This is a genomic window from Rhizorhapis suberifaciens, assembly GCF_014200045.1.
Lineage (GTDB): Bacteria > Pseudomonadota > Alphaproteobacteria > Sphingomonadales > Sphingomonadaceae > Rhizorhapis > Rhizorhapis suberifaciens.
Genome location: NZ_JACHOV010000001.1, coordinates 1 through 113,229, shown reverse-complemented (window position 1 = coordinate 113,229; position 113,229 = coordinate 1). Strand labels below are relative to the sequence as shown.

The following is a 113,229-nucleotide window of genomic DNA, read 5'->3' as shown; positions in this document are numbered from 1 at the left end:
TTCTGTTCAAGGCCAAATCGGAACTTGACGGAGAAGACCTTTCGCCCGTTCTCCGAAACCCGAACGCTCAGGCCGGGACAGTGAAGATCATGGACGTCATATCGTTTTTCTTTGCCCTTGAGGGCATCGAGCGTCTTTGCAGTCAGGGCTTTCTTCATGTGTCATCCTTTCGAATGACACTTCAATAATCACGGAAATCAGCCAATCTCAAAGGAATTCCTGATCTACGGAGGACATGGATCAGGAAAGAGCAACGCGGCGCAATCTAAGAATATGCCCTGACAACCCGGGGGGTGGTTTAGATCGATTTTTCGTACCGATGCTCGGACCAAGCGTCGCGACACTGTTTCTCGATTTTGGGTCTCATGCGATTGAATGACGCTCAGCTACCAGCCTAGCCGATATCCACGTTGAGATGGTAGCGCGCATAACGCCGTTCGCCTGTGCGTATGAGGGCTTCCAGATCGACCAATTCGGAAAGATCGCGGGTGGCCGTCGCGGATGTCGCATCCGTGATCGTCCGGTAGTTGTGCGCACTGAGCCCGCCTTTGAAGCCGTCCGGACCCTCGGCAAACATGCGCAATAACGCCTTCTCCTGCCGCGCGTTGATCCGGTTTCGAAGGTGATCGAACATGCGGGTCTTTTCTATGAGGAATCGGATACGTGCGATCGTTCTAGTCTGGGCTTCAAGCACGATGTCGTCAAACCAACCGAGCCAAGCATCGATCTCGTTGGTCGCACTCGCGCGCTGAAGTTCCGCATAATAGGCCTTGCGATGTCGATTGATGGTTTCGGCAAGTGCGGTCAGGGTTGGAGCTTGCAGAGCTTGCGCAAGGGCCTTCTCGGCAATCGCCCGCCCAATTCGCCCGTTTCCATCTTCAAACGGATGGATCGATTCAAACCATAGATGCGCGATCCCGGCACGCGTGACCGCCGAAAGGGGCTTGGCGCTTCCCGGTGCGCTATCGTTGAACCATTGGATGAACGCCTGCATCTCGGCGGGCACACGATCCGATGGCGGCGCCTCATAGTGGACGCGCGGCGCATGGAGCGCACCGGATACGATCTGCATCGCATCGGCATGCGCGCGGTACGCGCCGACCTCGTTGATGTCCCTGCGGCCGTTCATCAGCATCTTGTGCCAGTCAAACAATTGGCGATCGGTCAGCGGCCGGGCGTAGCTTCGATAGAGGTCAGCCATAAGCTCCGCCGCCCCGGCTTCCGCGGCATTCGCGCGGCGCTGGGATACGGCAAATCCAAGCTGCTTGGCGATCGAGGATTGCACGCTGGCGCGATCGAGCACCTCTCCCTCGATCGCTGAACTCTCGACCATCTCCTGCGAGATAAGCTCGATTGCAAAGCCGCGCTGGGCTTCGCCGTCCAGATGATGCAAGGTGCCAATGACAACCCCCGCCCCTTTGAGGAATTGCGCTTCCGCCGAATGGAGGCGCGCGGCATCGAAGCGGAAATTCGGCCAATCCGGTTGTTGCCAGTTCCAGCGCATGATCGATCGACAGCCTTTCTATCGATCATAATATGCGCATTATATGATTTATAAACCTTTCTCAATCGATCATCGATCTATTTGGTCTATCAGGCAAACGGATTGCGAATCTCCAGCTTATGGTCGATCACCAATCCCGAATGCATGTCTTCGGACCACAGGATTTCACAGCCGGCCCCGAGTGCGGCGCCAGCAATCATGCCGTCGTAAACCGATAGGCCGTAACGCTGGGCTATCCGGAGTCCTTCATCATGAACGGCCTCATCCATGGGAACGACATTCAACAGCTCACGTAAGGCTCCAAGGAACGCAGACACTTCATCCCAGGAAAAGCCCAGCTTTCGCCTGCCGACATTCGCCAGTTCATTGAGCACCTGAACGCTGATTGTTCCACCAGCGTTGAGTAAGGTCTCCGCTTTCCCTGCTTTGCCGCTATCGGAACCGGCTAGGTAGATCAGAATATTTGTATCAATGAAGCTACCGGGCATTCGCCGCATCCCGATCGAATTTGAAATCGGAGGGGATGCGTCCTCGGAAAGCGCGCAAGCGTTCGATCAGTTCATTCCGGCTGGGCTTCCGAGCCACGCCCATGCTGCGTGCATCGGCGATATGTATCTCGATATCGTCTCCCTCGTGAAGATCGAGCGCTTCGACCACAGCCGCAGGCAGACGCACGGCCAGGCTGTTTCCCCACTTCGCGACCTGCATTCGAACCTCCATGATATACGATCTTCATATGTATATCATCGCGAGCTACGTTTCAATGCAAATGGTCGCGGCAGGATTTTCCTGACAGAACCCGCTTTGATCGATATGACACTGGCGACCGGCGATTGCACCCATCAGCCAGCCCCTTCTCCAATCATCCGATACCCAGAAAATCGCCGGTCTTCCGCTGGGGTCCCAAGCGGGTATCGGGAGCCCAAGATTGAGTGAAAGAGCATGAAACGGCCTCAGGCGAACTGCTCAGCCAAAGAGTCGAAAAATCATTGACTAGCGGACGAGATACTGCAATATGGAATGTTGTAAGTTATTGAAAAGATTGACTTTTAATCAGTAGGTCGCTGGTTCGAATCCAGCAGGGCTCACCATATATTTCATTGGGTTACGGGTGATTGAGGAGGTGTGACGCCTCTCAAATTTTTTCAGTGACTTATTGAGGAGAGCCCCGACCAAAGCCGGGGCTCTCGCGACTGAATGCCGATTGGCTAGCTAAATGTCGTCGCCTAGCTTACCCTTTACCTCGCCCTTAAACTGCTGGCCTTTACCCTTGACCTCTTGGGCCCGGCCTTCTTGTCGAGTGTTGGGATTGCCGCTCTTCTGCTTGACCTTACCCAGCGTTTCGTTGACATTTCCTTTTGCCTTGTCCTTCAGTTCACCCACGTCCAATCTCCTTTATTGCTGAGGGGGCGCCTATCGCCCTGCATAGGAATTCAACCAGCTGACATAGGGCAGGTTCCCTCGTACGATCCTATTGGCAGTCGCATTCGGGCAACCATTTCCAGTTGGCTTAGCCCGGATTTGGGTTGAAACGTCTCAGTCAGCGCCGGGGTAGAAGCGAGCTTGGCTATTCGGCCGCCTCAAGCGCCGGCTGCGGTTCGACACTCACGGTTCGACTACGGCGCCCGTCAATAGATACGGGCACTTCGCCAGCAATCGTGGCGCGACGCAGGTGACGCTGTTGCAGGCCGAAATCGGCAACGGCGCGATGCTGCGTGGCCCGATTGTCCCAGATCGCAACGTCGCCCGACCGCCAGCGCCAGCGGACGATGTTCTCCGGCTTGATCACATGATCCTGAAGGATGGAGAACAGGCGCCGGGAGTCAGTGCTGGACAGCCCGGTGAAGTTTTTCAGGAAGTGCCCGAGCAGCAGGGAACGCTCGCCATTTTCGGGATGAACGCGAACGACCGGATGCTCGGTTTCATATATGGTGGAGGCGAAGACCTGGCGATGATAGTCCAGACGATCCTTAGGCACATCGGCGAAGACCCCCGCATAGTCATAATGATTGGTGTGTACCGCCCATAGGCTGTCAGCCAGCGACTTCAAGGCTTCCGGGAGCCCTTCATAGGCTGTCGCCGTATTGGCCCACAGCGTGTCGCCGCCCGCTTCGGGAATGGTGATGGCGCGGAGAATAGATGCCTCAGGATAGGCATCCACAAAGGTGACGTCCGTGTGCCAGGTGGATGCCGCATAGCCCTCCTTCGAATTCAATTCGAGCAGATATTGCGATCCATCAGCGACCGGAACCGTAGGATGCGCAACCGGCTTGCCCAAATGCGCGGCAAAGGCTTCGTGGCGGTCATCATCTAGCGCGACCTGATCACGAAAGAACAGCACCTTGTGGCGAGCAAGCGCAGCCCGGATCGCCTGGATCAAGGAGTCGTCCAGATCGCCCGACAATTCGATTCCCCGCACCTCCGCGCCGATCCGGCCCGCAATAGGTGCGATGTCCAGCGGGCTGCTAGGGTCCCTGGCATTGATGTAAGATGAAATCGTAGTAGTCATGTCATGTCTCCTTCTACTTGGGAATGTCATTCAGCGGCGACCAGCGCGTTGTCGCGTTCATCAAGGGCCCGGCGAATTTCATTGTGGGCGGCTTCATCGAGCGGAAAGCCAAGGATCAACCAGGCGGACAGGGAGTGTCCGATGGCTGGACCGAGGGCGAAGACCAGGAGAAGTCCCTGGAGCGCCTCGGGCGGATTTTGGGCGGAAGGGCTGAAACCCAACCAACCCAGAAGTGGAAAGGTAATGCCGATGGCCGCGGCCATTCCGGCCTTCACCGAAAGGCTGAATGCCGAGAAGAACAGCGCCGTGCGGTCCTCGCCCGTTTCCAGCCGATGCTTGTCGGCAATGTCGGCCACCATCGACCGCAGCATCAGATTGCCCGAACCTTGGGCGAAACCCTGGGCGATAGTGAGAAAAAGCAGCAGCGGCAGATCACCCGGCGTCACCAGCAACAGGCCCAGATTGATGATGACCTGCGCCAGTTCGCCCGCGACAGCAGCGCGGTGCTTGCCGAGCCGGTAGCCAATCTTCATCCAGATTGGGCCCGCGGCAATGCCGAACACGAACTGCAGCAGGAACAGTCCGCTCGCCCATTGCGGCAAGCCCATATAATAAGTGGTGAAGAAGACGATGAGCGCGCTCCGGATGGCCTGTCCCGTGGTTACGGCCAGATCGGAAGCGAGAACGCGCAACAACAGACGATTGCGGAACAGCAAGGAAACAGTCTTACCGAAGCCGGGGGACGTTCCTTGTTTCTCGGGCGCTGCAACTTCCGGGAATGCCCCCAAAGCGAGCGGCAAGGCGATGGCAAGGCTCGCCAGCACGACACTGCCCATGGCGAACAATTTCAAAGCGCCGTCATGCGGATCGATCTGGTCGATCAGGGTCGGCAGGATCAGGACCAGCAACAGCGAAGATGATGCCGCCACGGTTTGATAAGTCGCGACACGGGTCCGCTCATGATAGTGCGTGGAAATTTCGCCGGACCAGGCGAGATAAGGGATTTGGATCATCGACCAGCCGAGATAGAAGGCGAAGAGCGTGACAGAGAGATAGGCGGGGGACACACTGCCTTGCGGCATGAAAAGCAGGAAAGCGGCGATCGCATAGATCGCCCCGCCCACCAGTATCCATGGCCGCCGCCGGCCCAAACGGCTGCGGGTGCGGTCGCTCAGCGTCCCGATCAATGGATCGGCCACTGCTCCCCAGAGCCGTTCCAGCAGGAAAATCGTGCCGATGACGCCCAGCGAAATTTTGAACTGCTGCGCGTAAATCGCCGGCAAATGCACGGCCAAGGGCATCTGCGCCGCATAGATGGGGATACCCAGAGTGGCGAATGCCGCCAGCCTTTTTCCGTCCAGCCGTTCTTCGCGCGGACGGACCGTTTCAATGCTTGGTGCAGGGATGAACGCCGTCGCCATGATTACCTCACAATTTGGTGCGTAGGGTCACGCCCACGGTGCGCGGATCACCAACGAGGCCGGTGACAAAGCCGATCGCTTGCGCATTGAGCGTCTGATAGTAGTTTTTGTTGGTGAGATTCCGGGCCCATAGGGACAGGTCCCAAAGCCCGTCGTCGAGCCTTAGGCCTATGCGCGCATTGAGCAGGCCATAGCCCCGCACCACTGCATAGCGGCTATTGGTCGAAGAGGTGTTGAACTTGCTCCGGTGCGAATAATCGGCGTGAGCGTAGATCAGAAGCTCGCGCCCCTCCCATTCCGTGAGCGGCTGAGCCACATCTCCCCCCAGCGCGTAGGTGAATTTCGGCACGCCTCCAAGCTGCACCCCAGTAAGGTTTTGTGTCGGGGCGAGCGCAGGGTTATTTTCCGGCGCTTGCGGCGCGTTGGTGTAATCACGGTAGGTTGCGTCGGTATAGGCTGCCGCGGCGGTGAAGCTGATCAGCTCGTTCGGCGTAAACAGGATGTCGCCTTCCACGCCTCGCGCCCGAACCTTTGGAATGTTGGAAATATACTGGATATTAGCGCCGGTCAGGTTGAACTGGGTAATGGCGGTCTGATAGTCGGAAACTTCCGTCCAATAAGCGGCACCGTTGAAGGTCAGCTTCCGGTCGAAGAGCTGACTCTTGAACCCGATTTCGTAGTTATCGACGGTTTCCGGTTTCACTTGGGGGATGGCTCCGGAAGGGAGATTGGTAAGGTTGAGCCCGCCGGACTTGTTTCCACGCGAATAGGTCGCATAGACCAAGGCATCGGGAACGAACTTCCAGCTCAGCGTCAAAAGTCCCGACAGGCTGTCGTCGTCCAGCTTGGCCGAGTAGCTGGCGACTGGATTGAACCGGTCACGGATGGCCGTTGCCCCCGCCGCTTGTGTTGGCGACAAGGCGGAAAGATCGGCCCCGGCCACCCAAAATTGGTTGAAGCCGCCCTTCTTTTTCTCATGCGTATAGCGCAACCCCGCGGTGAGGCTGAGCGCATCGCTGATGTTCCAGTTCGCCTGACCGAAAAGAGCGTAGCTCTTCGTTTCCGGTGTCGATGTGGAATTCGCCTCAAAGCCATTGAGGGCGGCATTGGCGATGACCGGATTGGCCGTCGGCGCGTACCAGTCGGGCGCGGCCGATCCGTATGCGGAAGCGCCATAGCCCCGGATAATTTGCCAGAAATAATAAGCACCTAAAACATAATCGATGCTGTTCTCGTCATTGGAGGCAAGGCGGATTTCCTGGCTGAACTGGCGCTGGCGGTTGGCCTGCTGCCCCTTTGTTATCACTGGAAGGCCGGTGGAATCCCCGTCATTGGCTGGGTTCCAATCCCACCAGCGATAGGCGGTGACAGACGTCAGCGAAGCGGGGCCAAGATCCCAGTTCACCTCGCCCGACACACCATATCCCTTCATGAAGGCTTGATAATGGCTGTCGGAATCTCCCCGCCGCGCAAAAGGATCGGCAGGAAGGGGCGCATAACCGGCACGGGCGACGCGCTGGAGAAAGGCATTGGGAAAGGTCAGGCCGCTGTCATAGGAGGAGAAATAGGCTACCGGTACGCTCAGCACGAAACGCTGCTTTTGGTTGGAATAGTCACCGATCAGGCGGATCGACAGATTCTCAGTCGGTTTCAGCAGGAACTGCCCGCGAATAGAGAAATTATCATAATCCTGTGCTTTCGATCCGTCGAACAGGTTGGTCAGGAAACCGTCCCGATGCGTGTCCGCCACACTGATACGGAAGGCAGCTTTGTCGGCGATTAGCGGGGCGGACAGAGAAGCGCGAACCTGATGATAGTCATAGGTTCCAAACGTTGCTTCCCCTGTAAATTCAGGATCGAAGCTTGGCAGGCGGGTGGTGATGTTGATCGCACCTGCCGTCGTGTTCTTGCCGAACAGCGTCCCTTGCGGTCCACGCAATACCTCTATCTGCTGCAAGTCGATGAGGTCGAACTGCGACTGCCCCGGGCGGCCGTAATAAACATTGTCGACATAGAAGCCGACGCCGTTTTCCAGTCCGTCATTAGTGAGCGCGACATTGGAACCAAGGCCACGAATATTGATGTTCGTATTGCGCGGATTGAAGCTGAACACCTGAAGGCTGGGGACAAGCTGCTGCACCTGCCCCAAGGTGAAATTGCCGGTCCGTTCCAACGTCGTGGCATCGACTACGCTGAGCGCGACCGGTACATCCTGGGCCTCTTCCTCACGGCGGCGAGCCATCACGATGATGGCGCCGTCGTCAGAAGCAGCCTCTGCCACGACCGGTAGAGGCGCTTCGTCCGCTTTGGCCGGCGCGGCGGCCAGGGCGGTGACGCTCGCCCCGATGGCGAGCGGAAGGCGGAACATGTTTATGTTGTTCTTTTTGATAGTCATGTAATTTCCTGAAAATTCAGCGCGCCTTTGGGCGCGTCCGTGTGTTGGCGGAAGGCAGGTCTTCTGCATGTTGGATCGGGACAGCTTCCCTTCCGCTCCAAAGGGCGCGCGCAGCTTCCTGAAGGGACAAGGGATAGTGGGCGAGCGCCGCAAGATCGGCTTCTGTAAGAATGATGGACATGGCTCTTCCTCGCAGGAAACGCCGTTCGGGCGTTCCGTCATGCTGTTGGGTTCAGATTGATCGGCGTTGCGGTCGAACAGGATAGCTGGCGCGCGGATGCATGGTCGCCGGTAAGCGGTTGATGCAGCCGTCATCCCCGCAGGACATATGCGCCCCGCGGCTGGCCATCCGGCCGGCCGGTCCTATCTGCTACACATCATGAAAATACGCATCGTTTTCTCCCAAGCGATTGGGGGAACACGATGCCTGGCGTGGTCGCCCGAGCATCGCGCGCTTTAGCCTTTGGTAACGCGGAGCAAGCTGCATCCCTGTCAAAAGCCGCGGGCAGTCGAACGGCGGAAAACCGTCACCTTCTTGCCAAGAAGGCGCTTGCATCGACAAACTCTATCTATATGGTAGAAAAATGGGGGTCAAGCAAAGTTTTGATTTCCAAGGCGAAAGCTCGCATATCTGCGGCAGGTTGCTTTTAAGCTGTCAAGAAAGTCTATCTTCATTTCGCAAATCGGGACGGTATCAGGCGAACTTCATGAAATCCGCGCTTATCATCCGCCACGTTCCTTATGAAGGCGTCGCCGGCTATCGGCAGCCGATCGAGGATGCCGGTTATCATATCGATCGAATTGATGTTGCTGATCCTGCATTCAGTTCTCTCGATCTGCGGGAACCCGATCTGCTGATCATGATGGGCGGGCCGATGGGGGTTTATGAGCAGGAACGATATCCATGGATCGCCTGCCAACTACAGCGATTGCGTTTGCGGCTTGAGGCAGACCGGCCAACGCTCGGAGTCTGTTTCGGGGCTCAGATGATGGCAGCCGCCTTGGGAGCAGACGTCTATGCCGGTCCCCACAAGGAAGTGGGATTTCATCCCATTCGCCTCAATACCGCCGGTCTTTCCTCGCCCTTGCGGCATCTGGAGAATGTGCCGGTTCTTCATTGGCATGGCGATAGCTTTACACTGCCGGAGAATGTGGAGCTTTTGGGATCCAGCCACTTATACGAATACCAGGCCTTCCGGCGCGGCCCTAACCTGTTGGCGTTGCAGTTTCATGCCGAAATGGGAGAAGATGAGCGCTTCAACGCATGGATCGAGGAATGTCCGGAATTCGTGATCGAAGCCGGTGGCGACGAAGCCTCACTACGCGCCGCCCATGATCTTCATGGCCCTCCAGCGGTGGCGGCAGGACGCCGGGTGATCAGCGAATGGATTGATCTGATAGGCTGACTGAGCATTGCCGATTGATGCACCCCTGTTCTGCGTGGCATTTAGAGCGAATTCGCGCCTCTAAAGTTGCGCCAGGCCGAAAAATCGACAAACCATGGTGAATATTGGTCGAAACCCGTCCGGAATTACCAATTTTAGCTTATGGTCAGGATTGCTGTCGGCTACTGCCTCACAAGGCTTAAACCATCCCGCGTTGATCCAAAGCGAGGTTCATTGTTCCAGACGATCCGTATTCCCGCCAAAATTTTGCCTGAGCGAGTTCGCACAGGGATGGGAAGGCGCGCGACGGGAATTTTCCTGACGCTACTCGTAGAAGGGCTGTTGGGGCTTCTATTGCTCACCCTCGCGCCATCGACCTCGCGCCACGAAGAGGCTGAAGTGTCGTTGCTCAGCTTCGATGCGGTGCCTTTATCGGAAGAGGAACCCTCACCGCCCGCGGTCAGCACGCAAGACCGGCAGTCGCGCGAACGGCCCGCCGCGCCTCCTCCCGAGCCCGCCCAGGCAAAGCCGCTCCCCGACGAACAGCAGCCGGCACCACCTTTCCCATCAATGATTCAGCTTTCGCAAAGGCAGATGGCTGCCGCCGACATCGCCACCATACCGGTGCGCCCGGCACCACCGGCTCCAGCGGCCAAGTCGACAGTGGGTCCGCCCAATAGCGGCATGCCTGGCGACACGCCCCGCGTTGAAGGTGGGGGGCCGCATGGCGAACCTCTCTATGCCGCCTCCTGGTATCGCAAGCCTTATGATGATGAGTTGCGCGGATATTTGTCCACGGCGCGCGGGCCGGGCTGGGGCTTGATCGCGTGTCGCACCGTACCCGATTATCGCGTGGAAGATTGCGTCCCCGTTGCCGAATATCCTCAGGGATCGAACATCGCGCACGCCGTGCTGGCCGCAGCCTGGCAGTTCCGCGTTCGCCCACCACAACTTGGAGGGCTGCCAAAGGTAGGCGAATGGGTTCGCATCCGGATCGATTATGAACTCCGGCGGAGTGAAGGGATACCCTTAAACAGGTAAGAAAGTCATTGTTTTCACGCCGATCCGTAGGCCAGGCGCGCCGGACCGAGCCTTCTCCCTGCCATTCGCAGAACCAAATGCAGCACCAGACGTTGACTATTTCAATCAACCAGGAGGTGAATATGCGCAAGACAATGCTGATCGCAGCAGCGCTTGCTACCACGGCAGGTCTCGGCGGGTGCGCGCGCGAAACGACACGCGATGCTCTACGGGGCGCTGGATTTGGTGGTGCTGGCGGCGCTGTGGCCGGGGCGCTGATCCCTGGCTTAGGTGTGTTGGAAGGTGCGGCCATTGGCGCTGCTGGCGGCGCGGCTGTCGGCGCGGCCACTTCTGAAGGCCAGCGCAAATGGCATCGCGATAGCCGTGGGCGAGAATATTATATCGATAAGAACGGCCGCCGGGTCTACCGTTAAAGCGGCGCGGTCTGACATGCTGCGGCAACGGGCATGGCTAACTTATCCGCCAGACGATCAAGAACATATGAGCGGATCGGCCCGGTAATTGGTGTAGCGGCGGTCCACATTGTTCTGGGTTATGCGATCGTCGCTGGCCTGCAAGTGCCTTTGCCCCGGGGAATTGATGAAGCGGCTCTTGTCCTATTGGATTTGAAGCCGCTTCCTCCCCCCAAGCCGCCCGCCAAGCCTGAGCCCGAACCCACAGAACGGCACAGGGCCACCCCCAAACAAGGTGGTGCTGCGCCGGGACCAAAAGCGCGTCCACTGCAGCAAGCCGTGGCGCCAGTACCCGTCGTGCCGATCCCCCCTCTAATGACCGCAGCGCCGCCACCAATTGCCGCCGGCGACAATCCCGTGGGGTCCGGCGCAGGTGGCGCCGGCTCAGGCCAGGGGGCGGGCGGAACAGGTTCAGGCCGGGGCCAAGGCATTGGCGACGGCGAGTTCACTAGCGCCCGGCAGATCCGCGGTCGCTTCCGCAACTCCGACTTCCCGGCCTCCGCCAAGGGCGCGGGTCGGCTCAAGATCGGCGTGCGATACGCGGTTGGCCCATCAGGCGTTGTCGATCAATGCGAAATCATCGAGCCAAGCGGATATCCCGAGGTCGACGCAATGACCTGTCGCGTGATCGTTGAACGCTACCGCTTCAAGCCTGCGCGCGACGAAGACGGGATTCCCATCACCCAGGTGATGGAAGAGGATTATTCCTGGACGATGGATTAGGAAAGCTTGGCGGCCTGAGCCGGCTCAACTTGAAGCGAGAAGTTTACCACCTCGGTCAGCCTTCCGCCGTTCGTTTCGGCACCCGGTTGAAACTGCCGTAAAAGCAGGCGATAGCAGCGGCGTGCACAAAATTTATCCCATCATCGCCGCTTTTGTCCTCGGACTCATTTCTGCCATCGGATTCGCGCCGCTGGGAATTTGGCCGCTGACCCTGCTTTGCTTCACATTGTTGCTGCTCCTTGTCGAGCGAGCGGCGAATTTGCGGCAGGCCCTCACCCGTGGCTGGTGGTTCGGGGTCGGACATTTTACGGCGGGGCTCAACTGGATCGCGCATGCCTTTACCTTTCAGGACGCCATGCCGCACTGGTTTGGTTATGGCGCAGTCTTCCTGCTGTCGCTTTACCTTGCCGTCTATCCTGCCATGGCGGCCGGGCTGGCGTGGAGATATGGGAAGCGTGACCAGCGGCAATTCGTGCTGTATTTCGCCGTGGCGTGGCTGGTAACGGAATGGCTGCGAGCGAACATCTTCACTGGCTTTTCCTGGAATCCGCTTGGGGTGATCTGGATTTCCGCACTGCCCCTGGCGGACGGAGCGCGCTGGATCGGGACTTATGGACTTTCGGCTCTGACGGTTCTTTTGGCCGGAACAATCCTGCTGGCGTCCCGGGCCGAGAACAGGAGCTTTGCCGCCGCCACGGCATTTCTCATCGCCCTGTTTGCCGGAGCTGCGCATTTCGCCAAGCCCACCACGCCGCCGCTGCGCCGCGATGTCCCGGTCCGGATTGTTCAGCCCAATATCGGGCAGCAATACAAGCATGTCGAAGCCTATGAGGAACCCAATTTCCTGAAGCTGGCTCAACTTTCCGGCAAGCCGGACGGCAGATCGCGGCTGATCTTCTGGCCCGAAGCCGCCGTGCCTGCGATATTGGATCTGGAACCTAATTGGCGAGATCGCCTGGCCAGCACGATTGGCCCGCGCGAATTGCTGATGACTGGGGGTCTCAAGCTTTATTATGAGATCCGGGGAAAGGGCGGCAATCAGCAGACCGTGCTTACCGGTGCGAATAACAGCCTTTGGGTGCTGACGCCGGATTCTTGGCTGATCAGCCGTTATGACAAGGCGCATTTGGTGCCTTATGGCGAATATCTGCCGATGCGTGGCATATTGCAGCCGCTTGGGTTATCCCGCCTAGTGCCAGGTGATGCAGACTTCTGGCCAGGCCCCGGCCCCGAAACGCTTGACCTTCCGGCGAGCGGCAGTCGCCCTTCCCTCAAAATGGGCGTTCAGATTTGCTATGAGATTATATTTTCCGGCCATGTCGTCGATGAACGCAACCGGCCGGATTTCCTCTTCAACCCGTCTAATGATGCATGGTTCGGAAGCTGGGGCCCGCCCCAGCATCTGGCGCAAGCCCGGCTTCGTGCCCTGGAGGAGGGCATCCCGATCATTCGTTCGACGCCGACGGGCATTTCGGCTGTCATTGCTGCCGACGGCGCGTTGCTCGATCACCTGCCGCTCGGTCAGGCGGGTTATATCAAGACATTCCTGCCGGGTAAGCTGCCGCCGACGGCCTTTGCCCGTATGGGCAATCCTGCCCCCTTTCTCCTAGCCTTGCTTATATTTGTCGTCGGCATTGCGTTGCGTCGGCGGAGCGGCTAAGGGAGCATATAAGGAAATCTTTATATGGTGCATGTTTTCACTGAAGGCATGCCTAAACGCGGGAAGTACGGGAGTATCATGCGCAGTTCCTATCTTTTCACCTCCGAATCCGTCTCTGAAGGTCATCCCGACAAGGTGTCGGATCAGATCAGCGACGCAATCGTCGACCTGTTCCTTTCCAAGGATCCTGAAGCCCGGGTTGCGTGCGAAACCCTGACCACAACCAATCGGATCGTATTGGCGGGCGAGGTACGTTGTTCGGACCGCAACTTCATTACTGCGGATGGCGAACTCACAGATCAGGGCAAGGCGGAGATTGAAAAGGCCGCGCGCGATACCGTCAAGCGCATCGGTTATGAGCAAGAGGGTTTCCATTGGAAGGAAGCTGAACTGTCCAACTTCCTTCACGGCCAATCGGCCCATATCGCCCAGGGCGTGGACGCCAGCGGCAACAAGGATGAGGGCGCAGGCGACCAGGGCATCATGTTTGGTTATGCCTGCGACGAGACACCGGGCCTCATGCCTGCGACGCTCTACTATTCGCATAAGATACTGGAAAAAATGGCCGCCGATCGGCACGCCAAAGTCGTGGACTTCCTTGAACCCGACGCCAAGAGCCAGGTAACTTTGGCTTTTGAGAACGGCAAGCCCGTGCGCGCCACCGCGCTGGTGGTTTCGACGCAACACAGCGCCGCTCTCAGCAATATCGAAGGGCAGAAGAAGCTGCGCGACTATGCCAAGGCGGTTATGGAAGACGTTCTGCCCTCGGGCTGGCTCCCTGCCGACGACGCCATCTACATCAATCCCACGGGCCTGTTCGAAATCGGCGGCCCTGATGGCGACGCAGGCCTGACCGGCCGCAAGATCATCGTCGACACTTATGGCGGCGCGGCGCCCCATGGCGGCGGCGCTTTTTCGGGCAAAGATCCGACGAAAGTCGACCGTTCGGCCGCTTATGTCAGTCGCTATCTCGCCAAAAATGTGGTCGCGGCTGGACTGGCCGAACGCTGCACCATTCAGCTTTCCTATGCCATTGGCGTTGCAGAGCCGCTCTCGCTCTATGTCGATACGCACGGCACGGGCAAAATCGACGAAGCCAGAATTGAAGCAGTACTGCCGAAGTTGATGCGCCTAACCCCGCGCGGTATTCGTACTCATTTGAACCTTAACAAGCCGATCTACGAACCGACGGCGGCCTACGGTCATTTCGGCCGCACCGCCAATGGCGATTTCTTTCCGTGGGAAAAAACGGACTTGGTCGACGCACTGAAGCAGGCTTTCTGAGTAACTCCCAGACTCGATCCTGTTCAGGTTGAACCGGATCGAGTCCGGATTTTGTTCGTTTCCCGCGATTTCCGAGTCGGCAAATGATTCCGTCTGCCTCGAAATCACTTCAGCCCCGCGCCTCTCGCATCAAATGGATGACTTCTTCATCCCCCGTCTGAGTGAAGTCGACATAATGCGCGCCCACGGCGTGAAACGGACTGGGCGAAACCAGGCAAATGATTTCGTCGCATTCTTCGGCAAGCTGCGCCACCGTATCGGCCGGAGCCACCGGTACGGCGAGAATGAGCCGGGCCGGATGGTTCTTCCTGACGCCCTTCAAGGCGGCGCGCACAGTTCCTCCGGTCGCTATGCCGTCATCGACGACGATTACCGTTCGGTCTTCCAATTCCACCGGTTCCGCCGCTCCGCGATATAGCCGCCTTCGTTCGTCGATCGTTTCAAGCTGCCTGCGCATTTCGGACCGAATATAATTGGGGCTGGGGCCGAGCTGGCGCACAATATCTTCGTTGAGCACCAATTGCGGATTTGGCCCGTCGACCACCGCGCCTATTCCCAACTCCTCATGGCCGGGTGCGCCAATCTTGCGCACGAACAAAAGGTCGAGTTCCGCCCCCAATGCAATCGCCACCTCATAGGCGACGGGAACGCCCCCCCGAGGCAGGCCAAGGATGACCGGATCGAGGGCGGCAAAACCGGCCAACACTTTGGCTAGCCGCTTTCCGGCGTCATAGCGGTCCTGGAATTCAGGATGTCCGAACATTGCCAGTCTCCTTTCTTGGGCGAGGCAAGAACTGGCCGAACCATTCGATCGCATGGTCCAACACCTCATCCATTGTTCCCGGCTCCTCGAACAAATGGCCTGCCCCTTCCACGACAGCCAAGCGGCGGGGCGCGTCGATTTTGACCAGAGCCTCTCGGTTGAGGCGCAGCACCTCTCCATCCAGACTGCCGACGATAAGCAGAGTAGGCGCATGCACCTGCCGAAGCGCGTCGCCGGCGAGGTCCGGCCGTCCACCTCTGGATACCACCGCACCAATGCGTCCATCCGCGGCGGCGGTGGCGAGCAACGCGGCTCCCGCGCCCGTACTCGCGCCGAAATAGCCGACGCGCAGCGCTGCCGTTTCGGGTTGTTGCACCACCCAGGCGGTAGCCGTTGCCAGACGCGACGCCAAAAGCGGGATGTCAAAGATGTTATGACGATCCAGCTCCTCGGCAGGCGTCAAAAGATCCAGCAACAAGGTAGCAAATCCGCTTGCCCGCAGCCCCTTAGCCACCTGATTGTTGCGGGGGCTGTGACGGCCGCTACCGCTGCCATGCGCGAATATCACCAACCCTTTGGCCCTGATTGGAATACCAAGCAGAGCCTGCAAGCGGCTGGGACCGATTTCGACGGGTAGGGGATCGTTATTCATGGCCTTTACAGCCCGAAGGGGTAGGTTTCGGGCGCTCCTACCGGTCGCTCAGAACCTATTGGAGTGACAGCCCGGGTCTGTTCAAACCACAGCCAGGCTTCTTCTGGCGGCGGCAAGGACTCGGCACGGTGGCGCAGGGCTGAAACCAGTTCGGCAGAAGCCTCCCTTCCGGTCGTGCTGCGCATGCCGATGTGACCCATTTGACCTCTCCTGCGTGGCTACAGGCTGACTGGTCAAACGCAGGATTTTCTACACGGTTGAGGTGGTCAACCTGGCTAACCAGACAAGAAACGAACGTTTGGCCAAGGGCGCTGTTCCTTAAGAAATGAAGCAAATCCGCCACTTATTTGGCGTTGTGCCGTTGCAGGAAAATCCTTGCTCGCTCACCCCGCAAAGTTGCGCGGGGAACGAAGCAAGTTTTGCTTGGTTTGTATTTCCAGTCACCTATCGATGGTGAAAAGATCAGGAGAAAACCATGATTAAGGCATTTCTCGCCGCACTTACCTTGCCTGCGCTGCTTTTGATCAGCGCGTGCAATACTGTGGAAGGCGCTGGTAAGGACCTTGGAAGCGCCGGTAACGCCGTAGAAGACGCGGCCGATTAAGAAAATTCTTTAACTTGGTCTGCGCATGCAGGAGCCAGGGAGTTCGGCCGTAGCACTCGGAACTCGGCGCTCCTGCAGGCGTAGCGCCATTCTGCGGGCAACGCTTTCTCAGTCGCCCGTCAGGATGCGGTCCACCAATTGTTTGACGGTGGGCACGAAGCCGTTCGAATAGAACGGATCCTGTTTGAAATGATAGGCGCCATGACCAGCGAACATCAGATTCTGCTCGGGATCGCCGCCATGAGCGATATCCTGCAGAGTCTTCTGAATGCAAAAGCTGCGGGGGTCGGCTAGCCGGCCGGTGCTGTTCGTCTCGCTATCCATCCAGCTTGAAAAAGCACATTGGCTAAGGCAGCCCATGCAGTCTGCCTGATCCTTACGGATCAAAGTGCGCTCTTCTTCGGTGACGAACACCAGAGTATTGTCCGGCGTTTTCAAAGCGCTGGTGTAACCTAGGCCATACCATTCGCGCGCGCGCAACAAGTCGCCGCGGGTTACCCAGAAATTCTTGCCCTTCACAGCAACATCAAGCTGGTGCTGATGATCGCCCGCAGCTTCGCCGGAGAAAGCGATCTGCCGTTCCGAACGAGTTTCCAGGCTACGCAGGAACGGATTACGGACTGCGGAGGAATAAAAGCCGGTCGGCGAGAAACGGTGGAGAAGGATGTCGCCTTCGTCCAGCGTTGTAAGCCGTTCTTTCCAGCCCGCCGGGATAGGGCTTTCCTGGGTTAGGAGCGGGCGAGTGCCAAATTGGAAGGCGATGCTGCCCAGTTCTGGATTGTCGATCCAGTCGTTCCAATCGCGCAGATACCAGACGCCTCCCGCCATGACGATGGGAACATCGTCGCTGATACCACCCTCGCGCATCGTCGCCCGCAATTCGCGCACACGGGGATAGGGATCTTGTGGCTGCAGAGGATCTTCCGCGTTGGACAGTCCATTATGTCCGCCGGCTAGCCAGGGATCTTCATAGACCACCGCCGCCAGCCAGTCCGAAGCTTTGCTATAGGCGCGCTTCCAGAGCGCCCGGAACGCGCGTGCCGAACTGATGATTGGCAGGTAGCTCACCTCATAGGAGGCCGAGATTTCGCTCAGCTTATAGGGCATGCCTGCGCCGCAGGTGACGCCGGCCACCATTCCACGCGTGCGTTCAAGCACGCCATGCAGAACCCGCTGGGCGCCGCCCATTTCCCACAGCACGTTGATGTTGATCGCACCCTTGCCGCCAGCGATCTCAAAGGCTCGCTTCACCTGCTCGACCGCGCCGTCAATGGCGTATTTGATGAGTTCCTCATGGCGTTCACGTCGGGTAGCGGCGTGATAGACCTGCGGTATGATCTTGCCCGTAGGATCATAGCTGTCGGCGTTGACGGCCGAAACAGTACCAATACCACCAGCGGCAGCCCAGGCCCCGGAACTCATGTGGTTGGATACGGCAACGCCCTTGCCGCCTTCTACCAGCGGCCACACTTCGCGTCCGCCATAGATAATGGGTTTTAACCCCTTGAACACATTATGCTCCCCAAAGCCTATCCGTTTGCGCCCTTGCAAGGGTCGTCCTATAGCAAGTTTTAGCGCTGTTGCGCGTACAATATCGGCCGCGTCCTACAGCAATGCGTCCGGCCTGCCTAGTGCCTCCCCGTAAAGCTCGGCATAGGCGCGGATCATGTCTGCCTCTGCAAAGGCCCGACGTGCCTTTTCCCGATTGGCCGCGCCGACTGCCTTCCTCAATTGACCATCGCCCCCCAGCTTGCCCAACGCCTCAGCGAACGCCCTTTCGTCACCGACAGGTACGATAAACGGCCGGTTTTCTTCCGCCACCATGCTGGCGACATCGCCCACATCAGTAGTGACGGCAGCAAGTCCCGCGGCCATTGCCTCCACCAGCGAAATCGGGAATTGCTCGCTATCGGAGGAGAGCGCGAACATGTCGAAAATCCCAATAAAGCGAAATGGTTCCGCCATGAAGCCTGGCAGGTGAATGTCGTCCAGACCGCAAGCAGAAGCCTCCGCAATCACGGCATTCCGCTCTGGCCCCTCACCAATGATGACAAGCTGAAACCGATCCTTCTGCGCCGCGACGGCTCTGACCAGCCGGGGAAGATTTTTCACCGGCCGCAACCCTGCGAGCGTTCCTACCAGCAGCTTGCCCGGAGTGCGGACAAGGCCGGGAATGGCGTGTGCTTCAGCCGGCACGCCATAGCGCGCCACATCAATGCCATTGCTGATCAGCCGTATCCTACCGACCGACTGACGCCACGCCCTGACAGCAATGCGCTGAAGCTTTTCTGAAGGCACCACCAATGCATGTGCACTGCTGAGGCCCAACCGCCGAAACAAATTCCGGCCGGCCTTAAGGCCATTCACCTCATCGCTGTTAAAGCCATCCTCATGATGGATTAGCGGCGGCAACTTCATCGATCGGGCGAACAGCCGGTGGGCCATGGCTCCGTCCATCGCGCCCCAATTATAGCTGAGCACCAGATCAAAATATTTCATATAAGCAGCAAGTTGCCGATACCGCGCCAGCGAAGGCCTGCCCGCAAGCGCGGGGGCGTCCGTGGGAAAGCCGACCGCTACTCCCGGCGCGATCGCCTCTCGCGCGCCCAGCTGATCGGGCGCTCCGCTCATTATGCGATGCTCGGCCCTGCCCTCCCAGGCATTCATCAGCCTCACCGCCCGCGCCTCCTTGCCGCCCAGCGAAAAGCTGCTGTGAAGATGCAGGATACGGGCTGGCCGCGTCATTCCGCTCAGGCGCCCTGCAGAATCTGCTGCAGCAACCAGTCGACTCCCTCGGCTGCCTCGGGCTCATCCAGCACCGGGGCATGACCAACATCGGGTACTGTCACGATCTTGACCATGCTGAGCCGCGCCGCCATGTTCCGCACCGTCGCTTCACTCAAAAGGTCGGACCGTTCGCCCCTCACCAACAGGACCGGCACGTCCTTCAGCGCTTCCAGCGTCGGCCACAGATCCACGCCTGCTTCGCCCCCCGGCATCCGCAACGGTTCGGCGATCCGCATATCATAATCAAGCACGATGCGCCCGCCGCTGGTCAGGCGATACAGCCGTTTCGCCATGTCCAGCCAATCTTCCAGGCCATAGCGCGGATAGATATCCGCGTTGTTTTCCCCCAGCGCACGTGCCGCATGCACCCAGGTGGGATAGCTCCCCCCTGATCCGACATAGCCCTTGATCCGCTCAAGCCCCGCCTGCTCGATCACCGGCCCAATATCGTTCAGAAGCGCTCCTGCAATGCGCTCCGGTCGCGTCGCCGCCAGCAGCATCGTCAATATTCCGCCCAGCGACGTACCGAACGCGACAAAGCGGCTCACCGCCAGATCGGCCAATAGCCGTTCTATATCCTGCAGATAAGTAAGGGGCGCATAAGTCATGGGGTCCTTGGCATAAGCGCTGTCGGCACGTCCCCGCATCTCAGGACAGATCAGCCGCCAAGTCCCCGCAAGTCGGCTGGCCAAGGCATCGAAATCGCGCGCATTTCGGGTGAGCCCATGGAAACAGAAGATAGGCGGCCGGTCAGAGGGTCCTGCATAGTCGCGGTAATGCAGCCGCAGGCCGTCGTTGGACCACCAAAATCCGTCTTTATAGTCGGCCAAGCTTGAACCTTTCGCTGTTCATGCCCCATATCGCCTTATGACGATCCAGCCGCAAGCATCGAAATATCATCCAGAATCCAAGATTCTTGCCCTGGGCGAGAATATCGGCGATCCCGTCGAGGCGGCGGACTTCCCCAAAACCGTCCTACGCTTCCGCAATGACCGTTGGGCGGAAGCTGTGGGCCTTGGCCACCTTACGGACGAACAGTGGATAACGCATTTCGGCCGGTTCCAGCCGCTGGAAGAAACTCTTCAGCAACCGCTCGCCCTGCGGTATCACGGACATCAATTCCGCGTGTACAATCCCGACATCGGCGACGGCCGGGGATTTCTTTTCGCTCAGCTTCGCGATTCTGGCGGCCGCCTGCTCGATCTTGGCACCAAGGGATCGGGCCAGACCCCTTATAGCCGCTTCGGGGACGGCCGCCTGACGCTCAAGGGCGGGGTTCGCGAGATATTGGCGACTGAAATGTTGGAGGCCCTTGGCGTAAACACCAGCAAGACCTTCTCCCTGATTGAAACCGGGGAAGACCTGGTACGCGGCGATGAGCCTTCCCCCACCCGCTCATCGGTGCTCGTACGTCTGAACCACAGCCACATCCGTATCGGCACGTTTCAACGAATCGCGCTGGAGCAGAACAAGGAATTGATGGTCCGTCTCATCGATTATTGCCTGGAAAACCTGCTCCAGCCTGCTCCCGAAGGACTTCCGCCCCCAATTGCGCTTATGCGACAGGCGGTGAATAACACAGCCGATCTCGCCGCTTCCTATATGGTCGCCGGCTTCGTTCACGGCGTACTTAACAGCGACAACATCAATATCACCGGCGAAAGCTTCGACTATGGCCCCTGGCGCTTCACTCCGCTTTGGGAGTCAGGCTTTACCGCCGCATATTTCGACCAGACTGGACTTTACGCCTTTGGTCGCCAGGCCGAGGCCATTCACTGGGATGTCGCGCAACTTGCCGTCTCATTGAGGCTCCTTTGCGATTCCCAGCCTTTGATCGCAGAGCTGGAGCGCTTCCCGGATCTTTACCAAAACGCCCTCATCGCGCATTTCTTCCGCCGCCTCGGCCTCGCGCCGGGCGAAAGAGATTCATCCCTGCAGTTCATCGAAACCTCTGTACAAGCCATGGCCGCTTCGAAGACGCAGATCGACCGTTTCTTTTTCGATTGGCGGCATGGCAAGCCCCAGCGGGCCGACAGCTATGCCGGCGACACATGGGACAAGCTTCGCGCGGAGATCAATGCTTTCGCCCCCACCGGTACGCGCGATCATGCCTACTGGACCGACGAAGCCCCTTGTTCCATGCATATCGAAGAGGTCGAAGCGATCTGGTCCGCCATCGCAGAGCGCGATGATTGGGCACCGTTGCGCCATAAGGTAGCGGCCATTCGGCGGATGGGCGCGGCGCACAAGAGTTGACGACCTCTATCGTCCAGGCCGGAGTTCAGGCGCCTCACTAATCCCTGGCGCCCAATGAAATTTGCGCTACATCGCACTATATGAACCGCATGACGCTCGGTACGGCATCCCATGTCCCAGCTCACATCCACTGAGCCCGCCACCGGCGCTACGCTTTGGTCCGGCAAAATCAGCGACGTAAACGCCGAAGTTGCGCTCGCCCGAGCGGCCTGGCCAGAATGGGCGGCCCAATCGCTGACCAGCCGCATCGAGATCATGCGCCGCTTCGCCAATCTGGTCCGCTCCAAGAACGGGAAGCTCGCCGACCTCATCGCGCGGGAAACCGGCAAGCCCGTTTGGGAAGCGCTTACCGAAGTCGACGCGGTCATCAACAAAGTTGAAATTTCCGTCTCCGCCTATTCCGAACGCACCGGGCAGAAGCGGCTTGAAGGCACCATGGGCGACCGTACCGCCGTGCGGCATAAACCCCATGGCGTGATGGCGGTTCTGGGTCCATACAATTTCCCGGCGCACCTGCCGAACGGTCATATCGTTCCCGCGCTGATCGCCGGCAATGCCGTCATCTTCAAGCCTTCTGAAAAGACGCCTGCGGTGGGCGAGATGATGGTCGATCTCTATCGCGCCGCAGGCGTCCCGGACGAAGCGATCCGCTTGGTGGTGGGCGGCCCGCTGGAAGGAAAGGCGTTGACCGCTCATCAGGATGTCGACGGAATATTGTTCACTGGGTCCGCACAAACGGGCATCGCCATCAATGTCCAGCTTGCCAGCCAGCCGAACAAGATCGTCGCGCTCGAAATGGGCGGCAATAATCCCATTGTGGTTTGGGACACGCTGGACATCCACACGGCAGCAATAGTCGTGGTCCAATCAGCCTTCTTGTCGGCAGGTCAGCGTTGCACCGCGGCCAAGCGCTTAATCGTCAGGGACAGCCTCTATGAGGCGCTGCTGGCTGAGGTAAAGACCATCGCGGACCGCCTGATCGTCGGCGAACCCCACAGCCAGCCGTCCCCTTTCATGGGACCGGTGATCGACAACCAGGCGGCCGACGGCCTTACCGAAAGCTTCCTCATCCTGATGAGCAACGGCGGCAAACCCATCAAGCATATGGCTCGCCCGATAGAAGGCCGACCCTTCCTCACGCCAGGCATCATCGATGTCACCGACATGCCGGAACGCCCGGACGTTGAGCTATTCGGCCCCCTGCTGCAGGTCGTCCGCGTTTCGAGCTTCGAGCAGGCGATCGCGGAGGCCAACAACAGCCGCTACGGCCTGTCCGCATCGCTGATCGGCGGGACCGCGCAACATTATGACCAGTTCTGGGCCAATGTCCGGGCGGGCGTCATCAATTGGAACAAACCTACCAATGGCGCGCCTTCCACCGCGCCCTTTGGCGGCGTCGGCATTTCCGGCAATCACCGGCCAAGCGCCTTTTATGCGGCTGACTATTGCGCCTACCCCGTCACGTCGTCCGAATCGGATCAGGCCCGGGCGTCGATTGGGATCGGACTGAGGGATGCCGGCATTCCTGAATAGCAACTTTTGCAACTGCCGGGGGACCGAAAACAAGTCACCAAAACATTTCCTAAGTTGGTAACAAAACATTCTGGGTTGCGATCAGGGCCTTCTCGACGCATCTCCCCACCATGGCTAATGATGTACCCAAGGAACCAGGTCGTATTTTCCTCGTCGGCGCTGGACCAGGCGATCCCGACCTGCTGACCGTGCGCGCCGCGCGGTTGATTTCCACAGCGTCTGTAATTGTGCACGACGGCTTGGTGGACGATGAAATTCTCGCCCTTGCTCGTCGGGATGCCCGGCTCATTTCGGTGGCCAAGAGCCGCAGCCGCCATTCCATGCCGCAGGAAGAGATTAATGCGTTCATCATCCGCGAAGCACAGGCGGGACATGACATCGTGCGCCTGAAAGGTGGCGATCCCTATATTTTCGGGCGCGGCGGCGAAGAGGCCGAGGAATGCCGCGCCGCTGGAGTGCCAGTCGAGGTCATTCCGGGCATCAGCGCCGCCATCGGCTGCGCGGCCGAAGCGCAATTGCCGTTGACGCATCGGGAGGCCGCGAGCGCGGTGACTTTCGTCGCCGGACAGTGCAAGGGCCTGACGGATCAGGACTGGTCGGGCCTTGCAGGCAAGGGCCGTACGCTGGTTATTTACATGGGCATCGCGACGGCGACAGACATTGCCGACAAGCTGATGGCGGACGGCCTGTCCCCCGACACGCCGGTTGCAGTGCTGGAAAAAGGTACGCGGAGGGACAGCCGCGCCATGCGGACCTTGCTCGCTGACCTCGGCGGCCTTATGGCGCGCGAGCAAGTGAAGAGTCCTGCGCTGATCGTCGTCGGCGAGGTTGTGCTTCGCTCCAATGCGGAAGAAAAACTGGCCCAATGGGCCATACAGGCGGAGAAACTGGCGTGAGAATATTGACCGGCAATGACCTGAAAACAGGCGATGTCATCTGGTGGACTGGTGAAGGCTGGTCGCGGCATCTGGCGGAAGCGGTCGACGCTGGCCACGATGCGGAATCCATTCTCGCACGCGAAGACGCCGAACGCCGCGTCAATGCGGGCTATGTGGTGGAGGCGGAACTGACCGGCGATGGCCCCATGCCGCTCCACATCAAGGACCGCATTCGCGCCAGCGGCCCGACCGTCCGTGCCGATCTTGGCATCAACGCCTCCATTCCCATCGTAAGGGCCTGAAGACCATGTATCGCTACGACAATTACGATCAGGCAATCGTCAATCGCCGCGTCGAGGAATTCCGCGATCAGGCCCGTCGCCGGATGGCCGGCGAACTGACGGAGGAGCAATTCAAGCCGCTGCGGCTGATGAACGGCCTTTATCTCCAATTGCACGCCTACATGCTGCGCGTCGCCATACCCTATGGCACGCTCAACAGCCGCCAAACCCACATGCTGGCGCATATCGCCCGCAAATATGACCGGGATTACGGCCATTTCACCACGCGCCAGAACATCCAATACAACTGGATCAAGCTGGAAGACGCGGCCGACATCCTTGCCGATCTCGCGACGGTGGAAATGCACGCTATCCAGACCAGCGGCAATTGCATCCGCAACATCAGTTCGGACCAATATGCCGGAGTATCCGCTGACGAGGTGGCCGATCCGCGCCCCTGGGCGGAACTGCTTCGCCAATGGTCCAGCTTTCACCCCGAATTCAGCTATCTGCCCCGCAAATTCAAGATTGCGGTGATCGCTTCGAAGGAAGACCGCGCCGCCATGCGGCTGCACGACATCGGTATCGAACTCGTAAAGCGCGATGGGGTTATCGGCGCTCGCGTCTTCGCTGGCGGCGGCATGGGCCGCACCCCGATGGTGGGACCGGAAATCCGCGACTTTGTTACCGAAGACGAACTGATTTCCTATCTGGAAGCATGCTTGCGCGTCTACAATCGCTACGGCCGCCGCGACAACAAGTTCAAGGCACGGATCAAGATCCTGGTCCACGAACTGGGCGTCGATGAATATCGCCGCCAGGTCGAAGAAGAATTTGCCCAGATGAAGACACTGGGTCTCAATCCGCCGACTGCCGAACTCGACCGCATTCGGGGATATTTCGCCGACCCGGCTTATGAAACCGGCCTCGCCGATGACATCGATCTCAGCGATCCCGATTTCGCCATCTGGGTTCGTCAGAATGTGGCCGCCCACAAGCAGCCTGGTTACGCCATCGCGACAATCAGCCTGAAGCCTGTCAGTGGCATTCCGGGCGACGCTTCGGCGGACCAGATCGACCTGATCGCCGATCTTGCCCAGCAATATTCGATGGACGAACTGCGCGTCACCCATGCGCAGAACATTGTCCTGCCCTATGTGAAAAAGTCGGATCTCTACCCGCTTTGGCAAAAACTGGACGCAGCGGGACTTTCGCCGGCGAACCTTGATCTCATCACCGACATCATCGCTTGCCCTGGCCTGGATTATTGCAGTTTGGCCAATGCCCGTTCGATCCCCGTCGCGCAAAAGATCAGCGAACGCTTCGCCGATCTCGACCGGCAGCGCGATCTGGGCGAATTGAAGCTGAAGATTTCAGGCTGCATCAACGCCTGTGGCCATCACCATGCGGGACATATCGGCATTCTTGGCGTCGACCGGAAAGGCACCGAGAATTACCAGCTTCTCTTCGGGGGTTCGGGAGCGGAGGATGCGAGCCTCGCAAAGATCGTCGGCCCGGGTTTCGATGAAGACGGCATCGTAGACGCGGTCGAAAAGGCGACGGACGTTTACAAGGCGCTACGTCAGGACGGCGAACGCTTTCTGGACACTTATCGGCGCGTCGGCATGGAGCCGTTCAAGGAGGCTATTTATGGTTGATTTCCTCTCCTTTCGGGATGGTGACGTGGCCACGCAGGAACCGACTGTCACACTGGAGTCTTTCCAGGGCCAGACCAACGCAACAGCGGTCCGGATCGAGCCGGGCGACGATGCGCGTGAGTTGCTCCCTTATCTCGATCGCATTTCGCTGGTTGAGGTGAGCTTCCCCGTGTTCGGCGATGGTCGCGGCTATTCGGCCGCACGCATTCTGCGGGAAGCCGGTTATACCGGAGAGCTCCGCGCCGTGGGTGACGTTTTGGTCGATCAACTGCCGCATATGCGCCGCTGCGGCTTCGACAGCTTCGTGCCCGACGTACCTTTCGATGCTGACGTGGTGAAGACATCTCTTGAGCGCTATGAGCATGTCTACCAGAAGACCGTTGATGGCCGGGAGCCCGTATGGGCGCTTCGTAATGGCTGAAGCTGCTCGGAAAATCGACGTTATCGACGCCCGCCCCAGCTTCACACAGGCTGCCGCGGACGCCCTCAATGCCCGTTTCGAAGGTGTCGGAACGGAAGAAATGCTCCGCACTCTCTTTTCGGAGGGCATGCTGGGCAAGGTAGCGGTCGTTTCCTCCTTCGGCACGGAAAGCGCCGTTCTGCTGCATCTGGTGGCGCAGGCGGATCGGACCGTTCCCGTGATCTTCGTCGATACGCTGAAAATGTTTCCGGAAACCCTGGCATATCGGGATACGCTGATCGACGCCTTCGCGATCGAGAACAGCTGGGTGGTCACGCCCGATCACGACGCGCTTGCTGCAAAGGACAATACCGGCCTGCGCTGGTCCTATGATCCCGACGGCTGCTGCGAAATCCGCAAAGTGGAGCCCCTGGCCCGCGCCAAGAACGGTCTCGATGCATGGATTTCAGGCCGCAAGGCGTTCCAGTCGCAGACCCGCCAGAATCTGCCCCGATTCGAGGTGGAGGACGGACGCCTGAAGCTCAACCCGTTGGGCGACTGGACCAAGGAGGATCTGGAGGCCTATTTCATAAGGCATCAGCTGCCCCGTCATCCCTTGGAGGAGCAGGGTTATCTTTCCATCGGCTGCGAACCCTGCACGTCCAAGGTCAAGCCCGGAGAAGATCCCCGCGCTGGTCGCTGGCGCGGTTGGGACAAGGTGGAATGCGGCATCCACACGCCATCTACCCCTATCGGCGATCCCGAGGACCCCGCCAACCAGCCTGTGTTCTGATTATCTCCCCTCCCGCGAGCGGGAGGGGAACAAGTCAATCATAACTTAAAGCGCTATAGCCATCATCAATATGGTCGCTGAACTTTGTGATCTTCGCATCGAAGCGTAACTTGACCTTGCCTGTCGCGCCATGGCGCTGCTTGGCCACGATCAGTTCGGCCAAGCCGAAGACCCGCTCCATCTCCATCGCCCATTTGGCGTGATCGTCAAAGCTCTTCGCATCGTCGCCATCCATTGGCCGGCGCGGTTCACGGGCGGCGACATAATAATCCTCACGAAAAACGAACATGACCATGTCGGCGTCCTGCTCGATGGAGCCTGATTCACGCAGGTCCGAAAGCTGCGGCTTCTTGTCTTCGCGCTGCTCCACGGCACGGCTGAGCTGTGAAAGCGCCATTACCGGCACGTTCAGTTCCTTCGCCAGTGTCTTCAGGCCGCGGCTGATCTCCGAAATCTCCTGCACACGATTATCGCCCCCTTTTGAGGAACCCTGCAGCAGCTGCAAATAATCCACCACGATGAAACCGATATTGTGTCGTCGCTTCAGCCGCCTCGCCCGCGTGCGCAAAGCCGCAATCGTCAACCCTGGCGTATCGTCGATGAAAAGAGGCAGGTTTTGCAATTCCCGCGCCGCGCGCGACAGATTCTGGAAGTCCGCACGGCTGATCTTGCCCATGCGCAGCGCCTCGCCGCTGATCCCCGACTGTTCGGCCAATATACGCGTCGCAAGCTGATCCGCAGACATTTCCAGGCTGAAGAAGGCGACTGGCGCACCCATATTCTTGGCGTCATCAATTCCATCGTCCTTGTCACGGACGTAGCGGATGGCGGCGTTATAGGCGATGTTGGTGGCAAGCGAGGTCTTGCCCATGCCCGGCCGGCCGGCAAGGATCATGAGATCGCTATTATGCAGGCCGCCGATCTTCTCATTCAGGCCAGTTAAACCCGTTGTGATACCCGACAGGTGACCGCCGCTGGAAAAGGCGCGTTCAGCAACTTGCACCGCCATGGTACTGGCCTGCAGGAAGCTCTTGACGCTACCGCCCTCGCCCTCGCCCTCGGAAACACGGTAAAGCGCCACTTCCGCCGCTTCGATCTGGCCCAGCGGATCAACGTCCTCACTTGTATCGAGCGCCTTCTCCACCAGTTCCCGACCGACGCCCACCAACTCGCGCAGCAGGGCCAGATCATAGATCTGCGTCGCAAAATCCCGCGCGCCGATCAAGGCAGCGCCATTGCCCGTCAGCTGTGCAAGATAAGCTGGACCTCCCAGCTCTTTCAGGGACTCATCGGCATCCAGCAATGGCTTCAGCGTCACCGGGTTTGCCACCATGTTGCGATCGAGCAGCTTTAATATTGCATCATAGACCCGGCCATGCACCGGCTCGAAGAAATGCTCTGAGCGAAGCTTCAGCTGCACATCCTCTGCGATTCGATTGTCGATCATCAACGCGCCGAGCAGCGCCGCCTCCGCTTCCACATTGCGCGGCAGGCTCTTTTCCGTCCCCTCAGACGGCGCAATCAGTCTTATATTCTCGGCCATGTCCCCTCATCTACCGATCAGGCTGAGGAGACAAGAGGCCGGATTTTTTCGCTGTGGGCAAGCTGTGGAAAACTACGGCAGAGACTGTCGACAGCGACGCAACGTACTTTAGGTAAAGGCGCATTTCCCAAGGCTAAGCGCGGGTGGGGGAACAGGCGCGTAAAGTTGCCGCCGCGCTGCCCTGCCAAAAGACGGAAGCCGGCCCTCATCTTCCGGCATCCGGAATATTCCGCGCCGCGCCAGCCACTCGCCTACGTCACAACGCGACGTGGCGGTCACGATGAAGGGGGCCAGCAACAGGCTTATCGCGACCGGCAACAGCCAGACCATGACGCCTGGTCCCGCCACGATACCGGCGAGAAAAGGCACTGCCAGATAAAGGTGACTGCGATAATCCTGGGTGGCTTGATGAAGCGCTATCCCGTCAGCTTCCCGGCGCTGAGGCGACCAGCCGCTTGGGCGGCCACGCAGGATGCCAATCACGGCTATGGTCTGCGCGAGCATGGTGACCGGAGCGATCAAAATGGATAGCGGTATTTCGACCGCCATTGTCCGCGCGATCCGCCCCAGCCCACCAAGCGCCAACTGCCGCCGGCGATCCATGCACAGCCAGGCAAAGGACATAAGCTTGGGACCTACCAGTAGCAGTCCCGTCAACGCTACTAGCCAGGTCGAAGGCGGTGAGCCTAGCGGCGAGTTCGCGAAGATCAGTGGATGAAGCAGCGTTGCGATCATCAATATGAGCCACAAGGGCGAGGCAAGATATGCGGACGCGCCCATCAGCATCTGGAACCGGCTGACCCAGTGGAGCCCTGCCCCGTTCAACAGCCGCAAATGCTGCAAATTGCCCTGGCACCAACGGCGATCGCGGATGGCAAAATCCGTGAGCGTCGGCGGAAATTCCTCGTGGCTTCCCTCCGGCAGTTCCACCATATGGACGGCCCAGCCACGCCGCCGGAGCAAGGCCGCCTCGACGATATCATGGCTCATGACGTGGCCGCCAAAGGGCTCTGGCCCGGATAGTTCAGGCAAGCCACAACTTTGAGCGAAGGCCTCCACCCTTATGATCGCGTTGTGACCCCAGAAGGTGCCTTCCGCTCCCGACCACCATGCGAGGCCAGCACCGGCGACCGGCCCATAAGCCACGCCGCAAAATTGCTGCCAGCGGGCGAACAGCGTTCGTGCGTTTATCACCGTCGGGACCGTCTGGATCAAGCCGACGGAGGGTGCTCGGTCCATGGCGCTTGCCAACTGCACCATGGCCTTGCCGCTCATCAGGCTGTCGGCATCCAGAACCAGCATGTAATCGTAACCGCCGCCAAAACGACCCACCCACTCGGCGATATTGCCTGGTTTGCGCGCGATATTCTTGGACCGCCGCCGATAATATACCGGGACCGTGCTACCTGCCTTAGTCTGTCGGTAGGCCCTATATTCCCGAGCCTCCATTTCGGCGCGGGAATCGCTCAGCACGAAAAAGTCGAACAGCCCGGTCGCGCCCACATCGGCAACCATCGCCGTCATCTTGGCCACGCGTCCGAATATCTGATCGACATCTTCATTATAAATCGGAATGAGTACAGCCGTGCGCTTGCGTGGAAGACGGAGTTCCGGCTCGTCGGGAAGGGTCATGCTGCGGCTGCTGGCCAGGACGCAGAAGCCGGCGAAAGCACTTAAAAACCCGAAGGATACCCAGCAAAACAAGCTGAAATAGAGAAGGAATAGCGCCGCGTCGATAAGGGACGTTCCATCCTCCCGCAGCGGGCTGGCCAAATCGCTGGCAGCCATCAACCCTACCGCCAGGCTGCCAAGCACCAGCAGTAGCCGACGCTCTGTCATTCCCCATGGAGAGGTTACGACCTGGCGCGTCACTTCAGGCGCTTCTTCGAATGATTGGGTTGGCATGTGGATCGGCGTTTCCGGAGGAAGATCTCCAGCTCCAACCAATCTCACAATTTCATCGGCCCGCGCGGCCGGCAACAAAGGTGTCGCGGTCAATCTGTTCAGCAATCCGGTGCCCAGTCTGTTGTCGTCGGCTTATTTTTCGCCAGCGGCATTATCTCCCAACACGGCCCATCTGGCCGATGCCCCGATCGCTGGAAAGCCGAAACAAAATCCGCGACGGATGACGAGAGCATTAAAACAGCTGGTAAACAAAAGTTTCCGTGAGTGCCTCCTGATTCAGACTCAGGAAAGCGCGGATATCGGTCGGTTCACCGTTGCCGCGTTGGATATCAAGGATAAGCCGCCAGCGATTGCGTGTTCCATCAACTGGAAAGGTGCCGCTATTGACCAACTTTCCGTTCGTGACAGAAATAACCGGCTTCACTGGATTTTTGTAGGTAAGACCACCGAATCGCTCGCCCGCGAAATCAACGACGACCTTCGTGACAGCATCGCTCGGCGGCTGGCCGGGGCGCCCGCCCTGCCCTGTCCAGCAGTCAACCGTCCTTGCAACAGGCATCGCCTCCGGCTCGTTGCCGATCCACCGCATCCTGTAGTCGTATGAATAGCGCGATCCTGCAGCGGCGGCAGCTGCCGGGGTCCAAAAGGCGACGATATTATCTTCATATTCGCTGGTCGTCGGAATCTCATACAACATGACGGCTCCCGCACCCCACTTTCCCTGCGGCTCAATCCACAGGCTGGGCCGTTTTTCATAAAAGACGGCGTCATCCTGATAATGATCGAAAGATCGATCCCGCTGCAACAGCCCAAAGCCCTTGATATTGCTGTCGGCGAAGCTGTTCATTTGCGCGCGGGGCGGATTGTTGAGCGGACGCCAGATGCGCTCGCCCCCACCCGTGCGGATCGCAAGCCCATCGGAGTCGTGAATCTCGGGCCGCCAATCCTTTGCCTTCGCGCGATGCCCTTCGCCATACCAGAACATGCTGGTCAGCGGTGCGATCCCAAGCCGTTCCACGCTGTTCCGCAAGTGCAGCGTCATACTGACATCCTGCAGCATCTGGTCAGCAAGCAGGTGGTTCACCAGCCGGTAAGCACCCGTCACGGATGGACCATCCAGCAGGGCATAGACGGTCACTCCAGTCTCCCCCCGTTCCAGCCAGAAATGCGTAAACTCCGGAAACTCTTCGGGACCGGAAATGCCGGTGTTAATGGCCAGGCCGCGCGCCGACAGCCCATATTGATGCAGTGGCCCTGCGGATCGGAAATAGGATGCGCCTTGAAAGGCCATCCAATCGCCCCGTCCCCCTCTGTTCATAAAACGGAAGCCGGAAAAGCCGCCATTTTTGCCAATAGCGGCCATCGGATGCTTCGCCGGAAAGCGATAGAGCGAAGGACTGTAAGCGAAGGGGCGGGCAATGCCATTTTGAACAATATCGATCGAAATCGCTCTCCTGGCCGTCTTGCTCAACGGAAAGAAGCGGACGCCGAAAGCATCGTCATGATCGGCCCACAAGGTCCGCTCCGGGCGATATTCGACATGCTGTATGGCGTCATAGTCCATTTTGTCGAGGGCAGGCGCACCCTTGGGCGGTGCGCGCCACGGCTCACGGGAAAGCGCAAGCGCGCGATCCTGGAGCCATGCCCAGGAAAAAGCTTCGCCGCCTTTCGTGACAGCCCCGGCAAATGCCGGATGAAGTGCCCATAGGCCAGCTAGCCCGAAAACCGCTTCGCGCCGTGTCGCCATTCCGATCCTCTTCATCAGGCCCCCACACAGGGCAGAAAATTCATAACGCTTGCGGACCATAAAGGCTCCATGAACTTGCCTTTGCGCTTTTATCCGTTGATCTCACCCCCGCCCCCCTCGTAGTGGAGGGATCGAATGGCCGATCCGCGCATCATAGACATTTCGCTCGACGAACAGACCATCATCTGGCGCAACGCGGATGTCGAGCAGGAACGACGGATTGCGATCTTCGACATATTGGAGGAAAATCATTTCGCCCCCCAGCGGGAGCATGCCGATGGCTATAAAGGTCCTTACTGTGTCAACTTGCGCGTGGAAGAAGGGCGGCTGGCAATCGACATAGCGCGGGAAAATGGCGTTTACTTGGAATCGGTCATCCTTGGCCTCGGCCGGTTCCGGCGTCCCATCAAAGATTATTTCGCCATTTGTGACAGCTATTATCAGGCGATCCGCCACGCCACGCCCCAGCAGATCGAAACGGTCGACATGGCCCGTCGCGGCATCCACAATGAGGCGGCTGAAGTACTGAGAGAACGGCTGGAAGGGAAGATCGACGTCGATTTCGATACTGCCCGCCGGCTGTTCACGCTCCTGTGCGTGCTGCATATCAAGGGGTGAGCATGGCGCAAAGAACATGGAAGCGGCGGCTGATGTTCCTCGGCCTGTGGCTGATATTGCTTGCCGCCGCGGCCTTGATGGCCGTGCGCTACGCCGAAGCGTGGACGCCCTCGCGCAATAGCTATCCAGTGCAAGGGATCGCCGTCACGGCCGCCAATGGTTCTGCTGAATGGAGAACGATAAGAGCCGAGGGCGCTGACTTTGCCTATTTACGGGCGTCGGCGGGTGCGTCGACCCGTGACACGGCTTTCGAGGATAATCTGACGGGCGCGCGCGACGCCCGGCTACGCTATGGGGCAATGCACGATTACAGCCTGTGTGCGTCCGCCGGCGATCAGGCGACCCTGTTCATTGCGACCGTGCCGCGTGACGATGCCATGTTGCCACCTGCGGTGCGCCTGGATCTGATGCCCGGCTGCTTGCGCCGACCCGGTCGCGCGACGGTCCTTAGCGAACTTAACATCTTTCTGAACCTCATCGAGGCGCATCTTGGCAAGCCCGCACTCATCAGGGTCAGCCCTGAATTTGAGGATCTTTACCGGGTCGGCGAAGGCATTAATCGCACTTTGTGGCTTGAAGGCAATTTCTTCCCCCCCGATTATGCGGAGCGCCCCTGGGTCATATGGACAGCGTCCAACATCAGACGGATTGAGGGGATCGAAAGCGCAGTCGAATGGGACGTGGTGCGGCCATGACGGATCCTCAACAAGAACTTCTCGCGGCGGCTCGCAAAGCCATGGAAAATGCACACTGTCCTTATAGCCGCTTTGCAGTGGGGGCAGCGGTCCGCCTAACAGACGGAACAGTTGTCATTGGCAGCAATTTCGAAAATGCGAGCTACGGACTGTCGCTGTGCGCCGAAACCGTGGCCCTCGCCTCGGTCAATGCTCAGGGACGCTTGGCCGATGTGGAAGCTATCGCCATGGCAGGCGGCCCCATTGACGACCGGGGGGTCATATCTGGCCAGAATGTGGTCACACCCTGCGGCCGCTGCCGTCAAATCATCAGTGAAGCCGAGCAGGTGGCGGGACGGGCGATTTCCATCTATTGCACATCAGCCGAGGGTGATCGGGTGGAACGGTACAGCCTTGCCCAACTCTTGCCTCATGCGTTCGGCCGGCCATTCTTGAAGGAAACGAAGCGAAAGATGCTTGAATGTCGATAATGTCCGATAAGTGGATTCGCGCGCAGGCGCTGGAAAATGCCATGATCGAGCCCTTCGTCGAGGCGCAGAAGCGTGAGGGTTGCATCAGCTACGGCCTTTCCTCCTATGGCTATGACGCGCGCGTATCCGATGAGTTCAAGATCTTCACCAATGTGGACAGCGCCACGGTGGATCCCAAAGATTTCGCATCGAACAGCTTTGTCGACCGCAAGACCGATTGCTGCATCATTCCGCCCAATAGTTTTGCCTTGGCCCGGACGGTGGAATATTTCCGCATTCCGCGCGACGTGCTGGTCATCTGCCTTGGCAAGAGCACCTATGCGCGTTGCGGCATCATCGTTAATGTAACGCCCCTTGAGCCAGGCTGGGAAGGACATGTGACGCTCGAATTTTCCAACACCACGCCGCTTCCCGCCAAGATCTACGCCAATGAAGGCGCGTGCCAGTTTCTGTTCCTGCAAGGCAATGAGCCGTGTGAAGTCAGCTATGCCGACCGCGCCGGAAAATATATGGGACAACAGGGCGTGACGCTGCCCAGACTGTGATATAGTGGCCCGGCATGTTGGGGATTTTCTCACGCAGGAAAAAAATCGCTGAAGCACCGGCTCTTCCTTCGGTGGAGGATGGCCGACGATATTACGCGATTGGCGACATTCACGGGCGGTTGGATCTTCTGGACCAGCTCCTCGACCGCATCCTTAGCGACAGCAGCGCAAGGGGGGACGGCGAAGCCCGGCTGATCTTCCTTGGAGACCTGGTCGATAGAGGCCCTGCTTCGGCCGGTGTGGTTCAGCGCGCCATGGAATTGGCGGAGCTCGGAATTCAGAGCGACGAAGGCACCGTGCGCTTCCTAAAGGGAAACCATGAGGAAGTTTTCATTCGCGCGGCTCGCGGGGACGTCCAGTCGACTCGTTTTCTCACCCGTTTCGGTGGGCGGGAAACAATGCTTAGCTATGGCCTTGGCGCCGATGACTATGAAAGCATGGAGGCTGAGCAGCTCACCGACTGGATGTTGAACAATGTTCCCAGAGTCCATATCGATTTTCTGGACAGTTTTGAAGATCTGATCGAGGCAGGCGATTACGTGTTCGTCCACGCGGGCATAAAGCCGGGCGTGGCCTTATCGGAACAAGATCCAGCCGACTTGCGGTGGATCCGGGATGAATTCCTGTTCTACCGCCAGCCCCATGACAAGATCGTTGTCCATGGCCACACGATCATGCTGGAGGTAGATGAGCACCCCAATCGGATCGGTATCGACACAGGCGCGTACCATAGCGGTCGGCTGACGGCGATTGGGCTTGAGGGAACGGAGCGCTGGTATTTATCGACAGCAGATCGATAATCATTAGCGCAGTTCCACCCAGACCGGCGCATGATCGCTGGCTTTTTCCCGGCCTCGATATTCCTTATCCACTTGCGCGTCGATCAGCCGGTCCGCCGCAATGGGACTCAACAGGAAATGGTCGATGCGAAAACCGGCATCCCGCTGCCAGCAGCCTGCCTGATAATCCCAAAAGGTCCACACCCCGCCTGAAGGATACCGCGTCGCCAGCGCATCGGTCCATCCATCCCCAAGGATGCGCCGATAGGCGGCCCTGCTTTCCGGCTGCATAAGGGCGTCGTTCTCCATGGCCCGCACGGAGAAAACGTCCTGATCGTGTGGAATGACATTATAGTCTCCAGCCAGCACCGCCGGGATTTCCTCCGCCATTATCTCCGCGGAGCGATGGCGCAGGCGCTCCATCCAGCGCAGCTTATAGTCGAACTTGGGACCCGGTTGAGGATTGCCGTTGGGCAGGTAAATGCTGGCGACCCGAACGCCGTTTACGTCCGCCTCGATATAGCGGCTATGCTCGTCCTCCGGCTCGCCCGCGAGGCCGCGTGTAACTTCGATCGGATCTATGCCGCGCGCCAGAATGGCAACGCCGTTAAATCCCTTTTGCCCATGCCAGATACACCCATAGCCGGCATCGCGAATTTCCTTTTCCGGAAACCCTTCGTCCGCCGTCTTGATTTCCTGAAGACACGCTACATCCGGCCGGGTTTCGGCTATCCATTCCAAAAGACGCGGCAGGCGCGCCTTGATGCCGTTGATATTGAAAGTGGCGATCCGCATGAAAGCTTTCCCAAAAGCAATATTCCGGCAAAACCGAAATAGTTTCAGGCGGTGCTTCTAAACCGAAAAACTGGATCCGCAACCGCAGCCGGACGCTGCATTGGGATTGGTAACCTTGAAGGCTGAGCCGCCCAGATCCTCAACATAATCGACCGCTGAACCACGCACCAGGTCCAGGCTTACGGCGTCAACCACCAGTCTGACGCCATCCTGCTCCACCGTCAGATCATCGCTATCCACCTCTTCGACAAGCCCGAATCGGTATTGGAAGCCAGAACAACCGCCTCCTTCCACCGCTAGGCGCAGGATCGCAGGTTTACCCTGGCGGGTCGCAATGGCGGCCACACGCGCGGCTGCGGAGGGCGTAAGGATCATATCGGACATGTGGGGAAGATAGGGATTCAAAACCAAACCGGCAAGCCAATGGCGCCGGTTGTACTATCGCAAAGCTGCGGTCACTTATTCCCTTTCGGGACCACCCATCGCAATGACCGGCGGCTTGCCGTTCAGTGCCAACAGATAATCGCTGGATTGGATGAAGGGCAAAGGATTGACGGCATCGCCGTCTATGCGCACTTCATAATGAAGGTGGCTGCCGGTGGAACGACCGGTCGAACCCATGAGGCCTATAACCTGGCCACGGCGCACGCGCTGGTTCGGCTGCACGATCAGCTTCGACATATGGCCATAGCGGGTTTCAATGCCATTGCCGTGGTTCAGTTCGACCAGATTGCCATAACCGCTAACCCACTGAGAGCGGCCGACGATCCCATCGGCAGTGGCATAGATCGGGGTGCCGACCGGACCGGGAATATCAATGCCCTTGTGAGCGCGCCGATGACCGTTGAACGGATCTTCGCGGACACCGAAGCTGCTGGTCAGGGTCAGATTGTCCACTGGGCGCGACGAAGGAATAGAAACCGTTGCCTGCAGGCCGCCGTCCATCTTTTTCCAGGAAGCGAAAATTGCACGAAAATCGGCATCAGCCGTGCCAAGGCCGCTCCTGATATCGGAGGCATCATCCTCATGGCTGTCCATCGCAACGTCAGCCATTGCCGGAGCGGCAGCGCACATGGCGGCACCAATAAAGAGAATTTTCAAAGCAGAGAAGGCGTTATTGTCCCAAAGCGTACGGAACAAGCTTCCGCCGACATCGTTGTTCGCTTTGAAAAAGGACATGCAGACCCCGACTTATGCGCGGGGCGTTGCCCCTTTTTGCGACCAATTTTTTAGCTGAGTGGCCCTGGTTTCCCCAACCAAGCCCTCCCGGCCCCGTGCATCCTGTGTGCATGCAGTGGTCCTATCCTGCAAGCGCCGTGTAATATTCCCGCGTTAAACCGGCTTGCCGACGCGCTGAGTCGTTGAACGGAGGCTTTAGAGAGCCCCGAAAGTGGCGGATTACAAGGATTTGGTAATAATTAGCAGCCGATAAACCCCCTCGTCTCGCCGTCTCGTTGAACCATTTCGTCCCTGTTGCGACGTGCCGAATTTCGTCTGCGTAGATTCGCCGAAGCATTGTTGCGGTACGACGGTCGCCCATGTGCTCGAACCGTTCGGCTGTCTGCGGCGTGATATCCAGGGCTCTCGCTTCCAAGACCATCGGAACTATGGCTAGTCGTGCTGCAACGTCGTGGGCCGTCTCTTGCGCCGCCTCCCATAGCCCATCATGCGCGGGCAGCGCCCCATAGAAGCTGCCATATTGACGAAGCCGCCGGTCCAGCAGGGCGAAGTGCATTGCTTCGTCGGCACCCACCCTCATCCAGTCACTGGTAAATTCCGGAGGAAATTCCGCACCAAACCGCGCCACAAGGTCGAACGCCAGATCGATGGCGACGAATTCGATATGGGCCAAGGCATGTAGCATAGCTATGCGAGCCCGTTCCGATCCGCCCCTGCCCCGCTTCGGCATCCGCGTTGGAGGCAGTAATTCCGGCTGATCCGGCCTTGCGGGCCGCTCCGGCAACGACACGCCAAAGACATGCTGCAACCGGCCCAGCCGCCAATTCCTGGCGGCTGCCCTCGCCGCCATAACCTTGGCGGACGGGTCAGCAGTCAGCAACACGGCGCTTGCAGCTTCGCCTACCGTTCGGCGGTGAGCCTCAACCAAGCGTCTTCACCGCTTCCAATACTTCCTGCGCATGGCCGGAAACCTTCACCTTAGGCCAGACCCGTACCACTTTCCCATCACGGTCGATCAGGAAGGTCGCTCGCGCAATCCCCATGTAGGTTCGCCCGTACATGCTCTTTTCAATCCAAGTGCCGAAAGCCTCGCAGAAATCTCCCGTCCCATCCGAAGCCAATTCCACCTTAAGATCGTACTTTTCGGCGAAACGGCCAAGTTTCTTCACACTGTCCTTGGACACACCCAGAACCGCTGCTCCAGCCCTTTCGAATTCTGCCGCCAGGCTGGAGAAATCCTTCGCTTCATTGGTGCATCCCGGCGTGTCCGCCTTCGGGTAGAAATAGAGAACCAGCGGTTTTCCAAGGTAGCGCCGCAGCGTGAAGCTTTCGCCATTCAAATCATCCAGCGCGGTGTCCGGAACCGATTCCCCCTCATTGATCATCTCAAATGTCTCCATGCTGCAAAACTATGGCCTTCCATTGGCTTTGCACGCATTGCCGGGCACGAGCATAGCTTTCAAGCCAATCGTCCCAGCTTTTACAGCCGCACGCGCGGGCCACCAGCATCTTCGAGGCCCCGTCTGGTTCCAGCGCTCCCGATATAGCCAGGCGCGACACGACCAAAAAGCGCGTGAGCAGGTCATGAGCACTGATCAGCTCCGCCGGTAAATGTCCTTCACCTACCAACATCTGCAACGCCTCGTTCAGACACGGAGAAAAGCCACTATCGTTACGAAACTGAGTGACATGGACTAGAAATTCCAGATCGATGAGCCCACCGGCAACGAGCTTTGCATCAAGGGGGCCGGATGGCGGCTTATGGCGCGCAATATCGGTTCGCATCTTGATGGCGTCCCGCACGAAACGTGACAGGTCTCGCTTCATATGGAGCACATCATCTATGATGGTCTGAAGGGCTGTCCGTGCCGACGCCGATCCGAAAACCGGCCGCGCTCGTGTCAGCGCCAGATGCTCCCAGGTCCAGGCGGATTCTTTTTGATACCGCTCAAAGCTGTCGAAGGAGACGGCCAGCAGGCCCTGCGCGCCCGAAGGCCGCAGACGGGTATCCACCTCGTAAAGCGGCCCGGAGGCGGTTTGCACAGACAAGGCATTGCTGATCCGCTGAACCAGGCGATTATAATATTGCGTCGCGCCCAACGGCCTGCGTCCATCGGACTCAGCGCGGAAATCGCCGCTGAAAAGATAAATCAAGTCGAGATCGGACGCATGGGTAAGCGCACCACCGCCTAACCGTCCGAGCGCCAATATCGCCAGTTCGCTTCCAGGAACCTTGCCATGCTGAGCCTCGAACTCGCCGACGGTTGCTTCCGCGAGGGTGAGGAGCGCCGCCTCCGCAATTTTCGAATAGTCGGCAGCAACTTCCAAAGGATCGCGCGCACCCTCGATGATCTGTACGCCCAGTGCAAAACGACGGTCTCCCACCTTCTGCCGCACCCGATCAAGCAGCACTTGATAATCCTCGCCGGGTTCCAGTGCCGAAAACAACCTGACCAGTTCGTCCACTGGCGACTGTGGGTCGAAGGCCGTGGCGTCGATCAAGCCGTCCAGCAATTCCGTGCGCCGCGCCAGGGCTTCTGCAAGAACCGGAGCATGGCTTAGGATGTTGCCCAGCATGGCGGCCAGTGCAGGCCGCGCTTCCAACAGCTTGAAGAAGTTTATCGCGCTTGGCAGACGCGCAATCATATGATCCAACCGATTGAGCGATCCCGGCGGATCGGGCGCTTTCGCTATCGCCGCCATGAGGTCGGGAAGCACGGCTTCCAGAGCCGACAAGGCCGCCTTGCTTCGCAAAGCCCGGAGCGTTCCACTACGCCAACTGATAATGCGGGCCGCCGGTGTCTTCGGATCGGCAAAACCAAGCCCTGCCAATTGCTCGGTAAGCCGGGTCTCATTCATGGACAAGCCGTCCCCCGCGTCCGACCCGATCAGCCCGTCGAATATACGCCCGGTTCGTTCGACGTGCGGCCGCAGCAGGTCGAACAGCTCTTCCGGCCGTTCCAGGCCATGCAGGCCCGCCACGCGTTGAAGCTCCTCGGCACTTTTAGGCAGACTATGGGTCTGCCGGTCCTCTACCATCTGCAGCCGGTGCTCGATGGTGCGATACAGCACATAAGCGGCGTCGAGATCCGCGGCGACATCAGACTCTATAATGCCTCCGCCGCGTAACGCGGCCAAAGCCTCACCTGTTGCCGGCGCGCGCAATTCGGAATGGCGTCCGCCATGGATGAGCTGATGCGCTTGGGCAAAAAATTCCACTTCTCGGATACCGCCCCGCCCACGCTTCAGATCGAAGCCAGGCCCAAAAACTTGCCCCTGAGCATAATGATCGCGAATGCGGCGCGACACATCGGTAATCTGGTCTATGGCCCCAAAATCAAGTGAGCGCCGCCAGATGAAAGGACGGATTGCCTGCAGAAAATAAGTTCCCAGTGTTTTGTCTCCCGCCGCAGCGCGAGACCGGATGAATGCAGCCTGCTCCCATCCCAAAGCCATTGTTTCATAATAGGAAATTGCGGCGTCTACAGGAAGAACGATGGGCGTGGCTTCAGGAGACGGCCTCAGCCGAAGGTCCACGCGAAAAACATAGCCGTCACCATCGCGCGCGCTGAGTAATTCAACCACCCGCCGTCCAATCCGCTGGGCCGCCTCGATCGGTTCCTCGCGCTCCCGCCGAGGCATGGTATTGGGATCGTAAACGAGGATCGGGTCTATGTCAGAACTGTAATTGAGTTCCCGACTGCCATGCTTTCCCAGTGCAATAACAGCAAAGCCGCGCGGCTCTTCGCCAGGCAGCCGCTCGGCAAAGGCGGTATGAATTGCTGCTTCCAACGCCTCGTCGGCAAAGTCGGAGAGCACGTGCATCACGCGTTCGAGGTCCCACGCGCCCGCCAGATCAGCGATCGCGGTTACCAACGCCAGTGCATTGCGGCGCCTGCGCAACATTTGCGCCGTACCGGACGCGTCCTGCCCTGACTGCTCCGCTTTTCGAAAAGCCTCGTCGAGCTTCCCGACATTCAAAAGATCGCTGATTGCCTCATGCTGGTCGGCAAGCCGCGATAAAAACCCGCTGTGCCGCCGCGCTCGGTTTAAAGCATCGGAAAAATTCAACATAATGGGAAATTTCGTCGAGTCGTGGAGTCGCATGGCAAAAGCGCCGGTCGCAAATGTAGCTCGCTTGGTCCCAAAAAAATAATCAGAAACCTTTCTGGGACGTCTTCGTTTGTAAGCCATGTCAAGACGGAACGAAAGTTTATCAGTGCGGCAGCAGGAAGAGGGAAACACGCGTTACCAGACAGTTTCCCGTCCGGTCCCCCATGAGGGTGTGGGCCGGGCGCTTCGTAGCGCCTATCATCAGCCAGAAAATAACCTGCCGCCCGAATTGGGCGATTTGCTGGGAAAGTTGAACCAGCTTCCGCTCTGACTTCGACTAAATGAAGCATGCGGCATGCAGCTATTTTATAGCCGTCCCCGGCTCATGCGATCGACGTCATCCATTATTTCTTCAAGCGCTCCGCCCTCGCTGCTGATCTGCGTACGGCGGGACGGGATCGCGCCGTCTTCCAATATCTGCTCCAGCGCTGCCCTGCCTCTTGCAACGCGACTTTTGATAGTCCCAACGGCAACCTCGCAGATCTCGGCAGCCTCCTCATATGCAAAGCCGCCCGCTCCCACCAGGATCAGTGCTTCGCGCTGCGATTGAGGCAGTTGCATCAATGCCCGTTGCATGTCGGACAATTCAACCTGCTTATCCTGTCCTGCTGGGGCCGCCAGCAGACGGTCCGCCGCCAATTCATCCCATTCCCCCCGGAAACGGGAACGCCGCATTTGCGATAGATAGTAATTGCGCAGAATGATGAAGGTCCAGGCGCGCATATTGGTCCCGGCCTGAAAACGCTCCCGGGCTGCCCATGCCTTGAGCAATGTTTCCTGCACCAGGTCGTCGGCAACATCACGATTGCCGGATAGGGAACGGCCAAAGGCGCGCAGATGCGGAATCACGTCGGCCAACTGCTTTTTGAATTCAGTATCCGAAAGACTCGTGCGGTCTTTTGGGTCGTCGGCAATTTCCGGCATGTCGGTCCGCACGCCTGGCGACTGATCATCGGCCATGGGGCTCCCCCCTTGTTCTGGCGGTCTCATTAGACACCCCCCGGCCGGTGTTGTAAAGCAACTTCATCGCCTTCTTCAGTCCTCAAAATTACCAACCCATTACCCGCAGATCCGGCAGATCCGGGTGAAGAGATCGCACTAAAAAATAAGGACTACAGCCATCAGCGCTACTATCGCCAATAAGAGCGAAATCATCAAAACATATCGCACTATGTGCGGCGTGCTTCCCGACCTGGCATCGGTCTTGCTGATATGGGGGCCGGGTTCCTGCAATGATATCTCTCCCGTAACGTAGCCAGCGACCAACGCGGAACCGCCCGGAGTGTTCCGGACGATGTTCAGCGCTGTATCAGGCCGGGGCCGTAGCCTCATCGAAAAAGAGAGCTTGTGAAATCGCCGCTTTCACCGTGGATCGCTGGAACGGTTTGGTAATGAGGAAGGTCGGTTCCGGCCGTTCTCCGGTCAAAAGGCGTTCCGGAAAGGCGGTAATGAAGATCACCGGCACCGAGAATTTCGCCAATATGTCCTTGACCGCGTCAATCCCGCTGCTGTCGTCCGCAAGCTGAATGTCGGCCAACACCAGGCCCGGCCGTTCCGCCATCGCTTCCCGAACGGCTTCGTCGCGGGTCACGGCGACCGCCGTCACTTCGTGTCCCATATCCCGAACGATGGTTTCCAAGTCCATTGCGATAATCGGTTCATCTTCAATGATCAGGACCTTGGCCCTGGTTTGTGACTCGATTTCACGCAATGCGTCCTGCACCAGATCATTCACTTCAGCCTCCGGCAATCCAATGAGATAAGCGGCGTCTTCCGGCGTAAACCCTTCCATAGCGGTGAGCAGCAGGGCCTGGCGGGACAATGGCGTGATCCGGGCTAACCTGGCTCTCGCCACTTGTTCCGGACCTTCGATATCCTGGGGTAGATCCGGACGATCGCTCATATTGGCAGATCCCCAGATCACCTGAAACGTGCGGTAAAGGCCCAGGCGAGGGTCAATGCCGCGCGGAAATTGCTCCGGTGCGGCAACGATCGCCTCAAGCGTCGCCCGCACATAGGCGTCCCCATGTGCCTGGCTACCGGTAAGGGCGCGGCTATATCGGCGAAGGAAAGGAAGATGAGGTTGAAGCTGCTGGCCTAGCGACATGATCAGATGGAACTCCACAAATGGCACGGGGCCCTGATGGGACGCATAAGGTGGAACGCTGAAAGGAAGTTTGCAATCCCCGCCACGATCACCCTTTTGTCCCGTCCCAAACAAACCTAAAAAACCGGACAACTGCGGAACAAATGAAACAACGAAATGTTTCACAAGCGGTTTGGAAAATTCAATTTGCGCTGAGGCCACGCTATAGGCAAAATGAAGCGGGGAAATTAACCACGTGCACATTGCTAATACCGAAAAAGGGAAATGAATTGGCTTCTGTGAACCGAGGGCCGCGACAGGTTGCAGATATGAAAGGCAAAAGCCAAAACGATGGTGGTGCGCCCTCTTCGGATCGAACGCCACCGGGCAAGGGATCCGCGTCCGACGGCCGATCCAAAGAACCGGGGTTGGGGGATAGTAACGTCGGCAGTGCCTTGCGATCCGTCTATCAGCAGACAATAGACGAAGACATCCCCTCTGAGATGATAGATCTGCTTAAAAAACTGACCTGAGTTGGGGCCGGACGTGGCGACTCTCCACTCTGGCAGGACCTCTACGCTTCCTGTTGCGGACCCGCGCTTGTCCACCGGTGTAAAGACATTCCTCATCCTGACGCTCGCGCTGCTGCCGCTCGGCCTCATCGCGTTGTTCGCCTCGCTCCAAGCGAGCCGGACGGCTGATCTGGAAAAGGCGGCCCTGTTCAACGTTGCCGCGAATGAAAGCGCCCGTCACCTCGTATCGGACATAGCCGCCGACCGCTCCGCGCTGCGGCTGGTGGTCAATTCACTCGTAGCCGACCGTAGCGGCACCGATATCTGCGCGCGCGCTGGAGAGATATTGCGCAACCGGGGCGGGACACGGGTCGACTTTGTAATCTATGATCGACGCAGCCGCAGTCCACTTTGCTATTCCCGCCGTGAAAGCAGCCTTGCCATTCCTGAGTCCAGCCGCTTCAGCGAGGAACAGGCGGACATCCTTCCAGCGCAAAAACAGATGATCGTGCGGACGATGAGTTCCGGTGGCGAAATGGTGGCTATAGCAGTTTACGGCCTTGCCCACCTTGAACGGCGCACTAATCCGGAAACGGCTTTGCAGAGTTACCGTATCCTTTTGAAGAAGGGCAACCGGATATTGGATGTAGGCGGAACCCTGCCGCCCCGCAGCACCGACGAACTCGATCAGGTTACCGCACCGCTTGGCGAAACAGGCGTAACCTTGCTGCTGCGCGTTAAGGAGCCACCGGTAGACATAGCGCGGAGCCTGTCGGTCTTCCTGCCCCTGCTCATGTGGTTTGCAGCAGCCGCGATTGGCTGGTTTGTGGTCAACCGGCTGCTCATCCATCCGCTGATCCAGCTCCGCCGCCTGGTGTCCGATTATCGCCCGGGACAAGTTCTGGAGCCGCTGCGCCGGATGCCAACGCCCGCACAGGAGATCCGGGATCTCGGCCACACCTTCCGCGCGATTACCCAGACCGTAGCCGACCACGAAGAAGAGCTGGCGGCGGGCCTCGAACGCCAGCGCCGGCTTACGCGCGAAGTTCATCATCGGGTGAAGAACAACCTTCAGATCATCGCTAGCCTTATCAACCTTCATAGCCGCTCTGCCCCTACGCCTGAGGCGGGCGAAGCCTATACATCGATCCAGCGGCGCGTAGAGGCGCTCTCAGTGGTCCACCGCAATCATTATGCCGAGTTGGAAGAGCATCGCGGCGTCGGCATACGATCTCTCGTGGGGGAGCTTTCCGTTTCCTTACGCGCCAGTATGCCGGATGATGCGCCCAACATGGCCATTCAAGTGCACAGCGATCATCTTTATGTCAGTCAGGATGTGGCCGTTCCGGTGGCCTTCCTGATTACCGAGCTGGTCGAGTTGGCGACGCTGGTGGATCCCAAAGGAGTGCTCAAGATTTCCGTCCGTTCGGGCGAAGTGGTCCGCCAACGAAAGCACGCGCAACGCGCCATCCTGCGTGTCCAATCCGACGCGTTGCGCGCTTCGGCCACGATGACCCGCTATTTGGACGAACGCTTCGGTCGCATCCTCACCGGCCTTTCACGCCAGCTTCGCGCACCGCTGGAATATGACGAAAAAAAGGGGGAATACGGGATTGCGATCGGCCTGGTTGAGTGAAACCAGGGGTGTCGCAGGTTAACCCGCCTTCCGGAACAGCAACGAAATATTATTCGCGGGCATGTCGATCAGCTTGTCCAGGAATAGGCCATTTGCTGACGCCAGCTGCCTCACTTCATCCAGGTTGCGCAAACCCCAGGCCGGGTCGCGGGACCTGAGCGACTGATCGAAGGCAATGTTGCTGGCCGCCGTTTCCACGTCCGGGCGGACATAGGGTCCATATAGATAAAGCAGACCCTGCACCGGCAGGAGACGCCCTGCTCCCTGCATCAGACCGACGGTTGCCTCCCATGGGCTGATATGAACCATATTGATGCAAAGGATCGCATCCACTTGACCAATGGTCCAGTCTTCAGCGCGAACATCGATGGGCAATGGCGGCAGGATGTTCGACAGGCCCGCCTCCCGCGACCATTCCGCGATAGAGCCCAAAGCATTTGGATCAGGGTCACTCGGTTGCCAGCTCAATGACGGAAACAGATTGGCGAAGTGAACCACATGCTCGCCGCTGCCGCTCGCCAATTCCAGAACAATCCCCTTGCTTGGCAACGCGTCCTTTAAAACCGCTGCAATAGCATCGCGGTTGCGAACGGTTGCCGGTGCATGACGCTTGGTTTGCTCCCCGACATCCGCCGGATGCCAGGGCTTAGGCGCGTCCGTCATTCGGCCGCCTCTTGCAGGCTGGGTTCCTCCCATACCAATACCGGCTTTCTTGCGGCTTGCGTTTCATCCAGACGGCGGCGGGGGGCGTAATGAGGTGCAGAACGGAGGGTCCGGTCACCAGCCCGGGCACGCTCCGCCACACTTCGCAGAGCCGCAATGAACTGATCGAGAGCGCCCTTGCTTTCGGTTTCTGTGGGTTCGACGAGCATCGCGCCGTGCACCACCAGCGGGAAATACATGGTCATCGGGTGGAACCCTTCGTCGATCAGGCCCTTGGCGACGTCCAATGTGGTGAACCCCTCTGCAAAACCCTTGTCGCTGAACAGCGCCTCATGCATGCAGGGACCGCTGTTCCCAAAGGGCGCATCGAGCACGTCCTCCAAGCAGCGCAAAATGTAATTGGCGTTGAGCACCGCATCGCCACTCACTTGGCGCAGCCCATCGGCACCGTGACTTAATATATATGCAAGGGCGCGGGTAAACATACCCATCTGACCGTGAAAGGCCACCATGCGGCCAAAGCTGGCGGCATGATGATCGCCCGCCGTTTCTTCTTCGATCAGTTGATAGCCATCCGCCGTCCGCTCCACGAAGGGCAGCGGGGCAAAGGGCGCGAGCGCTTCGCTGAAGACAACCGGACCACTGCCGGGACCACCGCCGCCATGGGGCGTGGAAAAGGTCTTGTGCAGATTGATGTGCATGGCATCAATGCCCAGGTCGCCGGGACGTACCCTGCCCACGATGGCGTTGAAGTTCGCGCCGTCGCAATAGACATAAGCGCCCGCCGCATGCGCTGCGTCCGCGATATTCTTCATATCCTTTTCGAACAGCCCGCAAGTGTTCGGATTGGTAATCATGACGGCCGCGACATCGGAACCGAGCCGGGCCTTCAAAGCCGCAAGATCGACGCGGCCCTCCTTGTTTGCCGGGATATCCTCCACCTTGTAACCGCAAAAGGCCGCGGTCGCCGGATTGGTGCCATGGGCGCTTTCCGGCACCAGCACGACTGGGCGGGGATCATTTTTGGCTTCCAGCGCCGAACGGATCGCCAGCAGCCCGCAAAGCTCGCCATGGGCTCCGGCCTTGGGGCTCATGGCTACCGCCGCCATGCCGGTCAGGGTCTTCAACCAATGCGCCAGTTCATCGATGACGGCCAGGGCGCCCTGCACGGTAGAGATCGGCTGAAGCGGATGGAGGTCGGCAAAGCCTGGAAGCCGCGACACCTTTTCATTAAGGCGCGGATTATGCTTCATGGTGCACGAGCCGAGCGGGAACAGCCCTAAATCGATAGCATAATTTTGACGGCTTAGCCGGGTATAGTGGCGCACAGTTTCCTGCTCGGAAAGGCCAGGAAGCGCAATGGGCCGCCTGCGTTCGAGACCGCCCAGGCGGGGTGCGACCGTTGGCGGCTCGGCAAAATCGACGCCAGTGGTCTCACTGGACCCAATTTCAAATATCAAAGCCTCTTCCAGCATCAGGCCGCGGTTGCCAGTGTAGGTAGCGGGGCCCGCAGCCTCAGCCGCTGCTGGACGCGTAGGGCGGCCTTCTTTGAGCATGTTCATGCCAAAATCTCCTCAAGCGCCGCTGCCAGCGCCTCGACATCTTCTGCGGTGGTGGTTTCCGTCACGGCAATCACCAGGCCCTGTGCTATTTGGGAAGCATCCGGGAACAGGCGGCCAAGTGACACGCCCCCTAGAATATCTCGATCGGCAAGTTGCCGCACAACCGACCTGGCGTCCTTTTCAAGCAGCAGGGTGAATTCATTGAAAAAGCCATCATTCAGAAGGCGAACGCCGGGAACTTTGCCAAGCCGTTCCGCAGCCGCCACTGCAAGTCCATGATTCAAAAGGGCAAGTTGCCTCAATCCCTTCTCACCCAGCAATGTCATGTGGACGGAAAAGGCAAGCGCGCAAAGGCCGCTATTGGTACAGATGTTGGACGTCGCCTTTTCGCGGCGAATATGCTGTTCCCGAGTGGAGAGCGTCAGAACGAAACCGCGCTTTCCTTCCGCATCCACCGTCTCTCCGCACAGCCGACCCGGCATTTGTCGCACAAATTTCTGCTTGGTTGCGAATAGGCCCAGATAGGGCCCGCCGAACTGCAAGCCGACCCCGATCGACTGCCCCTCACCAACAACGATATCGGCATCCATTTCGCCCGGAGGCGTAAGCGCGCCAAGAGCGACGGGCTCGGTAACCACTGCGATCAGAAGCGCTCCCGCCGCGTGCGCCTTAGCCGCAATAGCGCTCAAGTCGGCAATCCGCCCTAATATATCCGGATATTGCACGACTACGCAGCTTGTGCGGCCGTCAATCGCCTCAATGAGGTTCGCGGCGTCAGTTTCCGCCTCCAGCCGCGGCGCGGAGTGGACGATTTCGTCCCCGGTAAAACGGGCCATTGTCTGCGCCACGGACACATAATGCGGGTGAAGCCCCGACGACAGCACCGCCTTTGACCGTTTGGTGATCCGTCCCGCCATGACGACGGCCTCCCAACAGGCGGTCGAGCCGTCATACATGCTGGCATTTGCCACATCGCAGCCGAATAGACGCGCTACCTGGGTCTGGAACTCGAACAGGACCTGCAGCGTCCCCTGCGCGATTTCCGGCTGGTAAGGCGTATACGCGGTGAGGAACTCGCCACGCTGTATCAGGTGATCGACGCTCGCCGGAATGTGATGACGATATGCCCCGGCCCCAAGGAAGAAGGGCACTTCTCCTGCCGCCATGTTCCTACGCGCGAGCCCGGAAAGATGACGTTCGACAGCCAGTTCGCTGGCGTGATCCGGCAAGCCCGGAATGGCTTCCTCAAGGCGGGCTTCCATCGGGACGTCGGCAAATAGTTCGCCGATGGAGGCGGTTCCGATCCGCTTAAGCATTTGCTGTCGATCGGCATCGGTGAGTGGCAGGTATCGCATGAGGGGCTCTCCGATCACAAATCCTTCAGAAATTTATTGTAAGCGGCTTCATCCATCAGCCCATCCAACTCCGCTGGATCGGTGAGGCGCAGCTTGAAAAACCAACCGTCCTCTTCCGCATCGCTGTTGACCAGGGCGGGTTCGCCCTCAAGCGCGCCATTCACCTCGACGACTTCGCCCGACAGGGGGGCATAGACATCGGATGCCGCCTTGACCGATTCGACGACTGCGGCATCATCGCCCTTGTCGAAGGTCGCGCCTTCGTTTGGCAAATCCACAAACACAATGTCGCCCAATTGGCCTTGGGCGTAATTGGTGATGCCAACGGTAGCGATTTCCCCTTGGACGTCGACCCACTCATGTTCGTCGGTGAAATATCGGCTCATTATTTAAGCTCCCTGGTGCGGTGATAACGGTGTGGTACAAAAGGCATCGCCGTGACCGTGGCGGCAAGGCGTTTGCCCCGCACTTCCAGTTCCAGCTTGCTGCCCAATGCGGCATGTTCGGCAGCGATATAGGCCATTGCTATGGGTGCCCCGAGGCTGGGGGCAAAGCCGCCGGAAGTGAGGCGGCCCACTTCCTTTGCACCGATGAACGCCTTCGCGCCTTCACGGGCGGGCATACGGCCATCGATGAGGAGGCCGACGCGCCTTGTCGAAGTCCCAGAAGCCAAGAGTTCCAGAATGCGGTCCGCGCCGGGAAAACCGCCTTCACTGCGGCGCCGTTTGGAAATAGCAAAGGCCAGATCCGCGCTGATCGGATCAACATTCTCATCAAGGTCATGGCCATAGAGCGGCAGGCCAGCTTCAAGCCGAAGGCTGTCCCGAGCACCAAGGCCGATCGGCTTGACCTCCGGCATTTTGCACAACTCATCAACGAAATTGGCTGCGGCTTCAGCGGTTAGGCTGATTTCAAACCCGTCTTCGCCAGTATAGCCAGAGCGGCTGATCCATAAATCATGGGTGCGCCAGCGGAACGGACCTGCCTGCATGAAGAATAGCTTTTCGACGCCAGCAACAAGCCGCGACAGCGCAGCGGCGGCTTGCGGCCCCTGAAGAGCGAGCAAAGCCTGCTCATCCAGATGATTGATCGTGATTTCGTCAGGCAAATGCTCACGAAGATGGGCAATATCGTCCCATTTGGTCGCCCCATTGACGACCATGTACAAATCCTCTGAGCGCCGTGAGATCATCAGGTCGTCCAAAATTCCACCGTCGGCGTCCAGCAGCAGCGAATAGCGGATGCGACCTTCTTTCAGGCCCTGCACATCGCCCGGCAGCAAAGCTTCCAGGGCGATATCCGCACCTTCGCCGGAAAAGACGAGCTGCCCCATATGGCTGACATCGAAAAGCCCCGCATGTTCGCGGGTCCAAAGATGCTCGGCCAGGATGCCCTCATATTGGATCGGCATCGTATAGCCGGCGAAGCTCACCATGCGTGCGCCATTTGCCCGGTGCCACACGTCAAGGGGCAGAAGCGCGTCGACGATCTCGATATCGTTGTCGTGTAAATCAGTAGCGCTCATATCCGGCTTCGCTCCATTTGAGGGGACAGAGTCTGAACGCACCATTGGCGCCCTTCTCCATCACCCCCTCTGTCACGAAACCTGAGAGCTTGACCGGCGGGGTTGGAGCCCGCGCGGCTTACACCTTCGGTGGGACGGCCTGTGCCATCCGCTTTCCAGAGTGCCTCTTGACGATGCGGTCCGGTGGCCTGAGAGTTTCCGGGGCGGTTGCTCCTTCGGCGTCCTTTCCTCCCTTTTGGGGTGGATCGGATCTCTCCCGCATCGCCATCCGCCCGAATCCGGGCGGCGACATAAGACTCTTCGCTTAGGTGATCAGCACTGTCAATCGTCGCAGTGTAACAATCAGACCACGAAACCTTCCGGCAAGTCTGAACTTCCAAAGATTTCGCGATGGCGTGAGAGAGCGAAGCGGTCCGTCATGCCAGCAATATAATCAACGACATGCCGACTTTTTTGCGGTTCATCTTCGCTGCACCCCTCCGTCCAGCCCTCCGCCATCAAATGCGGATCGGCATGATAGGCGGTGAAAAGATCATTGACGATCTTCTGCGCTGCCTCCGAAGCGGCGAGTTGGCGTGGATGATGATAGAGCGTGGCATACATGAACCGCTTCCACTGCCGCTCCGCCTCAGCCAGTTCAGGCGAAAAGCCGCCTAGCATACAGCCAGCGGCACGCACATCCTCGACCGTCTCAACCCCGGTATCCCGAATGTTGGCACGCGTATTTTCCAGGACGTCATTGACCATCAGGCCAATCTGGTCCCGGATCAGTTCGGGCACCAAACGATTATGGGGAAGGTCCGGATACCGCGTCTTCACCCGGTCCCAACTCGTGCGGACGAACTCCACCTCCAGCAATTGATCGAGCGTGAGCAGACCGGCGCGAATACCATCATCAATATCGTGATTGTCGTAGGCGATGTCGTCGGCAATGGCCGCTATTTGGGCCTCCAGCGAGGACCAGCCGCCAAGATCCAGAGGGAAAAGAGCGTCCACTTCCCGCATCGCCCAGCCGGGGTGGGCGACAGGTCCATTATGCTTGGCCAGACCCTCCAGCATTTCCCAACTGAGGTTGAGGCCGGCCCAGCGTGGATAAGGCGAATCCAGCAGCATCAGGGTGCGAAGCGTCTGTGCATTATGATCGAAACCGCCATGGCGGCTGAGCGCCAGTTCCAGTCCCTCCTCACCAGCATGACCAAAGGGCGGATGACCAATATCATGGGCAAGGCAAAGCGCTTCAGTCAGGTCTTCATTAAGGCCCAGCGCCCGAGCAATCGTACGACCGATCTGCGCGACTTCAAGGCTGTGGGTCAGCCGCACCCGGTAATGATCGCCATCCGGCGCGATAAAGACCTGCGTCTTGTGGCGCAGCCGACGAAAGCTGATTGAGTGGATGATACGGTCGCGATCGCGTTGAAAGGCGTCGCGCGGGCCCCGCGTCTCGCCGCCCGGTTCATGATGCTGTCGGCCGCGGCTAAGGCTGGGCTGGCTGGCATAGGGGGCACAAAAACTCATTTTTCGGCAAGCTTTTCAACTTCCAGGCCATCGGTGCTTTGCCAGATAAAGCCGTCGCCACCCGCCTTCAGCCAGTCCGAATAGAAGCTTTTGGCGGCGGCGGTCGTTGCAAAGGGACCCACAACCATTCGGCGGGTCGCCCCCCAAGGGGAACTCCATGCGTCGCGACCCTTGAGCAAATCAGGATATTTCTTTCGCAACTTACCCATATCGAAAGCCAAAGCCTTCACATCGCGACCCGTCGCGATCTGAACCCAGATGCGCGCCGGGTTCTTGGCTTTTTCTTCGGCTTCAGCCTTTGCCTTGGCTTTTGCTTCTGCCTCGACCTTCGCCTTTGCCTTGGCTTCTGCGGCAGCCTTGGCTTTGATGGCGGCGGCTTGTTCCGCTTTGCGCCTTTCTGTCTGAATGCGCGCGATTTCCGCCAGATCGACCGGTGCCACCCTCTGCGTGCGTTCCGTTTCAGGAACGGCAACGGAGCTCATGATTTGGGCAAGGTTACGTCGTTCCTGCGATATCGCCGGAGCTGTTGGTGCGGGAGTGGGCTGCACCTGCCTGGTCGGCATTGGCTCCTGCGCCGGTGGTCCGATACGTTCGGGTTGGGGCACGGCCATGCGGCTGGTCAAGGGACGCGGCTCGGACGGCGGCAAGGGTGAGGTTGTTGCCGTCCGCGCGGGAGGCGCTACCGGCCGAGTGACGGGCGCGGATTGCGGAACAACGGGCTGAGGCGTTGCGACGGGAGCCGCAACCTGGCGTGAAGGTTGAGCCCTGACCCGGCGATCACGGTTGGACAGGGGCGCCTGCGTGGTCGCATTGCCCGCCGTCGATGGCGTACTGGGTGCGGGCGCGATACCCGCTCCTGCCGTACGTACCGTTCCCGCCGGAAAATTGCCAAAATGCACAGCCGCCGCCCGCTGGATGGGGGTCAGCGAAGGCATGCGGTCCATGAAGGGCTGGATTGCCGCAGCCATGTTCTTGGGCATCATCACCGTAGTGATGTCTCGGGCCTGTTTAGTCTGGCCGTTCATCGCAAGTATGAAGGCACGGTCACGCCACGCCGCCTTGTCGCTTTTACGCAGCAGTGGATCGAGCAGCTTGTCCGCCTCCTGCCATTTGCCGGATATACCCAGCGAAACGGCATATCGGCGGATGAGGATCGGGTCCCGTTCGTTCCGGTCAAGGGCGAGTTGATAATCCTGCTGCGCACGGGCTGGATTGCCGGTGAGGTCAAAGGCAAGGCCCCGATCCCCTGCAATATCCACCTCGCGCGCGCCCAGACTCACGGCTTCTCCAAATAGCCGTAACGCTTCGGCAGGGTTTTCCATGCCGAGCATTGAACGGGCAAGACCCGTCTTCATCCGGTAACTACTGGGCGAAACTTCCTGAGCACGCGCAAAAAAGCCAGCAGCGGCGCGGGCGTCATTAAGTTTCAGCGCCGCCTCGCCTGCCCCTATCAAAGCCTCCGCGTCACGAGGATTGGAGGCGAGCCGCGCCAAATGCGGGCTAAGTTCCTCTGCGCCCTCGGGCTGACGGATCTCCAGCGAAGACGTGCTTTGAGCAGGCTGTGTCTGAGCAAGGCTTGAAAAGGCGACAAGGACGCCGGGAAGCGCTGCCGCAAGAGTTAGCAATTTCAGTGAAAACCGGGTCACAAGCGGGTCAATAGCAAGGGCATGGCTGAATGGGAAATGTATCCGCAGTGGAAGGTGAGGCGGGAGGCATCGGGGATGAGACGAACATCGCTTCGCCTCGGCTCCCCTCTTCAAACTTTAAGATAGCGCCGCCTGAAATCCCGCGCATATTCGCTAAAGCGGCCCTCCGAGATGCTGTTCCGGATCGCGGCCATCAATGCCTGATAAAAGCTGATATTATGCTGCGTCATCAACATGGCGCCCAATATCTCTCCCGCTTTTACCAGATGGTGGAGATAGGCTCGGCTCCAGGTCGAGCAGACGGGGCACCCACAAGCCTCATCCAGCGGCCCCTTGTCTTCGGCAAATCGCGCGTTTCGGATGTTGAGCGGCCCGTCCCAGGTAAAGGCCTGTCCATTTCTTCCGCTGCGGGTAGGAAGCACGCAATCGAACATGTCGATACCTCGTTCGACCGCTCCGACGAGGTCGTCGGGCTTTCCGACGCCCATTAAATAGCGGGGCTTGTCGGCGGGCAGCATTTCGGGAGCAAAATCCAGTGTGGCGAACATTGCTTCCTGCCCTTCGCCCACCGCAAGGCCGCCGACGGCATAACCGTCGAATCCAATATCGATGAGCTTTTCGGCGGAAATCCGGCGAAGTTCCTCGTCCAGCGAACCCTGCTGAATGCCGAACAGGGCCGCCCGTCCGGCATGCTCTTCTCCACTGTCGAACCCCTCGCGCGATCGTCTCGCCCAACGCATGGAGCGTTCCATCGAGGACGCAGCTTCATCACGAGTCGCACCGTTTTTCGTGCATTCATCGAACGCCATGACGATATCGGAGCCCAGCAGCCGCTGTATCTCCATGGACCGCTCCGGCGTCAGCAGGTGCCGCGATCCGTCGATATGGCTGGAAAAGGCGACGCCCTCCTCGCTCATCTTCGTCAACGCGGACAAGCTCATGACTTGATAGCCGCCACTGTCGGTCAGGATCGCCCGCTCCCACCCCATGAAGGCGTGGAGACCGCCCAGCCGAGACACTCTTTCGGCGCCAGGCCGCAGCATCAGATGATAGGTATTGCCCAAAATGATGTCCGCTCCGGCGGCGCGAACCTCCGCCGGGCGCATCGCCTTTACGGTCGCCGCCGTCCCTACCGGCATGAAAGCCGGAGTATGGATGTCTCCACGCTGCATGGAGATCACGCCCGTGCGGGCCTTCCCGTCGCTTGCGGTAATGGAAAAGGCGAATCTCGGGCTCGACATAGGGGCCCCTCATAGTCGGCAGGTGCGGCAGGTCAAATTTGCTGCACGTAAAATCCCTTATTCACGCCTGCGCCGTAGCGTCATATATCAATAGTTAACGCGCTTTTCACCAATTTGGGATTATGTTACAAGTGCTTGTCTGATGCAGCGGGGGGGCCGCTTGTCTCAGTGCAAGAAAAACGGATCAATTCGCTTCCGCAGTCAAAGTCTTTAATTCGGCGATAACGGCCGATAAAGATTTCGCTGCCGGCTGCCATGGACAAGTGCCACGGCTGGCCGTCAGGAGTGCGTAATATCAACGCAACTCGCCCCTGATTTCGTCCGAAGTCTGTCATAGGGACAGGTATAGGGCGAAGGGGTTAAGAAACAGTGTTTGAGGATCCGGTATTGGAGAGGCGGGACTGATTTCAGGCCAGTAAAGTCCCAAACTGAGTCTTCGGTGCAACTATCTGAGTCCGTTAGGCAACAGATTTGGTTAAAAAGTGAGCTAACGAATGTCCCAATTTGGAAACGCTGTTGCATTGCAACAGGGAAATATGCAGTCCTATGGCGTAACGATGTTCCGGGGGGAACCCAATATGATCGAATCAGGCCATTTTAATGCGCTCGACCGGTCCGCCGAAATTGCCAATGACGTCGTCCACGACGATATTGGCATCGACATCCGCGGCAATCCTACCCCGCTCTTTGATCTCGGACAGATGGAGGTCAATTGGGAAGAGGAGCTTGGAACGCTTTGGGCCTATATCACTCCCAATGACCGGCCAAATTACAACATCGGTTTGCTGCGCGACACGATGACATGGCAGACAGAGGCAAAACGGCTGTTCGATCGCCCGAAATCCCCCCTTAAATATATGGTTTTGGGATCCCGCTTTCCGGGCGTATTCAATCTTGGCGGCGATCTCGACATGTTCGCCAACTGCATTGAACGGCAGGATCGGGCCACCCTGTTGCAATACAGCCATCTCTGCGTCGAAATCGTGGACAAGGTTTGGCACTGCAACGACATGAATGTCGTCAACATCGGCTTGGCTCAGGGAGACGCGTTGGGCGGCGGTTTTGAAGCATTGATGACGTTCGACGTCATTGTCGCTGAACGTCATGCGCGCTTCGGCCTGCCCGAAATCCTCTTTGGTCTGTTCCCCGGAATGGGGGCCTATTCCATTCTTGCTCGCCGCATCGGCCATGCTCAGGCCGAGCGCCTCATCATGGAAGGCAAGGTCTACAGCGCCGAGGAAATGTACGATATGGGCCTTATCCACGTCATTGCCGAAACCGGCGAAGGGGAACAGGCGGTACGCGACTATATAAAAGCCAATAGCCAGCGTCACGCCGGCCATGTGGGCGTTTATCGCGCCGGCCGCCGCGTCAATCCGCTTCGCCTCGACGAGCTGAGGGAAATTGTCGAAAATTGGGTCGATACCGCGCTCAAGCTAACCGAAAAGGACCTTAAGCTTATGAGACGCCTCGCTGCAGCGCAAACCCGTCTTCATATGCGTTGACGCTCGGTTGCTGATCCAGCAAGGGCATATCGTCCTTGCCGCTTTGTTCGTTCAGCAGCTTGGAAACCGCCGCGTCGCCCAAAGGACGACAGAGCAGATAGCCTTGTACATTGGTGAAACCAGCTTCGTTCGCATAACGAAGCTGGTCCGCCGTTTCGATGCCCTCTGCCACTGTGTCCATCCGCAGCGCGGACGCCAGATGAGCCACAGACTGGATGATCGCCCGGTCTTCATAGCTTTTGTGGATGCCGGCCATGAATGACTGGTCCACCTTGATGGTATCGAATTTGTAGGACCGCAAATAGCTCAGCGAGCTGTAGCCAGTGCCGAAATCGTCGAGCGCCAGCCGCAATCCGATCCGCTGCAATTCGCGCAGGATTTGGCTGGTTTGCAAATTGTCCTCCAGGAAGACCGACTCGGTCACTTCCAGCTCCAATCGGCGGGCTTTCAAACCGGAAGAATAGAGGCAGGCGATGACGGTGCGCGGCAAATCGCCCGACCGAAGCAGCGCCGGCGAGATATTGACGGCCACCCGGATTTCGTCGGGCCATTGGGCCGCGGCGGCGCACGCCTGGCCCAACACCCATTCGCTGATTGGCCCGATCATGGAGATGCTCTCCGCAATCGGAATGAACTCGCCAGGGGAAACGTCACCCAGCACTGGATGATGCCAGCGGATCAGCGCCTCGCAACATGCAACACGGCCGGTCTTCATATCGAAGATCGGCTGGTAACGCATGCTGAACTCTCCTTGCTCGATGGCCCGTCGCAAGCCCGCTTCAATTTCGCGAACCCGGTGCAACCGCTCCTTCATGGACCATTCGAACAGACTGTAGCGATTTCGCCCGCCATTCTTTGCGTGGTAAAGGGCAAGGTCGGCGTGCTGCAGGATTTCCTCGCGGTCGGCGCCATCCTGGGGCGCTACGGCTATGCCTATGGACGCTGTTACCGCCAGATTGTGGCCGCCGACCTCGAATGGATCGCGGAAATGTTCGAATATGTCTTCGGCAATTTCGGCCGCCTCCTGCCGTCCAGTCTGGCGGCATAGGATAATGAACTCATCCCCGCCGAACCGTGCGAGACTTCCCCGCCCGGCAAGCACTGCTCCAACCTTCTCCGCGACGGAAACCAGCAGTTGGTCGCCCACCATATGGCCGAGGGAGTCGTTGATCTCCTTGAAACGATCAAGATCGATCCAGAGAACCGCCAGCTGATCGGCACTGCTATCCCCTTCTTCGAACATATCTCGGATACGCATATGCATGGCCATTCGGTTCTCAACACCGGTCAGGCTGTCATAGCGCGCCAACTTCTCAAACTTCGCGGCCAGCATCGTCTTCTGCTGTTTTCCGGTCAGCGCCTGGAGGACGATCCTGTGCGTCGTATTGGAGATTTCCGCCATGCCCGGAATCATCAACACCAGGACAATGGACAGAATGCGGTAGCCGGTATCCTCGACCAGCCACAATCCCAGAGCGGTCGGGGCCAAGGCCAGGAAAACCTGTCCCACCGCGATATGCACCCGCCCCGCATTGCGTCCGGAAATGCCGCCGGCATAACCAGTTGCCAGCGAAACGGCCAGCATGTGAATAATGGCATTCTCGCTTCGGATGAGCGCTGCGCATGCCATAAGGCCCAGGGAAGCCGCGTATAGCCAGGCACCCAGCTCATAGGCCAGTTCCCAGCCGCGCGATCCCTTGACCGAACCTTTCATCATGTGCCGATGGAAATAGGTCGCCGATACGACACGTGACGTTGCGACGAGGCAAATGAGCGCCGTCAGGCCGGTCAGCACCCAGTCCTCCGCCACCCGAGCGACGGCGACGCTGACCGCGCTGCCGGCTATGGCGCCGATCGTCAGCGATGTTGGGGAGGCATAAAGGGATTCGACGAGAGCCCGACGGACGTCAGCATTCTGCTGCGCGTCAACTGCTGCCTTGGCGCGCCATCTGCACAGAAGATTTTTGAGGCGCGAGCTCCACATCCACCTCTTAATGGACGAGCAACCTTGTTTTTTCGTTAATTTCAGGAAAAAGCCGGATTACGCACTGCCCATAATTAACAGCTAAATCAATGGGTTATCAGTATTGAAAAATTAATGGGCAAGATTGCGCGCTGACCGTCGTAATTAGGGCAAGCATCTCATTACGGCAGTAACAAACTGGCATCACCATAGCTGTAGAAGCGATAATCCGTCGCTATCGCATGTGTGTAAGCTTCCATCATCCGCTCCCGTGTCATCAGGGCGCTCACGAGCATGAACAGGGTTGAGCGGGGAAGGTGGAAATTGGTGATAAGGCCGTCAGTCGCTCGAAATGGATAACCGGGCGTGATGAATATGCGCGTATCCCCTTCGAAGGGCGCGATCTTGCCCTCCACGGTCGCTGCGCTTTCCAAAAGGCGCAGGCTGGTCGTGCCCACTGGAATGATGCGCCCGCCTTTTTCCCGCACCATGTTCAGCCGCTCTGCCGCCGCCGCGTCGATCCGCCCCCATTCGGCATGCATGTGATGGTCGGCTGTGTCATCCACCTTTACCGGCAGGAAAGTGCCGGCGCCCACGTGCAGCGTCAGCGTTTCGCTGAGCACTCCTGCCGCCGCGAGACGCTCCATCAGTTTCGGCGTGAAATGCAGCGCGGCGGTCGGCGCCGCCACAGCACCCTCCCTTCGCGCGAACATAGTCTGATAATCCTGCCGATCGCGCATGTCGGCCGGGCGCTTGCTTGCAATATAGGGCGGCAGCGGCATTGTTCCTGCCCGTTCCAGCAGGACTTCGACCGGCTCTTCGCCTAAGAAGTCCAGCGTCAGGGCTCCGTCCACTGTCCTTGCCCCAGCAATGGCAGTGACGCCTGCCCCGAAATCGATCTGATCGCCTGTCCGCACCCGCTTGGCATTGCGGATAAAAGCCTGCCATTGCCGCAACCCCGTCCTCTTGTGCAGAGTGGCGCCGATCCGCGCGTCACCTCGCCGGCCCTCAAGCTGGGCAGGGATGACCTTGGTGTCGTTGAACACCAGGCAGTCCCCCCGCCGGATCAGTTCCGGCAAGTCGACTACATGGCGATCTTCCAGGCGCTCTGGTCCCAGCACCAGCAAGCGCGCACTGTCCCGGGGACTTGCAGGGCGCAAGGCGATACGCTCGGGCGGCAGATGGAAGTCAAAAAGATCGACCCGCAATATGGACTCCCAAACTTTTCTCTCACCAAGAGAAAATAACGCTCAGTTCTTGATCGGAGCGTTCAGATCATCCGCGGTGATCTTGGCCCCCGGCTTCTCCGCCGGTTGAGCAGGCAGGACAGCGGGCGGCGTTTTGCCATCCGCTTCAACCGAAGCCTGAACCACTCGCGTCGGGTTTGCCGGCGGCTCGCCCTTGGCAATGGCGTCGACAAACTCCATTCCACCGATCACTCGTCCGAACGCCGTATATTTCCGGTCGAGCGAAAAGCGCGGCATGAGCATGATGAAGAACTGGCTGTTGGCGCTGTCAGGTGAAGACGCCCGCGCCATTGCCACCGTTCCGCGCAGATGCGGATAGGCATTGAACTCAGCCTTCAGGTCCGGCAGTGGCGATCCGCCCTGCCCTGTGCCCGTAGGATCGCCCGTCTGGGCCATGAAACCATCGATCACACGGTGAAAGATCACGCCATTGTAAAAGCCTTGCCGCGCCAGCGTCTTCACGCGTTCGACATGATTGGGTGCAAGATCGGGCCGCAATTGGATGCGCACGCGGCCGCCGGTTGAAAGATCCAGATCCAGCACATTTTCCGGATCCACCGGAACCGAGGCCGGAGGGCTCTGCAGAGGGACCGTCTTTACGTCGGCTTCCTGCGCCATCGCAGCGGAAGCCGCGAACAGAACCGGCAGGCAGAAAAGAAAGGCTTTGGACGGCATGTGAAGATTTTCTCCGGAAAATAATCTGGTGCGGCGAAACGAAGCGACGCCTAGCAAATTGTAAATGAACGGATCATGACGCTTTTAACGCCCTCTCCGCGATCCGTTCGACCACTTGGTCGCGTACGGCCGCAGTCACAAACTTGGATATATCGCCGTCGAAAATCGCGATTTCCTTTACGAGCCGCGATGCAATCGGCTGCAGCGAAACGTCAGCCATCAGGAAAACTGTTTCGATCCGGCTGTTCAACTGCTGATTCATGCCCGCCATTTGATATTCATATTCGAAGTCTGCAACCGCGCGCAGTCCCCGGATAATGACGCTCGCCCCTTCACGTTCGGCAAAATTCATCAGCAGCGAATTGAATGCGACGACATGGATTTCCGCGTCTATCGCCGCACATTCCCGCCGCACCATCTCCATTCGCTCCCCCACGCCGAACATGGGCGATTTAGAGGGATTGTCCGTTACGCCGATGACCAGTCGGTCAACCAGCTTGGCTCCGCGCCGGATGATGTCCATATGTCCCAATGTTATGGGATCGAACGTGCCCGGATAAACACCCACCCGCATCTTGGCTTTGGTCATTTCAGCGGTCCCTTTCGACAACATAATCGGCAATGGCGCGCAGCAGGTCGGCTTGCGAACCATAGATATGCAGATGGTCCTTGGCCTGCTGGACCAGCAATTGCGCCTGCTCCCGCGCGCGTTCCACCCCCAGCAACGACACGAACGTTTCCTTGCCCGCACGCGCATCCTTATTGAGCGCCTTGCCTGCAAGCACCTCATCGCCCTCTACATCAAGCAGGTCGTCCGCGATCTGGAAAGCCAGGCCAAGGTCGCGCGCGTAGCCGCGCAGGCCCGTACGGGCCTCGGGCGGCACCTTTGCCATGATCGCGCCAGCCTCCAGGCAAAAGGAAATGAGCGCACCGGTTTTCAATTGCTGCAATCGGGTCACGGTGGCGAGGTCGAAACTCTCGCTTTCCGCCTCGATGTCCATCATTTGCCCGCCCGCCATGCCAGCGGCTCCGGCAGCACGCGCCAGTTCCAACATCAGGGCCGCGCGAACGAAGGGGTCGTGATGCGTCTCCTCACTTCCCAAAACCTCAAAAGCAAATGTGTGAAGTGAATCTCCGGCCAGTAGGGCGGTGGCCTCGTCAAATGCTTTGTGCACCGTGGGCTTGCCACGTCGCACATCGTCATTATCCATGCTGGGAAGGTCATCGTGGATCAGTGAATAGACGTGAATGCATTCGATAGCGACACCGACCCGCAGCGCAGCGTTGCCATCGATATTGAACAGGTCGCATGTCGCCTGGACCAGCAAAGGCCGCAGCCGTTTGCCTCCGCCGATGGCCGCATGGCGCATTGCTTCGTAAAGGCGGCGGCGGGAATCCTGGGGAACGGCCAGCAGATGATCGAACTGCCCATCGATATCGCGGGTGATACGCTCGATGGCGAGACCAAGGCTGACGCCCCCGTTCAACGGCTTAATCCGCCTCGAAGGGCTCTATGCCCGTAACGCCGCCGTCATTTCCCAGGGTGATCTTGTCGATCCGGGCCTGGGCATCGGCAAGCCGTTTTAGGCATTGCGCCCGCAACTTGTCGCCCTCGGCATAAAGGGTGATCGACTGATCCAACGGCACATCGCCGCTTTCCAGCTGCTGCACGATCGCCTCCAGCCGCTTCAGGGCATCTTCGAACGACAGGGATGAAAAGTCCGTTTCTTCCGACATGCTCTTGCAATGGCGGTGCCGCTGGCCGGGGTCAAGTGGGTGCGAACATGGCGGCTCGGTTACGCCCCTCTTTTAGGGTGAGTAAGCACAAACGATCCAGCGGGCGCAACTTTGTTGCAACCAGTGGGAGCGTCGAGGGGCGACTCACCATTTTTTCCTGCGATTAGGCCGTAAAGGGGATTGACGGCGCGCTTCCTAATAGCAAAGAACGCGCGCTATGAACGTTTATATTTTACCCCTTACCGCCGCTGCGGCCCTCATGACCCTGACGGCCTGCGGCCAGTCTCAACCCGAAGTCGTCGACAACAAGGCGCCTGACCAAATTGCTGAGCAGGCGGCTCAGGCTGCTCCTGTGGCACTTCCGCCAGCAGTCAAGGACAGCCGCAGCTATCGCTGCAAGGACAACAGCATCATCTATGTTGACTTCCTTGCCGACGACAAGTCCGCCAATCTGCGCACCGACAAGGCAGGCACGCCGACCGCGTTGAAAGCGGATTCTCCCGGCCAGCCATATAAGTCGGATGGTTTCGAAGTTGTCGGCAGTGGAACGGCGATCACTGCGACTATTCCTGGCAAAGGCACTCAGGATTGCAAGGCCTGAGCCTTTTCGTTCATTGACAGATCAGAATAAAAGGCCGGAGATCAAACTCCGGCTTTTTTGTTTGCGAGTTTAATTCAGCCGCTATTGCCGCTATCGCCGCTATACTCGCCTGATCCAGAAACTGCCGGGCCTGGCAGAGGGCTTTTGCAACATCCCTGGCAGAATTGCCCGCAAGCACGCATTATACCGTTTGGCGAGCCAGTTGCTCGCGACCAGAATCCCATAGCCGGCATTCATGGAAAGAAAGGCCTCAAGCAGATATTGTTCGTTCCAGAGCACCTTGCGGTCGAATATCCACTCTTCCGGATAGTCCGCAGGCGTAAAAATGTCATGGATATGTACAAGGACCCCGGACTTCAGGGTCGGCAATATCTGCAGAAATTCGAACAGCACATCACCTTGAGGCCGGATGACGTGACTTGAATCGATGAAAAGAATGTCATTCTCATCAAGCCCTGCAAACAATTCGGCAGGACAACGCTCGACGCGCTCGCGAATTACCGTGACGTCCAGCCGCTCAAGCCAGGGCTGTTCATAAGGTTCAATGCAAATATGCGCGCATTGATAGTCCCCATCCTCCGCCACATTGCAGGCGATAGCGGCCTGGGCCAATTTGGTTGACTGCCCAGCCCCGATCTCGATCAAGCGCCTGGGCTTGAAGGTCCTGATCATGCCGTAGAGAATATCGGCATCGCCGTGACCATAATCGCCTTGATTTTCGAAACAATAGGATCGCTCATCAGCAGCGGGCGCGAAAAAAGCTTCCAATTCGTCAAGCCCGCGCAGGGAACGCAGAAATTCCAACTGCTGCCCCGCATCCAGTTTTATGCCCGGTATCTTGCGATCATTTTCGAGCGGGTGAAGCAGGTCCTGGTCGGTAATGAAGGGATTATAATAATGCCGCTCATAGATCGCGATGCCATTCTTCCGCAATTGATCGCCCGTGCGAGAGGCTCTGGGCGGCGAGTTGGCGAAAAACCGAAGCGGTCCTGCCAGCCCCTTGGCGAGAAGTGCTCCGACCCTATCCTTGGTCTGTTCGCCAAAAGCCACGGAAAACCTCGCTGATTTTTCGGAAACCAGCGATTAATATGGCAAGCCGGGAAAACCGCACAATTGTCGAGAGGACGTCCTAGAAAAGCCGTGCGGAGTTATGTGGAGCCCCCTCAGCAACCTCTCTGTTCCTGCCCCGGCCTAAAGCTTCTTCAGCAGCGCCCTCGCCCGCCCGCCTTGATCGAAGCCCGCCGTCGCGGCGGCTAACTCCAACGCTTTTCTCGCGCGGCCCTTCATGCCTGCCCTGGCATAGACCTCGCCCAAATGCAGATTGAGCAAAGGGTGCTGAGGAGAGATTGCAACCGCCTTTTCCAGCAAGTCGATGCTGGCGCGGCTGGGTCCTTCCGTCTTGTAACGCATCCAGCCATAAACGTCGCTGGTGACAGGGCTCGATGGCTGCAGGGCGTAGGCCCGCCGCGCCAAGGACAATGCCAGCACCTTTTGCCCCTGGCCAAGCCGCGCCCAGGCGAGATCCGACAACAGCAGCGAATCCCCATTGCCGATGCGCTCCCGCAAAGCCTCCAGCAATGTCGCGGCCTCGTTCCAATTCCCTGCGTCCAGATGCGCCGAGGCAGCGATCCTGTTGGCGTCGACGCTAAGAGGATTCTGGCTGAGATAAAGATTAAGCACCCCTATGGCCTTTTGCGCGGCGCCCGCACGGCGATAGGCGGACACCAGCCGCAAAGCGGTCGGCTCGTCGAAAAGGAGATTGGCCGCTTTTTTGTAAGCGTCGATGGCTTCGGCATTTCGACCGGCGGCGAACAGCGCATCGCCGCAGAGCACATGAGCGGCTGGCGCATTGCCATTGGCTTGCTGCAGCTTTTGTGCGCTGACGACCGCCTGTGCTACATTGCCACCCTCCAGCAGAGCGCGGATATAAGGAATGACCGCCGGTGCTGAACCGGGCTCCGCCAAGGCAGGTCCAGCCCTCAGTATTGCACTGCCTGCGCCTTGAAAAACGGCGGCGTCGCCCCGCACTGGCAGGGAAGCCCTGTCCAGAAGCTCCGCGGCCAGTGGGTCGTTCCCCAGCTTCTCCTGCACCCTGGCGGCAAGCGTCAGGCTATAGCTGTCCGCGTCGCCCCGTTCTATCAGCGGCTGCAAAGCCTGCGCCGCCCCCGCATAGGCTCCCGCGCGATACTGAGCCGCGCCGAGCAACTGCCGCGCGGTCATGTTGAACGGCTGGCGCGCCTGCAGCCGGTCGAACCGCTCCGCCGCCAAGGTATAATTGCCATTCTCAAATTGCAGGATGCCGGACAACAGCATTACGGCCGGCACATCATCAAGCGCGCCGTTCGTCCGCTGTAAAAGCTTGCGTGCGAGATCGTAATTGCCGGCACGCGCCGCCATTGTGGCCTGCATGAAATAGGGGCGCGGGTTGCCCGGCGCCAGCGAAAGCGCTTTTCTGGTCAGGCCCAGCATCCATTTGGCGCGACCAAGCTCTGCCACGGTCGCCGCATATTCCAACAGCGCCGGCACATTGTTGGGGTCGACCGCCAACGCCTTTCTGAACCAGGGAATGGCCGCGCGCAGACCATATTGGTCGCGCACCAGCATGCCCCGTAATAGGACCGCATCGACATTGCGCGGGTTGACGCGGGCCGCTCGGTCAGCCGCCACGACCGCTCCACCTCTATCGCCCAGCGCAAAGCGGTAGCGGGCAATGTCCACCCATCCGCGGCTATCGTCGGCCGACAGTTTCAGCATTCTTCCAAAAGCCTCTGCCGCGGCGTCGTTCTGGCCAAGCGCTTGATAGGACCGGCCCTGCATGCGCTCCGCCTCCGCTTGATAACGGGGTTCGACATCGCCGGCCGTCGCCTCACGCAAAGCGTCCTCCGCCCTTCCCTGCAGCAACATGGCCTGCGCCATCAAATGCCGGGTCAAAGGCATCGCCACCCCCAACGCCCGCGCCCGCTCGATCTCTGCTTCGGCGGTCAAACCATCGCCCAGGGCCAGCATCGCCTGCGCCTGCATGATCCGGGCGCTGCCCCATTGCGGATCGGCCTTTACCGCGTTCAACAATTCGATCCGCGCCGTCCTTGCGTCACCCCGGCGCAGCGCCGCCGCTCCACGTTCGTAAAAGGCGCGCGCGTCCTCCTTCGCTCCCGCCATCAAAGCGGCGGTAGGCACGCCGAGAGCAAGCATAAATGCGCCGCCAAGCAACAGATATTTTTTACGGGCAGTCATGGGTTATCACCTGCGAAAGCCGGAACCCACGGCCACAAGGGCTGCAGCTATACGGCTCTTCATGACGCCTGCATCTCATACTGCTTCAGCAAGTCGTAAAGCGTCGGCCGGCTGATCCCCAGCATCTTGGCCGCGCCTGAGATGTTGCCCTGCGTCCGCGCAATCGCACGCCTGATGGCTTTGCGATCCGCCATCTCCCGCACGGTCTTCAGGTTTATCATCTCCGGCTCGTCTTCACCTAGCCCATCAAGGTCCAGGTCGCCGGCAGTCACCAGCTTGCCCTCCGCCATGATGACTGCACGCTTCATCCGGTTCTCCAGTTCGCGGACGTTGCCCGGCCAGGCCCAAGCATCGATCGCCGCCAGCGCATCCGGAGCGAGGCCCTTGACCTGCGGGTTCATCTCGCGAGCAAAGCGCGTCAGGAAATGCTTGGCGAGCAGCACTGCGTCCCCCGGCCGTTCCGCCAGCGTGGGTATCCGAATGACGATCTCTGCCAAGCGATAATAGAGATCCTCGCGGAAGCCGCCGTTCGCGATCATCATTTCAAGGTTTTGGTGCGTTGCGCACACCACGCGCGTATTCACGGCTATGGGCCGCCTGCCGCCAACACGCTCGATCACGCGTTCCTGCAGGAAGCGCAGCAGCTTCACCTGCAGCGGCAGCGGAATGTCACCCACCTCGTCCAGAAACAGCGTACCGCCATTGGCCTGCTCGATCTTGCCCTCGGTGGTCTTGACTGCCCCGGTGAACGCACCCTTTTCATGTCCGAACAATTCGGATTCCAGCAGCGTTTCGGGAATGGCCGCACAGTTGATTGCGATAAACGCGCCCTTCCTGCGGCTGGAACTATCATGCACGCCCTGCGCCAGTAATTCCTTGCCGGTGCCGCTGGCGCCCAACAGCATCACAGAGACATCGGCATTCGCCACCCGCTCAATGGTGCGCGCTACCTTCAGCATTTCCGGAGCTGCCGTGATCATCCGGCCGAGGACACGGTTGTCTTCCGATGCCGTCTCCGCCAGCCGTGCATTCTCCTTTTCCAGCGCATGCACGTGAAAGGCGCGCGATACGATGAGGCCAAGCTCATCGATATCCACCGGCTTCTGGTAAAAATCATAAGCCCCGCTCGCAATGGCCCGAAGCGCACTTTCCCGCGCTCCATGGCCTGTCGCCACGATCACCTTCGTATCGGGCTTCAGAGCCAATATCTCATCCAGCGTCGCAAAGCCTTCGCTGGTCCCGTCGGGATCGGGTGGAAGGCCAAGGTCCAGCGTCACCACATCCGGCTCCTCAGCGCGTATCAGGTCGATCGCCTCTGCACGGCTTCCCGCCACCAGCACCTCATAATCCTCATAGGCCCAGCGCAACTGCCGCTGCAAACCCAAATCATCCTCGACGATCAGCAGCTTGGGTAATATCTTGGGGCGGTTATCGCTCATCGGGCGATCCTTTCCTTACGGTCAATTTCCATTTCGGCATCTTGCATCGCCACGGGCAGGATCAGCGTGAAGCGGCTGCCCTCCCCTTCGCGGCTTTCGACCTCGATCCGCCCGTTCATCGCGGCGGCAAGCGTCCGGGCCTCGTAAGCCCCAATACCAAAGCCGCCTTCCTTACTGGACGAAAAGGGCTTGAACAGCTGGCTGCGGATGAATTCCGCGCTCATTCCGCAGCCCCTGTCAATGATTTCGACGCTCATATGCACCCCCTGCTGGCTGAGCCGGACGGTGACAGGTTCGTTCGGGTCGCTGGCGTCAATGGCGTTCTGAATCAAGTGGCCCAGTATCTGCTCGAGCCGCGCGGGATCGGCGTAGGCCTGCGCACAGAGATCGCCTGAAAGCGTCACGGGATGCTGTCTGCATTTCCCCGTCACAACCATTTCCACCAACGGCCGGAGCGCTACCCCCTTGGGTTCTTCATACCGTGCGCGGTTATGCTGAGACAGGCGCGCCAGCATGTCGTTCATCTTGCCGACGGAATCCTGCAACGTCGCGATCATATCGGCCCTGAACTGCGGATTATCCGCATGCCGCTGCGCATTGCGGGCGACAAGGCTCAGTTGGCTCACCAGATTCTTGATGTCATGAATGATAAAAGCAAAGCGGCGGTTGAACTCTTCGAACCGTTGCGCCTCCGAAAGCGCCTCCTGCCCCTGCGCCTCGGAAATATAGCTCGCGACCTGCCGCCCGACTATGCGCAGCATGTCCAGGTCCTCCCAATCCAGTTCACGGTCAACCACGGGCCTAGCCAGCAGCACGGCGCCGGCCAGCCGTTCAAAGTGGATCAAGGGCACCAGAGCCCAGGCGCGGCCCTGCGCTACCATCCAGCCGGGCAGCTGGACCCGGTTTTCACCCGAACCCTTCCGTTCCTCGTCCAATTCGATGATCCAGCCACTTTCCTCCAGCTCCGCCACTTGCGCTGCGCTCATCGCCACGGCGGGAACATCCGCATCGCGCCAATTCCATCGCGCATGTACGCTGAACCCGCCATTTTCGTAGGGAAGCAAGAGCAGTCCCGCAGGCGATTCGGTGATGTCGGCAATGGCCTTCACCGCCCTTTCATAAAAAGGAGCCGCCCCTTTTCCTGGTCGGCCGATAGTATCGGTAAACCGCATCCATTCGTTGCGATAATCATAACGATGCTGGAAGAAGTGCTTGGCGATCTTGACCTTGAACCATGCCCGGAAATGGCTTGATGGCAGCAGCACCAGCGCAGCCACCGACATTCCGAACACGAAGCTGATCTGCATCAGCCGCGCATAGGCTCCGCCAAACAGTTGGGCCATGGTCACGATCAGGACCATGGAAATCAGGTAGGCCCCTATCGCGACCAGCGAAAGCGACTGAAAAGTGACGGTTCGGGATAGCCGCAATTTCCAGTTGGCATTGCGATGCACGCCCAGGGCCAAGACCGGAGCCAGCACCGCCATTGCAAACCCGCGCATCGCGTATAGCTCTCCGGCATCGCCCTGCGTCAGGTAAGAAAAGGTGTACAGGTTTAGGTCATAGATCCACATCCCCGTCAGGGCTGCCATGGGCAGGCGGATGCCCCAACGGGCCTCCGGGGCGGACATCACATAGAGGTTATGTACCAGCACCAGTGCGCCGACGGCCGCCATCATGCGAAGCGCCTGCGACACATAGAAAATGCCGCTCAGCACCTCCTTGGTTGCAGCGCCTCCTAAATTAGCAGGAAGGAGCTCAATGCCCCACTGCATGATCAGAATGCCGCCCAAAACGATGTAAATTGCTGTGACTGCGGCGGGATGCTCGCTTTTCCTGCCCTCGCCCAAGCGAAGAACAATGAACATGAACAACAGCCAGCTCATGTTTCGCAATGTTTCCGCCAAACCGGTCAGAACGGCCATGGCGCCGGCAATGGAGGCCGACAGCGCCCAGAAGGCAGTCAGCATCAGGGCCGCCACCATCAGGTGCTGCTGCAGCGTCACCTCCCTTCGGCGCGACACCCAAATGGAAAGCGCGGCGAACAGCGCCGCCGCCGCCGCATGGCCCCATTCGGCAAAGAAGAGCAGCACGGGCGTCATGATCAGCGCGCGCCCTCCGGCCAAAGCACGACGCGCAGCGTCTGCAACAGAATCAGGAGGTCAAGAAAGGGCGTGTAGTTCTTCGCATAATAAAGGTCATATTCCAGCTTGTGCCGTGCATCTTCGGTGGACGCGCCATATGGATAGTTGATCTGTGCCCAGCCGGTGATGCCGGGCTTCACCATGTGCCGCTCCGCATAATAAGGCATGAGCTTTTCCAGATCCTCGACGAATTGCCGGCGCTCAGGACGCGGTCCGACAAAGCTCATTTCGCCCTTCAGCACGCTCCAGGCCTGCGGCAATTCGTCGATCCGCAGCTTGCGCAAAATCTGGCCGACGCGCGTCACGCGCGGGTCGTTCACCGCCGCCCATATGGCCTTGCCACCAATCTCGGCGTCCTGGCGCATGGAGCGGAGCTTGATGATCTCAAACTCCTCGCCATAGAGGCCCACTCGCTTCTGCCGAATAAAGGCGGGGCCCTTGCTTTCCAGCTTAACGAGGATCGCTCCGATCAAAACGACCGGTGCGGTGAGCGCCAACAACAGGAAACTCGCTACAATGTCGAACATCCGCTTGGCGACGCTGGAAATCCGCCGGCCTGCCGAAAAGCCGTCTGAGAAAATAAACCAGCTCGGATTGACGCTATCCAGGTCGACCCGGCCGGTTTCCCTTTCGAGGAAACTGGAAAGGTCGTTCACATGAACGCCTGTGGTCTTGATCCGCAAAAGGTCTGCCAGTGGCAGCGCGTTTCGCCGCTCCTCCAGCGCCAACACCACTTCTCTCGCCCCAAGCCGGACGACGAAATCGGCCAGATTGTAGATGGCGCTGCGGTCGATTGCCTCAGGAATGACCTTTTTGCCGTCATTCATCGCGATGTAGCCGACCACGGAAAATCCGCTGCCCCGTTGCTCTGCCAGCTGACGAATCCGATCGGCTCTGGAACCGGCGCCCAAAATAATCAGCCGACGCTTGAACACCTCGCCGCCGATCATCTGCCCCAGCACAATCCGCAAGGAAATCAGCATCAGGAAGGAAAAGAGCATTGCGTAAAGCGAATTGGATCGCCACAGGGTCGCGCCCGGCTGAACGAAGGCCGGTACTGAAAGCAATATGACGCCCAGCGATATGGCCACAAGCAGGCGCGCCGTAGCGAAACGAAGAGATTGCAGCGCCTCCGTTCCATAGACACCTACTGCCAGCATCGCGACCTGCAGGGCTATGGCAAAGCTCAACAGTGGCACATGACGGCTCGCCAGCGGCTCGACCTCCATGCCAATCTGCTGCGCCCGATAGATCCACCCCAATTCCGCGGCGCCCAGCAGCAAAATGAAGTCCAGCACGCCAAGCAGCAGCACCGCATGTGGAATATAATGTTTGAACAATCTGATCATGCGCAGCCGGTTCCAGCATCCCCTTCGAAGCACGAGCGGCTTACAGCGAAAGTGTAAACAAACCCGACGCGAACGCATTGTCGCTGGAATTGACAAAGAAAATCTGAACGCGCTGCAAACTGGTCGGCCCAGAAATTATGCGCCCAACTTGTGCCGTCCGTGATTAGTCTTTAAGTCCGCACCCATGCTGAGACGCCTCTATGATTGGACCCTGCAAAAGGCCGGCCACAAGCACGCTGAACGCTGGCTTTTTGGAGTTAGCTTCGTCGAAAGCAGCTTTTTTCCCATCCCGCCCCATCCTCTATTGGGGCTGATGTGCCTGGCTCAGCCGGACAAGGCGCTGCGCTTTGGCGTTATCTGCACCCTTGCCTCTGTATTGGGCGGGCTGTTCGGCTACGCCATCGGCTACCTGCTATACGATACCGTGGGTCAAGCGATGCTCAGCGCTCTTGGGCTCGCCAAGGATTTTCCCAAGGCCGCCTGCTATCTTCGCGAATATGGCGCAGAGATCATCCTCATCAAAGGCGCGACGCCGATCCCGTTCAAGCTGATCACCATTACCGCGGGCTTTATCGGGCTTAGCCTTTTCACCTTCATTTGGGCCAGCGCCGTTTCCCGCGCCGCCCAGTTCCTGCTCGTGGGCTTCCTGTTCTGGAAATATGGAAAACCGATCAAGGCGTTCCTGGAAAAATATCTAACCTTGATGAGCGCGGCGTTCCTTGTCCTGGTGGTCGGGGGCTTCTTCCTCGCCAGCATCCTCAGCAACGGTCATTCGACCACCGATGCGTGCAGCAAGGCCACTACCGTGGCGCGGCCCATAGGTTAGGAGAAGACAAGCGCTGCCTGTCATCCCACATTGTCAGGATCGCTTCTCCCGTTTTAGCAACGCCTCCTTCCGCTCCACCCCATAAGCATAGCCACCCAGCCCGCCATCGCTGCGAACCACCCGATGACAGGGTATGACAACGGCAACCTGGTTGCCGCCGCAAGCCGAACCTGCGGCGCGAACCGCTCCGGGCTTTCCGGTCATCGCCGCGATTTCAGCATAGCTCCTCGTCTCTCCAGCCGGAATGGAACGCAGCGCCTGCCAAACCGCTTGCTGAAAGGCCGTCCCCTGCACGTCCAGCGGAAGATTCCCGGCAGGCCCGCCTTCATCCACCAGCGCCACCACACGCCTTGCAAGCTCAGCGAAATCCTCGTCGGCAGGACGAATGTCAGCTTTGGGAAACATTCGCCGCAACTCTGCTTCATCCTCATCGAAACTAACCCGGCACAGGCCCTTTTGGGTTGCCGCTATCAACATTGGCCCCAAGCTGCTTTGCGCCACAATCCAACGAATTACCGCACCCGCGCCGCCTTTCTTCCAGGCAGAAGGAGTCATGCCCAGCCGCTGCGTCGCCTCTGCATAGGCTCGACTGGGCGCGCCATAGCCCGCATCGTAAATGGCGTCAGTGACGCGACCGCCCCCGGAAAGCGCCGCTTCCAGGCGCTCCGCCCTTAACCTTCGCGCGTAGGAGGCCGGCGTGACGCCTGTCTCTCGTTTGAAGAGGCGATGAAAATGATGCGGGGTATAGCCTACCTGTTCCGCCAGCATCTCAAGCACCGGCACTTCCTCAGCAGCGGCGATGAGTGAAAGCGCCTTTTCTATCGCGCGCCGGTCCCGCCCTACCTCGTCCGGACGGCAGCGAAGGCATGCCCTGTATCCAGCTGCCCTCGCCGCCGCGCCATTGCTGAAGAACTCGATATTCTCCCTCTTGGGATGCCGGGCCGGGCAGCTTGGCTTGCAATAGATACCGGTCGATCTGACTGCGCCCACAAAGGAACCGTCGCAGCGGCGGTCCCGCTGTTGAAAGGCCTTCCAGGCCACTTCCGGATCAAGCCGGTCTATGATGGATAGATCGTTCATGGCGTCCTTTTATGCCTTTAGCACCCAGTCGGCTTCCCGTCTCTTGCGTTCAAAGCAAAGTCGCGGCGATTGTCCGTTTACTTCTTGCAACGAACGCATATTTTGCGCCGCATATGACCAGACTGTTCCGCCTATTGTGCGCCATCGCTTGCCTGACCACGATATCTTTGCTTCCGGCCAAAGCGGATACACGGGATATCGCTGCCGCAACGCGCGGTGTCGTGCGCGTCATTCTTGTCGCGACAGACGGCGACAGCGCTTATTTTGTCGGTCACGGCAGCGGCGTCGCGGTCGCGCCCGATAAAATTCTGACCAATGCGCATGTGGTGGAACTGACACGCGAGGAAAAGTCCATCGTCATCGGCGTTATCCCTTCTGAGGGACGGCGCAGCTATGGCGGCCGCGTCATTGCCTATTCTCCCGGCAACGACCTTGCTTTGATTCAATTGGATGAAGGCCGCATCCCGACGGATACCTTTTACATAGGGGCAGTGTCTGACGGCCAGCCGGTGGTGGCGATCGGCTATCCCGGCACGGTCGACCGGGCACAAGGCCTCAATCTGCAGGACATGGTTGAACCGCTCAGTCCGGTAAAATCGAGCGGCTCGGTTTCCGGCGGCCGCAGTTCACGTCAGTTCGACACCATCCTCCATACCGCCCCGATGGCCAGCGGGAACAGCGGCGGTCCGCTTGTCGATGTCTGTGGCAGGGTGCTTGGCATCAACAGCTTCGGGTCGCTTTCCGACGGGAGCGATGCAGAATTCGGTTTCGCCATCTCCAATCGGGAAATCGCCTCGTTCCTCCGCCAGGCCGGGGTGCCTTTTGCCCGCACCAACGTCCCCTGCAAATCGCCCGAACAGGCCCAGGAGGAGGAAACCCGCCGCATTGCTGAGGAGCAGGCAAGACTCGCATCCGAACAACGCGCGATTGAGGACGCGGAGCGCGCCGCCAATCTGTCCGCGCGGGACAAGGCCGAACAGCAGGTCATCAGCGAACGCGAAAACTATATGGCCCTGGCGGCCATCCTGCTCGCTTTGGCGGTGCTGGGCGCTGGCGGCTCGGTCCTGAAAATGAACCAGGGCAAACGCAAACCTGCCATCATATTGGGATCAGGGGCGGCTATCCTGCTGCTCGGTGCTATCGTGATCTTCATCGCCCGGCCCAGCTTCAGCAGTATCGATGACCGCGCCAAGGAATTTCTGCCTTCGGACATTCACAAGACGGCCGCTGGCTATCAGGCGGCCGGCGGCAACCTGTGCCGAATCGATGAGGCGCGCAGCCGGATAACGGTGTCCGACGTGAACGACGTGACCTTCAACTGGGGCGCGAATGGCTGCCTCAACGGGCGCACTCAATTGGGTCAATATGGCACCAGATGGAGCCGCAGCTTCGTCCTTGAAAATGACGCGACGATCGATTTGCGCAGCTTCGATCCCGGGACTGGCACTTATACGGTGGAACGCTTTCTGCCCGACTCAGATACCCTGGAAAAAGCGCAGAAAATACGCGCTCGCCTTACCACCCATCAGTGCACAGCCGATCCCTCGGTCCTGACGGAATTGGCATCGGTGGAAAATGACATTCGCGCTCTGTTGCCCTCTCAGCCCAATGAACGGCTTGTCTATAATTGCCGTAAGCTGCCTGCGCGCAAGAACGCTCGATAATGCTGGCACCACGCCGCCTGGGAAGGGCATTAATTTCCTTCTCCTCGACTTGCCCCTCCGTACTTGCATAGCGGGCACTCCCCTGCTAACCGGCGCGCACGTCAAACGGGGGGTGCTCATCCACCTCCCCTTCTGTCATGACCGGCATATCGAACTGGAGGAACTAGGGCGCGTGGACATTTCCGGCGGTATTCAGGCAAGCCTGGCGGGACGCTATGCCCTCGCACTCTTTGAGCTTGCCCGCGACAGCAAGCAGATCGATTCGGTGGGGCAAAGCCTCTTCAAGCTGAAGGCCGCGCTCGAGCAATCGGAAGACTTCCGCGCCCTGACGACCAGCCCGCTGATCGGCCGCGATGCCGCCGCAGCAGCAGTGACGGCGGTGGGCGAATCGCTGCAGCTTGATCCGCTGACGAAGAACTTCCTGGGCGTACTTGCCGAGAATCGCCGCCTTGCGCAGATCGGCGGCATCATCCGCTCCTTCACGCTGCTGGTATCGAATCACAAGGGCGAGACGACCGCGGAAGTCACGTCTGCACATCCTCTCAATGACGATCAGATAGCGGCGCTGGCCGCTCAACTCAGATCCCGCGTCGGTCGCGACGTTGCCATTGAACTCAAGGTCGATCCCGAAATTCTGGGCGGTCTTAAGGTCAAGGTCGGCAGCCAGCTGATCGATTCTTCCATCCGCACAAGACTCAACACCCTCGCGCAGGCGATGAAAGGCTGAACATGGATATCCGCGCCGCAGAAATTTCAAAGGTCATCAAGGACCAGATCGCCAATTTCGGCACCCAGGCCCAGGTTTCCGAAATCGGAACCGTTCTCAACGTGGGTGACGGTATCGCTCGCATCCATGGTCTGGATAATGTGCAAGCTGGTGAGATGGTCGAGTTCGCCAATGGCGTACAGGGCATGGCGCTGAACCTGGAAGCCGATAATGTCGGCGTCGTGATCTTTGGCTCGGACAGCGAGATCAAGGAAGGCGACACCGTCAAGCGTACCGGCACCATCGTGGACGTACCGGTTGGTCGGGGCCTGCTTGGCCGCGTGGTTGACGGTCTCGGCAATCCCATCGACGGCAAAGGCCCAATCCAGTACACTGAGCGCAAGCGTGTGGAGGTCAAGGCTCCCGGCATTATCCCACGCAAGTCGGTGCATGAGCCCGTGCAGACCGGCCTTAAGGCTATCGACGCCCTGGTCCCCATCGGCCGCGGCCAGCGTGAGTTGATCATCGGTGACCGTCAGACCGGCAAGACCGCTGTCGCTATCGATACCTTCATCAACCAGAAGACGGTCAACCAAGGGTCGGACGAAAGCAAGAAGCTCTATTGCATCTATGTAGCCATCGGGCAGAAGCGTTCGACCGTGGCTCAGATCGTGCGTCAGCTCGAAGAAAATGGCGCGATGGAATATTCCATCGTCGTCGCCGCCACCGCTTCCGAACCCGCTCCGCTCCAATATCTGGCGCCCTATACCGGCGTCACCATGGGCGAGTTTTTCCGCGACAACGGCATGCACGCCGTGATCGTTTACGACGATCTTTCCAAGCAAGCCGTCGCTTATCGCCAGATGTCGCTTCTGCTGCGTCGTCCTCCCGGCCGCGAAGCCTATCCGGGCGACGTGTTTTATCTCCACAGCCGCCTGCTTGAGCGTGCTGCCAAGATGAACGACAGCATGGGCGCCGGTTCGCTCACCGCACTGCCGATCATCGAAACCCAGGCGGGTGACGTGTCGGCCTATATTCCGACCAACGTGATTTCGATCACCGACGGCCAGATCTTCCTTGAAACCGACCTGTTCTTCGCGGGCATTCGCCCGGCGATCAATGTCGGCCTCTCGGTGAGCCGCGTGGGCTCCGCCGCACAGACCAAGGCAATGAAGAAGGTTTCGGGCTCCATTAAGCTGGAACTTGCGCAGTATCGCGAAATGGCCGCGTTCGCGCAGTTTGGTTCGGACCTCGACGCTTCGACGCAGAAGCTGCTGAACCGCGGTGCGCGTCTTACCGAATTGCTGAAGCAGGCCCAGTTCTCGCCCATGCCGTTCGAAGAGCAGACTGCGTCGATCTTCGCAGGCACCAACGGCTATCTGGACAATATTCCGGTCAGTGAAGTGACCCGCTATGAAGCTGCGATGCTGAGCCATCTGCGGAGCGACCACGCCGCTGTTCTTTCGGCGATCCGCGACGCCAAGGACCTGACCGACGACGCCAAAAAGGGTCTGGTCGCAGCGCTCGACGCTTTCGGGAAAACATTTGCTTAATGCCGTCGTCTCCGCGCAGGCGGGGACCCATCTCCTGAGCGTTCGTCGGGAGATGACATTGCGAGATGGATTCCCGTCTTCACGGGAATGACGAAATGAAGGTTGAGATTAGGGATTTATGGCTAGCCTCAAGGAACTCAAAGGCCGGATCGGGTCAGTAAAATCGACCCAGAAGATCACCAAGGCCAAGCAGATGGTCGCTGCGGCGAAGCTGCGCAAGGCTCAGGCAGCCGCCGAAGCGGCTCGCCCTTATGCCGCGCGTCTTCAGGCGGTGATGGCTAGCCTTGCTTCGAAAGTCACGGTCAGCGCATCGAGCCCGAAGCTGCTTGCCGGAACCGGTGGCGATCAGGTTCACCTGCTCGTCGTTTGTAATTCCGACCGCGGGCTTGCGGGCGCATTCAACTCCAACATCGTCAAGGCTGCGCGTCTCAAGGCGGAAGAGTTGATCGCGGAAGGCAAGACGGTGAAGTTCTTCCTGGTTGGCCGCAAGGGCCGCGCTGTCATCAACCGTCTCTTTCCCAAACAGACCATCGCCCACTATGACACCACTGGCGTGCGTGAAGTCGGTTATGACGAGGCGCAGGAAATCGCTCAACAGGTGATGGACTTATACGAAGCGGGCAAGTTTGACGTCGCGCATCTCTTCTACTCCCGCTTTCGTTCCGCTCTGCTGCAGGAACCGATTAGCCGGCAGATTATTCCGGTGGCCCTTTCCGCCGAAAACAATGGCGAAGCCAGTTCGGCCGCCGTCGAATATGAACCGGACGAGGAAGAAATTCTCTCAGCCCTGCTGCCGCGCAACGTAACCATTCAGATCTTTGGCGCGCTGCTGGAAAACGCAGCGTCGGAGCAGGGCGCTTCGATGACGGCCATGGACAATGCGACGCGCAACGCGGGCGATCTCATCAACAAGCTGACTATCCAGTACAACCGCTCGCGTCAGGCGGCGATCACCACCGAACTCGTTGAAATCATTTCGGGCGCGGAAGCGCTCTAAGGTATCGTAGGCAAGGAAATAGACATGGCAACCGAAGCACCCAAGGCGAAAGCACCCAGGAAGCCGGCCGCGAAAAAAGTCGTGGCAGAGGCCGCAGCACCTGCTGCTGCTGCAACCCTGACGTCCGCCAGCACCAACAATGTTGGCCAGATCAGCCAGGTCATCGGGGCCGTCGTTGACGTGACCTTCCCTGATCGCCTGCCCTTCATTCTCTCGGCGCTCGAAACCGACAATAACGGCCAGCGTCTGGTGCTCGAAGTTGCTCAGCATCTCGGTGAAAACACGGTCCGTACGATCGCGATGGACTCAACCGACGGTTTGACCCGTGGTCAGGAAGTCCGCGACACCGGCGCGCAAATTTCCGTGCCGGTCGGTCCTAAAACGCTTGGCCGCATTCTGAACGTCGTTGGTGAGCCCATTGACGAACGCGGCCCTGTCGGAGCGGCAACGCGCGCGCCCATCCATGCCAAGGCGCCGGAATTTATTGACCAGTCGACCGAAGCGGCGATCCTTGTGACGGGCATCAAGGTCATCGACCTTCTCGCGCCCTATGCAAAGGGCGGCAAGATCGGCCTGTTCGGCGGCGCTGGCGTGGGCAAGACCGTGCTCATCCAGGAACTGATCAACAACATCGCGAAGGGCCATGGCGGCACCTCCGTGTTCGCGGGCGTCGGTGAGCGGACCCGTGAGGGCAACGACCTTTACCACGAATTCCTCGACGCGGGCGTTATCGCCAAGGACGCTGACGGAAATGCGATTTCCGAAGGTTCCAAGGTGGCGCTGGTCTATGGCCAGATGAATGAACCCCCGGGCGCGCGTGCGCGCGTCGCTCTGTCAGGCCTCACCATCGCTGAATATTTCCGCGACCAGGAAGGTCAGGACGTGCTTTTCTTCGTCGACAACATCTTCCGCTTCACCCAGGCTGGTTCGGAAGTGTCCGCACTGCTCGGCCGTATTCCTTCGGCCGTGGGTTATCAGCCCACCCTTTCGACCGACATGGGCGCCCTACAGGAACGCATCACCTCGACCAACAAGGGCTCCATCACGTCGGTGCAGGCCATCTACGTCCCCGCAGACGATTTGACCGATCCCGCCCCCGCAACTTCCTTCGCACACCTTGACGCGACGACCGTGCTTAACCGCGCGATCTCCGAACTCGGCATCTACCCGGCGGTGGACCCGCTGGACTCCACCAGCCGCGTTCTGGAACCCCGCGTTGTCGGCCAGGAGCATTATGAAACCGCCCGCGCGGTGCAGTCGACGCTGCAAAAGTACAAGTCGCTACAGGACATCATCGCCATTTTGGGCATGGATGAGCTTTCCGAAGAGGATAAGCTGACCGTCGCCCGCGCCCGTAAGATCCAGCGCTTCCTCAGCCAGCCGTTCCACGTCGCCGAAGTCTTCACCGGCATCCCCGGCAAGTTCGTGCAGATCGAAGACACGATCAAGTCGTTCAAGGCGGTGGTCGATGGCGAATATGACCATCTGCCCGAAGCGGCTTTCTACATGGTCGGCGGCATCGATGAAGCCATCGCCAAGGCCGCCAAGCTGGCTTCTGAGGCGGCTTGATCCAGTTCCCCTCCCGCCTGCGGGAGGGGTCAGGGGCGGCCTGTAACGCATTCCGCCCCCCACTGACATTCCCACCCCCAGCCCCCTCTCGCAAACGGGAGGGGAGTGAGGAACAAAATGGCACTCCACTTCGAACTCGTAACTCCTGCAAAACTCGTCCGTTCGGAAGAGGTCTACATGGTCGTTGTCCCAGGTAGCGAGGGTGACTTCGGCGTGCTGGAAGGCCACGCCCCCTTCATGTCCACCATCCGCGACGGCGCCATCCAAGTCTTCACCAGCGCCAACGCCAACGCCGCACCCGAAACACTCATGATCGAAGGCGGCTTTGCCGAGGTAAATGAAAAGGGACTGACGGTCCTGGCAGAAAAGATTGACGAGTAAGTTTCTTTCCGTTCAATAACGCTTCCTTAAAGGGGGCATTACTATTGCAATACGCATCTTCTCGTTCCCTGCGCAATTCAGGAAAGCAGATGCGTGACCGAGTTCGCTAGGAACAATTCGCTTCTACCGCTTCGATTCTGGTTGATCGGCGCGCTAATAGCATTGGAGCTATTTGCCGTAGTCTTCCGCTTCCTTGGTACCCCTCCTCAAGGCAAAGACCTCAGCTTCTTCTTCTTCATTCGGCAAGACGTGTTGGTGCTAGCCGGACTGATGGTTGCAATCCTTCTGGTCAAGCCAGATCCAGTTCCCACCATAGGCGGCCGCTGGCTGACGGTTCTGGATCGGCCCATCGCCATATTCATGATCGTCTTGAGCCTCGTCGGAATATGCTGGGCTGGGCATTATCTGGTATTCCAGGGCTACGATCTCAGCCGCGATGAGCAGATGGCGAATTTCGACGCCGACATCTTCTCGCACGGGAGACTGTTCTGGCCGATCCCAGCGGAATGGCGACCCTATGCAGAAGCGTTAAACCAGGAATTCATACTGCCTATTGGCAATCATAAGGCGTGGGTATCGGCCTATTTGCCAATCAACGCCGCCCTTAGAGCGGTCGTCGGCCTTGTAGCCGACCCAGCTCTTACAAGCCCTCTGTTCGTCGGCGCCGGAGCCATAGCGCTTTGGCAAGTGGCCAAGCATCTTTGGCCGGAACCGGGATCAGAGCGCATCGTTGCCATGCTGCTTTACGCCGGTTCGTCGCAAGTCGTTTTGACAGGAATGACATCATACGCGATGAGCGGGCACCTCGCACTCAATTTGATATGGTTGGCGCTCTTCCTGCACAATCGTCCGGCGTCCCATGCGGCAGCCCTCATCGTTGGTTTTCTCGCCACCGGCCTCCACCAACCGCTTTTCCACCCGCTCTTCGTGTTGCCCTTCATGTGGCTGCTGTTCAGAGAACGGCGCTGGCGCCTAATGATGTTCTACGGCTTGGGTTACGGATTGATCTGTTTGTTCTGGCTCGCCTGGCCAGTATGGATCAGTTCGCAGGCCGCCGGCCAGATAGCAGCACATAGTGTTCCGGGCACCGGCTATGTCGACCGGCTGCTCAGAACGGTTCGCTTTCCCGGTATCGATGCGCTGTGGCTCATGGCGCTCAACCTGGCACGCTTCGTCACTTGGCAGCACGTTCTTTTAATGCCGCTTGTACTGCTGGGCGTTCGCATGACTTGGCGAGGCGACGCAATCGGGCGAGCATTGGCAGCAAGTCTGGCGCTACCTGTAGCGGCAATGCTTATCCTCCTGCCCTACCAAGGTCATGGCTGGGGCTATCGCTATATGCACGGGGTAATTGGCAGCGCCTGCCTCTTGGGTGCCTATGGCTGGCGAAGCCTGGAATCTGAAGGGCGTTCCATTCGCCGGGCCATGCTGTGGTCCAGCGCAATCACTCTGTTACTGCTAATTCCGACCAGGGCCTGGATGACGCATCGAATGGTGGCGCCCTATGCCGAGATTAGTGCAATGATTGACCGGAGCGGCGCGCAGATTGCGATTATTGATGAAGGTGCTGCACCTTTTGCTCAGGATATCGTGTTCAATCGTCCGGATTTGTCGAATAAGCCCGTTAGGCTGATGAGCGTCTCCTCCGATCAACGAGCATTTGGCGCTCTGTGTTGGGAAAAGGATGTTGTCCTACACAATGCGCGAGAATTTGGAAAAATTCGCAGAATTTTTGGAAATGCTACACAAACAAACGATAACTCACGTGCATTTGCGATCACAGTAAACTGCTATGCAGCTAAATGAAAACATATTTGGCGGTAGAAAATGATAGAACTGATAAAGCGCGGTAGCCGCTTTGGTGTCGTTGGCGCTATCTGTACAATAATCGGCTATATAACGTTCGTCTTCGCCGCAGAGCATACCCACTACATGTTAGCCGCACTACTTTCCTGGATTTCAGGCGCGTTATTTGGATTTGCGCTGAACCGCTCGTTCACCTTCGGAATAAGAGGAAGTGAAAAGGTCAGGCGGCATTTTGTCTTATTTTTTTCGGGGTCATTGGCACAACTCGGATTGGCCTCGGCGGGCTACTGGCTACTGATCGGAGTTCTGCACCTCCCTCCGGTCGTTGCTTTTCCGATAAATCTCATAATGACTGCAGCAATGATGTTCCTGTATCTGAATTTCGTTGCCTTCAGGCCGAAAACGTAATGCAGTAATTTGGGTAATCCGGCATATCTGCATAAGTCCGCCGGAACCCTGGCAACGCAATATCTTCCATTCCGACGAGCGATACGCCCTTGTCGCCGGTTATGTACAAATCTCCCCACAGAGCCAACAACGCCCGAAGTTTGCCCGGCTGAACATCCTTTACAATAATTTTGTTGCAACGAGTTCTTTGCGCCGCACCAGCAATCGAAGAAAGGAACTCCGCACGAGCCGATTGAGGGACATGGTGAATCACATCGGTGATTGTAAAGGCGTCAAAATCCCCCTCAACAGCGGAAAGCTCGGTCTGAGCGCGTATTGTAACGCGCACTTCATGTTCCGCTCTTATAAATCGGCCGATATCAGTCGCGATATCAATCATGGTCACTCGGATGTCAGGGCGCTTCGCCAGCAGCATATCAACGACGTACCCATCTCCACCTCCGATATCGAGAACGTGAGCACCAGCCGGAAGCTGATGCATTATGCAGTCGGTTACTTTGTCCATGTCAACAAATATTCGCCGATAGAGACGCCCCGCAATGTGAAATTTTGAACCCAGAAGCGCTCTTGCCAATTGCCCGGGTGTGATACGAGATCTCATTGTGTTCTCCCAAGGCTCAAACTGCTTTTCAATTACCAAGATTTTCCTGGAAACTTAACTGGATATTGTTTCCACGGATGCTAAACTCTGATCATCCAAAGGGGAGCGATAGCGGTCGTAATATGATGATTAGTCAGTCGAATGGGTAAAAAACCTTGAGTCGCACGGATTTTATTCTTCACTCGCTCTGCTGCCCAGATTGCGGGGCTGAATTGGATGTAAGTGCTTGCATGTCCTGCGGACGGTCTGTGGTCCGCAAAGGCGGACAAATTCAATTCGTAAATGTTCCAGTTGAAACTGTGGATGCCAAATTCCAAGCCAGCACACAAAACCGGTCATCGGTCACCGGAACTATATTCCATTTCGGTCAGTTCGTAATCAGCAGTGAGTTTCAGCCCGTTAACCATCTCAAGCGCTTTCTTGCATCAACTGACGGGGTGGTAATTGAGCTGGGTTCGGGTTCACGCCGGCTTGGCCCAGAGGTCATTAATGTCGACCTGTTCCCTTCTCCCGAAGTCGACATCGTTGCGGACATCATGCGTGTGCCCCTACGTGATGCATGCGTCGACTATGTCATTCTGGACAGCGTGATCGAGCACGTACCAGATCCTATTGCTGTCATAGCGGAGGCTTATCGGATTTTGAAACCTGGCGGGAAGCTGTTCGTTAACTGCCCTTTCTTACTTCCATATCATGGCTATCCCGCTCATTATCAAAACTTCACGAGAGACGGACTTTCGCACCTGTTGCGAAATTTTCGTGGTGTCAGGGTGCGCCCCACGTTCGGCCCCATGACCGCACTCATTAATATGACAGCAGAAACATTCGCAGTGCTTATCGGTGGCGAACGTGGATTAGGCTATGTCACAGCAAAAGGCCTCATCCTGCTGCCTATCTTTTGGCTGAAATATTTAGACGCAATATTCATACGGATGAAGCGTTCACACCGAATTTCTGGGATGCTTTGCGCCCTTGCGGAAAAATAATTTTTCAATAAAATTCAAAGTTCTTGATAGAATTCTAGGAAATAATCGCTCTATTATTCGTGAATATGTTATATATTCTCGAATTACTTCTGGGTTTCGAAAAAGATATTTTTTAAAAACGTCCAATATTTTCTTCCATTCCCCCCATGCGCCGGCAGCTAGTGCCGTGTTTATTTCTACAGAAAGAGTACACAACTTCAGAATGGTAACCCTCCTGTCCTTATCCACCAGATGGGTGTAGCGTTGCACCACCACCTCCATCTGCTGCTGAAAATCATCAGAATTGCGGCTTCCTTTGACGGTCAATGAATTACCATGAATTCGGAACGCCGTTTGGGGCGTCGGATCGTAGGACAACGAACCATGGCAGGCCAGTTTCAGGTACAGATCCCAATCCGCCGTATACCAAAGACTTTCATCCATTCCGCCGACCGCCAGCCAGCTTTCTCGGGAAATTACCGGGGCCGGGATCGCGATGAAATTCTGCACCAGCAATCTCTCCAGCGCCTCTCCTCGTCTCCAGATTTTCTTTTCCGCCAAGGGGCAACGCCACAGGCCCAGGCGTCTACCCTTTGAATCAATGATATAGGCCGGCGAAAGATACATGGCCGCTTCAGGGCAGGAATGGACAGCTTCACGAATCAACGCCAATCGACCAGGCAACCAGACATCATCTTGATGTAGCATGCAGACAAAGGGAGCAGGAGCAGACTGGACGGCCAAGTTCGTTTTGGCTGGCCACGGCTTGACATCCGGCCTGTAGGAGTATTCGATCGAAAGCTTATCTTGGAACCTTGCTACGATGCGGGTGCAGCGATCATCGTCACTTGAATCAATGATGATTATACAAACGCCATGGCAGCCTTCGGCTACCAGACTATTTAGCGTGGCCTCAAGATATTCCGCTCCGTTGTGGACGGGCGTTACCACAGCAAGCCACGGCACTGCATCGGCCAGCGCGGCTTCGCTTCCGGTCATTTCTTCAAGGAGCCAGCGTCTGTCGCGCCCAAAAACCGCGCAACATTTCCGCCCAAAACAGCCAGCAAAAAACCGCCCATCATCGTTTGGAGCCCGATCGTCACGCAGGTTGTACCCACTACCGCAGGAAGAATGGAATAGACCGGGCCAAATTGACGAGCAGTCCACAGCCACAAGACAGCCAGCAACACCAGCATACCTAGACTACAAAAGGCAGCCCCGAGTCCCAACATCGTTTCGAGCGAGGCCATCCGGGCCAGTAGCCGCGTCTTCCAACCCGACATGCGATATCCTTGCTGAATGCCGTAAAGCTGCGCGGCGATCGCCATCATTGCCGCCAAATGGCCAGCGCTCAGGATGGCGGACGCCAGAATGACCCAGTAGTTCCCGACTGCTGGAAAGCTCCCGGGGATCAGTGCCTGCGCAATTGCCATTGCGAATATCAATGCACCGAGCATGGTAGCTACCAGTCCGGGCATCCCGAACGCCCAAGTCGGGCTTAACATCAGCAGATAGCGCAAATGCCGCCAACCGTCCCGCCATGGCCGCAGATGCGGCGCACGATCTCGCAAGTCCGTAGAAAGTGTTGCCGGAACCTCCACGATCCGCAACTTCTTCAAGCTCGCCTTAATTACCATCTCACTGGCAAATTCCATGCCGGTGCCGCTCAGACGCAGCGAATGAAAGGCTTTCTTGGTAATCGCGCGTAACCCGCAGTGCGCATCGCTCACTCCGGAACGGAAGAAGAGATTGAGAATGCCAGTCAGTACCGGATTGCCTATATAGCGATTCTTCCACGGCATGGCGCCCGGGGCTATGCCGCCCTTGAAACGCGAACCCATGCATAAGTCAGCACCATCCAGCAATTGGCCGATCATCGCCACGCCGTCAGTGAAATCATAGCTGCCGTCAGCATCGCCCATCAAGATGAAACGGCCCTGCGCTCCCTCGCAGCCGCCAATGAGCGCCGCCCCATATCCTCGCTCCGCCACGGGCACCACGCGAGCGCCCTGTTCCCTCGCAAGATGCTGGCTGCCATCGTCCGAACCGTTGTCGGCGACCACGATTTCGCCCGTGAGACCATATATGGATGCAATGCGGGTAAGCGCCTCTTTCGCATTGGCTATACAGAGAGGCAGGCTAACCACTTCATTTAGGCACGGCATGACTATGGTGACGTCGACAAGCGGCGTCTTGTGGAACTTGGCGGCATGCCGCAACGGAGCTTTAACGGACATAGTGTCCCCCAACCAATGGCCTTATGCTACATATCTGGACTTGGTTAACAGTTCCTTGCGTCAACCTCTTTTGGAGTTATGCCCCCCACCCATTAGCACTTTCTAAAAGTTTCCGCCTTATTCACCTATTCCAGTCGCACCTTAATCAGACCAAACAAGCGGCGGAGACATATGAGCGCTTTTGGACGGAAAAATGGACTTGGCGGGCGGCCGGCTTTTGGGGTGGCCCGGCCGATGCATGGCGGCGGGGTTCGGCCTTCGCAGGAGCCTGAGGCGCGCGGCGGTGAGCAATTTCCTCCTATTGATCCTGCCGCCCTGACTGGGTCCGAGGATCCCGCGGCTCCGCTCAGCAAGAATGATGAGGCGCTCGCACGCCTCGCCGACCGCGCAAATGCCGAACATGTGCAGGTCAAGGCCGAAGGTTTTGAGGCATCGGTCCACAAGATCAAGGAGCAGGTGCTCCCCCGCCTTTTGGAGCGGGTCGATCCCGAAGCCGCGGCGACGCTGACCAAGGATGAACTGGCGGAGGAATTCCGGCCGATCATCATGGAGGTCCTCGCTGAACTGAAGCTCACTCTGAACCGGCGCGAGCAGTTCGCCCTGGAAAAGGTGCTGGTCGATGAGCTTCTGGGCCTCGGACCGCTTGAGGAGCTGCTATCCGACCCCGACGTCACCGACATCATGGTGAATGGACCTGAGCAGACCTATATTGAAAAGAAAGGCAAGCTGCAGATCGCGCCGATCCAATTCCGCGATGAGGAGCACCTGTTTCAGATCGCCCAGCGCATCGTCAACCAGGTCGGCCGACGGGTCGATCAGACGACGCCGCTCGCTGACGCTCGGCTTAAGGATGGCAGCCGCGTCAACGTGATCGTGCCTCCGCTGTCGTTGCGCGGAACCGCCATTTCCATCCGTAAGTTTTCCGCCAAGCCGATCACGCTCGATAATCTGGCCCAATGGGACGCGATGAGCCAGAAGATGTGCACCGCACTCAAGATTGCGGGCGCGAGCCGGTTCAACATCGTCATTTCCGGGGGCACCGGCTCTGGCAAGACGACGATGCTCAATGCCCTGTCCAAGATGATCGACCCGGGCGAACGCGTGCTGACCATCGAGGACGCTGCCGAACTCCGCCTGCAGCAGCCGCACTGGCTGCCGCTGGAAACTCGCCCCGCCAATTTGGAGGGTCAGGGTGAAATCACCATCGGCGATCTGGTCAAGAACGCTCTGCGTATGCGTCCTGACCGGATCATACTGGGCGAAATCCGCGGCGCAGAATGCTTCGATTTGCTCGCCGCGATGAACACCGGTCATGACGGCTCCATGTGCACGCTCCACTCCAACAGCCCGCGCGAATGCCTCGGCCGTATGGAAAACATGATCTTGATGGGCGATATCAAGATCCCCAAGGAAGCGATTTCCAAGCAGATCGCGGACTCTGTCGACCTGATTGTGCAGGTGAAGCGCTTGCGGGACGGATCGCGCCGTGTCACCAACATTACCGAAGTCATCGGCATGGAGGGCGAAGTTATCGTCACGCAGGAGCTCTTCAAGTTCGAATATCATGACGAGGATGAGAACGGAAAAATCGTGGGCGAGTACCGATCGATGGGTCTGCGACCCTATACATTGGAAAAGGCCAAGCAGTTCGGCTTCGATCAACCTTTTCTTGAAGCTTGCCTTTAACTAAGCTCTTGGTCTCTATAGGCTATCCGGACTACCGGGATTGCGGCAATTCAACCTTCCTGGTATCGAGGATGTCTGATCAAGGAGCTTTCATCCATGTGCATTCGTGCCCTTCTGGCGATCGCGACGCTGCTTTGCGTTGCCGTTCCGCCGCTGCAGGCCCAGATTCATCATGCTCAGCAAGACAAGGCCGGGGATCCCATTGAGACAGCTGTGGCCCTCTCCGATCGCTCTGAGGCCAACCGCGCTCGGGACAAATATCGACATCCTGTCGAAACGTTGAAGTTTTTCGGCGTGAAACCAACCGACACAATTGTCGAGATATGGCCAGGCTCGGGCTGGTATAGCGAGATCTTGGGGCCGTTCTCCAAGGCTCAAGGTAAGTTGTACTTGGCTCAGCCCGGGCGCGCCTTGGAATCCTCAAGAAAGCTGGTGACCAGCAATCCCGCGCTGTCGCACTCCGTACTAAGTGTGTTTCCAAATGCTGATGGCTTGATGAAAGTACCCGATGGGGTGGCGGACGTCGTTTTGACCTTTCGGAACGTCCATAATTGGCGCTTTGGCGGCAGACACAATGCACAGCTAGCGTTCAATCAGATGTTTGCGATGCTGAAGCCGAACGGAATTCTTGGCGTTGTCGATCACCGGTTGCCCGAAAATATGGATGACGCGCTTCAGGAGAAGAGCGGCTATATAAAGAGAAGCGAGGTCATCGCGCTGGCGAAAGATGCGGGCTTCGAGTTAATAGGCGAAAGCGACATCAACGCCAATCCCAAGGACACACATGATTGGCCTGAGGGGGTATGGACCCTGCCCCCCGCCTTAAAGAAAGGTCAGGTGGAGAGGGACAAATATCTCGCCATCGGCGAAAGCGATCGCATGACGCTGAAATTCCGGAGGCCCGCCTCCTGATCTCAACACCGGTTTGCATTGGCGCCCAGTTTCACTAAAGCGGGAAGGTGATTGCGCCTTCCGCTCCTCCCGCCTCTATCCAGCCTCCGCCCTTCCTGGTCCACCAGGAAAAACGAATGATGGCGATCGGTCTGCGCGTGGTCGCGATGGCCTGCCTCGCTATAATGTTTGCTGCGGTCAAGTTGGCGAATCAGCGCGGCGTTCATATTATGGAAACGCTGTTTTATCGGCAGTTCCTATCCTTGCCCCTAGTGTTGATTTGGCTTTGGTTTGGCCCGGGCCTGGCATCCGTGCGTACTGGCCGGCTGGGCGCTCATGCCAGCCGGACAGCGGCAGGCCTCGTTGGGATGGTTCTCAACTTCTTTTCTGTTATATTGTTACCGCTGGCGGAAGCCACCACAATTGGCTTTACCGTTCCAATCTTCGCCACCATCCTTTCAGCTCTGATTTTGAAAGAAGCCACGGGCATCCATCGCTGGGGAGCGGTGCTGGCTGGTTTCCTGGGAGTGTTGGTCATGGTTCAGCCCGGAACCTCACATTTCCCGGTCCTGGGTCTGCTCATCGCCATAGGCGCTGCCCTGATGGTCGCAATCGTCAGCATATTGCTCCGACAGATTGGTCGTACCGAAGCTGTTCCTACCACTGTTTTCTGGTTCACCGTTCTGTCACTACCGCCATTGGGCGCTGGCATGATGTTCGTTGCTCAGAATCATGACCTGCTTACTTGGGGGTTGCTTACGATCCTCGGAACCGCTGGCGGCGCAGGACAGCTATGTCTTACGGCATCCCTCCGATGGGCGCCGGTCTCTGTCGTGACCACCATGGATTATACCAGCCTCTTGTGGGCCACGCTGTTCGGCTGGCTGATCTGGGATCATTGGCCCGGAGAATCGACGTGGGCCGGAGCCGGGCTGATCGTTACAAGCGGGCTGTATATCGCATGGCGCGAACGGATCAGGGCAATCCGGCCAACGGCCTGAACATGGCTGCCGTTCAGGGCTGACCTTCGTCACCTCATAAGAAATGGTGTGCCCCTGCGGTCAGGAACACACCATATTTCCAAGCGATCGGAGGCCCTTACTGGTTGTTCTGCCGGTTCAGAAACCGCGGAATATCCAGGCCCGAACGTGCGTCCTCTTCCTCGTCATTGCTCACCGGGGTGCGGGAGCCACCGCGTGAAAGATTAGACATGCGCTCAAACAGTGTGCCGCCGGTGGATACGCGCGGCGCTTGGCGTGAGGGTTCCGGAGCTGGTTCAGGTTCCGGCTTGTCTTCAGCCTCAGCAGGCAGCTCGACTGCCGGGCTGAGAAGCAGTTCATCTTCATTTACCGTCTCAGCAGTCGGCGCGATGGCCTCGTCCTCAACAGAGGCGAGAGATTCGAAGCCTGGAGCAGGATCGGCTGCGACAATCTCTTCCGCCACTTCTACCGGCGGCGCTACATAAGGGGCTGGAGCCTGCTGCGGCGCGGCCGTGCGGGCCGGGAAGGTAAAGGCCTGCGTCCGCGGTGCGTTGGCTTCGACCTCATTGTCAATACCGGTCGCGACAACCGACACGCGAATCTTACCCTGGAGACCATCGTTAAAGGCCGAACCCCAGATGATGTTCGCGTCGGGATCGACCAGCTCGCGGATGTGGTTGGCTGCTTCGTCCACCTCCATCAAGCGCATGTCTTCGCCGCCCGTGATAGAGATGATGACGCCCTTCGCGCCTTTCATGCTGACGCCGTCGAGCAGGGGGTTGGCAATGGCCTTCTCAGCAGCCTCAAGAGCGCGACCATCACCTTCTGCCTCGCCAGTTCCCATCATCGCCTTGCCCATTTCGCCCATTACCGAGCGGACGTCAGCAAAGTCGAGGTTGATGAGGCCCGGCATGACCATCAGGTCAGTAATGCCCCGGACGCCCTGCTGCAGCACCTCATCGGCCAATTGGAAAGCTTCCTTGAAGGTCGTGTTCGGATTGGCGATGAGGAAGAGATTCTGGTTCGGGATGACAATCAGCGTGTCGACATGCTTCTGCAATTCAACAATGCCCGCCTCTGCGGAGCGAGCGCGCCGGGTGCCTTCAAAGGTGAAAGGCTTGGTAACGACGCCGACGGTCAAAATGCCCTTGTCCCGAGCAGCCTTAGCGATTACCGGAGCTGCGCCGGTGCCCGTGCCCCCGCCCATTCCTGCGGCGATGAAGCACATATGAGCGCCGTTCAGCGCTTCTTCCACCTGAATGATGGTTTCCTCAGCCGCTGCCCTTCCGATTTCCGGACGCGATCCCGCTCCAAGTCCTTCGGTAATCTTGGGACCAAGCTGGATGCGCCGCTCAGCGGGAGAGGCATTGAGCGCCTGGGCGTCGGTATTGGCAACGACGAAATCCACGCCCTCTACTTGCGCGGCGATCATATTCGCGATGGCATTGCCACCCGCTCCACCGACACCGATCACGGCGATGCGCGGCTTCAGCTCGTCTACATGAGGAGGACCGATTTCAATGCTCATAAAGTTGCTCCCAATGCTTCATCGAGGTTGAAGCGAACCGACTTGAACTCATGCACTATCTGACTTGGCGAATCATCCAAAAATTAATCATTTACCAAAATAGGTCAGTAATTCGTGCGCATTGCGGTAATAAGCCGTTGTAAAAGCGCCGAACCGGGTGCCTTGTGAACGACCTGTTTCGACGAGGGCAGCCAGCGGAGATCGGCAGGGTTGGATGCTCCATAGAGGGCCAGGCCCGCCAAGGTAGCGAAAGCCGGTCCACTATGCGCCTCTGGCAGACCCGTCAAGCCGCGTGGACGTCCGATCCGCACGGCCCGTCCCAATGCCGTCTGTGCATAATCGGCAATACCTTTCAGCTCCGCTCCGCCGCCTGTAAGGACGACATGCCGACCGACCGGTCCGGTAAAGCCAAGGTCTTTCAATGTCTTGCCTATTTCCCCTATCAGATGGTCGAGCCTTTGGCAAATGATCCCAACCAACTGGGCGCGGGTAATACGACCGCCCTCCGCGCTTTGACCATCACTGGCTATGGGCGCGATTTCGATCATTTCGCGGTGGTCGCGCGGCGACTGCATGGCAGAACCGTAGAAGCATTTCATGCGCTCGGCCTGGCTCCGGCGCACTCCAAAAGCCGATGCTATGTCATCGGTGATGTCCGCCGCGCCATAAGGAAGCGAGGTGAGTCCCACCAACATGCCGCCCGCGAATAAAGACACGTTGGTGACCGCCGCACCCAGTTCCACAAGTGCAACGCCCAGGTCTCGTTCCTCGTCGGAAAGGCAGGTCATACCTGTCGCGACCGGAGAGGCGATGATGCTGTTTACTTCCAGATGCGCCGAACGCACGCAGAGGTCCAAGTTGCGCAAAGGACTACCGTCGGCAAGGATCACGTGGATGTCGACGCCCAGGCGGTCCGCATGAAGGCCCAGCGGCTTCTTGACTCCTGTAAGGCCGTCCAATGTGTAAAGCGTCGGCTGCGCATGGAGCACCATTCGGCCGTCCGGATCAATGCTGTTGCGACCGGCCTCAAGCAAGTCGTCAATGTCCTGCTGCTCAACGCGATGGCCGCCAAGTTCCACTTCTACACTCGCGATGTCGCTGATAAGGCCGCCGGCAGAGAAGTTGACCCAGACATCCTCGATATTGGTGCCCGCGATCCGCTCCGCCTGCTCCACGGTTTCGCGGACTGCCTGTTCGGTACGCTCCATATCGGCGATGTAGCCGCGCCTCACCCCCCGGCTTTCGCGCTGGCCAGTGCCAAGAACGATGAGTTCCCCCTGATCGTTTCGACCCGCGATAAGCGCGGAGACTTTCCACGACCCAATATCAAGGGCCGTGATCAGCTTTTCATAACGCGGCTGCCCCAAAGCCTATCCCTCCCCGTCAGTTGCTTCCTCGGTCGCGGTGTTATCGCCCCCGCTCTTCGCCGCGACCGTATCTTGCGTCTTTGGCAATCGTAATACGAACTTGTCCGGATCCCGCATATCGAATTTCACGATTCCGCGTCCCAGCAAGCGATTAACACCGTCCATGCGCGCGAAGTTGACCAGCGCGTCAGACGACAGCTTCTCGCCTTCGGGCAGGGACAGCGTCTCGCCGGTCTGGAAACGCAGGTCCCACCGGCGATTGCCGACCCAGGTCGCCCCCGCCAGCATGGGCTTTAAGGCCGGAGCGGCCTCCATAAGCTTGCCAAGCGCAGCGGTCTTTTGATTGGCGTTGGGGCCAACGACCAGTGGCAGATCCGGCATGGTCGTAAGATCGATGGGTTGCAGCACCTTGCCCTGGCCATCGATCAGCGCGAGCTTGCCCTTATTCTGCCAGACGGCGGCGGGCTTGCGTTCGACAATGTCGATGACCAGCGTTTCGGGCAAGCGGCGGGAAACGCGGGCGTCCTGCACCCAGCCGAGCTGCATCAGGTCGGCGCGAAGCTTTCCAATATCCACCGAGGGCATGGCGCGTTCATGCTGGCCGAGTGCGATGGCGTAGACAGGAAGCTCGTCCATCCGTTCGATTCCACGCACTTCGACCTTGCGGACTTCAAAGCCGGCCTTGCGAGCAAGGCTTGCGAATTCCTGATTGGCCATAGCGGGCAAGCCGACGAACCAGGCAAGGCCGCCCAGCGCCGCGGCTGCCGAAAGCATGATGGTCCAGGTGACGGCCTGATGCAGAGCGTCATCGCTGATCGGCAGCGAATTTAAAAATCGATCGATGCGGGAACGGCGCCTTCGGACGGGCGCCTTGGTCTTTCGTTTGCGGCTGGAGGCGCCCCCGCGCCTGATAGTGGCTGCGCTCATAATGCCTCCTCGACGATACGCTCGACCAGTTCGGCATATTCGATGCCCAGCTTGGCTGCCTGTTCCGGCACAAGGCTGAGCGGCGTCATGCCGGGCTGAGTATTGACCTCAAGCAGGAACAATCCCTCGACGCCGCGCTCATCGTCCCAGCGAAAATCGGAGCGGGACGTGCCCTTGCAGCCAAGAACGCGATGGGCTTGCAAGGCAAGCGCCCTGCAAGCCTCGGTGATCTCATCAGGAATGTCCGCTGGACAGATGTGATCGGTCATACCGTCGGTATATTTCGCGTCGAAGTCGTAAAATCCACTTTTGGGGCGGAGTTCGGTGACAAGCAAAGCCCTGTCACCCAGAACGGCGCAAGTTAGTTCGCGCCCACGTATATAAGGTTCGGCCAGCAGATGGTCGAAATGCTGCCACGGCCCTTCTACGTCGCGCGCTATCGGACTGCCGTAATTGCCCTCCTCGGTGATGATGGCAACACCGACCGAGGAACCCTCGTTAACAGGCTTAAGAACATAGGGGCGGGGCAGCGGATCGGCGTGATAAAGGCTTTCGCTCTTAATGATCATGCCGCCCGGCATTGGAATGCCATGGGGAACGAGCGTCTGCTTGGTCAGTTGCTTATCGATGGCGATGACTGAGGTGGCCAGTCCGCTGTGGGTATATTTAAGCCCCATGAGGTCCATCAGCCCCTGCACGGTGCCGTCCTCACCTGGAACGCCATGAAGCGCGTTGAAGACGACGTCCGGCGCGGCTTCGGCAAGGCGCGCGGCGACATCATGGCCCATGTCGATACGGGTGACCTTGTGGCCACGGCTCTCAAAAGCCTTTGCCACCCCTTCCCCGCTCATCAGCGAGACGGGGCGTTCGGCGGACCAGCCGCCCATGAGGACCGCGACATGCCAGGGGCCACGGGTCATAAGACGCCTCCTGCGTTCCTGCTTTCGCAGAAGCACTGGGAATGGATCAGGTTCATCGCTGAACCCCCACCCGTTGAATTTCCCATTCCAGCGTCACCCCGGTCTTTTCCCTCACCTTGGCGCGCACTTCTTCACCCAGCGCCTCAATGTCGGCGCTGCTCGCGCCGCCAAGGTTGAGGAGGAAGTTACAATGTTTTTCGGAAACCTGCGCCGCGCCGCGCGTGAGGCCCCGGCAACCAGCTTCGTCAATGAGACGCCAAGCCTTGTCGCCATCCGGATTTTTGAAGGTCGAGCCGCCGGTCCGAGACCGCAGCGGTTGGGAGGCCTCGCGCTCGGCGGCGATACGGTCCATTTCCGCACCGACAAGCGCCGGATCACCGGGCGCACCTTCAAAAAGCGCCTCCACTACGACCGCGCCTTCCGGAAGTTCACAGTGTCGGTAGGAGTAGCCAAGGCGCTCTGCAGACCATGTTTCAATGCTGCCGTCGCGTAGGACCAGGGTGCATTCGACAAGAATGTCAGCGGCTTCGCGACCGTAGGCGCCAGCGTTCATGCGGACCGCGCCGCCGACAGTGCCGGGAATCCCGCGCAGAAATTCCATGCCGGCAATGCCTGCATCCCGGGCAGCGCTGGCGACGCTGATGCCCATGGCGGCGGCGCCCGCGCGTACACGGTTGCCAGATTCGATCGCTACCTTGGCCATGGCCTTGGGCAGGCGAACGACCACACCGGACACGCCGCCATCACGGACGATGAGGTTGGAGCCGACGCCTACGGGAAGCACCGGAACCGACGGATCAAGGTCGCGCAGGAAATGCGACAGGTCCTCGACGTCCTTCGGGCGCACCAGATATTCGGCCGGCCCGCCAGTGCGGAACCAGATGAAATCGGCAAGGCTGCCCTTTTCTTCCATGCTGCCCTTCAAGACCGGAAGGGTGGCGAGGCCATTGATCATGCAGGCACGCCCCGCTGGGCCTTTATCGCGTCTGCGAGCCCCGCCGCCCATTTGGTGATATCGCCCGCGCCAAGGCAGACGATCATGTCATTGGTCTCAACCTGCTGGGCGAGCCTGGCGGCCAGATCCTCCGCATCGGCAACTGTCTGGGCATTGTGATGTCCGCGCCGCTTGATGCCCGCCACTAGTTCGCCGGAATCGGTGCCTTCTATAGGCGCTTCGCCGGCCGGATAGACGGGCGCGGCATAGACGATGTCGGCATCGTTGAATGCCTGTTGGAAATCGTCCATCAGGTCATGCAGGCGGGTGAAGCGGTGGGGCTGGACGACAGCGATCACTCTGCCTTGCGCGCCTTCGCGTGCGGCAGCGAGCACAGCGCGGATTTCCACCGGATGATGGCCGTAATCGTCGATCACGATCGCCTTGCCGCCATCCAGGTCAATCTCTCCAACTTTGGTAAAGCGCCGCTTCACGCCTCCAAATTGAGCAAAGCCGGTGCGGATGGTCTTGTCGTCGATGCCGAGATGCAGGGCCGCGCCGATGGCGGCCATGGCATTAAGGACATTGTGGCGGCCGGGCATCGGCATTTCGATGCCATCGATGCGGCGGGTTGAGCCGTCGCGTTCCCTGATCACTACATCGAAACGATTACCGCCGGGCACCGGCTGAACATTTTCACCGCGTATGTCCGCCTGCGCGGAAAAACCGTAGGTGACGATGCGGCGGTCCTGCACGCGAGGCAGGATAGCCTGGACCTCTGGATGATCGAGGCAGAGAAAGGCCGCGCCATAGAAAGGCACATTTTCCAGAAATTCGACAAAGGCGTCCTTCACCTTGTCGAAACTGCCATAATGATCCAGATGTTCAGGATCGATATTGGTGACAATGGCAATGGTGCCGTCGAGGCGAAGGAAGCTGCCGTCGCTTTCGTCGGCCTCTACCACCATCCAGTCGCTGGTGCCGAGCCGGGCGTTGGAGCCATAGCGGTTAATGATGCCGCCATTGATGACCGTGGCGTCAACGCCACCGGAATCCAGCAAGGCGGCGACCATTGAAGTCGTCGTAGTCTTGCCATGCGTGCCCGCTACCGCAATCGTCGATTTAAGGCGCATGAGTTCAGCGAGCATTTCCGCGCGCCGAACGACCGGAATGCGCTTTTCGAGCGCGAGGTCAACCTCAGGATTGCCTTTCTTGATCGCGGTGGACGTCACGACCACTACGGCGTCGCCCAGATTTTCGGCCTTGTGGCCGATCATCACCTTGATGCCCTTGTCGCGCAGGCCCTGTACCACATAGCCTTCAGCAATGTCGGAGCCCTGCACCTTGTAGCCCAGATTGTGCATCACCTCCGCAATGCCGGACATGCCAATGCCGCCAATACCAATGAAATGGATGGTGCCTATATCGATGGCAACGCCCTTCATGCCGGTATCCCCTGCATGCCGATGCTGGGGCGCATCTTCGGCGACCGGACACGGAGCGAGTCGTTCATGATCGGCGCCGGGCCGATGCTTTCGAGGAGATCGGCAAGGTCACGCGCTGCATTGGGACGGCCACAGGCCTTTGCGCGCTTCGCGGCATTTTGTAGCGCGCCGGGTTCCAGCGCCAACTTCTGCATTTGTTTGGCAAGCTCCACAGGGGTGAATTTGGATTGGGGAATGGATCGCGCACCGCCGCACGCCACCATTTCCCGCACATTGGCGGTCTGGTGATCGTCCATGGCCGAAGGTAGCGGAACAAGAATGGCCGGGCGGCCAGCCGTCGTCAGTTCGGCAATAGTGGATGCCCCCGCCCGCGCGACCACCAGATGCGACCATCCGAGCCTTTCGGGAAGGTCGGGAAGATAGGTCGCAAGATCGGCGGGGATTTCGAGTTGGGCGTAAATCTGGCGAACCCGTTCGATGTCCTCCAAACGGCATTGCTGCGTCACTTGCAGGCGGCGGCGAAGACCAATGGGGAGGAGGCCGAGCCCCTCGGGAACCACGTCCGACAAGATGGTTGCGCCCTGACTCCCGCCGGTGACGAGCAGCCGAAAGACGCTGTCTTCATTTAGCGCCGGATAGTCTTCATCGCGCAGCGACAGCACTTCTTCGCGGACGGGATTGCCAACCAGATGCACCTTTTCAGCAAATTTATCGGCCAGACGCTCCACATCCGGATAGGCGGTGGCGATGGCGTTCACTTTCCGCGCGAGCAGGCGGTTCACGCGGCCCAGAACGGCATTTTGTTCATGCACCACCGTGGGGATTCCGTCTTTAAGGGCGGCCAGCAAGGCGGGCAGCGCCGGATAGCCGCCAAAACCCACGACCACGGAGGGCTGAAAGGTTTCATAGAGACGGCGCGCCATGTCGCGGCCAGCCTTGATATTTCGCAGTCCCCTGAACCATCCCATCGGTCCGCCAGACATCCGCCCGGCAGGCAGGACATGCGCCTGTGCCCGTTCAAAGATGCCGGGAATCTTCGCGCCGCGCTCATCGGTCACCAAGGCGACATGATGGCCGCGTTCCATCAGCTCGACAGCCACGGCATAAGCGGGAATCATGTGACCGCCCGTTCCTCCGGCTGCCAGAACATAATGGCGGGAAATGGTCATCGTCCGCTCCATTTGACGACATAGGGAGAGCGCACCAGATACGGGTTCCGGCGCGTGAACGCCAGCAACAAACCAGTGCCGATGCACAGCGCGATCATAGAGGAACCACCATAGCTGATAAAGGGCAGTGTCATGCCCTTCGACGGGAATATTTGCGTGTTCACCCCCATGTTGATGATTGCCTGCAGCCCGAACTGCGTCGCAAGACCGGCGGCCGCGAGGATGACGAAATTGTCTTCCTCATCAAGCAGCTTCAGCAGGACGCGAACCACGATGGCAAGATAAACCGCGGCAATGGCAATGCATGCCAGCAGGCCGAATTCCTCCCCGATCACAGAGAAGATATAGTCGGTATGCGCCTCTGGCAGACGGAATTTGGCGACGCCGCTGCCCGGGCCCATGCCCGTAAGGCCTCCGCCGGTAATAGCCGCATGGGCGCTGTCCACCTGATAGGAATCGCCCTCCCCCAACAGCCAGATATTGATGCGCTGAGTAGCGACTGGATAAAAGAGATAGGCGGCCACAAGACCGGTTACGCCAGAAGCCGCCAGCGCGACCATCCAGCGCACCGACATGCCGGAAAGCAGCATCAGCGTCAGCCAGGCCGAGCAGAAGATGACCGTCTGCCCAAGATCGGGTTGGTTCATGAGCAGGAACGCAATGAAGGCGGTCAACGCCGCTGAAAGCGGTATCACCGGAAGGCTTTTGTCCTTGCCCCTTAGCGAGAGCAGCCAGGCCAAGCTGACGATGAAGACCGGCTTCAGGAATTCAGACGGCTGAAATCGCAGGGAGCCCGGGCCGATCCAACGGGTTGCGCCATTTACCGATGTGCCGATGATCGGAACCAGTATCAGCATTCCGGTGAACAGAATCGCCGCAAAGATAGCGAAACGACGTGCCTGCGCCCTCGGCAGCATCGAAATGACCAACATGACAGGCAGGCCAAGACCGACCCAGGCGAGTTGGCGATAGAAATAATAAAGCGGATCGAGCTTCACATTGTGGGTGGAAAGCGTTTGGGACGCGACCGGCGACGCTGCGGCCACGGCGACAAGGCCGATGGCGATCAATATGCTGATAAGAAGAAGCAGCAATCGGTCTATTTCCCAAAACCAGAGGCCCAGGGGTGTACGGTCGCGCGGCAGGGTGACGCCGCGCTTGGGGCGGACAAAAGCCGGAGGCGGCGCGGCTGTGCTTGCCTGATGGAGGCTGGAGAAGCTGTCGGCACGTATATCCATGTCGCCCTCCGTCATCAGCCAAGCGCCTCCACCGCCGCCCGGAATGCATCGCCGCGCGCCTCAAAATCGCGAAACTGGTCAAAGGAAGCGCAGGCAGGCGAGAGGAGCACGACATCGCCGGGCTCAGCCACGCGTGCGGCCCGTCGGACGGCGGTGATCAGCAGTTCGCTATCATCGACGGGCATGATGGGGGCCAGGATTTCTGCGAAACGAGGGCCTGCCTCGCCGATGGTATAGGCGTGCCTCACATTGCCGAAATGGGGAGCGCAATCGTCCAGATTGTCTGACTTTGCGAGGCCGCCGACAATCCAATGAACACGAGGCTTGCCCGCGACCGGCGGATAAGCGGCGAGCGCGGGGGCGGTGGAGGCCGGATTGGTCGCCTTGCTGTCATTCACATAAAGGACGCCGTTCTTTTCCGCGACACGCTGCATGCGGTGAGGGAGGCTTGCATAACTTTCAAGAGCGAGGGCAATGTGAGCATCACTAATGCCAAGCGCTTGAGCCACGGCAATGGCGACCGCTGCGTTCTGCGCGTTGTGCGGGCCCTGCAGCGAAGGCCATTGCGCCTGTTTGGCTGCATCGATCTGCGCCGAACCCACTTCGACGAGTTTGGAACGGACATTGGCCGCGATCTGGCGGCTGGGATCGTCTTCAGTGGCGATGACGGCGACATGACCCGAAGATTGCATGTCGAACAGCCGCGCTTTGGACGCGCAATAGCCTTCAAAGCCGTCATAGCGGTCGAGATGGTCGGGCGTGATGTTGAGGAGAACAGCCACGTCCGCATCGAGGTTGTAAGTCAGGTCAATCTGGTAGCTGGAGAGTTCCAGCACATAAACACCGCCGGCAGGCAGCGGCTCCTGACCCAGGATCGGAAGGCCGATATTGCCCCCCATCATTGAAGGAATGCCCGCGGTGGCGACGATATGATGGATGAGCGCAGTGGTCGTGGACTTGCCGTTGGTGCCGGTAATCGCCACCACCCGGTGTGGGGGCAGGCTGGGCCGGGCAAGCGCAAAAAGTTCGATATCTCCAATGATGGGCACGCCTGCCGAGCGCGCCTTATCGGCAATGGGGTGGCGGTTTAAGGGAACCCCGGGGGAAACGGCAATGCCGTCAAAGCCGGTCAGGTCGATGAGCAGGGGATCGGCCAGTTGAAAGCGCCGCGCATTTTCAGATTGCGCCACAACCTCAAGCGCCGCCTCACGCGCTTCATCCCGGCTATCCCATGCCGTTACCTGCGCGCCGCTCCTGACCAGCGCCTCCACGGTCGCCAGACCGGAGCGGGCGAGACCGAGGGCGGCATATTGTTTTCCGGCGAAGAGGGGGCTGGCGATCACCGGATTTTCAACGTGGAAAGCCCCGCAAGGGCAAGGACGATGGAAATGATCCAGAAACGGATCACGACGGTCGGCTCTGACCAGCCCAGTTGCTCAAAATGATGGTGGATCGGGGCCATGCGGAAGACTCGCTTGCCGGTACGTTTGAAGAAGAATACCTGAATGATGACCGACGCCGCTTCAAGCACGAACAGGCCGCCAATGATGGCAAGGACGATTTCATGGCGCACCGTAACGGCGATAACGCCCAGCGCGCCGCCCAAGGCGAGACTTCCCGTATCGCCCATGAAAACGGCGGCCGGTGGCGCATTGAACCAGAGGAAGGCAAGACCCGCCCCAATGATCGCGCCCAGCAAAATGGTGAGATTTCCGGCTCCTGGGACATGGGGGATGCCGAGATAGGCTGCATAATCGGCGCGGCCCACGATATAGGCTATCAGCATGAAAGCGACGCAGGCAATGATGACCGGCATGGTCGCAAGTCCGTCCAGCCCATCGGTCAGGTTGACGGCATTGCCCGCTCCAACGATCACGAAGGCGGCAAAGATATAGTAGAGCGGACCGAGGTCGAGGGCGGGGCCGTTCCAGAACGGCACGTAGAGTTCCGTGCCGGTCTGACTGACGATCAGCCAGGCCGCTCCCCCCGCGATCAGGAATTCAGCGAGCAGGCGGACGCGCCCCGGAACGCCACGATGGCTGGATTTGCTCACCTTGTCATAATCATCGAGGAAGCCGATGGCCCCAAAGCCCAGCGTTACGAAGATGCAGGCCCAGACATAGACGCTGCTAAGGTCCATCCACAGGAATACCGAGACGGCCACGGACGTCAGGATCATCAGGCCACCCATAGTAGGCGTGCCGCGCTTGGCGAAATGGCTTTGCGGGCCGTCTTCGCGAATGGGCTGGCCCTTGCCCTGCCGAACGCGGAGCCAGCCAATGAATTTGGGACCGATCAGGAGGCCAAGGAACAGCGCCGTCGCCACCGCCGCACCGGTGCGGAAGCTCAGATAGCGGATAAGATTGAAGGCTCCTTCAAATTCCAGCGTTGTAGCCAGCCAGTATAGCATTAACCCTCTTTCCTGCCGCCGGTCATCGTCGCCACGAGACGCGAAAGGCCGACACTATTGGATCCCTTGACAAGCACGGCGTCACCGGCGCGCAATTCTGCCTTCAAGCGATCGGTTGCCGCATCGGCGTCCGCCACATGCGCGATTCCGACCCGCCCTTCAAGCAGCTCCGCGAGGGCACGCATTTCAGGGCCGACGAGGATCGCAAAATCGACGTGGGCAGCGCTAATCGGCTCGGCCAATGCAGCGTGGAAAGCGTCGCTCTCCTCGCCCAGTTCCTTCATCGCGCCAAGGACGGCCAGGCGCCGTTCTCCCTGCTCCCGGCCCAATTGCTTCAGCGTGGCTTCCATCGAGAGCGGATTGGCGTTGTAGCTTTCGTCGATCAGCAAAGCCTCACCCTTTGGCAACGCTACCTTCACGCGCGCGCCGCGGCCAGGGAGGCCGGGAAGTTCGGCAAGGGCCAAGCCGGCCGCGGCCAAGTCACCACCTACCGCGTCCACCGCCGCCAGAACGGCAAGTGCGTTCGACACCCAATGTTCTCCGGGCATCGCAATGGTGAGGCAAATCTCCGCTTCCGGAAGCTTTACGGTAAGGAGCGTACCGCCTTTGGTTGCCGGGACCATGTCGACGGCCCGAACGTCCGCTTGCGGAGTGAGGCCGAAAGTCACGACACGCGCCGCATGACGGTCAGCGACCTTGCGCAACCGGTCGCGATAGCGGCTGTCGTTCGGAATGATGGCAGTGCCGCCCGGCTCAAGGCCAGTGAATATTTCAGCCTTGGCGTCGGCGATGGCCTCCACCGTATCGAAGAATTGCTTGTGCGCCGGAGCTATGGCGGTGACGAGCGCAACATTGGGCCGCACCATGCGGGTCAGTTCGGTCAACTCCCCCGCATGGTTCATGCCCATTTCGAAAATGCCATAGCTGGTATCGCGGGGCATACGGGCAAGGCTTAACGGCACACCGACATGATTATTGTAGCTTTTGAGCGACCGGTGAACGCGGCCCGGCGCTTTGCGGTCCAAGGCGTGAAACAGCGCTTCCTTCGTGCCTGTCTTGCCGACAGAGCCCGTTACGCCAACGATCTTGGCCTGCGCGCGGGCGCGGGACGCGACGCCAAGGGCGTTAAGGGCCGTGGCTGTGTCAGGAACTAGAATATGAGGGTGATGGACAGGACGGGAGACAATCGCTCCAGCCGCGCCCGAGGCGAAGGCTCCCTCGACAAAATTATGGCCGTCAGTGGTTTCACCGGGCAAGGCGATGAAGAGGTCGCCGGACCCCACCTCGCGGGAATCGAAGGCGACGCCGGTCACAGAGAATGGCATGGATGCCTGGCCATCGGTGGCCGCAGCGATCTCGGCGGAGGTCCAGAGGTCAATCATGGCGCCACCCGGCCCAGCCATTTTTCATCGTGACCCCCACGAGAGGAGGGATCCAAATCGTTGTGTCCTCAGCCCTCACGCCGCGCACTCCCGCGCGACAGTGACATCGTCGAAGGGGAGCACGCGGTCGCCGACAATCTGCCCCTGCTCATGGCCTTTTCCGGCGAGGAGCACGATGTCATCTGCACGAGCTTCCGCAATGGCCGCAGCGATGGCTTCGCGGCGACCGCCCATTTCAATCGCGCCCGGCGCTGCGGCCAGGATCGCCTTACGGATTGCCGCAGGGTCTTCGGATCGCGGATTATCGTCTGTGACGACCACATGGTCGGCGAGGTCCACCGCCACCTTGCCCATTTCCGGCCGCTTCCCGGCGTCGCGATCGCCGCCGGCGCCGAACACAACAATCAGGCGGCCCTTGGTGTGGGGGCGAAGTGCCTCAATCGCGGCTTCGAGCCCGTCAGGCGTGTGGGCGTAATCCACATAGACCGGCGCGCCTGCCCCGGTGATTACGGCGCGCTCCAGACGGCCCCGCACCGGCCGAACGCGGGTAAGAAAGCCAAGAATATCCGCCAGCCTGCCGCCTGTCGAAAGCACAAGACCTGCCGCCGTAAGCGCATTTGCCGCCTGATAGGCGCCGATTAGCGGAAGCTCGACACGATGGGTCTTGCCCTCCGCCTCGATCATCATGACTTGCCCCAGATGCGTCGGGGTGCGGGAAACGAGCTTCAACGCTTCGCCCTGCTGACCGATGGTCCAAACTTTCAGACTGCGAGCCGCCGCGCGGGCGATCACTTCGTCCGAACGAGGATCATCAGCCCAGATGACAGCCGCGCCGCCCGGCTCAACGACTTCATCGAACAGCCGCATTTTCGCGTCAAAATAGCTGTCCATGTCGCCGTGATAATCGAGATGATCCCGGCTTAGATTGGTAAAGGCCGCTGCACACACCGGCAGCCCCTCGGTCCTGAACTGGGCAAGCCCGTGGCTCGACGCCTCGAATGCGGCATGCGTAATGCCTTCGCGACTGAGACCCGCCATGTTGGAAAGGAAGGTCACGATGTCGGGGGTGGTAAGACCGGTCGAAACCTGGTCGACCGACGTGGTGACGCCCAGCGTGCCGATAGACGCCGCCTTTTCGCCCATCATGTGCCAAATCTGCCGGGTCAGCTCGACAGTCGAGGTCTTCCCGTTCGTCCCGGTCACAGCAGCGACGGTCCTGGGAAACGGGGCAAAGAATTTCGCGGCCAATTGTGCCAAAAGACGGCGGGGCCGGTCGTCGGACAAATACGCCGCGCCCTTTACGTCCAGGCCGGGACGCGCGACAACCGCGATTGCTCCCGCTGCAATAGCGTCCGGAATGAAATCCTCGCCATTGAAGCGCGCGCCTTCAAAAGCGCCGAAAACGGTGCCGGGAGCGACTTTCCTGTGATCGATGGCAAAACCTGTGACAATATTGTCCTGCGCATCGCCTGCCATGCCGCCCGCGATCTCAGCCAGCCGCATTAGATTGCCCCTTGGAAATCAGCCGTCGTTCCCACGAAGCGGGGATGACGAAGGGAGGTTCGGAAATGGGGAAAGGGATGTCACGGTGGGAGAGCATCATTCCGCTTCCTCGTCTTCCTTTTCGCCCAGCAGCGGCATCAGTTCGGAAATGTCCACGTCGCGCTTCAGGTCCGGGAAAATCCCAAGCATTGGGCCAATCCGTTCCACCACCTTCTTCACGATAGGCGCGGCTGTCCAGGCGGCAGTGCGCAGGCCAAAGGTTTCGGCCGTGCCCTTGGGCTCATCCAGCATGGTGAGGACGACATATTTCGGATTTTCCATCGGGAAGGCAGCGGCAAATGTGGTCACTAGTGAACTTCTTGCATATCCGCCCTGAAATGGCTTTTCAGCCGAACCCGTCTTGCCGCCGACACGAAAGCCCTTGGCGTCGGCACTTCTTCCTGTACCGGCTGCGACGATCATGCGCAACAGCTGCCGCATGCGGGCGCTGGTCGCGGCGGTAAAGACGCGCCGTCCTTTTGGCACCTCACCGTCGTTCAGCTTCTGCAATGTCGCAGGACGCCAAAGGCCGCCATTCACCAATGCTGCGTAGGCGCTGGCAAGGTGCAGCGGAGTCACCGCTATGCCATGACCATAAGAAACGGTCATATTGGTGAGCCGCCCCCAATTGGAGGGCCAGAGCGTGTCGCCACGTTCCTTGAGTTCGATGGAGGGGCGGTGATCGAACTCCAGCTTGCGAAGCGCTGCCTGCATCCGCTGCGCGCCCAGCTCATCGGCTATCCTGGCAGTGGCGATATTGGAACTGTGCACTAGCGTCTGGGGGACGTTGATCCAGCTCTTCAAAGGATGATCGTCGCGAATGCGGAAGCGGCCGACCTGCAACGGCTGCGTTGCGTCATAGCGCTTGCTCATCGAGGTTACGACGCCCGCATCCATGGCTGCGGCGATGGAAATCGGCTTGAACGTCGATCCAAGCTCATAGACGGCCTGCGTGACGTCGTTACGCCGCGCCTCCATATGCCCCTTGGCCAGCTTGTTGGGATTGAACACTGGCAGCGATGCCATCGCGATCACTTCGCCGGTGTTCGCGTCCAGCACCAGTCCCGCCGCACCAATGGCCTTATGCGCCGTCATGCCCGCATAAAGTTCGCTTTCCAGCGCCCCCTGCACACGGCTGTCGATGGACAACACGAACGGCGAGCCCTTCAGCTTGTCGTCCGTCAAACGGCCGTCAAACGCCCGCTCGGCGCCCATTGCGCCTTGGCCGTCCAGATCGACAAAGCCCAGCACATGCGCGCCCAAAGTCCGCTGCGGATAGAGGCGTTCCTTTTCACGCGGAAACTCGATGGCGATTTCGCCAAGCGCGTTCACAGCGCTTACTTCCTCGGGAAGCGCCCGGCGGCGCAAATAGGTAAAACGGACGTCCCTCGTCAGCTTCTTATAAAAGCTCGCCACAGGCTCGTCGGGAAAAATATCGTGCAGATGCCGGGCGGTCTCCATGGGATCGGCAATTAATTCGCGCGGGCGAACGCCGATGGAATAGGCGTCCATGGTGCGCGCCAGCGGAACACCATTGCGATCGACGATATCCGCTCTTGCCGGCACCAGACTGCCGGGGCCACGTGCCCCATGCGCGCCGTCCGCGAACAGACCCAACCAAAGCAGCCGCAGACTAAGAAGCATCATCGCGGCCGCGAACAGCAAAAGCAGAAGCATAAGCCGGTGGTGCGCAACTTCAGTCAACTGATAGCGCTGGCTGGCCGTCCTGACTCGTTCAGGCCGCGCGACGAGCGTCGTCATCAGCGCATTGCCCTCCCCTTCTCCCGCGCAGCCAGACGCGCGAGATCGCCCATGGTGTGATCGTCAAGAAGGGTCTGTTCAAGCATGGCTACGCGTTCAACGCGCCGCGCGTCAGCCGTCGTCTTGGGCGCGGGTCTTGGGGCGGGAGCGGCTACGGCCTGCGCCGTTCGGACAGGCGGCTTTTCTGCTTTCGCAGGAGCGTCGGTCCTTGCAACGGCCGGCGCACGCGACTCAGGGGCGGGTCGTGCCGTGACAGCATCGCTGCTCACTTCAGGTTGGACCGCAACGGCCTTTGCCACCGCGGAGGGCAGGTCAGCAGGCCCTTCGACCATCGCCGTCATTACAGGAGTCGCGACATAAGCCGGGCCAGTCGGGGTGACGCCTTCAAGGCTTGCCAGGGCTCGTTCGCCGTCCAGATATTGCGCGGCAGTGGGCGTTGAAAAACGAAAATTTTCACTGTTCCAGCGTTCCAGCTGACGCATGCTGGCGCGGGCGCCGAATTCGGTTTCCAGATACCGGATTTCGCGCTTGGCAGACAATATCTGCCTTTCAACCCGCGCCAGCTCGGTCCGCTCCGATGCGACCCGGAGGGATACGAGATAGACGGCAATGGCACCCAAGGTGACCAGTAGAACCCAGAAAATGCTTTGCAGACGCTTGACTGCGATCATTGTCCCGTCCCCCACGGTCTGGCTGATGAGCGCACCGCGCTCCGCAATGTTGCGGAGCGCGCGCGCGGATTTGCTGCAATTTCGCCTTCACTGGCTCGCACTGCCTTGGCGGGCTTGTGGAAAGTGGGGGCTGGAAGGTCGTCATTGAGAGGACGATGACGAGATCCAGCCCCCTCCCCGCCGCTACGGCTCCGCAGGAAGCGCTTCACAATTCGGTCTTCGAGGCTGTGGAAGGTGACCACAGCCAAACGGCCGCCGGGCTGCAGTACAGCCTCGGCGGCCTCGAGGCCCCGCTCGAGTTCCTCAAGCTCTCGGTTGAGGTGGATGCGGATTGCCTGAAATGTTCGCGTTGCCGGATCTTTCTTGTCACCCGCGCGATAGCCGACGGCCTTGCGCACCACGGCTGCCAGTTGCCCAGTACGCGTGAGAGGACGGGCCTCGACTATCGCGCGAGCGATCCGGCGCGAACGATGTTCTTCCCCATAGTGGTAGATGATGTCGGCGATCTCCTGCTCCGGGGCGTCGTTCAGGAAATCTGCGGCGCTTTCGCCCGACTGGCTCATCCGCATGTCGAGCGGGCCGTCAGCCTGAAAGGAAAAGCCACGGCCAGCACGATCGAGTTGCATTGACGAGACGCCGATGTCGAGCGCAACGCCAGCGACCTGAGAGACGCCGCGCTCCGCCAAAAGATGCTCCATTTCCGAAAATCGGCCTTCAACAAGGGTGAGCGCGCCGCCCTTCGCCGCGACGACTGCCTGGCCCTCATTAATAGCATCAGGGTCCTGGTCGAATGCGATGACCTTGGCGCCCTTGTCCACCATGGCGGAACTATAGCCGCCGGCGCCGAAAGTGCCGTCCACATGCGTTTCGCCGGAGACAATGGCGAGCGCATCGAGAACTTCGTCAAGGAGCACGGGCACATGAGGTGCGGCAGCAATCACTTTGTGCCTCCCCGCTTAGGATTCTTCGGATTATTTTCCCAATCTTCCAACGCGAACTGCGCCGCCAATTTAAGGTCGTCATAGACGCCGTCAGTGGAAATCAGGACCTGCGGGTTCCAGAGTTCGAAATAATCCCCCGAGCCATTGATGAAGACGATATCGTCGATTTCGCACAGCTTTTTCAGGAAGGGCGAGATGAAGAAGCGGCCGCCGTCGTCGAAGGGGACATCTTCGAGCAATCCGAATTTCCGCTGCATGGCGGCGGCGCGGCTATAGGGTTCGCTTCGGGCAAGGGCGAGCTGCTCTTCACGTTCGATATTCGCACGGAGCGTCTGCTGATAGCTATGGCCAAAGCCGATAACGCAGCGGAACTCTTCGTGCTTGGTAAGGCAAAGGCGGTTCTGTCCGCCGCTGCTGGCTTGGACGATATGGCGCATGGAGGCGGGGATCGAGAAGCGACCCTTGCTGTCCATCGCCGTGAATGCGGGACCGGAATATAACCCGATGTCCGACACTTGTTCGCCTTGCCCCTTTATCCATGGGCCGACTCGTCCGTTCCGGAAAGCAGCACCATTGCCGCCCGCCGGATGCGAAATCACCAACGACGTGTCTGCCCCGATATGAACAAGTGTATCAGGGGAACGCCTGGGAATAAAGGGGATAATTTGGGATTAGATGGGAAAAGGAGACGAAATGACAGAATTCATGATGCAATCTCGGCCACGGCCTTGATAGCTTCAGTATATAGACGACCTTATAGTTTTCCGCATCGGCAGCCGTATGCGCGCCTTCGCCCAGCATGTCGAACGACTGCCTCGGAGATTCCGCGCGTCCGGTACAACATCTACAGGGCTGCCGGTCAGCGGCAGTCCCGAGGCGAGGCGTTTACGAAGTGACTGTGGACTGTCCCCACGAGGGCCGCCCAATCGACGGATCCGACTATTCCACTTGACAGATTTTGAAGGGTCGACCAATATAGTATAGTTATCCTATTACATGGAAATGAGTAGAGTGTAGTATAGTATAGTTGTCCTATGCTGACGGTGAATGCGTAGCCGAGCCGCCATATGCTGGAGAGATCCTGATGGAGCGGCAGCGCAGATGTTCATTCCTCTGATGCACGTCACGTGCGCCAGAGGGACCGCATTCCCGAGCTTGGGCAGTTTGACAGATGCAGTGATTGATGGAGGCGGTGACAGAATGGCTAAGTACCAGAGAGGACATGCGGAAGTACGGGGTATCGTGGAGGCTACGCCCGATGAAGTATGGGAGTTGCTGACGGACTGGGCTGGATTTGATCGCTGGTGGGTCAAGTCGTCCGAGGGAGGTCGGCCCGGTCCCGAGATTGCCAGCATCGAGTTGGTCGGCGAACCCCATGAGGTTCCCAGGACACGCGTTGTTCGACATGTCACCGGCTCGGCTGTCGACGAGACATTGCTGCTGCAAGATGACGAGACGAAGCGCATCTATTATAACATGATCTTTCGTCCCAATCCGGGCGGCGCCGTTTTGCGGAGCGAATTCAAGAACTATCTGGCAACCACCATGGTAGACCAATTGCCGGACGGCCATACGCTGATGACATTCAAGTCGGAGTTCGATTTGATCCCAGGTGCGGACATGGATCTCATGCGGTCTATCATCGAGAGAACCTACTCCGACGCCATACTTAAGGGCTTTAGGCAACATTTCGCCAGGAAGAGAGAGGCGGAGGCAAGCAAGGAGGGGGCCGCCTGAAGCACCAGGCGATCATGCCGGGCCCGTGAAAACTCGCCTATATTGTGGAAAAATCCCACAACAACAGGTTGTTTTCTGAAGCTCGCATTGCTTACCAAGCTAAATTTTGAATGGAGTTCTTATGCCAATTGTCGGCCTTACGCTTGATCGCACCGCCCACTTTCTGCCTGCCGAACAGCTTGCAGAGTTGGCGGTAAAAATCGAGCGACTTGGCTTTGAAAGCGTCTGGTTGCTCGACTCCTTTGGCCGCGATCCTTTTCTGACTTGCGGGTTCATGCTGTCGAAGACCAGCACCCTGAAGGTGGCGACGGGCGTTGCAACGGTCTACAGCCGTGACGCCATGGGCGCGGTGCAAACACGTCAGGCGCTGTCGGAATTCTACCCTGGCCGGTTCATCATGGGTCTCGGCGCCTCGAACCCCATCGTGATTGCCAAGCGCAAGGGCGAGTGGGTGGCTCCGCTGCCGAAGATGACCGCCTATCTGGAAGATATGGCGGAGGTCCAGCTCATCACCCCCAAACCCGAGCAGATGGCACCCCTGTATATCGCTGCCCACGCACCGGGCCTGCAAAAGCTGGCGGTAAAGCATGCTCAGGGCATGGTCACCTGGATGATGCCCTCCGCGATCGTCAAGGAGGCGCGGGAACGCGTGGGGGCGGACCTGAACATCACGTCGCAGATCCTGTGCGTATTGAGCACCGATCCCGAAGAGGCTCGTGCCGTCGCCCGGGCCTATCTGGGGATGTATATTGCGCTGCCCTATTATCAGGCCGCATTCGCCAGATGTGGTTTCGAGGAAGCGGACTGGAACAACGGTGGCAGCGACCGGCTGATCGACTCCATCACCGCATGGGGAAGTAATTCCGATATCCTCGCACGGGTCGAAGGGTTTGGAAGCGACGGGGCCAACCGGGTGGTACTCAATGTGGTCCGCGAAGACGAGACCCAGCGCGTGATCGGGAAGCCCCCTGTGATCGTCAGTGATTGGGAAGGTATCGAGGCGCTGTCCGCCATCCTTCCGGGAAAATGATAGCGGCGCTCGCTTGGTCTTTTGAAGAATGACAACGTCGCCAAACAAGGGCCGTCAAGGTCCTCCCGGCGGAATTGAAACCAAGTGGATTATTCCCCGCTGTAAGCGCAAACTTCGGCGATCTGCAGCAGCGGGGCCAAGGAGAATTTAATGTCGGTCGATTACGACGTGGTGGTTGTGGGTGGTGGTGGAGCGGGCCTCTCCGCCGCGTTTCATGCGGCCAAGAATGGGGCGTCCGTCATTATTGTCGAAGCCGGAGACGCACTGGGCGGGGCGACCGCACTTTCGAGCGGCGTGGTTTATGCAGCCGGAACGAGCGTGCAGAAAGCCGCCGGGATCAATGATTCCGCGGAAGACATGTATCAATATCTGATGACGCTCAACCAATGGTCGATCAAGCCTGCTCTGGCGAAGCGCCTTTGTGAGGCTGGCCCATGGCTGATCGACTGGTTGATCGAGCTGGGCAATGAGATTCCCCCTGAGTTGCTCGTGCGGTCTGGCGTCGATGAGCGGCCGCGTGGCCATCAGGCGGTCGGGAGTGGTCTGGGCATTGTCCAGTCGCTGTCCAATGCCATTGGTGCGCTAGGGGTTGAGGTTGCGCTCGGCTCACGCGTGTCCGACCTGCTTCTAGAGGATGGGCGCGTCGTTGGCATCCGGTCGGGCGAAGTCGAATTACGCGCCGGAGCGGTCATCGTCACCACAGGTGGTTTTGCCAATAACCCGGCAATGGTCCAGAGGCTATGGCCCACGGCAGCCGCGCATGGATCGCGTCTCACCTCCATTTATGCCGCCGCGCCGTATAATCTGGGCGATGGCGTTCTGCTGGCGGAAAAGGTCGGCGGCAACATTACCGGCATCGACAACGGCCTCTTGGTGCCGACGCCTAACTTCCTGCCCGATTTGACCGCGTTTCTGCCGGAGTGGGCGATGGTGGTGAACCGCGACGGCAAGCGTTTCATCTCGGAAGACGCATCTTACGCGGTGTCAGGATATCTGTTGAATGAGCAGCCGGAGATGCGGTGCTTCGCTATCTTCGACGAGCCCGCGTTGCTGGAAGCCTGCGCCGACGAGAATGTGGTCAGACGTTATGTGAACGACCCTGGCTCGGACAGTTGGAGAACCAATGTAATCCGGCAGCAAATTGCGAAGGGCAGAGTGAAGACAGCTGATACGATAGCGGATCTCGCCAAGCGTGCCGACATCGAACCGGCAAGCCTGGAACTGACGGTGGAGCGATATAACCAATATATGGACGATGGTGAGGACCTCGACTTCTTCAAGAAGGCGGCCAAGTTTTACCCGATCCGTACCGCACCTTTTTACGCGGTTGAAATCCGCGCGTCACAAATCGTGTCCGGCCATTCAGGCCTGGAGATCGACAGCGACGGCCATGTTCTGAATCGGAAAGGCGCCGTTATTGCGGGGCTGTATGCCGCGGGCGAGGTGCTTGGATGCACACTGGGCCGCCGCTACATCGGCGGTGGTATCGGCGTTGCGAATGCACTCACTTTCGGCCGGCTTGCCGGATTAACGGCGGCCAAAGAGTGCGGAGCCGGGACGTCGGTCGGCTGAGCAGAATGCAAGAGCGGGTCCTTCCCGAAGATCACAGCGTCTACCCGGCGGGGACGGCTGGTAGAAGTGAGCATGGCTGAAATTGGAAAAGATGATGTCGCACGCCAAACTCTTCGACCCGCTTCCGCTGGCACATGGCCCGGCCCTGAAGAACCGGCTCATGCTCGCTCCCCTCACCAACCAGCAGAGCTATGCCGATGGCCGTCTTTCCGAGGAGGAACTGCACTGGTTAACCATGCGCGCGGCGGGCGGTTTTGCGCTTGTCATGACCGCCGCCGCCCCTGTGCAGCAAGTTGGGCAGGGCTATCCGGGTCAGCTCGGTATATTTGACGACCAGCATATCGAAGGACTGGCGCGCTTCGCTGTCGCGGTGCATGAGAAGGGCTCCGTTTCCGCAGTACAACTCTATCATGGCGGGGAGCGCGCCGCGCCGGAGCTGGTCGGGACGCCTGTCGCCCCTTCCGCCAGCCCACGCAATGGCGCCAGGCCACTGGACCTCGTCGAGGTCGAGCAGGTGCGCGAGGATTTTATCAACGCCGCCCTTCGAGCGGAGAAGGCTGGCTGCGACGGGGTGCAGATCCATGGTGCGCACGGCTACATTCTGGCTCAGTTTCTCTCACCCACCATCAACCGCCGCGATGATCGCTATGGCGGCAGCTTTGAAAACCGTGCGCGGCTGATGCTGGAGGTCATAGACGGAATCCGCCGCCGCTGCCGTCCTGATTTTCAAGTCGGTCTTCGTCTGTCGCCCGAACGCTTTGGCATGCGGCTTGCCGAGGTAGGGGAACTGGCCGAAGAAATCATGCGACAGGGACAGATCGATTATCTCGACATGTCGCTGTGGGACGTGTCGAAGGACCCCCATGAGGAAGAGTATCAGGGCCGCAGTCTTCTGAGTTATTTCGTCGATTTGCCCCGGCACAATGTCCGCCTGGGCGTCGCCGGCAAGATCATGGATGCCGCTACGGCGGTCAGCCTCATGGAGGCGGGCTGCGATTTCGTGACGATCGGCCGGGCGGGCATCCTGCGTCACGACTTCCCGGAACGGGTCCGGCGAGATCCGGCTTATCGATCGCCGGAACAACCGGTCGATCCCGCGCATCTGCGCGAAGAGGGCGCCACAGACAAGTTCCTGGCCTATCTGCGTACCTTCCCCGGCTTTGTGGCCGATGGACCCTGACCGAACACGGCGCTGCGAAGCCGATTTCCAATCCTCTTAGCACTCACGAAGGAGACGTTCCCATGACTGAAAAATCGCCATTTACCCGTGACCGCAACCTGTTCGCTGTTCATTGGAAGGTT

The 113,229-nt window shown here is 59.0% G+C and carries 107 protein-coding genes, 1 tRNA gene and 1 riboswitch (1 of these 109 only partly in view); of the genes, 42 read left to right on the top strand and 66 right to left on the bottom strand.

Annotation, left to right across the window (positions count from 1 at the left end; genetic code table 11):
- From HNQ99_RS00540 to HNQ99_RS00525, 4 genes are all read right to left on the bottom strand, one after another.
- A protein-coding gene (locus HNQ99_RS00540) for a tyrosine-type recombinase/integrase (protein ID WP_184473696.1) crosses the window boundary here: on the bottom strand, nt 1-158 show its 5' end (the start). 997 nt of this gene lie to the left of the window's left edge; 158 of the gene's 1,155 nt are visible here — the first part of the coding sequence; it begins with the start codon at nt 156-158; its stop codon lies off the left edge, out of view.
- Between the two features lie 236 nt (nt 159-394).
- Nucleotides 395-1,504 carry a Fic family protein gene (locus HNQ99_RS00535; RefSeq protein ID WP_184473695.1) on the bottom strand — a complete coding sequence of 370 codons (1,110 nt, stop codon included), beginning with the start codon at nt 1,502-1,504 and terminating at the stop codon, nt 395-397.
- 89 nt (nt 1,505-1,593) lie between these two features.
- A complete protein-coding gene (locus tag HNQ99_RS00530; RefSeq protein ID WP_184473694.1) occupies nt 1,594-1,992 on the bottom strand; it encodes a PIN domain-containing protein in 399 nt (132 codons plus the stop codon).
- Nucleotides 1,982-2,212, bottom strand: coding sequence for an AbrB/MazE/SpoVT family DNA-binding domain-containing protein (locus HNQ99_RS00525; protein WP_184473693.1), 231 nt, complete (start codon nt 2,210-2,212; stop codon nt 1,982-1,984). The genes HNQ99_RS00530 and HNQ99_RS00525 overlap by 11 nt, the downstream gene beginning before the upstream one ends.
- A gap of 294 nt (nt 2,213-2,506) precedes the next feature.
- Here HNQ99_RS00525 and HNQ99_RS00520 point away from each other — a divergent pair.
- Nucleotides 2,507-2,595: transfer RNA gene (locus HNQ99_RS00520), tRNA-Ser, on the top strand.
- A gap of 121 nt (nt 2,596-2,716) precedes the next feature.
- Here HNQ99_RS00520 and HNQ99_RS00515 read toward each other — a convergent pair.
- The 5 genes from HNQ99_RS00515 to HNQ99_RS00495 form a co-directional block, all read right to left on the bottom strand.
- Nucleotides 2,717-2,887: a CsbD family protein gene (locus HNQ99_RS00515; protein WP_184473692.1), complete on the bottom strand. Its 171-nt coding sequence runs from the start codon at nt 2,885-2,887 to the stop codon at nt 2,717-2,719.
- 184 nt (nt 2,888-3,071) lie between these two features.
- Nucleotides 3,072-4,013, bottom strand: a complete 942-nt coding sequence (locus tag HNQ99_RS00510) for a TauD/TfdA dioxygenase family protein (RefSeq protein WP_184473691.1) — start codon at nt 4,011-4,013, stop codon at nt 3,072-3,074.
- A gap of 26 nt (nt 4,014-4,039) precedes the next feature.
- On the bottom strand, nt 4,040-5,434 hold the full coding sequence (locus HNQ99_RS00505; protein WP_184473690.1) for an MFS transporter: 1,395 nt from the start codon (nt 5,432-5,434) through the stop codon (nt 4,040-4,042).
- A gap of 7 nt (nt 5,435-5,441) precedes the next feature.
- Entirely contained in the window at nt 5,442-7,829 is a 2,388-nt protein-coding gene (locus HNQ99_RS00500) for a TonB-dependent receptor (protein ID WP_184473689.1), read from the bottom strand.
- A 16-nt stretch (nt 7,830-7,845) separates the two neighbouring features.
- Nucleotides 7,846-8,010 carry a hypothetical protein gene (locus tag HNQ99_RS00495; protein ID WP_184473688.1) on the bottom strand — a complete coding sequence of 55 codons (165 nt, stop codon included), beginning with the start codon at nt 8,008-8,010 and terminating at the stop codon, nt 7,846-7,848.
- Between the two features lie 526 nt (nt 8,011-8,536).
- Here HNQ99_RS00495 and HNQ99_RS00490 point away from each other — a divergent pair.
- The 6 genes from HNQ99_RS00490 (at nt 8,537) to metK (ending at nt 14,374) form a co-directional block, all read left to right on the top strand.
- Complete coding sequence (locus tag HNQ99_RS00490; protein WP_184473687.1) at nt 8,537-9,235, top strand: glutamine amidotransferase; 699 nt, start codon at nt 8,537-8,539, stop codon at nt 9,233-9,235.
- A gap of 213 nt (nt 9,236-9,448) precedes the next feature.
- On the top strand, nt 9,449-10,255 hold the full coding sequence (locus HNQ99_RS00485; RefSeq protein ID WP_184473686.1) for a hypothetical protein: 807 nt from the start codon (nt 9,449-9,451) through the stop codon (nt 10,253-10,255).
- A gap of 122 nt (nt 10,256-10,377) precedes the next feature.
- Nucleotides 10,378-10,668, top strand: coding sequence for a hypothetical protein (locus HNQ99_RS00480; protein WP_184473685.1), 291 nt, complete (start codon nt 10,378-10,380; stop codon nt 10,666-10,668).
- A 33-nt stretch (nt 10,669-10,701) separates the two neighbouring features.
- A complete protein-coding gene (locus tag HNQ99_RS00475; RefSeq protein ID WP_184473684.1) occupies nt 10,702-11,430 on the top strand; it encodes an energy transducer TonB in 729 nt (242 codons plus the stop codon).
- A gap of 121 nt (nt 11,431-11,551) precedes the next feature.
- Complete coding sequence (gene lnt / locus HNQ99_RS00470) at nt 11,552-13,090, top strand: apolipoprotein N-acyltransferase (protein ID WP_322790282.1); 1,539 nt, start codon at nt 11,552-11,554, stop codon at nt 13,088-13,090.
- Nucleotides 13,091-13,168: 78 nt separating this feature from the next.
- The gene (gene metK / locus HNQ99_RS00465; RefSeq protein WP_184473683.1) at nt 13,169-14,374 is read left to right on the top strand and encodes a methionine adenosyltransferase; all 1,206 of its coding nucleotides are present in this window, start codon (nt 13,169-13,171) and stop codon (nt 14,372-14,374) included.
- 109 nt (nt 14,375-14,483) lie between these two features.
- Here the strand turns inward: metK and HNQ99_RS00460 are convergent, their stop codons facing one another.
- The 3 genes from HNQ99_RS00460 to HNQ99_RS00450 are packed head-to-tail and all read right to left on the bottom strand — an operon-like array spanning nt 14,484 to nt 15,989.
- Nucleotides 14,484-15,137: a phosphoribosyltransferase gene (locus HNQ99_RS00460; protein ID WP_184473682.1), complete on the bottom strand. Its 654-nt coding sequence runs from the start codon at nt 15,135-15,137 to the stop codon at nt 14,484-14,486.
- The gene (locus HNQ99_RS00455) at nt 15,121-15,789 is read right to left on the bottom strand and encodes a dienelactone hydrolase family protein (RefSeq protein WP_184473681.1); all 669 of its coding nucleotides are present in this window, start codon (nt 15,787-15,789) and stop codon (nt 15,121-15,123) included. Before HNQ99_RS00455 ends, HNQ99_RS00460 begins: the two co-directional genes overlap by 17 nt.
- Before the next feature lie 5 nt (nt 15,790-15,794).
- Nucleotides 15,795-15,989 carry a hypothetical protein gene (locus HNQ99_RS00450; RefSeq protein WP_184474038.1) on the bottom strand — a complete coding sequence of 65 codons (195 nt, stop codon included), beginning with the start codon at nt 15,987-15,989 and terminating at the stop codon, nt 15,795-15,797.
- A 275-nt stretch (nt 15,990-16,264) separates the two neighbouring features.
- Here HNQ99_RS00450 and HNQ99_RS00445 point away from each other — a divergent pair, with 275 nt between their 5' ends.
- Entirely contained in the window at nt 16,265-16,393 is a 129-nt protein-coding gene (locus tag HNQ99_RS00445) for an entericidin A/B family lipoprotein (RefSeq protein WP_184473680.1), read from the top strand.
- 108 nt (nt 16,394-16,501) lie between these two features.
- On the opposite strand, the gene HNQ99_RS00440 is transcribed toward HNQ99_RS00445, so the two are convergent.
- The 3 genes from HNQ99_RS00440 to HNQ99_RS00430 form a co-directional block, all read right to left on the bottom strand.
- Complete coding sequence (locus HNQ99_RS00440) at nt 16,502-17,905, bottom strand: NAD(P)H-dependent flavin oxidoreductase (RefSeq protein ID WP_184473679.1); 1,404 nt, start codon at nt 17,903-17,905, stop codon at nt 16,502-16,504.
- Between the two features lie 93 nt (nt 17,906-17,998).
- On the bottom strand, nt 17,999-19,138 hold the full coding sequence (locus HNQ99_RS00435; RefSeq protein ID WP_184473678.1) for a glycosyltransferase family 4 protein: 1,140 nt from the start codon (nt 19,136-19,138) through the stop codon (nt 17,999-18,001).
- 5 nt (nt 19,139-19,143) lie between these two features.
- Nucleotides 19,144-20,010, bottom strand: a complete 867-nt coding sequence (locus HNQ99_RS00430) for an alpha/beta fold hydrolase (protein WP_184473677.1) — start codon at nt 20,008-20,010, stop codon at nt 19,144-19,146.
- A gap of 37 nt (nt 20,011-20,047) precedes the next feature.
- On the opposite strand from HNQ99_RS00430, the gene HNQ99_RS00425 reads away from it, so the two are divergent.
- The 7 genes from HNQ99_RS00425 to HNQ99_RS00395 all read left to right on the top strand — a co-directional run bounded on the left by HNQ99_RS00425 (nt 20,048) and on the right by HNQ99_RS00395 (nt 26,979).
- The gene (locus HNQ99_RS00425; protein ID WP_184473676.1) at nt 20,048-21,436 is read left to right on the top strand and encodes a protein adenylyltransferase SelO family protein; all 1,389 of its coding nucleotides are present in this window, start codon (nt 20,048-20,050) and stop codon (nt 21,434-21,436) included.
- 111 nt (nt 21,437-21,547) lie between these two features.
- Nucleotides 21,548-22,969, top strand: coding sequence for a succinylglutamate-semialdehyde dehydrogenase (gene astD, locus HNQ99_RS00420; RefSeq protein WP_184473675.1), 1,422 nt, complete (start codon nt 21,548-21,550; stop codon nt 22,967-22,969).
- A 110-nt stretch (nt 22,970-23,079) separates the two neighbouring features.
- On the top strand, nt 23,080-23,865 hold the full coding sequence (gene cobA / locus HNQ99_RS00415) for a uroporphyrinogen-III C-methyltransferase (RefSeq protein ID WP_184473674.1): 786 nt from the start codon (nt 23,080-23,082) through the stop codon (nt 23,863-23,865).
- The gene (locus HNQ99_RS00410) at nt 23,862-24,149 is read left to right on the top strand and encodes a DUF2849 domain-containing protein (RefSeq protein ID WP_184473673.1); all 288 of its coding nucleotides are present in this window, start codon (nt 23,862-23,864) and stop codon (nt 24,147-24,149) included. Before cobA ends, HNQ99_RS00410 begins: the two co-directional genes overlap by 4 nt.
- A 5-nt stretch (nt 24,150-24,154) precedes the next feature.
- Entirely contained in the window at nt 24,155-25,786 is a 1,632-nt protein-coding gene (locus HNQ99_RS00405) for a nitrite/sulfite reductase (protein WP_184473672.1), read from the top strand.
- Complete coding sequence (locus HNQ99_RS00400) at nt 25,779-26,207, top strand: DUF934 domain-containing protein (protein ID WP_184473671.1); 429 nt, start codon at nt 25,779-25,781, stop codon at nt 26,205-26,207. The genes HNQ99_RS00405 and HNQ99_RS00400 overlap by 8 nt, the downstream gene beginning before the upstream one ends.
- Entirely contained in the window at nt 26,200-26,979 is a 780-nt protein-coding gene (locus HNQ99_RS00395) for a phosphoadenylyl-sulfate reductase (RefSeq protein WP_184473670.1), read from the top strand. Before HNQ99_RS00400 ends, HNQ99_RS00395 begins: the two co-directional genes overlap by 8 nt.
- A 34-nt stretch (nt 26,980-27,013) precedes the next feature.
- Here HNQ99_RS00395 and HNQ99_RS00390 read toward each other — a convergent pair whose 3' ends face one another.
- The 3 genes from HNQ99_RS00390 to HNQ99_RS00380 all read right to left on the bottom strand — a co-directional run bounded on the left by HNQ99_RS00390 (nt 27,014) and on the right by HNQ99_RS00380 (nt 32,234).
- Complete coding sequence (locus tag HNQ99_RS00390; RefSeq protein WP_184473669.1) at nt 27,014-28,522, bottom strand: replicative DNA helicase; 1,509 nt, start codon at nt 28,520-28,522, stop codon at nt 27,014-27,016.
- Between the two features lie 108 nt (nt 28,523-28,630).
- The gene (gene mdoH / locus HNQ99_RS00385) at nt 28,631-30,475 is read right to left on the bottom strand and encodes a glucans biosynthesis glucosyltransferase MdoH (RefSeq protein WP_322790297.1); all 1,845 of its coding nucleotides are present in this window, start codon (nt 30,473-30,475) and stop codon (nt 28,631-28,633) included.
- A gap of 184 nt (nt 30,476-30,659) precedes the next feature.
- Complete coding sequence (locus tag HNQ99_RS00380; RefSeq protein WP_246414303.1) at nt 30,660-32,234, bottom strand: glucan biosynthesis protein; 1,575 nt, start codon at nt 32,232-32,234, stop codon at nt 30,660-30,662.
- 75 nt (nt 32,235-32,309) lie between these two features.
- Between HNQ99_RS00380 and HNQ99_RS00375 the strand changes: the two genes are divergently transcribed.
- The 5 genes from HNQ99_RS00375 to HNQ99_RS00355 are packed head-to-tail and all read left to right on the top strand — an operon-like array spanning nt 32,310 to nt 35,302.
- Complete coding sequence (locus tag HNQ99_RS00375; RefSeq protein ID WP_184473667.1) at nt 32,310-32,792, top strand: UPF0262 family protein; 483 nt, start codon at nt 32,310-32,312, stop codon at nt 32,790-32,792.
- Between the two features lie 2 nt (nt 32,793-32,794).
- Nucleotides 32,795-33,487 (top strand): GH25 family lysozyme, encoded by a 693-nt coding sequence (locus HNQ99_RS00370; protein ID WP_184473666.1) that lies wholly within the window; start codon nt 32,795-32,797, stop codon nt 33,485-33,487.
- The gene (cdd, locus tag HNQ99_RS00365; RefSeq protein ID WP_184473665.1) at nt 33,484-33,957 is read left to right on the top strand and encodes a cytidine deaminase; all 474 of its coding nucleotides are present in this window, start codon (nt 33,484-33,486) and stop codon (nt 33,955-33,957) included. The genes HNQ99_RS00370 and cdd overlap by 4 nt, the downstream gene beginning before the upstream one ends.
- Entirely contained in the window at nt 33,948-34,502 is a 555-nt protein-coding gene (dcd, locus tag HNQ99_RS00360) for a dCTP deaminase (protein ID WP_184473664.1), read from the top strand. The genes cdd and dcd overlap by 10 nt, the downstream gene beginning before the upstream one ends.
- Before the next feature lie 14 nt (nt 34,503-34,516).
- Complete coding sequence (locus HNQ99_RS00355; protein WP_184473663.1) at nt 34,517-35,302, top strand: metallophosphoesterase; 786 nt, start codon at nt 34,517-34,519, stop codon at nt 35,300-35,302.
- 3 nt (nt 35,303-35,305) lie between these two features.
- Here HNQ99_RS00355 and xth read toward each other — a convergent pair whose 3' ends face one another.
- From xth to HNQ99_RS00325, 6 genes are all read right to left on the bottom strand, one after another.
- Complete coding sequence (gene xth / locus HNQ99_RS00350; protein WP_184473662.1) at nt 35,306-36,076, bottom strand: exodeoxyribonuclease III; 771 nt, start codon at nt 36,074-36,076, stop codon at nt 35,306-35,308.
- A gap of 57 nt (nt 36,077-36,133) precedes the next feature.
- Nucleotides 36,134-36,460 (bottom strand): iron-sulfur cluster insertion protein ErpA, encoded by a 327-nt coding sequence (erpA, locus tag HNQ99_RS00345; protein ID WP_184473661.1) that lies wholly within the window; start codon nt 36,458-36,460, stop codon nt 36,134-36,136.
- 75 nt (nt 36,461-36,535) lie between these two features.
- A complete protein-coding gene (locus tag HNQ99_RS00340; protein ID WP_407692288.1) occupies nt 36,536-37,255 on the bottom strand; it encodes a M23 family metallopeptidase in 720 nt (239 codons plus the stop codon).
- 121 nt (nt 37,256-37,376) lie between these two features.
- The gene (locus HNQ99_RS00335) at nt 37,377-38,183 is read right to left on the bottom strand and encodes a ferritin-like domain-containing protein (RefSeq protein ID WP_281376736.1); all 807 of its coding nucleotides are present in this window, start codon (nt 38,181-38,183) and stop codon (nt 37,377-37,379) included.
- The gene (bcp, locus tag HNQ99_RS00330) at nt 38,176-38,640 is read right to left on the bottom strand and encodes a thioredoxin-dependent thiol peroxidase (protein ID WP_184473660.1); all 465 of its coding nucleotides are present in this window, start codon (nt 38,638-38,640) and stop codon (nt 38,176-38,178) included. The genes HNQ99_RS00335 and bcp overlap by 8 nt, the downstream gene beginning before the upstream one ends.
- 1 nt (nt 38,641) lies before the next feature.
- Nucleotides 38,642-41,362, bottom strand: a complete 2,721-nt coding sequence (locus tag HNQ99_RS00325; protein ID WP_184473659.1) for a bifunctional [glutamine synthetase] adenylyltransferase/[glutamine synthetase]-adenylyl-L-tyrosine phosphorylase — start codon at nt 41,360-41,362, stop codon at nt 38,642-38,644.
- A gap of 112 nt (nt 41,363-41,474) precedes the next feature.
- Here HNQ99_RS00325 and HNQ99_RS00320 point away from each other — a divergent pair, with 112 nt between their 5' ends.
- On the top strand, nt 41,475-41,639 hold the full coding sequence (locus HNQ99_RS00320; protein WP_184473658.1) for a hypothetical protein: 165 nt from the start codon (nt 41,475-41,477) through the stop codon (nt 41,637-41,639).
- A 35-nt stretch (nt 41,640-41,674) separates the two neighbouring features.
- Here HNQ99_RS00320 and HNQ99_RS00315 read toward each other — a convergent pair whose 3' ends face one another.
- On the bottom strand, nt 41,675-42,292 hold the full coding sequence (locus tag HNQ99_RS00315) for a sigma-70 family RNA polymerase sigma factor (protein ID WP_184473999.1): 618 nt from the start codon (nt 42,290-42,292) through the stop codon (nt 41,675-41,677).
- A gap of 385 nt (nt 42,293-42,677) precedes the next feature.
- On the bottom strand, nt 42,678-43,475 hold the full coding sequence (locus HNQ99_RS00310; RefSeq protein WP_184473657.1) for a response regulator: 798 nt from the start codon (nt 43,473-43,475) through the stop codon (nt 42,678-42,680).
- Between the two features lie 143 nt (nt 43,476-43,618).
- Between HNQ99_RS00310 and HNQ99_RS16835 the strand changes: the two genes are divergently transcribed.
- Both HNQ99_RS16835 and HNQ99_RS00300 read left to right on the top strand, forming a co-directional pair.
- Nucleotides 43,619-43,987, top strand: coding sequence for a NepR family anti-sigma factor (locus tag HNQ99_RS16835; RefSeq protein WP_322790281.1), 369 nt, complete (start codon nt 43,619-43,621; stop codon nt 43,985-43,987).
- A 13-nt stretch (nt 43,988-44,000) separates the two neighbouring features.
- A complete protein-coding gene (locus tag HNQ99_RS00300) occupies nt 44,001-45,602 on the top strand; it encodes a sensor histidine kinase (RefSeq protein WP_322790280.1) in 1,602 nt (533 codons plus the stop codon).
- Between the two features lie 18 nt (nt 45,603-45,620).
- Here HNQ99_RS00300 and HNQ99_RS00295 read toward each other — a convergent pair whose 3' ends face one another.
- The 8 genes from HNQ99_RS00295 to tgt all read right to left on the bottom strand — a co-directional run bounded on the left by HNQ99_RS00295 (nt 45,621) and on the right by tgt (nt 55,109).
- On the bottom strand, nt 45,621-46,265 hold the full coding sequence (locus HNQ99_RS00295; protein ID WP_184473656.1) for a DUF938 domain-containing protein: 645 nt from the start codon (nt 46,263-46,265) through the stop codon (nt 45,621-45,623).
- Complete coding sequence (gcvPB, locus tag HNQ99_RS00290; protein ID WP_184473655.1) at nt 46,262-47,827, bottom strand: aminomethyl-transferring glycine dehydrogenase subunit GcvPB; 1,566 nt, start codon at nt 47,825-47,827, stop codon at nt 46,262-46,264. Before gcvPB ends, HNQ99_RS00295 begins: the two co-directional genes overlap by 4 nt.
- Nucleotides 47,824-49,182: an aminomethyl-transferring glycine dehydrogenase subunit GcvPA gene (gcvPA, locus tag HNQ99_RS00285; RefSeq protein ID WP_184473654.1), complete on the bottom strand. Its 1,359-nt coding sequence runs from the start codon at nt 49,180-49,182 to the stop codon at nt 47,824-47,826. The genes gcvPB and gcvPA overlap by 4 nt, the downstream gene beginning before the upstream one ends.
- 14 nt (nt 49,183-49,196) lie before the next feature.
- Nucleotides 49,197-49,568 (bottom strand): glycine cleavage system protein GcvH, encoded by a 372-nt coding sequence (gcvH, locus tag HNQ99_RS00280; RefSeq protein ID WP_184473653.1) that lies wholly within the window; start codon nt 49,566-49,568, stop codon nt 49,197-49,199.
- On the bottom strand, nt 49,568-50,707 hold the full coding sequence (gcvT, locus tag HNQ99_RS00275; RefSeq protein WP_184473652.1) for a glycine cleavage system aminomethyltransferase GcvT: 1,140 nt from the start codon (nt 50,705-50,707) through the stop codon (nt 49,568-49,570). The genes gcvH and gcvT overlap by 1 nt, the downstream gene beginning before the upstream one ends.
- A 166-nt stretch (nt 50,708-50,873) precedes the next feature.
- Nucleotides 50,874-50,976: riboswitch (glycine riboswitch) on the bottom strand.
- Between the two features lie 73 nt (nt 50,977-51,049).
- A complete protein-coding gene (locus HNQ99_RS00270; protein WP_184473651.1) occupies nt 51,050-52,222 on the bottom strand; it encodes a deoxyguanosinetriphosphate triphosphohydrolase in 1,173 nt (390 codons plus the stop codon).
- Nucleotides 52,219-53,868 carry an SPOR domain-containing protein gene (locus HNQ99_RS00265; RefSeq protein WP_322790279.1) on the bottom strand — a complete coding sequence of 550 codons (1,650 nt, stop codon included), beginning with the start codon at nt 53,866-53,868 and terminating at the stop codon, nt 52,219-52,221. The genes HNQ99_RS00270 and HNQ99_RS00265 overlap by 4 nt, the downstream gene beginning before the upstream one ends.
- 110 nt (nt 53,869-53,978) lie before the next feature.
- Entirely contained in the window at nt 53,979-55,109 is a 1,131-nt protein-coding gene (gene tgt, locus HNQ99_RS00260) for a tRNA guanosine(34) transglycosylase Tgt (RefSeq protein WP_184473650.1), read from the bottom strand.
- A 578-nt stretch (nt 55,110-55,687) separates the two neighbouring features.
- Between tgt and HNQ99_RS00255 the strand changes: the two genes are divergently transcribed.
- Nucleotides 55,688-56,614 (top strand): crotonase/enoyl-CoA hydratase family protein, encoded by a 927-nt coding sequence (locus HNQ99_RS00255; protein ID WP_184473649.1) that lies wholly within the window; start codon nt 55,688-55,690, stop codon nt 56,612-56,614.
- Here the strand turns inward: HNQ99_RS00255 and HNQ99_RS00250 are convergent.
- The 6 genes from HNQ99_RS00250 to HNQ99_RS00225 all read right to left on the bottom strand — a co-directional run bounded on the left by HNQ99_RS00250 (nt 56,568) and on the right by HNQ99_RS00225 (nt 62,236).
- Nucleotides 56,568-58,598, bottom strand: a complete 2,031-nt coding sequence (locus HNQ99_RS00250; protein WP_184473648.1) for a putative bifunctional diguanylate cyclase/phosphodiesterase — start codon at nt 58,596-58,598, stop codon at nt 56,568-56,570. The two genes, HNQ99_RS00255 and HNQ99_RS00250, sit on opposite strands and share 47 nt — an antisense overlap.
- Before the next feature lie 161 nt (nt 58,599-58,759).
- Nucleotides 58,760-59,785, bottom strand: a complete 1,026-nt coding sequence (gene queA / locus HNQ99_RS00245; RefSeq protein WP_184473647.1) for a tRNA preQ1(34) S-adenosylmethionine ribosyltransferase-isomerase QueA — start codon at nt 59,783-59,785, stop codon at nt 58,760-58,762.
- Between the two features lie 42 nt (nt 59,786-59,827).
- On the bottom strand, nt 59,828-60,442 hold the full coding sequence (locus HNQ99_RS00240) for a peptidylprolyl isomerase (protein ID WP_246414338.1): 615 nt from the start codon (nt 60,440-60,442) through the stop codon (nt 59,828-59,830).
- Nucleotides 60,443-60,572: 130 nt separating this feature from the next.
- Nucleotides 60,573-61,088 carry a pantetheine-phosphate adenylyltransferase gene (gene coaD, locus HNQ99_RS00235; protein WP_246414299.1) on the bottom strand — a complete coding sequence of 172 codons (516 nt, stop codon included), beginning with the start codon at nt 61,086-61,088 and terminating at the stop codon, nt 60,573-60,575.
- Between the two features lies 1 nt (nt 61,089).
- Nucleotides 61,090-61,986 carry a polyprenyl synthetase family protein gene (locus HNQ99_RS00230; RefSeq protein ID WP_246414290.1) on the bottom strand — a complete coding sequence of 299 codons (897 nt, stop codon included), beginning with the start codon at nt 61,984-61,986 and terminating at the stop codon, nt 61,090-61,092.
- Between the two features lie 4 nt (nt 61,987-61,990).
- Entirely contained in the window at nt 61,991-62,236 is a 246-nt protein-coding gene (locus HNQ99_RS00225) for an exodeoxyribonuclease VII small subunit (protein WP_184473645.1), read from the bottom strand.
- 217 nt (nt 62,237-62,453) lie between these two features.
- Between HNQ99_RS00225 and HNQ99_RS00220 the strand changes: the two genes are divergently transcribed.
- The gene (locus HNQ99_RS00220) at nt 62,454-62,837 is read left to right on the top strand and encodes a hypothetical protein (RefSeq protein ID WP_184473644.1); all 384 of its coding nucleotides are present in this window, start codon (nt 62,454-62,456) and stop codon (nt 62,835-62,837) included.
- Nucleotides 62,838-62,936: 99 nt separating this feature from the next.
- Here the strand turns inward: HNQ99_RS00220 and HNQ99_RS16830 are convergent, their stop codons facing one another.
- The 5 genes from HNQ99_RS16830 to HNQ99_RS00195 all read right to left on the bottom strand — a co-directional run bounded on the left by HNQ99_RS16830 (nt 62,937) and on the right by HNQ99_RS00195 (nt 71,003).
- Nucleotides 62,937-63,887: a class I SAM-dependent methyltransferase gene (locus tag HNQ99_RS16830; protein ID WP_184473643.1), complete on the bottom strand. Its 951-nt coding sequence runs from the start codon at nt 63,885-63,887 to the stop codon at nt 62,937-62,939.
- A 141-nt stretch (nt 63,888-64,028) separates the two neighbouring features.
- Nucleotides 64,029-66,071 carry a tetratricopeptide repeat protein gene (locus HNQ99_RS00210; RefSeq protein ID WP_184473642.1) on the bottom strand — a complete coding sequence of 681 codons (2,043 nt, stop codon included), beginning with the start codon at nt 66,069-66,071 and terminating at the stop codon, nt 64,029-64,031.
- Between the two features lie 59 nt (nt 66,072-66,130).
- The gene (gene prsR / locus HNQ99_RS00205) at nt 66,131-67,510 is read right to left on the bottom strand and encodes a PEP-CTERM-box response regulator transcription factor (RefSeq protein ID WP_184473641.1); all 1,380 of its coding nucleotides are present in this window, start codon (nt 67,508-67,510) and stop codon (nt 66,131-66,133) included.
- Complete coding sequence (prsK, locus tag HNQ99_RS00200; protein WP_184473640.1) at nt 67,507-69,612, bottom strand: XrtA/PEP-CTERM system histidine kinase PrsK; 2,106 nt, start codon at nt 69,610-69,612, stop codon at nt 67,507-67,509. The genes prsR and prsK overlap by 4 nt, the downstream gene beginning before the upstream one ends.
- A 2-nt stretch (nt 69,613-69,614) precedes the next feature.
- Entirely contained in the window at nt 69,615-71,003 is a 1,389-nt protein-coding gene (locus HNQ99_RS00195; protein WP_184473639.1) for a TIGR03013 family XrtA/PEP-CTERM system glycosyltransferase, read from the bottom strand.
- A gap of 184 nt (nt 71,004-71,187) precedes the next feature.
- On the opposite strand from HNQ99_RS00195, the gene HNQ99_RS00190 reads away from it, so the two are divergent.
- Nucleotides 71,188-71,829, top strand: coding sequence for a YqaA family protein (locus HNQ99_RS00190; RefSeq protein WP_184473638.1), 642 nt, complete (start codon nt 71,188-71,190; stop codon nt 71,827-71,829).
- A 33-nt stretch (nt 71,830-71,862) separates the two neighbouring features.
- On the opposite strand, the gene ada is transcribed toward HNQ99_RS00190, so the two are convergent.
- Nucleotides 71,863-72,909: a bifunctional DNA-binding transcriptional regulator/O6-methylguanine-DNA methyltransferase Ada gene (gene ada / locus HNQ99_RS00185; protein ID WP_184473637.1), complete on the bottom strand. Its 1,047-nt coding sequence runs from the start codon at nt 72,907-72,909 to the stop codon at nt 71,863-71,865.
- A 113-nt stretch (nt 72,910-73,022) separates the two neighbouring features.
- On the opposite strand from ada, the gene HNQ99_RS00180 reads away from it, so the two are divergent.
- The 6 genes from HNQ99_RS00180 to HNQ99_RS00155 all read left to right on the top strand — a co-directional run bounded on the left by HNQ99_RS00180 (nt 73,023) and on the right by HNQ99_RS00155 (nt 79,779).
- Nucleotides 73,023-74,573, top strand: coding sequence for a S1C family serine protease (locus HNQ99_RS00180; protein WP_184473636.1), 1,551 nt, complete (start codon nt 73,023-73,025; stop codon nt 74,571-74,573).
- Nucleotides 74,574-74,745: 172 nt separating this feature from the next.
- Complete coding sequence (locus HNQ99_RS00175; protein WP_184473993.1) at nt 74,746-75,300, top strand: F0F1 ATP synthase subunit delta; 555 nt, start codon at nt 74,746-74,748, stop codon at nt 75,298-75,300.
- Between the two features lie 2 nt (nt 75,301-75,302).
- A complete protein-coding gene (atpA, locus tag HNQ99_RS00170) occupies nt 75,303-76,832 on the top strand; it encodes a F0F1 ATP synthase subunit alpha (protein WP_184473635.1) in 1,530 nt (509 codons plus the stop codon).
- Between the two features lie 118 nt (nt 76,833-76,950).
- Nucleotides 76,951-77,829: a F0F1 ATP synthase subunit gamma gene (locus tag HNQ99_RS00165; protein WP_184473634.1), complete on the top strand. Its 879-nt coding sequence runs from the start codon at nt 76,951-76,953 to the stop codon at nt 77,827-77,829.
- 24 nt (nt 77,830-77,853) lie between these two features.
- On the top strand, nt 77,854-79,398 hold the full coding sequence (gene atpD, locus HNQ99_RS00160) for a F0F1 ATP synthase subunit beta (RefSeq protein WP_246414288.1): 1,545 nt from the start codon (nt 77,854-77,856) through the stop codon (nt 79,396-79,398).
- Nucleotides 79,399-79,515: 117 nt separating this feature from the next.
- Entirely contained in the window at nt 79,516-79,779 is a 264-nt protein-coding gene (locus HNQ99_RS00155) for an ATP synthase F1 subunit epsilon (protein WP_184473633.1), read from the top strand.
- A gap of 258 nt (nt 79,780-80,037) precedes the next feature.
- Here HNQ99_RS00155 and HNQ99_RS00150 read toward each other — a convergent pair whose 3' ends face one another.
- Complete coding sequence (locus HNQ99_RS00150) at nt 80,038-80,256, bottom strand: hypothetical protein (protein ID WP_184473632.1); 219 nt, start codon at nt 80,254-80,256, stop codon at nt 80,038-80,040.
- Nucleotides 80,257-80,466: 210 nt separating this feature from the next.
- On the opposite strand from HNQ99_RS00150, the gene HNQ99_RS00145 reads away from it, so the two are divergent.
- Nucleotides 80,467-81,585 carry a hypothetical protein gene (locus HNQ99_RS00145; protein ID WP_184473631.1) on the top strand — a complete coding sequence of 373 codons (1,119 nt, stop codon included), beginning with the start codon at nt 80,467-80,469 and terminating at the stop codon, nt 81,583-81,585.
- A gap of 21 nt (nt 81,586-81,606) precedes the next feature.
- Complete coding sequence (locus HNQ99_RS00140) at nt 81,607-81,993, top strand: GtrA family protein (protein ID WP_184473630.1); 387 nt, start codon at nt 81,607-81,609, stop codon at nt 81,991-81,993.
- Here HNQ99_RS00140 and HNQ99_RS00135 read toward each other — a convergent pair.
- Nucleotides 81,977-82,633: a class I SAM-dependent methyltransferase gene (locus HNQ99_RS00135; protein ID WP_184473629.1), complete on the bottom strand. Its 657-nt coding sequence runs from the start codon at nt 82,631-82,633 to the stop codon at nt 81,977-81,979. The two genes, HNQ99_RS00140 and HNQ99_RS00135, sit on opposite strands and share 17 nt — an antisense overlap.
- A gap of 209 nt (nt 82,634-82,842) precedes the next feature.
- Between HNQ99_RS00135 and HNQ99_RS00130 the strand changes: the two genes are divergently transcribed.
- Nucleotides 82,843-83,580, top strand: a complete 738-nt coding sequence (locus tag HNQ99_RS00130) for a class I SAM-dependent methyltransferase (RefSeq protein WP_184473628.1) — start codon at nt 82,843-82,845, stop codon at nt 83,578-83,580.
- On the opposite strand, the gene HNQ99_RS00125 is transcribed toward HNQ99_RS00130, so the two are convergent.
- Both HNQ99_RS00125 and HNQ99_RS00120 read right to left on the bottom strand, forming a co-directional pair.
- Nucleotides 83,536-84,558, bottom strand: a complete 1,023-nt coding sequence (locus HNQ99_RS00125; RefSeq protein WP_184473627.1) for a glycosyltransferase — start codon at nt 84,556-84,558, stop codon at nt 83,536-83,538. The genes HNQ99_RS00130 and HNQ99_RS00125 overlap by 45 nt on opposite strands.
- The gene (locus tag HNQ99_RS00120; RefSeq protein ID WP_184473626.1) at nt 84,555-85,796 is read right to left on the bottom strand and encodes a glycosyltransferase family 2 protein; all 1,242 of its coding nucleotides are present in this window, start codon (nt 85,794-85,796) and stop codon (nt 84,555-84,557) included. The genes HNQ99_RS00125 and HNQ99_RS00120 overlap by 4 nt, the downstream gene beginning before the upstream one ends.
- 171 nt (nt 85,797-85,967) lie before the next feature.
- Between HNQ99_RS00120 and HNQ99_RS00115 the strand changes: the two genes are divergently transcribed.
- The 3 genes from HNQ99_RS00115 (at nt 85,968) to HNQ99_RS00105 (ending at nt 89,374) form a co-directional block, all read left to right on the top strand.
- The gene (locus tag HNQ99_RS00115) at nt 85,968-87,482 is read left to right on the top strand and encodes a CpaF family protein (protein WP_184473625.1); all 1,515 of its coding nucleotides are present in this window, start codon (nt 85,968-85,970) and stop codon (nt 87,480-87,482) included.
- 96 nt (nt 87,483-87,578) lie between these two features.
- Nucleotides 87,579-88,394, top strand: coding sequence for a class I SAM-dependent methyltransferase (locus HNQ99_RS00110; RefSeq protein WP_184473624.1), 816 nt, complete (start codon nt 87,579-87,581; stop codon nt 88,392-88,394).
- Nucleotides 88,395-88,510: 116 nt separating this feature from the next.
- Nucleotides 88,511-89,374: a DMT family transporter gene (locus HNQ99_RS00105; RefSeq protein ID WP_184473623.1), complete on the top strand. Its 864-nt coding sequence runs from the start codon at nt 88,511-88,513 to the stop codon at nt 89,372-89,374.
- A 97-nt stretch (nt 89,375-89,471) separates the two neighbouring features.
- Here the strand turns inward: HNQ99_RS00105 and ftsZ are convergent, their stop codons facing one another.
- The 16 genes from ftsZ to HNQ99_RS00025 all read right to left on the bottom strand — a co-directional run bounded on the left by ftsZ (nt 89,472) and on the right by HNQ99_RS00025 (nt 108,103).
- Nucleotides 89,472-90,881 carry a cell division protein FtsZ gene (ftsZ, locus tag HNQ99_RS00100; protein ID WP_184473622.1) on the bottom strand — a complete coding sequence of 470 codons (1,410 nt, stop codon included), beginning with the start codon at nt 90,879-90,881 and terminating at the stop codon, nt 89,472-89,474.
- 104 nt (nt 90,882-90,985) lie between these two features.
- Nucleotides 90,986-92,248 carry a cell division protein FtsA gene (ftsA, locus tag HNQ99_RS00095; protein WP_184473621.1) on the bottom strand — a complete coding sequence of 421 codons (1,263 nt, stop codon included), beginning with the start codon at nt 92,246-92,248 and terminating at the stop codon, nt 90,986-90,988.
- A 3-nt stretch (nt 92,249-92,251) separates the two neighbouring features.
- Entirely contained in the window at nt 92,252-93,175 is a 924-nt protein-coding gene (locus HNQ99_RS00090; RefSeq protein WP_184473620.1) for a cell division protein FtsQ/DivIB, read from the bottom strand.
- Nucleotides 93,172-94,095 carry a D-alanine--D-alanine ligase gene (locus tag HNQ99_RS00085; RefSeq protein WP_184473619.1) on the bottom strand — a complete coding sequence of 308 codons (924 nt, stop codon included), beginning with the start codon at nt 94,093-94,095 and terminating at the stop codon, nt 93,172-93,174. Before HNQ99_RS00085 ends, HNQ99_RS00090 begins: the two co-directional genes overlap by 4 nt.
- A gap of 52 nt (nt 94,096-94,147) precedes the next feature.
- The gene (gene murB, locus HNQ99_RS00080) at nt 94,148-95,050 is read right to left on the bottom strand and encodes a UDP-N-acetylmuramate dehydrogenase (protein WP_184473618.1); all 903 of its coding nucleotides are present in this window, start codon (nt 95,048-95,050) and stop codon (nt 94,148-94,150) included.
- Nucleotides 95,047-96,474 (bottom strand): UDP-N-acetylmuramate--L-alanine ligase, encoded by a 1,428-nt coding sequence (murC, locus tag HNQ99_RS00075; protein WP_184473617.1) that lies wholly within the window; start codon nt 96,472-96,474, stop codon nt 95,047-95,049. Before murC ends, murB begins: the two co-directional genes overlap by 4 nt.
- The gene (murG, locus tag HNQ99_RS00070; protein WP_184473616.1) at nt 96,471-97,643 is read right to left on the bottom strand and encodes an undecaprenyldiphospho-muramoylpentapeptide beta-N-acetylglucosaminyltransferase; all 1,173 of its coding nucleotides are present in this window, start codon (nt 97,641-97,643) and stop codon (nt 96,471-96,473) included. Before murG ends, murC begins: the two co-directional genes overlap by 4 nt.
- Nucleotides 97,640-98,896, bottom strand: a complete 1,257-nt coding sequence (gene ftsW / locus HNQ99_RS00065) for a putative lipid II flippase FtsW (protein WP_246414287.1) — start codon at nt 98,894-98,896, stop codon at nt 97,640-97,642. The genes murG and ftsW overlap by 4 nt, the downstream gene beginning before the upstream one ends.
- Nucleotides 98,896-100,224: a UDP-N-acetylmuramoyl-L-alanine--D-glutamate ligase gene (murD, locus tag HNQ99_RS00060; RefSeq protein ID WP_184473615.1), complete on the bottom strand. Its 1,329-nt coding sequence runs from the start codon at nt 100,222-100,224 to the stop codon at nt 98,896-98,898. The genes ftsW and murD overlap by 1 nt, the downstream gene beginning before the upstream one ends.
- Nucleotides 100,221-101,291 (bottom strand): phospho-N-acetylmuramoyl-pentapeptide-transferase, encoded by a 1,071-nt coding sequence (mraY, locus tag HNQ99_RS00055; RefSeq protein ID WP_184473614.1) that lies wholly within the window; start codon nt 101,289-101,291, stop codon nt 100,221-100,223. Before mraY ends, murD begins: the two co-directional genes overlap by 4 nt.
- On the bottom strand, nt 101,291-102,673 hold the full coding sequence (locus HNQ99_RS00050) for a UDP-N-acetylmuramoyl-tripeptide--D-alanyl-D-alanine ligase (RefSeq protein ID WP_184473613.1): 1,383 nt from the start codon (nt 102,671-102,673) through the stop codon (nt 101,291-101,293). The genes mraY and HNQ99_RS00050 overlap by 1 nt, the downstream gene beginning before the upstream one ends.
- A 75-nt stretch (nt 102,674-102,748) precedes the next feature.
- The gene (locus HNQ99_RS00045) at nt 102,749-104,176 is read right to left on the bottom strand and encodes a UDP-N-acetylmuramoyl-L-alanyl-D-glutamate--2,6-diaminopimelate ligase (protein WP_184473612.1); all 1,428 of its coding nucleotides are present in this window, start codon (nt 104,174-104,176) and stop codon (nt 102,749-102,751) included.
- Nucleotides 104,177-104,272: 96 nt separating this feature from the next.
- Entirely contained in the window at nt 104,273-105,976 is a 1,704-nt protein-coding gene (locus HNQ99_RS00040; protein ID WP_184473611.1) for a peptidoglycan D,D-transpeptidase FtsI family protein, read from the bottom strand.
- Nucleotides 105,976-106,647: a colicin transporter gene (locus tag HNQ99_RS00035; protein ID WP_184473610.1), complete on the bottom strand. Its 672-nt coding sequence runs from the start codon at nt 106,645-106,647 to the stop codon at nt 105,976-105,978. Before HNQ99_RS00035 ends, HNQ99_RS00040 begins: the two co-directional genes overlap by 1 nt.
- Nucleotides 106,644-107,585, bottom strand: a complete 942-nt coding sequence (gene rsmH, locus HNQ99_RS00030) for a 16S rRNA (cytosine(1402)-N(4))-methyltransferase RsmH (RefSeq protein ID WP_184473990.1) — start codon at nt 107,583-107,585, stop codon at nt 106,644-106,646. Before rsmH ends, HNQ99_RS00035 begins: the two co-directional genes overlap by 4 nt.
- Complete coding sequence (locus tag HNQ99_RS00025; RefSeq protein WP_184473609.1) at nt 107,585-108,103, bottom strand: division/cell wall cluster transcriptional repressor MraZ; 519 nt, start codon at nt 108,101-108,103, stop codon at nt 107,585-107,587. The genes rsmH and HNQ99_RS00025 overlap by 1 nt, the downstream gene beginning before the upstream one ends.
- Nucleotides 108,104-108,788: 685 nt before the next feature.
- On the opposite strand from HNQ99_RS00025, the gene HNQ99_RS00020 reads away from it, so the two are divergent.
- The 4 genes from HNQ99_RS00020 to HNQ99_RS00005 all read left to right on the top strand — a co-directional run bounded on the left by HNQ99_RS00020 (nt 108,789) and on the right by HNQ99_RS00005 (nt 113,107).
- Complete coding sequence (locus HNQ99_RS00020) at nt 108,789-109,325, top strand: SRPBCC family protein (RefSeq protein WP_184473608.1); 537 nt, start codon at nt 108,789-108,791, stop codon at nt 109,323-109,325.
- Between the two features lie 121 nt (nt 109,326-109,446).
- The gene (locus tag HNQ99_RS00015) at nt 109,447-110,355 is read left to right on the top strand and encodes an LLM class flavin-dependent oxidoreductase (protein WP_184473607.1); all 909 of its coding nucleotides are present in this window, start codon (nt 109,447-109,449) and stop codon (nt 110,353-110,355) included.
- A 120-nt stretch (nt 110,356-110,475) separates the two neighbouring features.
- Entirely contained in the window at nt 110,476-111,927 is a 1,452-nt protein-coding gene (locus HNQ99_RS00010; protein WP_322790296.1) for an FAD-dependent oxidoreductase, read from the top strand.
- A gap of 94 nt (nt 111,928-112,021) precedes the next feature.
- Complete coding sequence (locus HNQ99_RS00005) at nt 112,022-113,107, top strand: NADH:flavin oxidoreductase (RefSeq protein WP_184473605.1); 1,086 nt, start codon at nt 112,022-112,024, stop codon at nt 113,105-113,107.
- Nucleotides 113,108-113,229 lie beyond the last annotated feature (122 nt).

What these genes read in the sequence shown, in the direction of transcription:
- HNQ99_RS00370 (WP_184473666.1), top strand. Translation starts at nt 32,795, where the DNA reads ATGGCGCAAAGAACATGGAAGCGGCGGCTGATGTTCCTCGGCCTGTGG.
- HNQ99_RS00310 (WP_184473657.1), bottom strand. Translation starts at nt 43,475, where the DNA reads ATGTCGCTAGGCCAGCAGCTTCAACCTCATCTTCCTTTCCTTCGCCGA.
- ftsW (WP_246414287.1), bottom strand. Translation starts at nt 98,896, where the DNA reads ATGACGGAGGGCGACATGGATATACGTGCCGACAGCTTCTCCAGCCTC.
- HNQ99_RS00050 (WP_184473613.1), bottom strand. Translation starts at nt 102,673, where the DNA reads ATGATTGACCTCTGGACCTCCGCCGAGATCGCTGCGGCCACCGATGGC.
- HNQ99_RS00355 (WP_184473663.1), top strand. Translation starts at nt 34,517, where the DNA reads ATGTTGGGGATTTTCTCACGCAGGAAAAAAATCGCTGAAGCACCGGCT.
- HNQ99_RS00435 (WP_184473678.1), bottom strand. Translation starts at nt 19,138, where the DNA reads ATGACGCGGCCAGCCCGTATCCTGCATCTTCACAGCAGCTTTTCGCTG.
- HNQ99_RS00125 (WP_184473627.1), bottom strand. Translation starts at nt 84,558, where the DNA reads ATGACCGGAAGCGAAGCCGCGCTGGCCGATGCAGTGCCGTGGCTTGCT.
- gcvH (WP_184473653.1), bottom strand. Translation starts at nt 49,568, where the DNA reads ATGAGCCGATATTTCACCGACGAACATGAGTGGGTCGACGTCCAAGGG.
- HNQ99_RS00220 (WP_184473644.1), top strand. Translation starts at nt 62,454, where the DNA reads ATGAACGTTTATATTTTACCCCTTACCGCCGCTGCGGCCCTCATGACC.
- HNQ99_RS00315 (WP_184473999.1), bottom strand. Translation starts at nt 42,292, where the DNA reads ATGCCGGAAATTGCCGACGACCCAAAAGACCGCACGAGTCTTTCGGAT.
- HNQ99_RS00500 (WP_184473689.1), bottom strand. Translation starts at nt 7,829, where the DNA reads ATGACTATCAAAAAGAACAACATAAACATGTTCCGCCTTCCGCTCGCC.
- HNQ99_RS00400 (WP_184473671.1), top strand. Translation starts at nt 25,779, where the DNA reads ATGGTTGATTTCCTCTCCTTTCGGGATGGTGACGTGGCCACGCAGGAA.
- HNQ99_RS00225 (WP_184473645.1), bottom strand. Translation starts at nt 62,236, where the DNA reads ATGTCGGAAGAAACGGACTTTTCATCCCTGTCGTTCGAAGATGCCCTG.
- HNQ99_RS00490 (WP_184473687.1), top strand. Translation starts at nt 8,537, where the DNA reads ATGAAATCCGCGCTTATCATCCGCCACGTTCCTTATGAAGGCGTCGCC.
- ada (WP_184473637.1), bottom strand. Translation starts at nt 72,909, where the DNA reads ATGAACGATCTATCCATCATAGACCGGCTTGATCCGGAAGTGGCCTGG.
- HNQ99_RS00405 (WP_184473672.1), top strand. Translation starts at nt 24,155, where the DNA reads ATGTATCGCTACGACAATTACGATCAGGCAATCGTCAATCGCCGCGTC.
- cobA (WP_184473674.1), top strand. Translation starts at nt 23,080, where the DNA reads ATGGCTAATGATGTACCCAAGGAACCAGGTCGTATTTTCCTCGTCGGC.
- HNQ99_RS00325 (WP_184473659.1), bottom strand. Translation starts at nt 41,362, where the DNA reads ATGCGACTCCACGACTCGACGAAATTTCCCATTATGTTGAATTTTTCC.
- dcd (WP_184473664.1), top strand. Translation starts at nt 33,948, where the DNA reads ATGTCGATAATGTCCGATAAGTGGATTCGCGCGCAGGCGCTGGAAAAT.
- HNQ99_RS00035 (WP_184473610.1), bottom strand. Translation starts at nt 106,647, where the DNA reads ATGATCGCAGTCAAGCGTCTGCAAAGCATTTTCTGGGTTCTACTGGTC.
- HNQ99_RS00015 (WP_184473607.1), top strand. Translation starts at nt 109,447, where the DNA reads ATGCCAATTGTCGGCCTTACGCTTGATCGCACCGCCCACTTTCTGCCT.
- HNQ99_RS00510 (WP_184473691.1), bottom strand. Translation starts at nt 4,013, where the DNA reads ATGACTACTACGATTTCATCTTACATCAATGCCAGGGACCCTAGCAGC.
- HNQ99_RS00020 (WP_184473608.1), top strand. Translation starts at nt 108,789, where the DNA reads ATGGCTAAGTACCAGAGAGGACATGCGGAAGTACGGGGTATCGTGGAG.
- mraY (WP_184473614.1), bottom strand. Translation starts at nt 101,291, where the DNA reads ATGCTATACTGGCTGGCTACAACGCTGGAATTTGAAGGAGCCTTCAAT.
- HNQ99_RS00295 (WP_184473656.1), bottom strand. Translation starts at nt 46,265, where the DNA reads ATGACGGACGCGCCTAAGCCCTGGCATCCGGCGGATGTCGGGGAGCAA.
- tgt (WP_184473650.1), bottom strand. Translation starts at nt 55,109, where the DNA reads ATGTCGAGCCCGAGATTCGCCTTTTCCATTACCGCAAGCGACGGGAAG.
- prsK (WP_184473640.1), bottom strand. Translation starts at nt 69,612, where the DNA reads ATGACGCCCGTGCTGCTCTTCTTTGCCGAATGGGGCCATGCGGCGGCG.
- HNQ99_RS00505 (WP_184473690.1), bottom strand. Translation starts at nt 5,434, where the DNA reads ATGGCGACGGCGTTCATCCCTGCACCAAGCATTGAAACGGTCCGTCCG.
- HNQ99_RS00425 (WP_184473676.1), top strand. Translation starts at nt 20,048, where the DNA reads ATGACGATCCAGCCGCAAGCATCGAAATATCATCCAGAATCCAAGATT.
- coaD (WP_246414299.1), bottom strand. Translation starts at nt 61,088, where the DNA reads ATGACCAAAGCCAAGATGCGGGTGGGTGTTTATCCGGGCACGTTCGAT.
- HNQ99_RS00155 (WP_184473633.1), top strand. Translation starts at nt 79,516, where the DNA reads ATGGCACTCCACTTCGAACTCGTAACTCCTGCAAAACTCGTCCGTTCG.
- HNQ99_RS00270 (WP_184473651.1), bottom strand. Translation starts at nt 52,222, where the DNA reads ATGAGTTTTTGTGCCCCCTATGCCAGCCAGCCCAGCCTTAGCCGCGGC.
- HNQ99_RS00180 (WP_184473636.1), top strand. Translation starts at nt 73,023, where the DNA reads ATGACCAGACTGTTCCGCCTATTGTGCGCCATCGCTTGCCTGACCACG.
- murC (WP_184473617.1), bottom strand. Translation starts at nt 96,474, where the DNA reads ATGAAGGGCGTTGCCATCGATATAGGCACCATCCATTTCATTGGTATT.
- HNQ99_RS00090 (WP_184473620.1), bottom strand. Translation starts at nt 93,175, where the DNA reads ATGAGCGCAGCCACTATCAGGCGCGGGGGCGCCTCCAGCCGCAAACGA.
- HNQ99_RS00460 (WP_184473682.1), bottom strand. Translation starts at nt 15,137, where the DNA reads ATGTTCGGACATCCTGAATTCCAGGACCGCTATGACGCCGGAAAGCGG.
- HNQ99_RS00110 (WP_184473624.1), top strand. Translation starts at nt 87,579, where the DNA reads ATGTGCATTCGTGCCCTTCTGGCGATCGCGACGCTGCTTTGCGTTGCC.
- gcvPB (WP_184473655.1), bottom strand. Translation starts at nt 47,827, where the DNA reads ATGAACATGCTCAAAGAAGGCCGCCCTACGCGTCCAGCAGCGGCTGAG.
- HNQ99_RS00085 (WP_184473619.1), bottom strand. Translation starts at nt 94,095, where the DNA reads ATGACCCGTGGCCCCTGGCATGTCGCGGTCCTCATGGGCGGCTGGTCC.
- gcvPA (WP_184473654.1), bottom strand. Translation starts at nt 49,182, where the DNA reads ATGCGATACCTGCCACTCACCGATGCCGATCGACAGCAAATGCTTAAG.
- murB (WP_184473618.1), bottom strand. Translation starts at nt 95,050, where the DNA reads ATGATCAATGGCCTCGCCACCCTTCCGGTCTTGAAGGGCAGCATGGAA.
- HNQ99_RS00140 (WP_184473630.1), top strand. Translation starts at nt 81,607, where the DNA reads ATGATAGAACTGATAAAGCGCGGTAGCCGCTTTGGTGTCGTTGGCGCT.
- HNQ99_RS00455 (WP_184473681.1), bottom strand. Translation starts at nt 15,789, where the DNA reads ATGAATAACGATCCCCTACCCGTCGAAATCGGTCCCAGCCGCTTGCAG.
- metK (WP_184473683.1), top strand. Translation starts at nt 13,169, where the DNA reads ATGCGCAGTTCCTATCTTTTCACCTCCGAATCCGTCTCTGAAGGTCAT.
- HNQ99_RS00530 (WP_184473694.1), bottom strand. Translation starts at nt 1,992, where the DNA reads ATGCCCGGTAGCTTCATTGATACAAATATTCTGATCTACCTAGCCGGT.
- HNQ99_RS00475 (WP_184473684.1), top strand. Translation starts at nt 10,702, where the DNA reads ATGGCTAACTTATCCGCCAGACGATCAAGAACATATGAGCGGATCGGC.
- HNQ99_RS00120 (WP_184473626.1), bottom strand. Translation starts at nt 85,796, where the DNA reads ATGTCCGTTAAAGCTCCGTTGCGGCATGCCGCCAAGTTCCACAAGACG.
- murG (WP_184473616.1), bottom strand. Translation starts at nt 97,643, where the DNA reads ATGACCATTTCCCGCCATTATGTTCTGGCAGCCGGAGGAACGGGCGGT.
- HNQ99_RS00195 (WP_184473639.1), bottom strand. Translation starts at nt 71,003, where the DNA reads ATGATCAGATTGTTCAAACATTATATTCCACATGCGGTGCTGCTGCTT.
- bcp (WP_184473660.1), bottom strand. Translation starts at nt 38,640, where the DNA reads ATGATCAATGAGGGGGAATCGGTTCCGGACACCGCGCTGGATGATTTG.
- HNQ99_RS00480 (WP_184473685.1), top strand. Translation starts at nt 10,378, where the DNA reads ATGCGCAAGACAATGCTGATCGCAGCAGCGCTTGCTACCACGGCAGGT.
- atpA (WP_184473635.1), top strand. Translation starts at nt 75,303, where the DNA reads ATGGATATCCGCGCCGCAGAAATTTCAAAGGTCATCAAGGACCAGATC.
- HNQ99_RS00240 (WP_246414338.1), bottom strand. Translation starts at nt 60,442, where the DNA reads ATGGCGCAGGAAGCCGACGTAAAGACGGTCCCTCTGCAGAGCCCTCCG.
- HNQ99_RS16835 (WP_322790281.1), top strand. Translation starts at nt 43,619, where the DNA reads ATGAAACAACGAAATGTTTCACAAGCGGTTTGGAAAATTCAATTTGCG.
- prsR (WP_184473641.1), bottom strand. Translation starts at nt 67,510, where the DNA reads ATGAGCGATAACCGCCCCAAGATATTACCCAAGCTGCTGATCGTCGAG.
- HNQ99_RS00165 (WP_184473634.1), top strand. Translation starts at nt 76,951, where the DNA reads ATGGCTAGCCTCAAGGAACTCAAAGGCCGGATCGGGTCAGTAAAATCG.
- erpA (WP_184473661.1), bottom strand. Translation starts at nt 36,460, where the DNA reads ATGTCCGATATGATCCTTACGCCCTCCGCAGCCGCGCGTGTGGCCGCC.
- HNQ99_RS00210 (WP_184473642.1), bottom strand. Translation starts at nt 66,071, where the DNA reads ATGACTGCCCGTAAAAAATATCTGTTGCTTGGCGGCGCATTTATGCTT.
- xth (WP_184473662.1), bottom strand. Translation starts at nt 36,076, where the DNA reads ATGCGGATCGCCACTTTCAATATCAACGGCATCAAGGCGCGCCTGCCG.
- HNQ99_RS00535 (WP_184473695.1), bottom strand. Translation starts at nt 1,504, where the DNA reads ATGCGCTGGAACTGGCAACAACCGGATTGGCCGAATTTCCGCTTCGAT.
- HNQ99_RS00105 (WP_184473623.1), top strand. Translation starts at nt 88,511, where the DNA reads ATGATGGCGATCGGTCTGCGCGTGGTCGCGATGGCCTGCCTCGCTATA.
- HNQ99_RS00495 (WP_184473688.1), bottom strand. Translation starts at nt 8,010, where the DNA reads ATGTCCATCATTCTTACAGAAGCCGATCTTGCGGCGCTCGCCCACTAT.
- HNQ99_RS00380 (WP_246414303.1), bottom strand. Translation starts at nt 32,234, where the DNA reads ATGGTCCGCAAGCGTTATGAATTTTCTGCCCTGTGTGGGGGCCTGATG.
- atpD (WP_246414288.1), top strand. Translation starts at nt 77,854, where the DNA reads ATGGCAACCGAAGCACCCAAGGCGAAAGCACCCAGGAAGCCGGCCGCG.
- gcvT (WP_184473652.1), bottom strand. Translation starts at nt 50,707, where the DNA reads ATGAGCGCTACTGATTTACACGACAACGATATCGAGATCGTCGACGCG.
- HNQ99_RS00115 (WP_184473625.1), top strand. Translation starts at nt 85,968, where the DNA reads ATGAGCGCTTTTGGACGGAAAAATGGACTTGGCGGGCGGCCGGCTTTT.
- HNQ99_RS00525 (WP_184473693.1), bottom strand. Translation starts at nt 2,212, where the DNA reads ATGCAGGTCGCGAAGTGGGGAAACAGCCTGGCCGTGCGTCTGCCTGCG.
- cdd (WP_184473665.1), top strand. Translation starts at nt 33,484, where the DNA reads ATGACGGATCCTCAACAAGAACTTCTCGCGGCGGCTCGCAAAGCCATG.
- HNQ99_RS00340 (WP_407692288.1), bottom strand. Translation starts at nt 37,255, where the DNA reads ATGTCCTTTTTCAAAGCGAACAACGATGTCGGCGGAAGCTTGTTCCGT.
- HNQ99_RS00045 (WP_184473612.1), bottom strand. Translation starts at nt 104,176, where the DNA reads ATGCGGCTGGCTGAGATCGCGGGCGGCATGGCAGGCGATGCGCAGGAC.
- HNQ99_RS00040 (WP_184473611.1), bottom strand. Translation starts at nt 105,976, where the DNA reads ATGACGACGCTCGTCGCGCGGCCTGAACGAGTCAGGACGGCCAGCCAG.
- HNQ99_RS00395 (WP_184473670.1), top strand. Translation starts at nt 26,200, where the DNA reads ATGGCTGAAGCTGCTCGGAAAATCGACGTTATCGACGCCCGCCCCAGC.
- HNQ99_RS00005 (WP_184473605.1), top strand. Translation starts at nt 112,022, where the DNA reads ATGTCGCACGCCAAACTCTTCGACCCGCTTCCGCTGGCACATGGCCCG.
- ftsZ (WP_184473622.1), bottom strand. Translation starts at nt 90,881, where the DNA reads ATGAGCATTGAAATCGGTCCTCCTCATGTAGACGAGCTGAAGCCGCGC.
- HNQ99_RS00445 (WP_184473680.1), top strand. Translation starts at nt 16,265, where the DNA reads ATGATTAAGGCATTTCTCGCCGCACTTACCTTGCCTGCGCTGCTTTTG.
- HNQ99_RS00190 (WP_184473638.1), top strand. Translation starts at nt 71,188, where the DNA reads ATGCTGAGACGCCTCTATGATTGGACCCTGCAAAAGGCCGGCCACAAG.
- HNQ99_RS00255 (WP_184473649.1), top strand. Translation starts at nt 55,688, where the DNA reads ATGATCGAATCAGGCCATTTTAATGCGCTCGACCGGTCCGCCGAAATT.
- HNQ99_RS00375 (WP_184473667.1), top strand. Translation starts at nt 32,310, where the DNA reads ATGGCCGATCCGCGCATCATAGACATTTCGCTCGACGAACAGACCATC.
- astD (WP_184473675.1), top strand. Translation starts at nt 21,548, where the DNA reads ATGTCCCAGCTCACATCCACTGAGCCCGCCACCGGCGCTACGCTTTGG.
- HNQ99_RS00450 (WP_184474038.1), bottom strand. Translation starts at nt 15,989, where the DNA reads ATGGGTCACATCGGCATGCGCAGCACGACCGGAAGGGAGGCTTCTGCC.
- HNQ99_RS00390 (WP_184473669.1), bottom strand. Translation starts at nt 28,522, where the DNA reads ATGGCCGAGAATATAAGACTGATTGCGCCGTCTGAGGGGACGGAAAAG.
- HNQ99_RS00250 (WP_184473648.1), bottom strand. Translation starts at nt 58,598, where the DNA reads ATGTGGAGCTCGCGCCTCAAAAATCTTCTGTGCAGATGGCGCGCCAAG.